The 111,235-nt window shown below is 63.5% G+C and carries 108 protein-coding genes, 3 tRNA genes and 1 pseudogene (2 of these 112 cut by a window edge); 31 read left to right on the forward strand and 81 right to left on the reverse strand.

What is annotated here, in order from left to right:
- Positions 1–1,112, reverse strand: the 5' portion of a protein-coding gene (mgtE, locus tag AC2T4A_RS26510; protein ID WP_416747836.1) for a magnesium transporter. Its footprint begins 331 nt before the window's first position; 1,112 of the gene's 1,443 nt are visible here — the first part of the coding sequence; it begins with the start codon at positions 1,110–1,112; its stop codon lies beyond the left edge, outside the window.
- A 322-nt stretch (positions 1,113–1,434) separates the two neighbouring features.
- Here mgtE and bamE point away from each other — a divergent pair, with 322 nt between their 5' ends.
- A complete protein-coding gene (gene bamE, locus AC2T4A_RS26515) occupies positions 1,435–1,959 on the forward strand; it encodes an outer membrane protein assembly factor BamE domain-containing protein (RefSeq protein ID WP_486742171.1) in 525 nt (174 codons plus the stop codon).
- Positions 1,960–2,073: 114 nt separating this feature from the next.
- Here the strand turns inward: bamE and AC2T4A_RS26520 are convergent.
- The 25 genes from AC2T4A_RS26520 to AC2T4A_RS26640 all read right to left on the reverse strand — a co-directional run bounded on the left by AC2T4A_RS26520 (position 2,074) and on the right by AC2T4A_RS26640 (position 28,307).
- Positions 2,074–2,150, reverse strand: a tRNA-Arg gene (locus AC2T4A_RS26520).
- Positions 2,151–2,248: 98 nt separating this feature from the next.
- Positions 2,249–2,325 (reverse strand) — tRNA-Arg (locus tag AC2T4A_RS26525).
- A 109-nt stretch (positions 2,326–2,434) separates the two neighbouring features.
- A tRNA-Ser gene (locus AC2T4A_RS26530) sits at positions 2,435–2,525 on the reverse strand.
- A 60-nt stretch (positions 2,526–2,585) separates the two neighbouring features.
- Positions 2,586–2,771, reverse strand: a complete 186-nt coding sequence (gene csrA / locus AC2T4A_RS26535; protein ID WP_003085981.1) for a carbon storage regulator CsrA — start codon at positions 2,769–2,771, stop codon at positions 2,586–2,588.
- Positions 2,772–2,957: 186 nt separating this feature from the next.
- Positions 2,958–4,193, reverse strand: coding sequence for an aspartate kinase (locus AC2T4A_RS26540; protein ID WP_416747831.1), 1,236 nt, complete (start codon positions 4,191–4,193; stop codon positions 2,958–2,960).
- A 101-nt stretch (positions 4,194–4,294) separates the two neighbouring features.
- A complete protein-coding gene (gene alaS / locus AC2T4A_RS26545; protein WP_486742172.1) occupies positions 4,295–6,919 on the reverse strand; it encodes an alanine--tRNA ligase in 2,625 nt (874 codons plus the stop codon).
- 121 nt (positions 6,920–7,040) lie between these two features.
- Positions 7,041–8,045 (reverse strand): low-specificity L-threonine aldolase, encoded by a 1,005-nt coding sequence (ltaE, locus tag AC2T4A_RS26550; RefSeq protein ID WP_486742173.1) that lies wholly within the window; start codon positions 8,043–8,045, stop codon positions 7,041–7,043.
- A 181-nt stretch (positions 8,046–8,226) separates the two neighbouring features.
- On the reverse strand, positions 8,227–9,219 hold the full coding sequence (astE, locus tag AC2T4A_RS26555; RefSeq protein ID WP_478377094.1) for a succinylglutamate desuccinylase: 993 nt from the start codon (positions 9,217–9,219) through the stop codon (positions 8,227–8,229).
- Positions 9,220–9,269: 50 nt separating this feature from the next.
- Positions 9,270–9,551, reverse strand: a complete 282-nt coding sequence (locus tag AC2T4A_RS26560) for a hypothetical protein (protein ID WP_054907334.1) — start codon at positions 9,549–9,551, stop codon at positions 9,270–9,272.
- A gap of 9 nt (positions 9,552–9,560) precedes the next feature.
- Positions 9,561–10,907 (reverse strand): N-succinylarginine dihydrolase, encoded by a 1,347-nt coding sequence (gene astB, locus AC2T4A_RS26565; protein ID WP_416747823.1) that lies wholly within the window; start codon positions 10,905–10,907, stop codon positions 9,561–9,563.
- Positions 10,907–12,373 carry a succinylglutamate-semialdehyde dehydrogenase gene (gene astD / locus AC2T4A_RS26570; RefSeq protein WP_486742174.1) on the reverse strand — a complete coding sequence of 489 codons (1,467 nt, stop codon included), beginning with the start codon at positions 12,371–12,373 and terminating at the stop codon, positions 10,907–10,909. The genes astB and astD overlap by 1 nt, the downstream gene beginning before the upstream one ends.
- A gap of 25 nt (positions 12,374–12,398) precedes the next feature.
- A complete protein-coding gene (gene astA, locus AC2T4A_RS26575) occupies positions 12,399–13,418 on the reverse strand; it encodes an arginine N-succinyltransferase (protein ID WP_478377096.1) in 1,020 nt (339 codons plus the stop codon).
- Positions 13,419–13,429: 11 nt separating this feature from the next.
- The gene (gene aruF, locus AC2T4A_RS26580) at positions 13,430–14,446 is read right to left on the reverse strand and encodes an arginine/ornithine succinyltransferase subunit alpha (RefSeq protein ID WP_486742175.1); all 1,017 of its coding nucleotides are present in this window, start codon (positions 14,444–14,446) and stop codon (positions 13,430–13,432) included.
- Positions 14,447–14,600: 154 nt separating this feature from the next.
- Positions 14,601–15,821, reverse strand: a complete 1,221-nt coding sequence (locus AC2T4A_RS26585; RefSeq protein WP_478377097.1) for an aspartate aminotransferase family protein — start codon at positions 15,819–15,821, stop codon at positions 14,601–14,603.
- A gap of 411 nt (positions 15,822–16,232) precedes the next feature.
- A complete protein-coding gene (gene argR / locus AC2T4A_RS26590; protein ID WP_486742176.1) occupies positions 16,233–17,216 on the reverse strand; it encodes a transcriptional regulator ArgR in 984 nt (327 codons plus the stop codon).
- A gap of 34 nt (positions 17,217–17,250) precedes the next feature.
- Positions 17,251–18,015, reverse strand: a complete 765-nt coding sequence (gene aotP / locus AC2T4A_RS26595; RefSeq protein ID WP_416747812.1) for an arginine/ornithine transport ATP-binding protein AotP — start codon at positions 18,013–18,015, stop codon at positions 17,251–17,253.
- A 17-nt stretch (positions 18,016–18,032) separates the two neighbouring features.
- Complete coding sequence (locus tag AC2T4A_RS26600) at positions 18,033–19,145, reverse strand: succinylglutamate desuccinylase/aspartoacylase family protein (protein WP_486742177.1); 1,113 nt, start codon at positions 19,143–19,145, stop codon at positions 18,033–18,035.
- A gap of 10 nt (positions 19,146–19,155) precedes the next feature.
- The gene (locus tag AC2T4A_RS26605) at positions 19,156–19,854 is read right to left on the reverse strand and encodes an ABC transporter permease (RefSeq protein WP_413348757.1); all 699 of its coding nucleotides are present in this window, start codon (positions 19,852–19,854) and stop codon (positions 19,156–19,158) included.
- 16 nt (positions 19,855–19,870) lie between these two features.
- On the reverse strand, positions 19,871–20,560 hold the full coding sequence (locus AC2T4A_RS26610; RefSeq protein WP_348587058.1) for an ABC transporter permease: 690 nt from the start codon (positions 20,558–20,560) through the stop codon (positions 19,871–19,873).
- 140 nt (positions 20,561–20,700) lie between these two features.
- Complete coding sequence (locus AC2T4A_RS26615; protein WP_416747807.1) at positions 20,701–21,480, reverse strand: ABC transporter substrate-binding protein; 780 nt, start codon at positions 21,478–21,480, stop codon at positions 20,701–20,703.
- Positions 21,481–22,053: 573 nt separating this feature from the next.
- Positions 22,054–24,009 (reverse strand): acetate--CoA ligase, encoded by a 1,956-nt coding sequence (gene acs, locus AC2T4A_RS26620; RefSeq protein WP_054907236.1) that lies wholly within the window; start codon positions 24,007–24,009, stop codon positions 22,054–22,056.
- A gap of 162 nt (positions 24,010–24,171) precedes the next feature.
- Positions 24,172–25,452: a C4-dicarboxylate TRAP transporter large permease protein DctM gene (gene dctM, locus AC2T4A_RS26625; RefSeq protein ID WP_416747805.1), complete on the reverse strand. Its 1,281-nt coding sequence runs from the start codon at positions 25,450–25,452 to the stop codon at positions 24,172–24,174.
- Entirely contained in the window at positions 25,449–26,087 is a 639-nt protein-coding gene (locus AC2T4A_RS26630) for a TRAP transporter small permease (protein ID WP_486742178.1), read from the reverse strand. Before AC2T4A_RS26630 ends, dctM begins: the two co-directional genes overlap by 4 nt.
- 45 nt (positions 26,088–26,132) lie before the next feature.
- Entirely contained in the window at positions 26,133–27,167 is a 1,035-nt protein-coding gene (locus AC2T4A_RS26635; protein WP_486742179.1) for a TRAP transporter substrate-binding protein, read from the reverse strand.
- Between the two features lie 192 nt (positions 27,168–27,359).
- Positions 27,360–28,307, reverse strand: a complete 948-nt coding sequence (locus AC2T4A_RS26640; RefSeq protein WP_416747799.1) for a LysR family transcriptional regulator — start codon at positions 28,305–28,307, stop codon at positions 27,360–27,362.
- 347 nt (positions 28,308–28,654) lie between these two features.
- Here AC2T4A_RS26640 and AC2T4A_RS26645 point away from each other — a divergent pair, with 347 nt between their 5' ends.
- Positions 28,655–30,802 (forward strand): FUSC family protein, encoded by a 2,148-nt coding sequence (locus AC2T4A_RS26645; RefSeq protein WP_478377101.1) that lies wholly within the window; start codon positions 28,655–28,657, stop codon positions 30,800–30,802.
- Positions 30,803–31,265: 463 nt separating this feature from the next.
- Positions 31,266–31,529 (forward strand): DUF2790 domain-containing protein, encoded by a 264-nt coding sequence (locus tag AC2T4A_RS26650; protein ID WP_138522579.1) that lies wholly within the window; start codon positions 31,266–31,268, stop codon positions 31,527–31,529.
- 57 nt (positions 31,530–31,586) lie between these two features.
- Here AC2T4A_RS26650 and AC2T4A_RS26655 read toward each other — a convergent pair whose 3' ends face one another.
- A complete protein-coding gene (locus AC2T4A_RS26655) occupies positions 31,587–32,882 on the reverse strand; it encodes a phospholipase C/P1 nuclease family protein (protein WP_416747794.1) in 1,296 nt (431 codons plus the stop codon).
- A 221-nt stretch (positions 32,883–33,103) separates the two neighbouring features.
- Here AC2T4A_RS26655 and AC2T4A_RS26660 point away from each other — a divergent pair, with 221 nt between their 5' ends.
- Entirely contained in the window at positions 33,104–34,768 is a 1,665-nt protein-coding gene (locus AC2T4A_RS26660; RefSeq protein ID WP_416747792.1) for an MFS transporter, read from the forward strand.
- Positions 34,769–34,825: 57 nt separating this feature from the next.
- On the opposite strand, the gene AC2T4A_RS26665 is transcribed toward AC2T4A_RS26660, so the two are convergent.
- Positions 34,826–36,163, reverse strand: a complete 1,338-nt coding sequence (locus AC2T4A_RS26665; protein WP_486743735.1) for a DEAD/DEAH box helicase — start codon at positions 36,161–36,163, stop codon at positions 34,826–34,828.
- Between the two features lie 171 nt (positions 36,164–36,334).
- Between AC2T4A_RS26665 and AC2T4A_RS26670 the strand changes: the two genes are divergently transcribed.
- The 3 genes from AC2T4A_RS26670 to AC2T4A_RS26680 all read left to right on the forward strand — a co-directional run bounded on the left by AC2T4A_RS26670 (position 36,335) and on the right by AC2T4A_RS26680 (position 38,233).
- Entirely contained in the window at positions 36,335–36,880 is a 546-nt protein-coding gene (locus AC2T4A_RS26670; protein ID WP_486742180.1) for a dihydrofolate reductase family protein, read from the forward strand.
- Entirely contained in the window at positions 36,877–37,284 is a 408-nt protein-coding gene (locus tag AC2T4A_RS26675) for an NUDIX hydrolase (protein ID WP_486742181.1), read from the forward strand. The genes AC2T4A_RS26670 and AC2T4A_RS26675 overlap by 4 nt, the downstream gene beginning before the upstream one ends.
- A 379-nt stretch (positions 37,285–37,663) precedes the next feature.
- Positions 37,664–38,233: a C40 family peptidase gene (locus tag AC2T4A_RS26680; RefSeq protein WP_416747786.1), complete on the forward strand. Its 570-nt coding sequence runs from the start codon at positions 37,664–37,666 to the stop codon at positions 38,231–38,233.
- A gap of 42 nt (positions 38,234–38,275) precedes the next feature.
- Here the strand turns inward: AC2T4A_RS26680 and rarD are convergent, their stop codons facing one another.
- From rarD to mtnA, 10 genes are all read right to left on the reverse strand, one after another.
- A complete protein-coding gene (gene rarD, locus AC2T4A_RS26685; RefSeq protein ID WP_416747784.1) occupies positions 38,276–39,172 on the reverse strand; it encodes an EamA family transporter RarD in 897 nt (298 codons plus the stop codon).
- Positions 39,169–40,038 (reverse strand): carboxylate/amino acid/amine transporter, encoded by an 870-nt coding sequence (locus tag AC2T4A_RS26690; RefSeq protein WP_416747782.1) that lies wholly within the window; start codon positions 40,036–40,038, stop codon positions 39,169–39,171. Before AC2T4A_RS26690 ends, rarD begins: the two co-directional genes overlap by 4 nt.
- A 139-nt stretch (positions 40,039–40,177) precedes the next feature.
- A complete protein-coding gene (rpsA, locus tag AC2T4A_RS26695; protein ID WP_038803317.1) occupies positions 40,178–41,860 on the reverse strand; it encodes a 30S ribosomal protein S1 in 1,683 nt (560 codons plus the stop codon).
- Between the two features lie 384 nt (positions 41,861–42,244).
- Complete coding sequence (gene cmk / locus AC2T4A_RS26700; RefSeq protein WP_416747780.1) at positions 42,245–42,934, reverse strand: (d)CMP kinase; 690 nt, start codon at positions 42,932–42,934, stop codon at positions 42,245–42,247.
- On the reverse strand, positions 42,934–45,153 hold the full coding sequence (locus AC2T4A_RS26705; protein ID WP_486742182.1) for a bifunctional prephenate dehydrogenase/3-phosphoshikimate 1-carboxyvinyltransferase: 2,220 nt from the start codon (positions 45,151–45,153) through the stop codon (positions 42,934–42,936). The genes cmk and AC2T4A_RS26705 overlap by 1 nt, the downstream gene beginning before the upstream one ends.
- Positions 45,146–46,258, reverse strand: a complete 1,113-nt coding sequence (hisC, locus tag AC2T4A_RS26710; protein ID WP_486742183.1) for a histidinol-phosphate transaminase — start codon at positions 46,256–46,258, stop codon at positions 45,146–45,148. Before hisC ends, AC2T4A_RS26705 begins: the two co-directional genes overlap by 8 nt.
- 88 nt (positions 46,259–46,346) lie before the next feature.
- Entirely contained in the window at positions 46,347–47,444 is a 1,098-nt protein-coding gene (pheA, locus tag AC2T4A_RS26715; protein WP_416747774.1) for a prephenate dehydratase, read from the reverse strand.
- On the reverse strand, positions 47,444–48,529 hold the full coding sequence (gene serC, locus AC2T4A_RS26720) for a 3-phosphoserine/phosphohydroxythreonine transaminase (protein WP_478377104.1): 1,086 nt from the start codon (positions 48,527–48,529) through the stop codon (positions 47,444–47,446). Before serC ends, pheA begins: the two co-directional genes overlap by 1 nt.
- Before the next feature lie 14 nt (positions 48,530–48,543).
- Positions 48,544–51,333, reverse strand: a complete 2,790-nt coding sequence (gene gyrA, locus AC2T4A_RS26725; RefSeq protein WP_416747770.1) for a DNA gyrase subunit A — start codon at positions 51,331–51,333, stop codon at positions 48,544–48,546.
- Between the two features lie 233 nt (positions 51,334–51,566).
- On the reverse strand, positions 51,567–52,643 hold the full coding sequence (mtnA, locus tag AC2T4A_RS26730) for an S-methyl-5-thioribose-1-phosphate isomerase (RefSeq protein WP_416747768.1): 1,077 nt from the start codon (positions 52,641–52,643) through the stop codon (positions 51,567–51,569).
- Positions 52,644–52,798: 155 nt separating this feature from the next.
- Between mtnA and AC2T4A_RS26735 the strand changes: the two genes are divergently transcribed.
- The 5 genes from AC2T4A_RS26735 (at position 52,799) to AC2T4A_RS26755 (ending at position 57,808) form a co-directional block, all read left to right on the forward strand.
- The gene (locus AC2T4A_RS26735) at positions 52,799–54,127 is read left to right on the forward strand and encodes a TRZ/ATZ family hydrolase (RefSeq protein ID WP_486742184.1); all 1,329 of its coding nucleotides are present in this window, start codon (positions 52,799–52,801) and stop codon (positions 54,125–54,127) included.
- Positions 54,128–54,446: 319 nt separating this feature from the next.
- A complete protein-coding gene (gene ubiG / locus AC2T4A_RS26740) occupies positions 54,447–55,145 on the forward strand; it encodes a bifunctional 2-polyprenyl-6-hydroxyphenol methylase/3-demethylubiquinol 3-O-methyltransferase UbiG (RefSeq protein ID WP_045210066.1) in 699 nt (232 codons plus the stop codon).
- The gene (gene mupP, locus AC2T4A_RS26745; protein ID WP_478377106.1) at positions 55,142–55,819 is read left to right on the forward strand and encodes an N-acetylmuramic acid 6-phosphate phosphatase MupP; all 678 of its coding nucleotides are present in this window, start codon (positions 55,142–55,144) and stop codon (positions 55,817–55,819) included. The genes ubiG and mupP overlap by 4 nt, the downstream gene beginning before the upstream one ends.
- A 53-nt stretch (positions 55,820–55,872) precedes the next feature.
- The gene (locus AC2T4A_RS26750; protein ID WP_416747761.1) at positions 55,873–56,616 is read left to right on the forward strand and encodes a YciK family oxidoreductase; all 744 of its coding nucleotides are present in this window, start codon (positions 55,873–55,875) and stop codon (positions 56,614–56,616) included.
- Positions 56,617–56,881: 265 nt separating this feature from the next.
- Positions 56,882–57,808 carry a GGDEF domain-containing protein gene (locus tag AC2T4A_RS26755; protein WP_416747759.1) on the forward strand — a complete coding sequence of 309 codons (927 nt, stop codon included), beginning with the start codon at positions 56,882–56,884 and terminating at the stop codon, positions 57,806–57,808.
- 169 nt (positions 57,809–57,977) lie between these two features.
- Here AC2T4A_RS26755 and rluB read toward each other — a convergent pair whose 3' ends face one another.
- Complete coding sequence (gene rluB / locus AC2T4A_RS26760) at positions 57,978–59,438, reverse strand: 23S rRNA pseudouridine(2605) synthase RluB (RefSeq protein ID WP_416747757.1); 1,461 nt, start codon at positions 59,436–59,438, stop codon at positions 57,978–57,980.
- Positions 59,439–59,558: 120 nt separating this feature from the next.
- Between rluB and AC2T4A_RS26765 the strand changes: the two genes are divergently transcribed.
- The 4 genes from AC2T4A_RS26765 (at position 59,559) to AC2T4A_RS26780 (ending at position 62,338) form a co-directional block, all read left to right on the forward strand.
- Positions 59,559–59,993: an NUDIX hydrolase gene (locus AC2T4A_RS26765; protein WP_416747755.1), complete on the forward strand. Its 435-nt coding sequence runs from the start codon at positions 59,559–59,561 to the stop codon at positions 59,991–59,993.
- Between the two features lie 151 nt (positions 59,994–60,144).
- Entirely contained in the window at positions 60,145–61,572 is a 1,428-nt protein-coding gene (ccoN, locus tag AC2T4A_RS26770) for a cytochrome-c oxidase, cbb3-type subunit I (protein WP_486742185.1), read from the forward strand.
- 1 nt (position 61,573) lies between these two features.
- The gene (locus tag AC2T4A_RS26775) at positions 61,574–61,804 is read left to right on the forward strand and encodes a cbb3-type cytochrome c oxidase subunit 3 (RefSeq protein ID WP_486742186.1); all 231 of its coding nucleotides are present in this window, start codon (positions 61,574–61,576) and stop codon (positions 61,802–61,804) included.
- A 267-nt stretch (positions 61,805–62,071) separates the two neighbouring features.
- Positions 62,072–62,338, forward strand: coding sequence for a DUF2790 domain-containing protein (locus tag AC2T4A_RS26780; protein WP_236173051.1), 267 nt, complete (start codon positions 62,072–62,074; stop codon positions 62,336–62,338).
- Positions 62,339–62,547: 209 nt separating this feature from the next.
- Here the strand turns inward: AC2T4A_RS26780 and AC2T4A_RS26785 are convergent, their stop codons facing one another.
- Positions 62,548–64,452 carry a potassium transporter Kup gene (locus AC2T4A_RS26785; RefSeq protein WP_416747750.1) on the reverse strand — a complete coding sequence of 635 codons (1,905 nt, stop codon included), beginning with the start codon at positions 64,450–64,452 and terminating at the stop codon, positions 62,548–62,550.
- A gap of 244 nt (positions 64,453–64,696) precedes the next feature.
- Between AC2T4A_RS26785 and rimO the strand changes: the two genes are divergently transcribed.
- From rimO to AC2T4A_RS26800, 3 genes are read left to right on the forward strand one after another with little or no spacing between them, the layout of a single operon-like run.
- Complete coding sequence (gene rimO, locus AC2T4A_RS26790) at positions 64,697–66,019, forward strand: 30S ribosomal protein S12 methylthiotransferase RimO (RefSeq protein WP_416747748.1); 1,323 nt, start codon at positions 64,697–64,699, stop codon at positions 66,017–66,019.
- 53 nt (positions 66,020–66,072) lie between these two features.
- A complete protein-coding gene (locus tag AC2T4A_RS26795) occupies positions 66,073–66,534 on the forward strand; it encodes a YehS family protein (RefSeq protein WP_045210051.1) in 462 nt (153 codons plus the stop codon).
- A 7-nt stretch (positions 66,535–66,541) separates the two neighbouring features.
- On the forward strand, positions 66,542–66,910 hold the full coding sequence (locus AC2T4A_RS26800; RefSeq protein WP_416747746.1) for a DUF2784 domain-containing protein: 369 nt from the start codon (positions 66,542–66,544) through the stop codon (positions 66,908–66,910).
- Here AC2T4A_RS26800 and AC2T4A_RS26805 read toward each other — a convergent pair.
- Positions 66,858–68,441 (reverse strand): ArnT family glycosyltransferase, encoded by a 1,584-nt coding sequence (locus tag AC2T4A_RS26805; RefSeq protein ID WP_486742187.1) that lies wholly within the window; start codon positions 68,439–68,441, stop codon positions 66,858–66,860. The genes AC2T4A_RS26800 and AC2T4A_RS26805 overlap by 53 nt on opposite strands.
- 173 nt (positions 68,442–68,614) lie before the next feature.
- Here AC2T4A_RS26805 and AC2T4A_RS26810 point away from each other — a divergent pair, with 173 nt between their 5' ends.
- Entirely contained in the window at positions 68,615–69,388 is a 774-nt protein-coding gene (locus AC2T4A_RS26810) for an SDR family oxidoreductase (RefSeq protein WP_138522638.1), read from the forward strand.
- Positions 69,389–69,436: 48 nt separating this feature from the next.
- On the forward strand, positions 69,437–70,135 hold the full coding sequence (gene tsaA, locus AC2T4A_RS26815; RefSeq protein WP_486742188.1) for a tRNA (N6-threonylcarbamoyladenosine(37)-N6)-methyltransferase TrmO: 699 nt from the start codon (positions 69,437–69,439) through the stop codon (positions 70,133–70,135).
- A gap of 8 nt (positions 70,136–70,143) precedes the next feature.
- Here tsaA and AC2T4A_RS26820 read toward each other — a convergent pair whose 3' ends face one another.
- Positions 70,144–70,446: a heme-binding protein gene (locus tag AC2T4A_RS26820; RefSeq protein WP_138212700.1), complete on the reverse strand. Its 303-nt coding sequence runs from the start codon at positions 70,444–70,446 to the stop codon at positions 70,144–70,146.
- Between the two features lie 60 nt (positions 70,447–70,506).
- On the opposite strand from AC2T4A_RS26820, the gene AC2T4A_RS26825 reads away from it, so the two are divergent.
- Complete coding sequence (locus AC2T4A_RS26825) at positions 70,507–70,920, forward strand: VOC family protein (RefSeq protein ID WP_169940869.1); 414 nt, start codon at positions 70,507–70,509, stop codon at positions 70,918–70,920.
- Positions 70,921–71,360: 440 nt separating this feature from the next.
- Here the strand turns inward: AC2T4A_RS26825 and fpr are convergent, their stop codons facing one another.
- The gene (gene fpr, locus AC2T4A_RS26830) at positions 71,361–72,137 is read right to left on the reverse strand and encodes a ferredoxin-NADP reductase (RefSeq protein ID WP_017517998.1); all 777 of its coding nucleotides are present in this window, start codon (positions 72,135–72,137) and stop codon (positions 71,361–71,363) included.
- Positions 72,138–72,360: 223 nt separating this feature from the next.
- Here fpr and AC2T4A_RS26835 point away from each other — a divergent pair, with 223 nt between their 5' ends.
- Positions 72,361–73,287, forward strand: coding sequence for a LysR family transcriptional regulator (locus AC2T4A_RS26835; RefSeq protein ID WP_081517925.1), 927 nt, complete (start codon positions 72,361–72,363; stop codon positions 73,285–73,287).
- Positions 73,288–73,383: 96 nt separating this feature from the next.
- Here the strand turns inward: AC2T4A_RS26835 and AC2T4A_RS26840 are convergent, their stop codons facing one another.
- Both AC2T4A_RS26840 and erdR read right to left on the reverse strand, forming a co-directional pair.
- Positions 73,384–73,755 (reverse strand): diacylglycerol kinase, encoded by a 372-nt coding sequence (locus AC2T4A_RS26840; RefSeq protein ID WP_024765290.1) that lies wholly within the window; start codon positions 73,753–73,755, stop codon positions 73,384–73,386.
- Positions 73,756–73,863: 108 nt separating this feature from the next.
- Complete coding sequence (gene erdR, locus AC2T4A_RS26845) at positions 73,864–74,514, reverse strand: response regulator transcription factor ErdR (RefSeq protein WP_416747736.1); 651 nt, start codon at positions 74,512–74,514, stop codon at positions 73,864–73,866.
- 266 nt (positions 74,515–74,780) lie between these two features.
- Between erdR and AC2T4A_RS26850 the strand changes: the two genes are divergently transcribed.
- The gene (locus AC2T4A_RS26850; RefSeq protein ID WP_478377112.1) at positions 74,781–75,665 is read left to right on the forward strand and encodes a DMT family transporter; all 885 of its coding nucleotides are present in this window, start codon (positions 74,781–74,783) and stop codon (positions 75,663–75,665) included.
- Positions 75,666–75,828: 163 nt separating this feature from the next.
- On the opposite strand, the gene AC2T4A_RS26855 is transcribed toward AC2T4A_RS26850, so the two are convergent.
- Positions 75,829–76,545: a tRNA-uridine aminocarboxypropyltransferase gene (locus AC2T4A_RS26855; RefSeq protein WP_486742189.1), complete on the reverse strand. Its 717-nt coding sequence runs from the start codon at positions 76,543–76,545 to the stop codon at positions 75,829–75,831.
- Between the two features lie 309 nt (positions 76,546–76,854).
- On the opposite strand from AC2T4A_RS26855, the gene AC2T4A_RS26860 reads away from it, so the two are divergent.
- Together AC2T4A_RS26860 and AC2T4A_RS26865 are read left to right on the forward strand one after the other, a co-directional pair.
- Entirely contained in the window at positions 76,855–77,262 is a 408-nt protein-coding gene (locus AC2T4A_RS26860) for a quorum-sensing-regulated virulence factor family protein (protein WP_416747730.1), read from the forward strand.
- A gap of 9 nt (positions 77,263–77,271) precedes the next feature.
- Entirely contained in the window at positions 77,272–77,487 is a 216-nt protein-coding gene (locus tag AC2T4A_RS26865) for a DUF3820 family protein (RefSeq protein WP_416747728.1), read from the forward strand.
- A 39-nt stretch (positions 77,488–77,526) separates the two neighbouring features.
- On the opposite strand, the gene AC2T4A_RS26870 is transcribed toward AC2T4A_RS26865, so the two are convergent.
- The gene (locus tag AC2T4A_RS26870; protein WP_486742190.1) at positions 77,527–79,932 is read right to left on the reverse strand and encodes a phosphoketolase family protein; all 2,406 of its coding nucleotides are present in this window, start codon (positions 79,930–79,932) and stop codon (positions 77,527–77,529) included.
- Positions 79,933–80,057: 125 nt separating this feature from the next.
- On the opposite strand from AC2T4A_RS26870, the gene AC2T4A_RS26875 reads away from it, so the two are divergent.
- Both AC2T4A_RS26875 and AC2T4A_RS26880 read left to right on the forward strand, forming a co-directional pair.
- The gene (locus AC2T4A_RS26875) at positions 80,058–81,479 is read left to right on the forward strand and encodes an MBL fold metallo-hydrolase RNA specificity domain-containing protein (RefSeq protein WP_416747724.1); all 1,422 of its coding nucleotides are present in this window, start codon (positions 80,058–80,060) and stop codon (positions 81,477–81,479) included.
- Positions 81,480–81,647: 168 nt separating this feature from the next.
- Positions 81,648–82,721, forward strand: a complete 1,074-nt coding sequence (locus tag AC2T4A_RS26880) for an LOG family protein (RefSeq protein ID WP_478377114.1) — start codon at positions 81,648–81,650, stop codon at positions 82,719–82,721.
- 51 nt (positions 82,722–82,772) lie between these two features.
- On the opposite strand, the gene recX is transcribed toward AC2T4A_RS26880, so the two are convergent.
- The 3 genes from recX to AC2T4A_RS26895 form a co-directional block, all read right to left on the reverse strand.
- Entirely contained in the window at positions 82,773–83,237 is a 465-nt protein-coding gene (gene recX / locus AC2T4A_RS26885; RefSeq protein WP_486742191.1) for a recombination regulator RecX, read from the reverse strand.
- A gap of 5 nt (positions 83,238–83,242) precedes the next feature.
- On the reverse strand, positions 83,243–84,298 hold the full coding sequence (gene recA / locus AC2T4A_RS26890) for a recombinase RecA (RefSeq protein WP_416747718.1): 1,056 nt from the start codon (positions 84,296–84,298) through the stop codon (positions 83,243–83,245).
- Positions 84,299–84,383: 85 nt separating this feature from the next.
- The gene (locus AC2T4A_RS26895; RefSeq protein ID WP_486742192.1) at positions 84,384–84,896 is read right to left on the reverse strand and encodes a CinA family protein; all 513 of its coding nucleotides are present in this window, start codon (positions 84,894–84,896) and stop codon (positions 84,384–84,386) included.
- 357 nt (positions 84,897–85,253) lie between these two features.
- Here AC2T4A_RS26895 and AC2T4A_RS26900 point away from each other — a divergent pair, with 357 nt between their 5' ends.
- Both AC2T4A_RS26900 and AC2T4A_RS26905 read left to right on the forward strand, forming a co-directional pair.
- Positions 85,254–85,769 (forward strand): hypothetical protein, encoded by a 516-nt coding sequence (locus AC2T4A_RS26900; RefSeq protein ID WP_486742193.1) that lies wholly within the window; start codon positions 85,254–85,256, stop codon positions 85,767–85,769.
- Positions 85,770–85,772: 3 nt separating this feature from the next.
- Positions 85,773–86,462 (forward strand): SOS response-associated peptidase, encoded by a 690-nt coding sequence (locus AC2T4A_RS26905; RefSeq protein ID WP_486742194.1) that lies wholly within the window; start codon positions 85,773–85,775, stop codon positions 86,460–86,462.
- Between the two features lies 1 nt (position 86,463).
- Here AC2T4A_RS26905 and AC2T4A_RS26910 read toward each other — a convergent pair whose 3' ends face one another.
- The gene (locus tag AC2T4A_RS26910; protein WP_486742195.1) at positions 86,464–86,730 is read right to left on the reverse strand and encodes a hypothetical protein; all 267 of its coding nucleotides are present in this window, start codon (positions 86,728–86,730) and stop codon (positions 86,464–86,466) included.
- A gap of 227 nt (positions 86,731–86,957) precedes the next feature.
- Here AC2T4A_RS26910 and AC2T4A_RS26915 point away from each other — a divergent pair, with 227 nt between their 5' ends.
- Positions 86,958–87,197: a hypothetical protein gene (locus tag AC2T4A_RS26915; RefSeq protein WP_486742196.1), complete on the forward strand. Its 240-nt coding sequence runs from the start codon at positions 86,958–86,960 to the stop codon at positions 87,195–87,197.
- A gap of 497 nt (positions 87,198–87,694) precedes the next feature.
- Here AC2T4A_RS26915 and AC2T4A_RS26920 read toward each other — a convergent pair whose 3' ends face one another.
- The 30 genes and pseudogenes from AC2T4A_RS26920 to AC2T4A_RS27065 form a co-directional block, all read right to left on the reverse strand.
- Positions 87,695–87,946 (reverse strand): hypothetical protein, encoded by a 252-nt coding sequence (locus AC2T4A_RS26920; protein WP_486742197.1) that lies wholly within the window; start codon positions 87,944–87,946, stop codon positions 87,695–87,697.
- 32 nt (positions 87,947–87,978) lie between these two features.
- A complete protein-coding gene (locus AC2T4A_RS26925; RefSeq protein ID WP_486742198.1) occupies positions 87,979–88,449 on the reverse strand; it encodes a hypothetical protein in 471 nt (156 codons plus the stop codon).
- A gap of 4 nt (positions 88,450–88,453) precedes the next feature.
- The gene (locus AC2T4A_RS26930) at positions 88,454–88,981 is read right to left on the reverse strand and encodes a lysis system i-spanin subunit Rz (protein WP_486742199.1); all 528 of its coding nucleotides are present in this window, start codon (positions 88,979–88,981) and stop codon (positions 88,454–88,456) included.
- Positions 88,978–89,463, reverse strand: coding sequence for a hypothetical protein (locus tag AC2T4A_RS26935; RefSeq protein ID WP_486742200.1), 486 nt, complete (start codon positions 89,461–89,463; stop codon positions 88,978–88,980). Before AC2T4A_RS26935 ends, AC2T4A_RS26930 begins: the two co-directional genes overlap by 4 nt.
- 82 nt (positions 89,464–89,545) lie before the next feature.
- Complete coding sequence (locus AC2T4A_RS26940; protein ID WP_486742201.1) at positions 89,546–90,241, reverse strand: hypothetical protein; 696 nt, start codon at positions 90,239–90,241, stop codon at positions 89,546–89,548.
- The gene (locus tag AC2T4A_RS26945) at positions 90,238–90,939 is read right to left on the reverse strand and encodes a DUF2793 domain-containing protein (RefSeq protein ID WP_486742202.1); all 702 of its coding nucleotides are present in this window, start codon (positions 90,937–90,939) and stop codon (positions 90,238–90,240) included. Before AC2T4A_RS26945 ends, AC2T4A_RS26940 begins: the two co-directional genes overlap by 4 nt.
- On the reverse strand, positions 90,936–94,094 hold the full coding sequence (locus tag AC2T4A_RS26950) for a phage tail protein (RefSeq protein ID WP_486742203.1): 3,159 nt from the start codon (positions 94,092–94,094) through the stop codon (positions 90,936–90,938). Before AC2T4A_RS26950 ends, AC2T4A_RS26945 begins: the two co-directional genes overlap by 4 nt.
- The gene (locus AC2T4A_RS26955; RefSeq protein ID WP_486742204.1) at positions 94,091–94,522 is read right to left on the reverse strand and encodes a C40 family peptidase; all 432 of its coding nucleotides are present in this window, start codon (positions 94,520–94,522) and stop codon (positions 94,091–94,093) included. Before AC2T4A_RS26955 ends, AC2T4A_RS26950 begins: the two co-directional genes overlap by 4 nt.
- Entirely contained in the window at positions 94,519–95,400 is an 882-nt protein-coding gene (locus AC2T4A_RS26960) for a DUF2163 domain-containing protein (RefSeq protein ID WP_486742205.1), read from the reverse strand. The genes AC2T4A_RS26955 and AC2T4A_RS26960 overlap by 4 nt, the downstream gene beginning before the upstream one ends.
- Before the next feature lie 301 nt (positions 95,401–95,701).
- A pseudogene (gene zipA, locus AC2T4A_RS26965) lies at positions 95,702–95,818 on the reverse strand (cell division protein ZipA); the annotation flags it as partial.
- Between the two features lie 40 nt (positions 95,819–95,858).
- Positions 95,859–96,725, reverse strand: a complete 867-nt coding sequence (locus AC2T4A_RS26970; protein WP_486742206.1) for a DUF2460 domain-containing protein — start codon at positions 96,723–96,725, stop codon at positions 95,859–95,861.
- Entirely contained in the window at positions 96,725–99,181 is a 2,457-nt protein-coding gene (locus tag AC2T4A_RS26975; RefSeq protein WP_486742207.1) for a tape measure protein, read from the reverse strand. The genes AC2T4A_RS26970 and AC2T4A_RS26975 overlap by 1 nt, the downstream gene beginning before the upstream one ends.
- Positions 99,174–99,413, reverse strand: a complete 240-nt coding sequence (locus AC2T4A_RS26980) for a phage tail assembly chaperone (RefSeq protein WP_486743736.1) — start codon at positions 99,411–99,413, stop codon at positions 99,174–99,176. The genes AC2T4A_RS26975 and AC2T4A_RS26980 overlap by 8 nt, the downstream gene beginning before the upstream one ends.
- Positions 99,414–99,460: 47 nt before the next feature.
- Positions 99,461–99,865, reverse strand: a complete 405-nt coding sequence (locus tag AC2T4A_RS26985; protein ID WP_486742208.1) for a phage tail assembly chaperone — start codon at positions 99,863–99,865, stop codon at positions 99,461–99,463.
- A 70-nt stretch (positions 99,866–99,935) separates the two neighbouring features.
- Entirely contained in the window at positions 99,936–100,409 is a 474-nt protein-coding gene (locus AC2T4A_RS26990; RefSeq protein ID WP_486742209.1) for a GNAT family N-acetyltransferase, read from the reverse strand.
- An 80-nt stretch (positions 100,410–100,489) separates the two neighbouring features.
- On the reverse strand, positions 100,490–101,635 hold the full coding sequence (locus AC2T4A_RS26995) for a phage tail tube protein (protein WP_486742210.1): 1,146 nt from the start codon (positions 101,633–101,635) through the stop codon (positions 100,490–100,492).
- A 3-nt stretch (positions 101,636–101,638) separates the two neighbouring features.
- On the reverse strand, positions 101,639–102,058 hold the full coding sequence (locus AC2T4A_RS27000) for a phage tail terminator-like protein (protein ID WP_486742211.1): 420 nt from the start codon (positions 102,056–102,058) through the stop codon (positions 101,639–101,641).
- 3 nt (positions 102,059–102,061) lie between these two features.
- Positions 102,062–102,457, reverse strand: coding sequence for an HK97 gp10 family phage protein (locus AC2T4A_RS27005; protein ID WP_486742212.1), 396 nt, complete (start codon positions 102,455–102,457; stop codon positions 102,062–102,064).
- Positions 102,457–102,837, reverse strand: a complete 381-nt coding sequence (locus AC2T4A_RS27010; RefSeq protein WP_486742213.1) for a hypothetical protein — start codon at positions 102,835–102,837, stop codon at positions 102,457–102,459. Before AC2T4A_RS27010 ends, AC2T4A_RS27005 begins: the two co-directional genes overlap by 1 nt.
- Positions 102,834–103,331, reverse strand: coding sequence for a DnaT-like ssDNA-binding protein (locus tag AC2T4A_RS27015; protein WP_486742214.1), 498 nt, complete (start codon positions 103,329–103,331; stop codon positions 102,834–102,836). The genes AC2T4A_RS27010 and AC2T4A_RS27015 overlap by 4 nt, the downstream gene beginning before the upstream one ends.
- Positions 103,332–103,333: 2 nt before the next feature.
- Positions 103,334–104,281 carry a hypothetical protein gene (locus AC2T4A_RS27020; protein WP_486742215.1) on the reverse strand — a complete coding sequence of 316 codons (948 nt, stop codon included), beginning with the start codon at positions 104,279–104,281 and terminating at the stop codon, positions 103,334–103,336.
- Between the two features lie 44 nt (positions 104,282–104,325).
- Positions 104,326–105,318 carry a major capsid protein gene (locus AC2T4A_RS27025; RefSeq protein ID WP_440466879.1) on the reverse strand — a complete coding sequence of 331 codons (993 nt, stop codon included), beginning with the start codon at positions 105,316–105,318 and terminating at the stop codon, positions 104,326–104,328.
- 19 nt (positions 105,319–105,337) lie between these two features.
- Positions 105,338–106,096, reverse strand: a complete 759-nt coding sequence (locus AC2T4A_RS27030) for a hypothetical protein (protein ID WP_486742216.1) — start codon at positions 106,094–106,096, stop codon at positions 105,338–105,340.
- 114 nt (positions 106,097–106,210) lie between these two features.
- On the reverse strand, positions 106,211–106,459 hold the full coding sequence (locus AC2T4A_RS27035) for a hypothetical protein (protein ID WP_486742217.1): 249 nt from the start codon (positions 106,457–106,459) through the stop codon (positions 106,211–106,213).
- A 9-nt stretch (positions 106,460–106,468) separates the two neighbouring features.
- Entirely contained in the window at positions 106,469–107,557 is a 1,089-nt protein-coding gene (locus tag AC2T4A_RS27040) for a phage head morphogenesis protein (RefSeq protein WP_486742218.1), read from the reverse strand.
- Positions 107,544–108,938 carry a DUF4055 domain-containing protein gene (locus AC2T4A_RS27045; RefSeq protein WP_486742219.1) on the reverse strand — a complete coding sequence of 465 codons (1,395 nt, stop codon included), beginning with the start codon at positions 108,936–108,938 and terminating at the stop codon, positions 107,544–107,546. The genes AC2T4A_RS27040 and AC2T4A_RS27045 overlap by 14 nt, the downstream gene beginning before the upstream one ends.
- A gap of 4 nt (positions 108,939–108,942) precedes the next feature.
- A complete protein-coding gene (locus tag AC2T4A_RS27050) occupies positions 108,943–110,238 on the reverse strand; it encodes a terminase large subunit domain-containing protein (RefSeq protein WP_486742220.1) in 1,296 nt (431 codons plus the stop codon).
- Positions 110,225–110,776 carry an HGGxSTG domain-containing protein gene (locus AC2T4A_RS27055; RefSeq protein ID WP_486742221.1) on the reverse strand — a complete coding sequence of 184 codons (552 nt, stop codon included), beginning with the start codon at positions 110,774–110,776 and terminating at the stop codon, positions 110,225–110,227. Before AC2T4A_RS27055 ends, AC2T4A_RS27050 begins: the two co-directional genes overlap by 14 nt.
- Positions 110,777–110,821: 45 nt before the next feature.
- On the reverse strand, positions 110,822–111,043 hold the full coding sequence (locus AC2T4A_RS27060; RefSeq protein ID WP_486742222.1) for a hypothetical protein: 222 nt from the start codon (positions 111,041–111,043) through the stop codon (positions 110,822–110,824).
- Between the two features lie 45 nt (positions 111,044–111,088).
- Positions 111,089–111,235: the 3' portion of a hypothetical protein gene (locus AC2T4A_RS27065; RefSeq protein WP_486742223.1), read on the reverse strand. It continues 33 nt past the right edge of the window; 147 of the gene's 180 nt are visible here — the last part of the coding sequence; its start codon lies beyond the right edge, outside the window; it ends in the stop codon at positions 111,089–111,091.

Raw genomic sequence — 111,235 nt, forward strand, 5'->3', positions numbered from 1 at the left:
CGGACGATCATGGTGATGGTCTGGTTGCCGGAGTTGCCACCGATGCCGGCTACGATGGGCATCAGTGCCGCCAGCGCCACCAGCTTCTCGATGGAACCCTCGAACAGGCCGATCACCCGCGAGGCGATGAAGGCGGTCACCAGGTTGGTGGCCAGCCAGGCCCAACGGTTGCCGACCGATTTCCAGACCGAGGCGAAGATGTCTTCCTCTTCGCGCAGACCGGCCATGTTCAGTACTTCGCTTTCGCTTTCCTCACGGATCAGGTCGACCATCTCGTCGATGGTCAGACGGCCGATCAGTTTGCCGTTCTTGTCCACCACAGGCGCGGAAATCAGGTCGTAGCGCTCGAACGCCTGGGCGGCGTCATAGCCGTCCTCGTCGGGGCTGAAGGTCACCGGATCAGTGGCCATGACTTCCGCCACGTCCTTGTCGGGATCGTTCACCAGCAGACGCTTGATCGGCAGCACGCCCTTGAGCACGCCGTCATAGTCGACCACGAAGAGCTTGTCGGTGTGGCCAGGCAGTTCCTTCAGGCGGCGCAAGTAGCGCAGCACCACTTCCAGGCTGACGTCGTCGCGGATAGTGACCATCTCGAAGTCCATCAGCGCGCCGACTTGGTCTTCCTCGTAGGACAGCGCCGAACGCACACGCTCGCGCTGCTGCTGATCGAGGGTTTCCATGAGCTCGTGAACGACATCGCGCGGCAGTTCCGGCGCGAGGTCCGCGAGTTCGTCGGCGTCCATGTCCCTGGCCGCGGCGAGGATCTCGTGATCGTCCATGTCGGCGATCAGAGTCTCCCGAACGGAGTCGGAAACTTCGAGGAGGATGTCGCCGTCGCGCTCGGCCTTGACCAACTGCCAGACCGTCAGGCGGTCATCCAGCGGCAGGGACTCGAGGATGTGGGCGATGTCGGCCGGGTGCAGTTCTTCCAGCTTGCGCTGGAGTTCCGCCAGGTTCTGGCGGTGCACGAGGTTTTCGACGCGGTCTTGATGCTGGCCTTCCTGACGGTGCGTCAGGTCTTCCACCAGCTTGTGCTTGTGCAGCAGATCGACCACCTGATTGAGGCGGTCCTGCAGGCTTTCCTGCGGCTTCTTGGCTTCTACTTCGGTCATAGCACGCTCCACCCCCAGTGGCAGAACGGGCCAGAGGGGATCAATACATCAGGTCGTGTGTACGCAATCGGGGTTCTGAGTAACTACTGGGTAAGTCCATGGTGGTGTCCCATGCGCCCATCGAGGGCAGATGCGGGAAATGATAACACTCCGGGGTGTATTAGGCGTTACAAAATGGCGGCCAGAACAATCGCTTGCGGGCGAAAGTTCACTGCCGAATCACTGCCCGGTTCGACGCCCGAAAGCTCCCACAGGACACCCGGCCCCGACTGACAAATTCCACTCCTAGGCTGCTGGCAGGCCCGCCCTCAAGGAACAAACCATGCGCCTGCCTGCCCTGCTCATTTCACTCCTGACCCTATGGCTACCGACCAGCGAGGCGGCCTCGGTGTTCCGCTGTACGGCTGCCGATGGCAGCGTGCTCTTCAGTCAGTATGGCTGCCCTGTGGAACGACAGCAGGAAATCCAGGAAGCCAGCAATCCCACGCCGGGCAGCGGCAAGCCGGTACCGATGGCGCGAACACAGGAAGCCACCCCACAGAAGCCTGCGGCGCGCAGCAGAGGCCAGAGCAAGGATGCCGAGCACGAAGCCGTGGTGATCGTTGGCGAGCAACAGAACGGCTGCGGCAACCGTGTCACAGGCAGCGCACGGCGCAAGGCAATCATCGAGGGGAGGATCAGGACAGGCATGACGCGCAGCGACGTGGAGAGCGCCCTGGGGCGACCCGACAGGGTCAGCCAGCACAACGAGACGCTGCGCTACCACTACGAGGCGGACAAGAAGCACGGCGTCCGCACCGTGACCTTCGATGAGGATGGCTGCGTGATGGGCAAGGCAAAACGCTGAGTGCGCCGCTCAAGTTCTTCGAAAGCAGTGCTTTTCGAAGAGAAAGTTTTCCGAAGACGAGATTTTTCGAGCACAAAGAAAAAGGGCCTGCATTTCTGCAGGCCCTTTTGTATATGGCGCACTCAGGAGGATTCGAACCTCCGACCGCTCGGTTCGTAGCCGAGTACTCTATCCAGCTGAGCTATGAGTGCGTCGTCGGTAAAGTTTAACCAGATTCACCAACTGGTTGCAGCTAATGGCTTTTCAGCCCTTTCGCCACTGAAGCCCCGCTTTCGCGTTGCCTCGTATATGGCGCACTCAGGAGGATTCGAACCTCCGACCGCTCGGTTCGTAGCCGAGTACTCTATCCAGCTGAGCTATGAGTGCGCTGATGAGGGCGCAAATTCTAGTGAGATTCTTCTGACCTGTCAACAAGATTTTTCAATCTTTTCAGTCACTTACGTAACCGGACAACTCATCGCACCAGAGGATGCAATGGCGGAGAGGGGGGGATTCGAACCCCCGACACCCTTTTGAGGTGTACTCCCTTAGCAGGGGAGCGCCTTCGGCCACTCGGCCACCTCTCCGCAACACGGGGCGCATGATATCCATGTTTTCCCCGTTTGCAAAGAAAAATTTTAGAAAAATTAATGGTTTGGTTCTTGGTCTTTCTCTTTCTGGATGCGCTGGTAGATTTCCTCACGGTGCACAGCAACTTCCTTCGGCGCATTCACACCGATACGCACCTGATTACCTTTGACGCCCAGTACAGTCACGGTGACGTCATCACCGACCATCAGGGTCTCTCCGACCCGGCGTGTCAGAATCAGCATTCCTTTCTCCTTACGTGTTACGGGATAAGCAGTCTGCAAAAAAAGAAATGGTGGCAGATTCGTATAGATCAAGTGCGCGAATCCTCCACCCAAGTATTGACCAGTCCTGCCGGAAAGAAAGTTCCTGTCAGACAGTCAAAAACGACAAAAGGCGCGGGGTAGCCGCGCCTTTCTGTATATCCCGCCTTACTCGCCCTGTCGGGCCGGGGCGTCGAGTTCAAAAGCGGTGTGCAGGGCACGGACCGCCAACTCGAGGTACTTCTCTTCGATGACCACGGACACCTTGATCTCGGAGGTGGAGATCATCTGGATGTTGATGGTTTCCTTGGCCAGGGCTTCGAACATGCGGCTGGCAACACCGGCGTGGGAGCGCATGCCGACGCCGACGATGGAAACCTTGGCGATGTTGGTGTCGCCGGTGGCTTCGCGCGCACCAATGGTGATGGCGGTCTGCTTGAGGATTTCCAGGGCGGCCTGGTAGTCGTTGCGGTGCACGGTGAAGGTGAAGTCGGTGGTGTTATCGTGCGCGACGTTCTGCACGATCATATCGACTTCGACATTGGCGGCACTGATCGGGCCGAGAATCTTGAAAGCAACGCCGGGGGTATCCGGTACGCCACGGATGGTCAGCTTGGCTTCGTCGCGGTTGAAGGCGATGCCGGAGATGATCGGCTGTTCCATGGATTCCTCTTCATCAAGGGTAATGAGGGTGCCCGGACCCTCCTGGAAGCTGTGCAGCACGCGCAGCGGGACGTTGTACTTGCCGGCGAATTCCACCGAGCGGATCTGCAGCACCTTGGAGCCGAGGCTGGCCATTTCCAGCATCTCTTCGAAGGTGATCTTGTCCAGGCGGCGCGCCTGCGGCACGACACGCGGATCGGTGGTGTAGACGCCGTCGACATCGGTGTAGATCTGGCACTCGTCGGCCTTCAGTGCCGCCGCCAGGGCCACGCCGGTGGTGTCGGAACCGCCACGACCGAGGGTAGTGATGTTGCCCTGCTCGTCCACACCCTGGAAGCCAGCGACAACGACTACGCGGCCAGCTTTCAGATCTGCGCGAATGTTCGCATCGTCGATGCTCAGGATACGCGCCTTGGTGTGGGAACTGTCGGTCAGGATACGGACCTGATTACCGGTGTAGGAAACCGCCGGCACGCCGCGCTTCATCAGCGCCATGCTCAACAGGGCAATGGTCACCTGTTCGCCGGTGGAGACCATCACGTCCAGCTCGCGCGGAATCGGCTGGTCCATGATCTGTTTCGCCAGACCAATCAGGCGGTTGGTTTCACCGCTCATGGCGGAAACCACCACGACGATGTCGTCACCCGCTTCACGGAATTTCTTCACCTTCTCGGCTACCTGCTCGATTCTCTCGACGGTGCCGACGGAGGTCCCTCCAAACTTCTGTACGATCAAAGCCATTTCAAAAGCCGCCTGATTCCTGAAGGGCGCCCATTAAACATGCATCACCGCATGCTGCCAAGGCCCGCCGGACGCGCTGCGGGCCCCGTATTTCAGGGCCTTTAGAGGCCCTGTTGAACAAACTTGACTGCCAGCGCCAGAGCTTCGTCCAGCTTGCCGGCATCGACACCACCGCCCTGGGCCATGTCCGGGCGACCACCGCCCTTCCCGCCCACCGCAGCCGCGGCCTGCTTCATCAGATCGCCAGCTTTCAGCTTGGCGGTCAGGTCCTGGGTCACGCCGGCCACCAGCACGACCTTCTCTTCGAACACACCGCCCAGCAGGATCACGCCGCTGCCCAGCTTGTTCTTCAACTGGTCGACCAGCGCCAGCAGCGCCTTGCCGTCCAGGCCGTCGAGACGCGAGGACAGCACCTTCACACCGCCGACTTCCACGGCGGATCCCGCCAGGTCGTCACCGGCCGCGCTGGCGGCCTTGGCCTTGAGCTGTTCCAGCTCTTTTTCCAGCTGACGGTTGCGCTCGATCAGACCGGAGAGCTTGTCCAGCAGGTTGTCACGGCTGCCCTTGACCAGGCCCGCTGCTTCCTTGAGCTGCTCTTCGGCGCCATTGAGGTAGGCCAGCGCAGCGCCGCCGGTAACCGCTTCGATACGGCGCACGCCGGAAGCCACGCCGCCTTCGCTGGTGATCTTGAACAGGCCGATGTCGCCGGTGCGGGACACGTGGGTACCGCCGCACAGCTCGACGGAGAAGCTGCCGCCCATGCTCAGCACGCGAACCTGATCACCGTACTTCTCGCCGAACAGCGCCATGGCGCCCTTGTTCTTGGCGGACTCGATGTCGGTCTCTTCGGTCTCGACCTCGGAGTTCTTGCGGATTTCGCGGTTGACGATGTCTTCCAGCTGCTTCAGCTGCTCGGGCTTGATCGCCTCGAAGTGGCTGAAGTCAAAGCGCAGGCGCTGGCTATCGACCAGCGAGCCCTTCTGCTGGACGTGATCGCCCAGCACCTGGCGCAGCGCGGCGTGCAGCAGGTGGGTCGCGGAGTGGTTCAGCGCGGTGGCCTGGCGCACGGAAGCGTCGACCTCGGCTTTGACAGCCGCACCGACACTCAGGCTGCCCTGGGCAACCACACCGTGGTGCAGGTGCGCGCCGCCAGCCTTGGTGGTGTCGCGCACATCGAAGCGCACGCCGGCACCTTGCAGGTAACCGCTGTCACCGACCTGGCCACCGGACTCGGCGTAGAACGGGGTCTGGTCGAGAACGACTACGCCCTCCTCGCCTTCGCTCAGTTGCTCGACGGCCTTGCCGTCCTTGAACAGGGCGATGATCTGGCCAGCGCCGGAAACGCCCTGGTAGCCGAGGAAGCGGGTATCGCCATCCACTTTTACCAGGCTGTTGTAGTCCATGCCGAAGGCACTGGCGGAGCGGGCACGCTCACGCTGGGCTTCCATCTCGCGCTCGAAGCCTTCCTCATCAAGAGTCAGGCTGCGCTCGCGGGCGATGTCGTTGGTCAGGTCCACCGGGAAGCCATACGTGTCGTAGAGCTTGAACACCACGTTGCCGGGGATGACGCTGCCCTTGAGTTCGGACAGGTCCTGCTCGAGGATCTTCAGGCCCTGCTCGAGGGTCTTGGCGAACTGCTCTTCCTCGGTCTTCAGCACGCGCTCGATGTGCGCCTGCTGCTGCTTGAGCTCGGGGAAGGCTTCGCCCATCTCGCCGACCAGCGCGGCAACGATCTTGTGGAAGAAGGTGCCCTTGGCGCCGAGCTTGTTACCGTGGCGGCAGGCGCGACGGATGATGCGGCGCAGCACATAGCCACGGCCTTCGTTGGACGGCAGTACGCCGTCGGCGATCAGGAAGCCGCAGGAACGGATATGGTCGGCGACCACTTTCAGCGACGGTGCGTCGTCGTTGGCGCAGCCGATGGCATCGGCCGAAGCCTTGAGCAGGCTCTGGAACAGGTCGATCTCGTAGTTCGAGTGAACGTGCTGCAGCACGGCGCTGATGCGCTCCAGGCCCATGCCGGTGTCCACGCTCGGCGCCGGCAGCGCGTGCATGACGCCGTCCGCGGTGCGGTTGAACTGCATGAAGACGTTGTTCCAGATCTCGATGTAGCGGTCGCCGTCCTCTTCCGGGGAACCGGGCGGGCCGCCCCAGATGTCGGCGCCGTGGTCGAAGAAGATCTCGGTGCACGGGCCGCACGGACCGGTGTCGCCCATCGCCCAGAAGTTGTCCGACGCGTAGGGAGCGCCCTTGTTGTCGCCGATGCGGACCATGCGCTCGGCCGGGATGCCGACTTCCTGGGTCCAGATGTCGTAGGCCTCGTCATCGGTGGCGTAGACGGTGACCCAGAGCTTGTCCTTGGGCAGGTTCAGCCATTTGTCCGAGGTCAGGAATTCCCAGGCGTAGGTGATGGCATCGCGCTTGAAATAGTCGCCGAAGCTGAAGTTGCCCAGCATCTCGAAGAAGGTGTGGTGGCGCGCGGTGTAACCGACGTTTTCCAGGTCGTTGTGCTTGCCGCCGGCACGCACGCACTTCTGGCTGGTGGTGGCGCGGGTGTAGGCGCGCTTTTCCAGGCCCAGGAAGCAGTCCTTGAACTGGTTCATGCCTGCGTTGGTGAACAGCAGGGTCGGGTCGTTCGCGGGAATCAGCGAACTGGACGCTACGCGGGTGTGCCCCTTCTCTTCGAAGAAGCGGAGGAAGGCTTCACGGATTTCAGCGCTTTTCATAGGTTCTTCCACGGAAAAATGCGGCCACGAATCGCCGGCAAAGGGCCGCATTATATCGGCCCCGCATCAAGGTTGTAGTGTCTTTGCGCGATAGTTAACCCCTATCGCGCAATAATTTCTGTCAGGAACGACGAAAGGCGGCAAAAGCTTCGACAATACGTGGGATATCGGCGCTTTTCACATCGAGGTGGGTGACCAGGCGCAGGCGCGCCGCCGGGCTGACGCGGATACCGCGTTCGGCCAGATGCTCCCCCAGCGCGCCGGCCTGCTCACCGATGCCGACGTAGACCATGTTGGTCTGTACCGGCTCGATGCTGTAGCCCAGCTCAGAGAGGCTGCGGCCCAGCGATTCGGCATTGGCGTGGTCTTCGGCCAGGCGCTCGACCTGGTGATCCAGCGCATACAGCGCCGCCGCAGCCAGCCCGCCGGCCTGGCGCATGCCGCCGCCAACCATCTTGCGCAGACGGCGAGCGCGGCCGATCAGTTCGGCATCGCCGCAGAGCACCGAACCTACCGGCGCACCGAGGCCCTTGGACAGGCACACCGAGACGGAGTCGAAGTGGCGGGTGATCTCGCGGGCGTCCACGCCCAGCTTGACCGCCGCGTTGTACAGGCGCGCGCCGTCCAGATGCAGCGCCAGGCCACGGCGCCGGGTCATCTCACGGGCAGCGGCGAGATAACTCAGGGGCAGGACCTTGCCCTGCATGGTGTTTTCCAGCGCCAGCAGACGGGTGCGGGCGAAGTGGAAGTCGTCCTGCTTGATCGCCGCCTCGACCTTGGCCAGGTCCAGCGAGCCATCGGGTTCACCATCGATGGGCTGCGGCTGGATCGAGCCGAGCACGGCGGCGCCACCGCCTTCATATTTATAAGTGTGCGCCTGCTGACCGACGATGTACTCGTCGCCCCGGCCGCAGTGGGCCATCAGGCCGAGCAGATTGCTCATGGTGCCGGTGGGCACGAACAATGCCGCGGCGAAGCCCAGGCGCTCGGCGAGGGTGGCTTCCAGGCGGTTCACCGTCGGGTCTTCGCCGTACACGTCATCGCCCAGCTCGGCCCGCGCCATCGCCTCGCGCATACCGGCGGTGGGCAGGGTCACGGTGTCGCTGCGAAGGTCGATGATGGACATGGCAAGGCTCCTCGGGCATCAGGCGGAAAGGGCCGATGCTAAGCGCTCGCCAGAGGAGGAACAAGGGCGGGAAGACTGTAGGATCGAGGGGGGCGCCCAGCCCTTGCTCGCGAATGCATCTTTCCGGCGACTTCAGCGTCGGGCGATTCGCGAGCAAGCTCGCTCCTACAGAGTTCAGAGTTCAGAGTTCGGTGGGCACCACGAGGATGCCAGCGCGCAAGCCATTCTTCACCCGCGGGTTGGGGAAGATGATCCGTGCGCCCTGCTCTTCCACGATCCAGCGGGTGCCGCCGATGTCTTCGGCAAGCAGGAAGCCGTGGTCCAGCTCGGTGAAGTTGTCCACCGCGTCGTCCAGGTGCAGGCGGAAGTGGTCGCTGTGCTTGATCACTTCGCGGGAGACTGCGAACAGCTGCAGGCCGTCGAGCTGCGCACCGTCTGCCTCCTGGCCGCTGATCACGCCTTCGAGCATGGTTTCCAGGCGATCCAGGTTCACCGCCTGGTTCTGCCCGAACGGCCGCGCCTTGCCCAGCTCCAGGGTAAAGGCCTCGGCGCCCAGGTGGCTGTAGGTGTAGGCGCTGAAGGTGATGCCCGGCTTGCTCTGCAGCAGCACGGCGTCGATGCCGGCACTACGCAGGCGCGCCAGCTCTTCGCGGGAATGTTCGCGGCCGCTGGCCCAGGGATAGAGCGCGAACTGCTCGATCTTCGAGCCGCGGATAGCGGTGTGCAGGTCGTAGTGCAGGCGCGGGCGGCCTTCGCGGGCGAAGAACGCGGCGGCCAGGCGCTCCAGCTCCGCCGCGCGCAGGGCCTCGTTGCCGCTGCCCTCCTCATGGCGACCGCAGAACAGGCGGTTGATATCCTGTTCCAGGTAGCGCTCGCCACGGCGCATGGCCTCGGGGTTGCCGAGCAGGAACAGCACTCGCGCCGCCGGCTTCAGTTCACCACGGGCAATGCGATGCACCAGGCGGTCGAGCAGTTCGATGGGAGCTGTCTCGTTGCCGTGAATGCCGGCCGAGAGCAGCAGGTCGTGGCCATTGTCCCGCGCCACCGGCGGGGTGATTTCGAGAGCGCCTTCGGCCAGCCAGTGCAGACGGGTGCCGTCCGAGGTGAGCTGAATCTTTTCCGTCGGCTCACGGCCGGCGAGGGTCAGTTCGAGCAGTTTGCCCAAAGCTAGCATGCGGACGCCTCCATCATTCCCCGCGGCCGGAGCGGCCACGGACTCCGCGATCAGTGGTGATGGTCACATCCACAGTCTGGACCATGTTCGTGGACTTCGGCGGCTTCCAGCTCCAGGCTCAGGCCCAACTGGTTCACAGCCTGCGGGCGCACCACCAGCAGAGGGATCTCCGCATCGTCCTCATGGGAGTCGGCGTAGATCACCAGGCCGCCCTTGCCGTCGGCCTCCAGCCACAGCTCGCGGCCTTCCAGGCGGATGGCCAGGCGCGCAGTGTGGGTCTCGCGGCGCTCGCCCTTGTTGTCTTCGAGAATCAGCGGGAGGCTTTCGGTCATGTCGGTCACTCAAATCTGCTGGAAGGGATAAACCGAGCCCAGTTTAAGGATCTGGCTCAATTCATCCAACGCCGTCCGGCACTCGACGAGCAGTTGCGGGTCGGCCAGGTCGGTTTCCGCCAGGCGATCGCGGTAATGTTTGTCGACCCAGGTAACCAGAGTGTCGTGCAAGGTCGGGGTCATGATCACCCCCGGGTTGACCGCCGCCAGTTCGGCGTCGTTCAGTGCCACGCGCAGGCGCAGGCAGGCTGGGCCGCCGCCGTTCTGCATGCTCTGCTTGAGGTCGAACACCTTCACCTCGCGGATTGGGCCGTCCTCGGCGGTCAGGCGCGACAGGTAGTTCCACACGCGCTCGTTCTTGCGGCATTCCTCCGGGACGATCAGCAGCATGTTGCCGTCGGCGCGGGTGAGCAACTGGCTGTTGAACAGGTAGGACTTCACCGCATCCTCGACGGTGACCTGGTCGCGCGGCACGCACACGGCGCGGAAGCGACCGCCACGGCGGCCCAGCTTGTCGTGCAGCTCGGCGAGCACGCGCTCGGTATCGAGGAAGGCGTCTTCGTGGTGGAACAGCACTTCGCCATTACCAACCGCGATGACGTCGTTGTGGAACACGCCCTGGTCGATCACTGCCGGGTTCTGCTGGGCGTAGACCACGCCGTCATCGCTCAGGCCGTGCAGGCGGGCCACCGCCTGGCAGGCTTCCAGAGTCTGCCGCGCCGGGTAGCGCTGCGGTGCCGGGAAGCGGCTATCGAAGGCGCTGCGACCGAACACGAAGAACTCCACGCCGGCTTCGCCGTAGGATTTGCAGAAGCGCGTATGGTTGGCCGCGCCCTCGTCGCCGAACTGGGCGACTGCCGGCAAAGCGGCGTGGTGGGCGAAGCGCTGCTCGTCATTGAACATCGCCGCGAGGATGCGACTGGTCTGCGGATGCTCGATGGAACGATGGAACTTGCAGTTCAGGTTGGCGGCGGTGAAGTGCACGCGGCCATCCGCGGTGTCGCCACTGGGGCTGACGGTGGCGGCGTTGGCCGTCCACATGCAGGACGCCGAGCTGACCGCGGCGAGCAGCGGCATGGCTTCCTTGGCCGCCTTGGCGATGACTTCCGCGTCGGTACCGGAGAAGCCCAAGGCGCGCAATGAGGCAACGGCCGGGCGTTCCTGCGGAGCGAACACGCCCTGCTTGAAGCCCATTTCCATCAGCGCCTTCATCTTCGACAGGCCCTGCTTCGCCGCTTCGCGCGGGTTGGACGCCGCCTGGCTGTTGCTCTGCGAGGCGACGTTGCCGTAGGACAGGCCGCCGTAGTTGTGCGTCGGCCCGACCAGACCGTCAAAGTTCATCTCATAGGCGGTCATCACAGGCTCACTCCCGGAGTCAGGGTTGCAGGCAGGCTCAGGCTGTCGCTTTCCAGCGAAGCGACCGGGTACGCGCAGTAGTCGGCCGCGTAGTAGGCGCTCGGGCGATGGTTGCCGGAGGCGCCGATGCCGCCGAACGGAGCGCTGCTGGCGGCACCGGTCAGTTGCTTGTTCCAATTGACGATGCCGGCGCGGCTTTCGATGAGGAAGTCTTCGTAGCGCTCGCGGGAGTCCGACAGCAGGCCGGCGGCGAGGCCGTACTGGGTGGCGTTGGCTTCGCGCACGGCGGCGTCGAAGTCGGCGTAGCGGATTACCTGCAGCAGCGGGCCGAAGAACTCTTCGTCCGGGCGCTCGGCCACGGCAGTCACGTCGAGGACGCCAGGAGTCAGCAGTGCGGCACCGGCCAGCGGCTGGGTCATCGCCAGCAGCGGCTTGGCGCCTTTGGCCAACAGTTGCTCCTGGGCCTTGATCAGGTGTTCGGCGGCCGCCAGGGAAATTACCGAGCCCATGAAGGGCGCCGGCTGCTCGTCGAAGCGGCCGACCTTGATGGTCGAGGCCACGGCCACCAGGCGCTCGATCAGCGCGTCACCCCAGGCGCCCTGCGGCACCAGCAGGCGGCGGGCGCAGGTGCAACGCTGGCCGGCGGAAATGAACGCGGACTGGATGATGGTGTAGACGGCGGCATCGACGTCTTTCACTTCATCCACGATCAGCGGGTTGTTGCCGCCCATCTCCAGCGCCAGGATTTTTTGCGGACGACCGCCGAACTGGCTGTGCAGCAGGTTGCCGGTGCGGCTGGAGCCGGTGAAGAACAGGCCGTCAATGTCATCGTTGCCCGCCAACGCCACGCCGGTGTCGCGGGCGCCCTGCACCAGGTTGATCACGCCGGCGGGAATGCCCGCCTCGATCCAGGCCTGCAGGGTCAGCTCGGCGACCTTCGGGGTCAGCTCGCTGGGCTTGAACACCACGGCATTGCCTGCCAGCAGGGCCGGCACGATGTGGCCGTTGGGCAGGTGGCCGGGGAAGTTGTACGGGCCGAACACGGCGACTACGCCGTGGGGCTTGTGGCGCAGCACGGCGGTGGCGTCGGCCAGCGGGCCACTCTTCTCGCCGGTGCGCTCACGGAAGGCCTGGACCGAGATGGCGACCTTGTTGACCATGCTGGTCACTTCGGTGGCGGCTTCCCACAACGGCTTGCCGGTTTCCTCGCCGATGGCGCGGGCCAGTTCCTCGGAGCGGCCTTTCAGCGCCGCAGCGAAGCGCTCCAGCACAGCGATGCGCTCTTCCACCGGCCTGCGGGCCCAGGCCGGGAAGGCGCTGCGCGCGGCGGCGACGGCAGCGGCGACCTGTTGCGGCGCGGCAGCCTGGCCGGACCAGACCACCGCCTGGCTCACCGGGCAGAGGGATTCCAGCGGCTCGCCTTCGCCCGCCAGCCACTGGCCGGCAATGTAGTGGGTATTCATCATCAGGCTCCCCTGACGCCAGGCGGCGTCAGTTGCGTTTTCCGGAGAGAGGTACCGCGCGGACCGAAGCCCCGGCGGACAGGCGCAGGCGCTTGGCGGTCTGCGCATCGACCACCAGCGAACCGGCGGCCAGGCGCGCGGGCGCGGCGGTGATGCGGCACTCCTCGCGCTTGCGGTTGTGGATCAGGAAGGGCTCGGCATCGTCGCCCGGCGTGCCGATGGCCAGCACCAGGTTCTGGCTGTCGGCGATGGCGCGGATCTTCTCGGTCGGCGCCTCGATGGCGGGGCCGGCATCGAAGATGTCGACGTAACCCTGGTAGCTGAAACCCTCCGCCTTGAGCATGGCCAGCGCCGGCTCGGTGTCGGGATGGACGCGACCGATCACCTCGCGCGCATCCTCGGAGAGGAAGCAGCTGTAGAGCGGGAACTTGGGCATCAGCTCGGCGATGAAAGCCTTGTTGCCCACACCGGTCAGGTAGTCGGCCTGGCTGAATTCCATCTTGAAGAAGTGCCGACCCAGGCTTTCCCAGAACGGCGAACGGCCAGCCAGATCGGACACGCCGCGCATCTCGGCGATTACCTTGTCGCCGAACAGCTCGCGGAACTCGGCGATGAACAGGAAGCGCGCCTTGGACAGCAGGCGACCGTTGAGGCCGGCACGGTGGTCGGCATGCAGGAACAGCGAGCACAGCTCGGACTGCCCGGTGAGGTCGTTGGCCAGGAACAGCGTGGGAATCTCGCGATGGATGCCCAGCTCCTGAGAGGCGCTGACGGTCAGGCCGACGCGGTAGTTGTACCAGGGCTCGCGCAGGCCGACGGCGCCGGCCACGGCGGAAATACCCACCACCTTGCCTTCGTCGTTCTCGAGGACGAACAGGTAGTCGGCGTCGGCGCGCTCGGCTTCGCCACGGAAGGCCTTCTCGGCCCAGTTCACGCGATGCTGCAGGCGTTGCTCGTTGGCTGGCAGCGTGGTCAAACCGGTGCCGGTGCTGCGCGCCAGGTCAAAGAGAGCCGGCAAGTCGGCGCTGGTTACGGGACGGACGATCATGCTCTCTCCCCTCAGATCGCAACCAGGCGCACGCTGGCGCCCTCGCCGATGCCCAGGGCATCGGCAGTTTCCTGGTTCAGGGTGACGGGCTTGCCCGGCACCCAGTCGAGTTCGGCGACGACGGCGCGGAAATCCTGCAACTGGCCATTGGTGACCAGGTAGCCGCGGTTGCCCTTGCCGCCTTCGCCGATGCGCACCGGCACCTGCCGGCTCTGGGCGATGGAGCGGATGCCCGAAGTGCGCGCGTGCAGCGCCGGGCCACCGTCGAAGATATCGACATAGTTGTCGGACTCGAAACCGTCGCGCATCAGGATGTCGAAGGTGATCTGTGCACGCGGATGAACCTGGCCCATGGCTTCCTGGGCGTCGTCCGGCAGCAGCGGCACGTAGATCGGGTAGTGCGGCATCAGCTCGGCGAGGAAGGTGCGACTCTTCAGCCCGGAGAGTTTCTCGGCCTCGGTGTAGTCGAGGTCGAAGAAGTTGCGCCCGATAGCGTTCCAGAACGGCGACTGGCCCTGCTCATCGCTGTAGCCGACGATCTCCACCACCACCGCATCGGCGAAGCGTTCCGGGTGACTGGCCATGAACAGCAGGCGGCCACGGGAATTGAGCTCGGCGATCGGTGTGTTCACCAGGTCGCGCTCCACGTAGAAGCTGGTCAGCAGGCTGTTGCCGGTAAGGTCGTGGCACAGCGAGAGGACGTGGATCTTGTTGTGGATCTTCAGCTCGCGGGAGGCGTGCACGAAGGTCTCGTTGCGGAAGCTGTAGAACGGCTCGGAGAAACCGGCCGAAGCGACGATGGCCGAGCAGCCGACCAGGCGACCGGTTTCGGTGTCTTCCAGCACGAAGAAATAGCTCTCTTCACCGTTGAAGCTCACTTCGGCGGCGAACGAGGCCTCCGAGGCGAGGATCTTCTCCCGCAGACGTTCCGCGTCGTCCGGCAGCGACGTGACGCCGACCGGGCTGTCCGCGGCGAGACGCTGCACTTGCTGCAGGTCGGCCACTTGGGCGGGGCGCATCACCAGCATGGCGTCACTCCTCTAACCAGACAAAAGTTTCATGATTCGTGGGCACGACACAGCCTGTGCCGCGCTCATCAGGGCATTCGAAAGCACCGGCCGGGACAATCCGGCCGGTCAGGCGGCGAGGCGCGGGCCCCGCCGATTCAGCGTAGCCGGGGGATCAGCCGCGGGTCAGCTTGGCGATGGCGCGCTCGAGGCGATCCAGGCCTTCATCGATGTCCGCGTCCGGGATCACCAGGCTGGGCGCGAAGCGCACCACGTCCGGGCCGGCCTGCAGGACCATCACGCCTTCCTTCTCGGCGGCATTGAGCACGTCCTTGGCCTTGCCCTTGAAGGCATCGTTGAGCACCGCGCCGATCAGCATGCCCATGCCGCGGACCTGGGTGAAGATGCCGTACTCGGCGGCGATCTTCTCCAGGCGGACCTTGAAGCGTTCGTGCTTGGCTTTCACGCCTTCGAGCACTTCCGGGGTGTTGATCACGTCGAAGGCGGCGCCGGCGACGGCGCACGCCAGCGGGTTGCCGCCGTAGGTGGTGCCGTGGGTGCCGACGACCAGGTGCTCGGCGATCTTCGCGGTGGTCAGCATGGCGCCGATCGGGAAGCCGCCGCCCAGGCCCTTGGCGCTGGAAAGGATGTCCGGGTTCACGCCGTAGTACTGGTGGGCGTAGAGGTAACCGATACGACCGAAGCCGCTCTGCACTTCATCGAAGATCAGCAGCGCGTTGTTCTCATCGCACAGCTTGCGCACGCCTTCCAGGTAGGCCTGGTCGGCCGGCAGCACGCCGCTCTCGCCCTGCACCGGCTCGATGATCACAGCGCAGGTCTTGTCGGAGATGGCTGACTTGAGGGCTTCCAGGTCGTTGAACGGAATGTGGGTGATGCCTTCGACCTTCGGGCCGAAACCATCGGAGTACTTGGCCTGGCCGCCGACGTTGACGGTGAACAGGGTACGGCCGTGGAAGCTGTTGACCATCGAGATGATCTCGTACTTCTCGGGGCCGTAGACGTCATGGGCGTAGCGGCGCGCCAGCTTCAGCGCGGCCTCGTTGGCCTCGGCGCCGGAGTTGGCGAAGAACACGCGCTCGGCGAAGGTGGCGTCGATCAGCTTCTTGGCCAGGCGCAGTGCCGGCTCGTTGGTGAACACGTTGGACACGTGCCAGATCTTGCCCGCCTGCTCGGTCAGCGCCTGCATCAGCGCCGGGTGGGTATGGCCCAGGGAACTGACCGCGATGCCGCCAGCGAAGTCCACCAGCTCTCGGCCGCTCTGATCCCAGACTCGGGAACCCTCGCCACGCACCGGAATGAAGGCAGCCGGCGAATAGTTGGGAACCATGACCTGGTCGAAATCGGAGCGTTGGACCTGAGCTTGCGGAGCGGACATCGGTGTTCTCCTGCCTGGTTGAGGCGGCTATCGATGAATGGATTGTAGGGACGAACTGCGGGCCGTCATTGCCGCCATGCGACAACTTGTTATAGCGCCAACCCGCGAATTGCCGAGGCTTACGGAAATGCGACAGAAAGCGTCGGGAAGGCGCAGTGTAAGGCCTGCGAACTGCTGCGGGTACCAACGAGGGTGGAATTTGTTCGCTCGGCGAACAAGCGAAACGGGAATAAGACGGGAGCAGCTTTCATGTAGGAGCGAGCTTGCTCGCGAACGCTCTTCCCGGCCACATCGGCGTCAGGCGGTTCGCGAGCAAGCTCGCTCCTACATAAAGGCGCATCACAGCTAGAGACCGTACGGTGAACGGCGGCTAACCTACCCCAGGCTATTCGCCCTACAGGGATAAAAAAGTCAGCCGCGCTCGGCGACCACCGCAGCGGCTTCGGCGGCGCCCTGGCCGCGGCGCTGATTACGGTCTTCGCGAGGAGTCACGCCGAAGAAGTTGCGGTAGGCGCTGGAGAAGTGCGGGCCGCTGGAGAAGCCACAGGACAGGCCGATCTGGATGATCGACTTGCTGGTCTGCATGAGCATCAGCCGCGCGCGATTCAGGCGCAGTTCCAGGTAGTACTGGCTGGGCACGCGGGTCAGGTACTGCTTGAAGATGCGCTCCAACTGGCGGCGCGAAACGCACACGTGCTGGGCGATCTCGTCGGTGGTCAGCGGCTCCTCGATGTTCGCCTCCATCAGCAGCACCGCCTGGGTGAGCTTCGGATGGCTGGAACCGAGGCGGTTCTTCAGCGGGATGCGTTGGCGTTCGGAGCCTTCGCGAATGCGCTCCACCACCAGTTCTTCGGACACCGCGCCCGCCAGTTCCGCGCCATGGTCGCGGGACAGCACGGCCAGCAGCAAGTCGAGCACCGCCATGCCGCCACAGGCGCTCAGACGATCACGGTCCCACTCGAACAGGTGATTGGTGGCGATGACCTTGGGATAACGCTCGGTGAAGTCGTCGTGCCAGCGCCAGTGCACGGCGGCGCGGTAGCCGTCGAGCAGGCCCAGTTGCGCCAGCGGATAGATGCCGGCGGACAGCGCGCCAATGCTCACGCCGCTGCGCGATAGCTGCTTGAGTACGGCAGCCAGCGGCGCGGAAACCGTCTGCGGGATCTCGTCAGCGACCAGAAAGATGCGCTGGCACTGCTCCAGCACACCGTTCCAGGCCTGCCCCGGCAGGCGCCAGCCATCGGCCTCGGCCACCGTTTCGGCGCTCATGAACACGGGCTCATAAAGCGCTTCGGGGTGCAGCCGGCGGGCGACCCGCAGGGCCTCCTCGGCCAGACCGAGGGTCAGCGCCCGCGTGTGCGGCCAGAGGAGAAATCCGATGCGTTGTGCGGTCATGCGGCTAGATCACCAGGCGACGGTAACAGACAGCTTACTTCAAGCTGCCGGAAAGGAACTGCTTGAGGCGTTCGGATTGCGGATTGGCCAGGACTTCCTTCGGGCAGCCCGCCTCTTCCACCAGCCCCTTGTGCAGGAACACCAACTGGTTGGAGACCTCGCGGGCGAAGCCCATCTCGTGGGTCACCACCACCATGGTGCGGCCTTCCTGGGCCAGGTCCTGCATTACCCGCAGGACTTCACCGACCAGCTCGGGGTCGAGCGCCGAGGTCGGTTCGTCAAACAGCATCACTTCCGGCTCGACCGCCAGGGCACGGGCAATCGCCACGCGTTGCTGCTCGCCGCCACTCATATGCGCGGGGTAGGCATCCTTGCGGTGCGCAACACCGACTTTCGCCAGGTAGTGCTCGGCCTTTTCCAGCGCCTCTTTCTTCGACACGCCCAGTACGTGGACCGGCGCTTCGATGACGTTTTCCAGGGCGCTCATGTGCGACCACAGGTTGAAGTGCTGGAACACCATCGACAGACGCGAGCGCATGCGCTGCAACTGCTTGGCATCGGCGGCCTTGAGCGCACCATCCTTGTTCGGGGTGAGCTTGAGCTCTTCGCCGTTGAGCAGGATCTTGCCGGCGTGGGGCTGCTCCAGCAGGTTGATGCAGCGCAGGAAGGTACTCTTGCCCGAGCCGGACGAGCCGATGATGCTGATCACGTCGCCCGCTTTCGCCGCCATGGAGACGCCCTTGAGCACCTCGTGGGTGCCATAGCGCTTGTGCAGGTCCTGGATTTCCAGTTTGTACATGGTGTCGGTTCTCGAATTCAGTCGTTGATCAGCCGGCCCTTGCGGAACGGCTCACGCCCGGCCACCTTGGCCAGCCAAAGCCCCGGCTGGGCATAGCGCCCACGCTCGATGGCGAACAGCACGCCGGAAGTCCCGGCGCGAACGGTGCTGACCTGGTCGTTCAGCGGGTCGACCACCTCGAACAGCGCGTCGCCCTTCTCCACCCACTCCCCCGCCTTGCGCAGGAAACTCACTACGCCAGCGTGGGGTGCATAGAGGTATTCGGTGCCTTCGAAGGGCATGCCTTCGCAGCACTCGGCCGGCGCCGCCGGCCAGTCGCCGGCGATCAGGCCCTGCTCGGCCAGGAAGCCGAGGATGGCTTCGCAATTGTCCTGTGCCTGGTCGACGCGGGTATCGCCCACGCCGCCCAGCTCGACGGTGGTCGCCAGGCACGCCAGCGGAATCGCCGCCTGCGGGAAGGCCTGCGCCAAACGCAGCCAGGGCAGCGAGCAGGATTCATCGAAGGAGCTGCCGCCGGAGTCTTCGGCAAGCAGCGCCACGCCAGCCTTGAGGCGCGCGGCCAGGGACTTCCAGCGCGGCCAGTGCTGCGGGATCGCGTAGACGTGGATGGCGGCGTCGAAGTCGCAGTGCAGATCGAGCACCACTTCGGCATCGCAAGCGTGGCGCAGCAGTATGCGCTGCATGCCCTGCAGCTCCGACGAGGCCGGCGGCAGGGCGTCGAGACCTTCACGCATGGCCTGGCGGATCAGCTCGACGTTGGCGGCCTCATCGACGCCCAGCTTGTCGCCGACGAGCTCGGCAACCAGCGCGGAGAGCTCGACGAAATCGCGGTTGAAGTTCTTCCCGCTACCGAACTCGAAACGACCCAGGTGGCTGGCCTGCAAGGTCTGGCCCAGGCCGATGGGGTTGGCCACCGGCACCAGTTCGACGACGCAGTTCAGCTGCCCGCGCGACTCAAGGTCGGCCAGGCGTTGCTTGAGTTCCCAGGCGGTGCGCATGCCCGGCAGCTCGTCGGCGTGCAGGCTGGACTGGATGTAGACCTTGCGCGGGCCTTTGCCGTAGCGGAACACGCTCAGGCGGCGCTCGCTACCCAGGCTGCTCCACGGCAACAGATGATCGATACGTTCCACGGTCTTTTCCTCAGTGCTTGCGCGGCGCGAGATAGGCCAGCCAGCGGCGCTCGGCCAACTTGAACAGGCGCACCAGGGTGAAGGTCATGATCAGGTAGAAGATGCCGGCGGTGATGAACGCCTCGAACGGCAGGTAGTACTGCGAGTACACGGTGCGCGCGGCGCCGGTGATGTCCACCAGGGTCACGATGGACGCAAGGCTGGTGGTCTGCAGCATCATGATCACTTCGTTGCTGTACTGCGGCAGCGCGCGGCGCAGGGCCGAGGGCAGCAGGATGCGGCGGTACATCTTGATCCGCGACATGCCCATGGCCTTGGCGGCTTCGATCTCGCCATGCGGGGTCGCACGGATGCTGCCGGCAAGAATTTCGGCGGTATAGGCACTGGTGTTGATGGCAAACGCCGCGCAGGCACAGAAGGTGGCGTTGGACAGCAGCGGCCACATGGCGCTTTCACGCACGAACTCGAACTGCGCCAGACCGTAGTAGATCAGGAACAGCTGCACCAGCATCGGGGTGCCGCGGATCACGTAGGTGTAGAGCCACGCGGGCAGGTTCACCGCCGGGTTCTTCGAGCAGCGCATCAGCGCCAGCGGCACCGCCGCCAGCAGGCCGAAGAACAGCGAGATCGCCAGCAGCTTGAGGGTCACCAGCAGGCCGCTGAAGTAGAGCGGCAGGCTGTCCCAGATGACGGAAAAATCAAAGATCATTCGAGGGCTCCCGGTCTCAAAGCTCGGCGACTTTCACGCCGACCGAATAGCGGCGTTCGAGCATGCGCAGCAGCACCAGGGAAACACTGGTGACCACCAGGTACAGCGCCGCCACGGCAAGGAAATAGGTGAAGGGTTCGCGGGTGGCGTCCGAGGCCTGCTTGGCCTTGAACATCATGTCCTGCAGACCGACCACGGAGATCAGCGCGGTAGCCTTGACCAGCACCAGCCAGTTGTTGGTAAAGCCGGGGATGGCCAGGCGGATCATCTGCGGCACCTGGATACGGAAGAACACCTGAAGCGGGCTCATACCGTAGGCGAAGCCGGCCTCGCCCTGCCCTTTCGGGATGGCCATGAAGGCGCCACGGAAGGTCTCGGACAGGTAGGCGCCGAAGATGAAGCCCAGGGTGCCGACGCCGGAGGCGAAGGGGTTGAGGTCGATGTAGTCGTCATAGCCGACCATGGGCGCAACCCAGTTCACGGCGGCCTGGCCGCCGTAGAAGATCAGCAGGATCAGCACGAGGTCCGGTACGCCGCGGATCACGGTGGAATAGAGGTCGCCGCACCAGGCCAGCCATTTCACCGGCGACAGGCGGATGGCCGCACCGAGCAGACCCAGCGCGATCGCCAGGGCCATCGACAGCAGGGAGAGCTGAAGCGTCAGCCAGGCACCATCGACGATGGTAGCTCCGTAGCCATTGAGCATAATTTCGTACCTCGTGAAACCGGACGCCGCCCGCAACGACACGGACGCTCAGGGCAAGCGCGACTGCAGGCTCACCCCCAATAAAAAAGTGGCACAAACTTCAGGATCAGGCCTGGGTCTGTGCCACTTCTGGACGTGGATCAGTTCTCGCCGTAGACGTCGAACTTGAAGTACTTGTCCTGTACTTGCTTGTACTTGCCGTTGGCACGGATGCCGGCGATGGCCGTGTTGAATTTCTCGACCAGGGCGGTATCACCCTTGCGCACGGCGATGCCGGCGCCACCACCGAAGTACTTCGGATCATTGTATTCCGGACCTACGAAGGCGTAGCCCTTGCCGGCGTCGGTTTTCAGGAAGCCATCGTCGAGGTTGACCGAGTCGGCCATGGTCGCGTCGATGCGGCCGGAGACCAGGTCCATGTTGGCTTCGTTCTGGGAGTTGTAGCGCACCACTTCGATGCCGGCCGGAGCCAGGACGTCGGTAGCGTAGCGATCATGGGTCGAAGCGCGCAGCACACCGACCTTCTTGCCCTTCAGGTCCGCCAGCGGATCGTTCAGGGTCACGCCTTCCTTCATCACGAAGCGCGCGGGGGTGTGGTAGTACTTGTTGGTGAAGTCGACGGACTTCTTGCGCTCGTCGGTGATGGTCATGGACGAGAGAATGGCGTCGATCTTGCGAACCTTCAGCGCCGGGATCAGGCCGTCGAATTCCTGCTCGACCCAGGTACATTTGACCTTCATCTCTTCGCACAGGGCGTTGCCGATATCCACATCGAAACCGGCGAGCTTGCCGTCGGGAGTCTTGAAGGAGAAAGGCGGATAGCCGGCTTCGATGCCGATGCGGACCGGCTTGTCGTCAGCGTGGGCAACCAGGGAAAGCGCGGACAGGGCCAGCGCACCGAGAAGTGCAAACTTCTTCATCAGTAACTCCTTCGAGGGTAGGACTTCGATTGGCAGGAGAAAGGGGTTGGCCCAGGCTGCCCGTGCAGAAGTGAAGGTTATTGTTCGTCTGCGCATTGCCGGCGCGATTCTTGTGAAAAGCGCGCCTACCGGGGTGAGCGGCATTCTAGCGACAGCCCCGGAGCGGTTATTTCTTCAATGCGACAAGTAATTATAGAAGCGCCGGAGACAGAGCCCCGGCGGCTTGACGGCGCGGATTTTACGTGACCTGAAAGCGGGTAGTAAAACCCAATTTACCTGCAGTAATTGGGCCACATATATCAGACATGAGGCATTGCGCGGGGTGCGCGATATTGACTCATTCCGCGCGCACAGAAAAGACGCATCGAAACTGTGCGAATTGTTTCCTGGCGCCTCATTTTGTCGCAGGGAAATGTTACCGGTGGGCAGGAAACACACCGTAGGAGCGAGCTTGCTCGCGAACCGGACTGGCTCGGCGCCATGCGTTCGCGAGCAAGCTCGCTCCTACGAAAAGCCAAAACGCAGAAAAGAAAAACGCCCCGGCAAGCGGGGCGTTTTTCTTCAGATCGCAGATCAGGCCGCGCGCATGGCCTGGTGCGTGTCGATCAGGTGCTGTACCACACCCGGATCGGCCAGGGTGGAGATGTCACCCAGGGTGTCGTACTCGGCCGTGGCGATCTTGCGCAGGATGCGGCGCATGATCTTGCCCGAGCGTGTCTTCGGCAGGCCGGGCGCCCACTGGATTACGTCCGGGGTGGCGATCGGGCCGATTTCCTTGCGCACCCAGGCACGCAGTTCCTGGCGCAGTTGCTCGTTGGTCTCCTCACCGGCATTCAGGGTGACGTAGACATAGATGCCCTGCCCCTTGATGTCGTGCGGCACGCCAACCACCGCGGCCTCGGCCACTTTCGGGTGAGCCACCAGGGCGCTCTCGATCTCGGCGGTGCCCATACGGTGGCCGGAGACGTTGAGCACGTCATCGACGCGGCCGGTGATCCAGTAGTAGCCGTCCTCATCGCGACGGGCGCCGTCGCCGGTGAAGTACATGCCCTTGAAGGTCTTGAAGTAGGTGTCCACGTAGCGGTCGTGGTCGCCGTACAGGGTACGCGCCTGGCCCGGCCAGGAATCCAGGATCACCAGGTTGCCCTCGGTGGCCCCTTCCAGGATGTTGCCCAGGTTGTCCACCAGCGCCGGCACCACACCGAAGAACGGCTTGGCGGCGGAGCCCGGCTTCAGGCCGTGGGCGCCCGGCAGCGGAGTCATCAGGCAGGCGCCGGTTTCGGTCTGCCACCAGGTGTCGACGATCGGGCAGCGCGACTGGCCGACGGTCTCGTAGTACCACTGCCAGGCTTCCGGGTTGATCGGCTCGCCCACCGAACCCAGCAGGCGCAGGCTGGAGCCGTCGGCGCCTTCGACCGCCGCCTTGCCCTCGGCCATCATGGCGCGGATGGCGGTCGGTGCGGTGTAGAGGATGTTGACCTTGTGCTTGTCGACGATCTTGGCGACGCGGGAGATATCCGGATAGTTCGGCACGCCTTCGAACAGCACGGTGGTCGCGCCGTTGGCCAGCGGACCGTAGACGACGTAGGTGTGACCGGTGACCCAGCCGATGTCGGCGGTGCACCAGAAGACTTCGCCCGGACGGTAGTCGAACACCCGCTCATGGGTCAGCGAGGCGTAGACCAGGTAGCCGCCGGTGGTGTGCAGCACGCCCTTGGGTTTGCCGGTGGAGCCGGAGGTGTAGAGGATGAACAGCGGGTCCTCGGCGCCCATTTCCTTCGGTGCGCAGGTGGAGCCCGCGACCTTCATCAGGTCCTCGAACCACACGTCGCGGTGCTGGTTCCACTTGATGTCCGAACCGGTGCGCTTGCAGACGATGATCTTCTGCACGCTGTTGGTTTCCGGGTTGGTCAGGGCGTCATCGACGTTGGCCTTGAGCGGGGTCTTCTTGCCGCCGCGCAGACCTTCGTCTGCAGTGATCACGACTTTGGAGCGGCAGTCGATGATACGACCGGCCAGCGCTTCGGGGGAGAAGCCGCCGAACACCACGGAGTGGATCGCACCGATGCGGGCACAGGCCAGCATGGCGACCACGGCTTCCGGGATCATCGGCATGTAGATGGTCACCACGTCGCCACGGTGCACGTCCTGGCCGCGCAGGGCGTTGGCGAACTTGCAGACCTGCTCGTGCAGTTCGCGGTAGGTGATTTCCTTGTGCTCGGAAGGATCGTCGCCTTCCCAGATGATGGCGAGCTGGTCGCCGCGCTCGGCCAGGTGGCGGTCGAGGCAGTTGTAGGAGAGGTTCAGGGTGCCGTCGGCGAACCATTTGATGTCCACGTGGTGGTCATCGAAGGAGGTCTGCTTGACCTTGGTGAACGGCTTGATCCAGTCGATGCGCTGGGCCTGTTCGCGCCAGAAGCCGTCGGGGTTGACCACCGACTGCTGGTACAGCTTCTTGTAGGTGGCCTCGTCGGTCAGAGTGGTCGCGGCCACTTCGGGACGCACGGGGTACACGGATGCCGCTGTCATGGCGTTTTACCTCGGTGAAGAGTGTTGTTTTTGTTGCCCTAAGTTGTAACGGCGACACCCTTCCCCGAACCATACGACCATGGTCTTACCAATCCTTAGTCGTAGTGATGGGCCCCATAAGCCGTTGTTTTGGCAACAGGCTCACGGGGCCGCGACAACCTGTCACATGCCAAGGGCGTGGGGCAGCGCCAGCGAGATGTAGGGCACGTAGGTCACCAGGATCAGGAACAGCAGCAGGATCATCAGCCACGGCAGCGCCGCGCGGATGGTCGCCCCCAGCGGCAGGCCGGTGACCGCCGAGGTGACGAACAGGTTGAGCCCCACCGGCGGGTGCACCAGGCCGATCTCCATGTTCACCACCATGACTATCCCCAGGTGGATCGGGTCGATACCCAGGCGCATGGCGATGGGGAAGAAGATCGGCGCCAGGATCAGCACGATGGCCGACGGCTCCATGAAGCTGCCGGCCACCAGCAGCACGATGTTCACCATCAGCAGGAAGCCGATAGGCGTCAGCCCCTCCTGCATCACCCACTCGGTGATCTGCTGGGGAATCTGCTCGGTGGTCAGCACATGGGCGAAGAGCATGGCGTTGGCGATGATGAACATCAGCATGATGCTCAGTCGCCCCGACTCCACCAGCACCTTGGGACAATCGCGCAGGCGCATGTCCTTGTAGACGAACAGCGCGACGAAGGCCGAATAGACCGCGGCCACCGCCGCCGCTTCGGTGGGCGTGAACAGGCCGGAGTAAATACCGCCGAGGATGATTACCAGCAGCAACAGCCCCCAACCCGCGCGCCGCGCCGCGGACAGCCATTCGCGCAGGCTGGCGCGCGGTTGCGCCGGCAGCTTCTTCACCCGCGCGACGATGTAGATCACCACCATCAGGATCACGCCCAGCAGCAGGCCCGGCACCACACCGGCGACGAACAGCTTGCCCACTGAGGTCTCGGTGGCGGCGGAGTACACCACCATGACGATCGATGGCGGAATCAGGATGCCCAGGGTCCCGGCGTTGCAGATGATCCCGGCGCCGAACTCACGCGGATAGCCCGAACGCACCATGCCGGCCACGGCAATCGAGCCCACGGCCGCCACAGTCGCCGGCGAGGAACCGGACAGCGCAGCGAACAGCATGCACGCCAGCACCGCCGCGATCGCCAGGCCGCCACGGATGTGGCCGACGCAGGCGTTGGCGAAGTCGATCAGCCGGCGGGCGACGCCGCCGGTGGTCATGAACGCGCCGGACAGCAGGAAGAACGGGATCGCCAGCAGCGTGTAGGCCTCGGAAGTCTCGAACAGCTTGATCGCCAGCGAGCGCACCGAATCCGGGCTGAACAAGAGAATCGTCAGCGCGCCGGACAGGCCCAGGGAAATCGCGATGGGCACGCCGATGAACATGAAGACGAACAGCAGGAGGAACAGGATCATCACGGTCATGGACGATTCTCCGCGGCTTCTTCGCCGGCCAGCTTCGAGGCTTCCGCAGCCTCGTCGGCGAGGCCCAGGCCGAGCTGGCGGCCGCGCAACAGGTTGACGAGGATTTCCAGGTAGCGCAGGAGCACCAGGCCAAAGCCGATGGGCACGATCACCGCGATGTAGGCCTGGAGGATGCCGAAGTGGTCGAGGTCTTCGGCGCCAATGCCGGCGATGAACAGGGTCTTCACCCAGTCGAAGCTGGCGACCATGAACAGCCCGGCGTAGCCCAGGCAGCAGAGGCAGGCGAGCACGCCGATGCCGCGCTGTATCGGGCGCGGCGCCAGCTTCACCAGCGCGTCTACCCCCAGGTGGCCGGCGGTGCGCACGCCATAGGCGATGCCGAAGAAGATCAGCCAGCCGAACAGCGCCTTGGTCAGCGCGTTGCTCCAGGACATGTCCTGCGCCACGCTGAGTATCGCGTCGCCGATGGCGTAGAACGGCCCCTGCAGCGACGGCAGGCGGTCGCCCAGGTCATAGAACAGGGTGAAGACGTTGGTCAGCACCACGTAGACGAAAGTCACCAGCGTCATCGCCGCCAGCAGAAAGGCGATGGCGCCTTCCTCGAAGTGGTTCCAGACGCGCACGAGTCGGTTCATGGAAAAGGCTCCAGAAAGCCCCGCCATCCGGCGGGGCCGGACGGATCAATGGGGACGGTTGGAGGCTTCGGCGGCCTGGAGGAAATCGGCGCCGACGTTGTCGCGGAATTTCTGCCACACCGGCTGCATCGCCTGGCGCCAGTCGGCGCGCTGCTGCGCGGTGAGCGGGTGGATCTCGCTGGTGCCGCTGGCGAGGATGCGCTGGCGGGCGTCGCGGTTCAGCCGCTCGGCTTCCTGGTTCACCTTCACGGTGACCTCGGCCATGATCTTCTGCAGCTCGGCGCGCAGGTCCGGCGGCAGGCCGTTCCAGAACGTCGCGTTGGTGATCACCATGTAGTCCACCAGCCCGTGGTTGGACTCGGTGAAGTACTTCTGCACCTCGTTGACCTTCTGGCTCTCGTAGTTCGACCAGGTGTTCTCGGTGCCATTCACCACGCCGGTCTGCAGGCCCTGGTAGACCTCGGCGAAGGACATCTTGCGGGAGATCGCGCGCAAGGTGCGGAACTGCTCGTTGAGCACATCCGAGGCCTGCACGCGGAACTTCAGCCCGCGCGCATCGCTGGGTTCCAGCAGCAGGCGGTTGGCCGACAGCTGCTTCATCCCGTTGTGCCAGTAGGCCAGGCCGAGGATGCCCTTGCCCTGCATGCTGGTCAGCAGGCTCTGGCCCTGCGGGCTGCGCTGGAAGTTGTCGACGGCATCGATATCGTCGAAGAGAAACGGCAGGTCGAAGATCTGCACCTTCCTGGTGTACTGCTCGAACTTGGCCAGCGACGGCGCGAGCATCTGCACGTCACCCAGCAGCAGCGCTTCCATCTCCTTGCCGTCGCCGAACAGCGAGGAGTTCGGGTAGACCTCCACACGCACGCGGCCGGGCAGCCGTTCCTCGGCCAGGCGCTTGAACATCAGCGCGCCCTGCCCCTTGGGCGTGTTCTCCGCGACCACGTGGGCGAACTTGATCACTATTGGTTCATTCGAAGTCCGCGGTTCACTGGCAGTCTGCGGGCCATCGGCAGCCTGAATGGCAGTAGCGCAGGCCAACGCCAGGACGGCGAGCAACGCCCGCCCCATGGTTCCAAACATCGCGTCACCCTCAATTTGTTCTTGTGCTTGCGAGGTGAGCCTGGCGACAGGCTCGCTGGGAGACTGACGCAAATGTTTGCGTTCGGAGAATTCATCTTTTCCCAAAGCGGCGTTCGTATGGACCGAACGCCACACAGGAAAAAAAGCGCCCGGCGAAGGCCGGGCGCGGGAGGATTCAGTGTGGCAGTTGCCTCACACGGGCAGCCGCGTTCGGTGCTCGAGCATCATCCGCTCGTGTTCTTCGAGCATGCCGGGTACGCAATCACGGAGGAATTCCACCCAGGTGCGGATCTTCGCGTCGAGGTACTGGCGCGACGGGTATAGCGCATAGACGTTGAGATGGAACAGGCTGTAATCGGGCAGCACGCGCACCAGGCTGCCATCCTTCAGCCCCTGCACGGCGGAGTACACCGGCAGCGCGCCAATGCCCATGCCGGCGCGCACAGCCTCGGTCATAGCGTCGGCGGTGTTGACCTGGAAATGGGTCTGGTTGATGCCGACCATTTCCTGGCCGTCGGGGCCGTCGAACAGCCACTTGTCCAGGGACATCACCGAGTTCACCAGGCGCAGGCAGCGATGATCGGTCAGCTCCGCGAGCTTCTTCGGCATGCCGTGGCGCGCCACGTACTCGGGCGAAGCACAGAGCACGCTGTAGGTCTTGCCGATGCGCTTGGAAACGAAGCCCGAGTCCGGCAACTCCTGGGCGATCACCACGGAGATGTCGTAGCCCTCGTCAAGGATGTCGGTGATACGGTTGGCCAGGGTCAGGTCGAAGGTGACCTCCGGGTAGATCTCGCAGTACTGCGAGATCGCGCGGATCAGGTAGTGCTGGCCGATGCCGGTCATGGCATGCACCTTCACCTTGCCGTGAGGCCGGGCGTGGGCGTCGCCGGCCTCGGCCTCGGCTTCCTCGATGTAGCCGAGGATCTGCTGGCAGCGCTGCAGGTAGCGCTGGCCGGCTTCGGTGAGGGCGATGCGGCGGGTAGTACGGTGCAACAGGCGGGTACGCAGGTGCGCTTCGAGTTTGGCCACCGTGCGCGAAACGTAGGCGGTGGTGAGGTCCATGCGCTGGGCGGCGGCGGTGAAGCTGCCGGTCTCGGCGACACAGACAAAAGCACGCATGTTGTGCAGCAGGTCCATCATTTCTCCTGAGAGCCTGTCCACGCCACGGCGGGCGGCCTCTGCAACGGCGCTCGAACGGGCAACGCCTTGTTACAGATTCATGACAGGCGGCGAATTGTCGCATACCTGTCGCGACGGGATTATTGTCCTTTCAGGCAACAATAATTCATCCAACCGTCAGCTTATCCTGCCCCCCGGCGCACTTCTAGAATCGCCCTCCCCAACGCGGCCCGCCGCGACACCCCAGGATTCGCACCCGTGCTCCGCCTTTCGTGCAACGTGCTGCCACCCCTTCGCTCCGCCTTAGAACTACAGGGTTATCAAAGCCCGACCCAGCCCGACCACCGCCTGCCGAGATAAGCCCGATGAGCAGTTTGTCCGTGCGCCTGCCCAAGGCCGCCGCGGTGCGCTTCGCCCTGTCCGACTGGGCGCACACCGACGGCGTCACCTGGATGTTCATCCTCAAGACGCTGATCACCGCCTTCACCGCCCTGTGGCTGGCGTACCGCCTGGAACTGCCGCAGCCCAACACCGTGCTGGTGAGCGCCTTCATCGTGCTGCAGCCGCAGAGCGGCCAGGTACTGGCAAAGAGTTTCTACCGTATCCTCGGCACCCTCGCCGGGCTCACGGTGATGGTCACCTTCATCGCCCTGTTCGCCCAGGAGCGGGTGCTGTTCCTGCTCTGCGTGGCGATCTGGGTCGGGCTGTGCACGGCCGGCGCGGCGCGCTACCGGGACTTTCGTGCCTACGCCTGCCTGCTCGCCGGCTACACCGCGGTCATGATCGGCATCCCCGCCACCCTGCATCCTGAAGGCGCCTTCATGCAGGCGCTATGGCGGGTGATCGAGATCACCCTGGGCATCCTGTGCACCGGCGTGGTCAGCGCCATCGTCCTGCCGCAGACCAGCACCGCCGCCCTGCGCAACGCGCTGAACACCCGCTTCGGCGACTTCGCCGGTCTCGCCAGCGCCGGCCTCGACGGCACCCTGGAGCGTGAGCGCTTCGAGCAGGCCAGTGCGCGAATCGCCGCCGAGGTGGTGGGCCTGGAAAGCCTGCGCAACGTCACCGCCTTCGAAGACCCGCACATGCGCCTGCGCAGCGGCCGCCTGGCGCGACTGAACAGCGAGTTCATGCAGCTGACCACACGCTTCCATGCCCTGCAGCGTCTGCTCGATCGCCTACGCGAGCGCCAGGCCAGCAACGTGCTGGAAGTGCTGATGCCGTGCCTGATCGACGTCAGCGAACTGCTCGCCAGTTGGCACGGCCGGCCACTGGCTGAAGCGGACGCCGAGCGCCTGAGCGTGCAGCTCGAACTGTGCAAGCATCACCTGATGCCGCGCATCCGCGAAGCCCGCGCCAGCCTCGGCCACACCTGCCCGCGGGAAGCCGACCAGCTGGATTTCGAGACCGCCGCCGAACTGCTCTTCCGCTTCGTCGACGACATGCACAACTATGCGCAGACCCATGCCTCGCTCGCCGCGCACAAGCACGAACGCGAGCAGTGGAAGGAGCGTTTCACGCCCAAGGCCAATGCGCTTGCCGCAGCCGTCGCGGGCTTCCGCTGCGCGCTGCTGGTGATAGTCGGTGGTGTGTTCTGGATCGAAACGTCCTGGCTCAGCGGCGCCACCTTCGCGCTGACCTCGGTGCTGATCGCCGCGCTGTCCTCCGCGTCGCCCAACCCCAAGCGCCTGTCGCTGCAACTGACTCTCGGCACGCTGCTCGGCGCCACCCTCGGTTTCATCCTCACCTTCCGCGTGCTGCCGCACATCGATGGCTTCCCGCTGCTGTGCTTCCTGCTCGCGCCGGTGTTCGCCCTCGGCGCCTTCCTGATTACCCGGCCCAAATGGAGCGGTTACGGTGTCGGCCTGCTGGTGTGGTTCTGCATCGCCTCGCTGCCGGCCAACCTGGCGCGCTACGACGCCTACACCTTCATCAATGAATACCTGGCAATGCTGCTGTCGATGGGCATGGCGGTGGTCGCGGCGATCGTCATCCTGCCGCCGAACCGGCCGTGGCTGTGGGAGCGTCTGGAAGCTGAACTGCGCCTGCGCGTGGTGCGGGTGATCAGCGATCCGCTGAAGGGCCTGTCGTCGAATTTCGAAAGCGGAACCCGCGATCTGTTGAACCAGGCGTATGGGTTATCCACAGGCCGCCCGGATGTACAGCGTCGGTTGCTGCGCTGGACCTTCCAGGTACAGGAGATCGGGCTGTCGATCATCGAACTGCGTCGCGAGCAAGAGGCCCTGCCGAAGGAGCCCTGGTACGCCGAGCGCATGCCCTGGCGGCGGGCAATTCGCGCCCTGGGTCGAGCGCTGATCCGGCTGTTCATCCAGCCCAGCGAGAGCAACCGCCAGCGCGCGCTGGCGGCGGTGGAGCACGCGATCCACGCAACCCGCAACACCGATGACCGGCGCCCGCCGCACTTCGATTCCTCGCCCCTGCGGCGGGTGTGCAGCTACCTGCACTTCATCCGCACTTCGCTGCTCGATCCGCAGTCGCCGCTGCGCGACTGAGCTGGGCGGGTTTGCGAGCAAGCTCGCTCCTACAAAAAGCACCTGACGCCCACTGTAGGAGCGAGCTCGCTCGCGAACCGCACGGCACAGAATCAGATCGTTTCGTAGGAGCGGACTCTGTCCGCGATTGGCCTCCGGCGCGCCGTGAATCGATCGCGGACGAAGTCCGCTCGTGCGCCCCCTGCAACTGCGTTCCGAAATTGCCAGAACCTGCGACAGCCCGCCGCAAGACCACCCCTGCAACCCGCGCCACATCTGGATTGTTGCCTCTGAGTACGAAGTCTTGTTGGCGCCTGGATATATGACTCAGGTCAGGCAAATCCTATTATTTCCGTGCTGTTACAGCGCGCGCCGCAACACCACCCAAGACCCGTAATCATTCCCCAACGCTTCCCGATGCAGCCATGAGCTGAACGTCACGGACCCGTCACGTCCGGACACCGGGAACAAGGCAGGTAAATTCATGAAAGCTGTAGTCATCCTGGCCATGCTGGGCTTCTCTTCGCTCGCCCTCGCCGAGCAGGTGAACGCCGCCGACCAGGCGCCAAGCGCGGCCGTGGAGCAGTACACCTACGACATGAAAATGGACGTCGCCCACGTGATCTCGACCACCGACGTATCCAACGAATGCGGCATCGTGCCGGCACGCATGACCTACGAAGACTCCCAGGGTCAGCGTCACACCGTCGAATACCAGGTGTGGGGCAACGGCTGCTCCGGCGGCTAAGCGACTTGCGCAGTTACGCCGGGGCCCACGCAGCCCCGGCGTAACTGCCAGCCCTCTTTACGGCTGCAGGGCCGCCTTCGCGATGTTGCGACTGTGCGCGCCGAAGTGCCGGATCAATTGCAGAATCTGCTCATCCAACGCCTCATCGTGGCGGAACGGCTCCGGTGAGTTCCCCGCGCTGAAATCCCCCGCCGGCGCCTTCTCGTTCTCCAGCCAATGGCCGATCGCCGCGTCGAACGCCGCCGCATGGGCATGGGACTCGCTCGCCACCACTTCGCGCAGATACTCCGTCGAATACGGTGGATAAGTGCCGTCCGTGCCGACGTCCGCATAGGCCGCCAGCAATGGCGACTGCCCGCCCAGGCGCAGCGTCTCGCGCAGCCAGTCCACCTGGTAACGCTCCACACCGGTGTGCCGGTCCGCCACGCGCTGGATTGCCGCCTGCTTGTCGGCATCGAAGCCGGCCATGGACTTGCCCGCCGTCCACAGCATGCTGGCGGTGGTCTCGCCCGGCAGCGGCGTCGAGTGATAGGGCTGGGTCATGTCCTGGATGTAGTGCATGGCCCAGCCGAGGAAGCGGTAGCCCCAGTAGGGATGCCCGCTCTGGAAGGCGAAGCGCGCCAGGCCGAAAAACTGGTAGGCGCGCCACTCCGGCCAGTTGCGCTCCAGGTAGGGCGCGCCGGTGAAGATGATCGCGTCCTCGTGGTAGAAGCCCATGTGGAACGGCGCCTGGGAGCTGAACTCGTAGCGCGGGTCGCCGAATGGCTGGGTGCCGAAGCCATAGCGCTGGCCGGCTTCGCCAGGGTTATCGCTGAACAGGTTGATGTCGTGGCCGAAGTCCGGCTCGTCGGCGGCGCTGGCCAGCACATCGATTGCGGGAATCTTCTCGCCAGCCTGCAACTGCACGAAACGCCACTGGTTCCAGCCGGACAGGTTGCGGAATACCAGCACCTGCGCCGGCTGCAGCGCGACATGATTAGGCAGCTCACCACCGGGCGGCGGCTGCACGGCGGTGGCCAGTTTGATCTCTGGGTTCAGCCGCAGCGCCATGAGGAAGGCCTGGCGCAGGTCATCGCGGCCGTCCTCGGTCAGACGCAGATCGTCCGGGCGCGGCGGATACTGGCGGAAGTGTTCGCGGGCGTAGGCTTCCTGTTCGTCCAGCAGCTTGACCAGGCCGGCGCGCTGCTGGCTGATGAAGCTCTCCAGCGGCTCCACCTCGACCTCCGGCGCCTGAGCGACAGCGGGCAATTGCTGCAGGGCGATGTAGCTGCCCAGGGTGTGATTGGACCAGGCCCAGAGGCTTTGCGGCAGGACCAGCAGGCCGGCCAGCAGGCAGGTGGAAAGTCGCTTCATCGGCTCTTCGCTCTTATTTGACAGTGCAATACAGAAAATTCCGAAGCAGCCTAACAACACAAAGCTGGCTGGGCACTGTCGAAGCTTGCCAGCGGATGTCTCCGATAACGCCACGCCTGACTATCATCAATGGCGCGAACCGCCTCAGCCACTACACTTGCCCGGCATGGAAAGGCACCGCTGCGAAGCGCGTACCGACCACTCGAAATAAGGGCGTCCCCATGCTGCAGTCCGTTTCACCCAAGCAAGACCTGCCCCTCCAGCCCGATCCAGCCGAATCCCGCAGCGGCGTCCTCGCCCCCTTCAGCATCGCCGCGTTCCGCATCATCTGGATCTGCAACCTGTTCGCCAACCTGGGCACCTGGGCGCAATCGGTCGCCGCCGCCTGGGTGGTCACCGAAGCCCACGCCAGCCCGCTGATGGTGGCGATGATCCAGGTCGCCTCGGCGCTGCCGCTGGTGCTGCTGTCGATCATGTCCGGCGTGCTGGCCGACAACCACGACCGCCGCAAGATCATGCTGGTGGGCCTGACCGTGGAACTCTCCGGCGCCGCGCTGGTGACGGTACTGGCGTTCATGGGTTATCTCGACCCGCTGATGCTGATCGTGTCGATCCTCTGGCTGTCGCTGGGCAGCTCGATCACCATCCCCGCCTGGCAGGCGGCGGTGAACGAGCAGGTGCCACCGCGCATGCTCGGCGATGCGGTGCTGCTCAACAGTGTCAACTACAACGTCGCCCGCGCCGTTGGCCCGGCCATCGGCGGTCTGCTGCTATCGGCCACCGGCGCGTCCTGGGTCTTCCTGTTCAACTGCATCTGCTACGCCGCGCTGATCTGGGCGATCTGGCAATGGCGCCGCGACGTGCCCAAGCGCACTCTGCCGCCTGAGCACATCTTCGAAGGCGTGATCGCTGCGCTGCGTTTCACCCAGTACTCCAGCGTCACCCGCCTGGTGATGCTGCGCTCGGCAGTCTTCGGCCTGTCGGCAAGCGCCATCTGGGCCCTGCTGCCGCTGCTGGCACACCGCAACCCGGACGGCAGCGCCTCGGTGTATGGCTACATGCTCGGCGCCCTGGGCCTGGGCGCCATCGTCGCCAGCACCGTGGTGAGCAAGGCGCGGCAGTGGCTGGGCAGCAGCCGGCTGATCAGCTTCGCCGCTGCCACGCTCGCCGTGGTCATGCTCATCCTGGGCTGGGTCGACAACCTCTGGGTGATCTTCCCTGCACTGGTATTGGGTGGCGCCTGCTGGATCGCGGCGGTGGCGACCTACAACTCGGCGGTGCAGATTCTGGTACCCGACTGGGTCAAGGCGCGTGCCCTCGCGCTGTACCAGACAGCCATCTACGGCGGGCTGGCGGCGGGTTCTTTCCTCTGGGGCCACTTTGCCGAGACCATGGGCGTGCAGGGCGCGTTGATCGCCGCCGGTTTCCTGCTGCTGATCTCCGTGGCGCTGCTCTACAACTCGCGCCTGCCGGAGCTGAACTCCGCCAGCATCGCCCGCGCACCGGGCGGTGTGCCGGGGCAACCGACCTTCGTGTTCAACCCCGAGCGCGGCTCGGTAATGGTCTCCATCGAGTACCGGATTCCCGCCGAGCGTACGCGCGACTTCGTCCGCGCCGCCAAGCCGTTGCGCCGCCTGCGCCTGCGCAACGGCGCCGAACGCTGGGCGCTGTATCGCGACGTGAGCAACCCGGAAATCTGGCAGGAGCTGTTCCTGGTGGACAACTGGATCGGCCACCTGCGCATGCTCGACCGCCTCACCCTGGAGGACAAGACCATCATCGACAACGTCACCAGCCTGCACGACGGCGACGCGCCGCCGGTGATCCGCCACGGCGTGAGCTACGAATCAGGTAGCTACGAAGCGCCACCGGAGACGCTGGGCTAGCCGCTCACAAACAAAAACGCCTCCCGGTCAGGGAGGCGTTGGGGTGACGCGAAAGACTTATTCCGCTGCAGGCTTCTTGCGCTTGAGCGGCGCCAGGCCATCCTGGCTCACGACCTTGGACGGGCCGGACTTCGGCTTCGAAGCGGGTTTCTTCTTCGCCGGCGCCTTGCCGCCGGACTTCTTCGCATCGTCCTTTTTCTTCTTGGTGCCGGCGGCCTTGCCCGACGCCTTGACCTTCTTCGGCCCCTTGTACGTGCCCTTCAGCTCCTTGATGGTACGCAGCTCGAAGCGCAGCTTGAGGTAGCGCTCGATGCTCGACATCAGGTTCCAGTCACCATGGCCCACCAGCGAGATCGCCGCGCCCGCGGCGCCTGCACGACCGGTGCGGCCAATGCGATGCACGTACTCGTCGCCGCGACGCGGGATGTCAAAGTTGATCACCAGGTCCAGACCATCCACGTCCAAACCACGGGCAGCCACGTCAGTGGCGACGAGAATCTTCACCGCGCCCTGCTTGAGGCGCTCGATGGCCAGCTTGCGGTCCTTCTGGTCCTTCTCGCCGTGCAGCACGAAGACCTTGTGGCCGGCGCCGATCAGGCGACCGGTCAGGCGGTCCGCGGCAATGCGGGTATTGGTGAAGACGATGGCCTTCTCATAGGTCTCGTTGGCCAGCAGCCACTGCAGCACGGCTTCCTTGTGGCCGACGTCGTCGGTCAGGATCACCTGTTGGCTGACATCCTCGTTCAGCTCGCTGACGCGGTTGAGCTGCAGGACCTCAGGCTCGCGCAGGACCTTCTCGACCATCTCGTGCAGGCCGCTGCCGCTGGTGGCGGAGAACAGCAGGGTCTGGCGCTCGGCGGGGCACTGCGCGGCCAGCTTGAGCACGTCCTCGGAGAAGCCCATGTCGAGCATGCGGTCGGCTTCGTCGAGGATCAGCACTTCGACATCGCCCAGCGGCAGGTTGCCGGCGTTGAACTGCTCGTTCAGCCGCCCCGGGGTGCCGATGATGATTTCCGGGTTCTTGCGCAGGCGCGCGCCCTGCACCTTGAAGTCTTCGCCGCCGGTGATCAGGCAGGCCTTGATGTAGGTGAACTGGGCGAAGCGCTCCACTTCCTTCAGCGTCTGCTGGGCCAGCTCGCGGGTCGGCAGCAGGATCAGCGCGCGGGCGCCACTCTTGGGCTTCTCTTCGCTGAGCAGGCGATGCAGCAACGGCAGCACAAAGGCCGCGGTCTTGCCGCTGCCGGTCTGCGCCGTCACCCGCAGGTCGCGTCCCTCCAGGGCCTTCGGAATGGCCGCGGCCTGGACCGGGGTCGGCTCGGTGAAGGACAACGAATCGAGCGCCTTGAGCAGGCGTTCGTGGAGGGCGAATTGGGAGAACAAGGCAGACCTCGATATCACGTAAAGACCAAATAGCTGCATAGCTTAATGTTTGCCGAGCCGGCGCGCTGGAAATATTGCCGGCGGTCCCAGTGTGAGTCCCATCGCGTCAATAACCCGACAAACGTACCGGCGCCCGGCCAAAGGCGATGCCATGCTTTGATGGGCCTGACAAAAAGGAGAATGTAGGTGCCATCGACTCTCATTTATTACGTGGCCGCCAGCCTTGACGGCTATATCGCCCGTCCTGACGGCAGCGTGGACTGGCTCGAAGGCTACGGCAGCGGCGCCGACGACCACGGCTACAACGCCTTCTACTCCAGCATCGACGGCCTGCTCATGGGCCGCGCCACCTATCTCTTCTGTCTGAAACAGGGCGAATGGCCCTATCCGGACAAGCCCGCGCTGGTCATGACCCGCTCCAACCATCTGCCCAAGGCCGCACCCCAGGTGGAGTTGGAACACTACACACCGGTGGACGCCCTCGCCTCACTGGAGGCGCGCGGCTGCGAGCGCATCTGGCTGGTGGGCGGCGGGAGTCTGGCCGGCAACTTCCTCGCCGGAGGCTTGCTCGACGAGGTGATCGTGAGCATCATTCCGCACCTGCTCGGCGCTGGCATTCCCCTGTTCAGCATCGGGCTCGAGCAACGCCTGCAACTGCTGGAGCAGCGCAGCTTCCCCAGCGGCATCGTGCAGATGCGCTACCAGGTTCTGAAGGAAACGCCCACGCCATGACCCTCGCCACCATTCGTATTGCCGCCGCCTGCCTGCTGGATGACGCCGGGCGCCTGCTGCTGGTGCGAAAGCGTGGCACCCAGGCCTTCATGCTGCCCGGCGGCAAGCACGAGCCTGGCGAGACGTCCGTCCAGGCCCTGTTGCGCGAACTCGGCGAAGAGCTCGACCTGCATCTGGAGGCTTCTGCGCTGACCCCGCTCGGCCACTTCCACGCTGACGCCGCCAATGAGCCGGACATGCGCGTGGACGCGCAGGTTTTCATCGCCGCCCTGCCCCGCGCCGTCCAGCCCGCCGCCGAGCTGGAAGAACTGGCCTGGATGGACCCGGCCGGCGCCTACCCGCACAACCTCGCGCCACTGCTGCGCGAGCAGGTTCTTCCCGCTCTGCTTGCCCATCTGCACTGATTCGTTCAGCTCAAATACCTGCATTCCGTCGGGTTTTTCCTTAAGAACTCCTTTCGTTCTGGCTTTTCGCCAGCAATTTGCGCGCAGCTCCCTTCTGCGCCGAAACGCCCGGTTTATAGGGCTTCAGGCTATAAGGTCAGGCCGTGACTGATGCGTCAGAGCACATGTCACGCAGCGCCCTGCAAGTCACAAGGGAAAACTCAGAATCGACAGACGGTACGAACTGTCATGAAAAGTCGTTCAGAATGCGTGGAATTTTTGAGCGGACCAAAGGAAACCACGCCGACAACAATGGCGATCCAGCGGAGTCTGGGCGATATCAACCAGCAAGAAGACATGCCGAATGCGAAGTACCCTTTTGACATGCCTTTCCATAGGCTTGGCGACTTTTTTAGCCGCCACTGAGGCAACCGCCTCCTCCAAGATCACGCGCACTTTTCAACCGGCACCGGTTGATCTCCGTGTCCCGGTCCAGGGCAGCGCCCTGCTGACCTTCAACGCCAAGCCGGTCAAGCAGACCAAGACCGAGGCGCACCAGGTTACCCAGCGTGCCTACAGCATGATCGGTACGCCTTACCGCTGGGGCGGCACTTCGCCCAAGCGTGGCTTCGATTGCAGCGGCCTGGTGAACTACGTGTTCCAGAACGTCGACGAGGTCGACCTGCCGCGCACCGCGCAGCAGATGTACAGCATGCGCGGCAACTCGAAAGTGGCGCGTGGTGACCTGCAGCCCGGCGACCTGGTGTTCTTCCGCATCCACAATCGCCGCAATGTCGACCACGTTGGCATCTACGTCGGCGACAACCAGTTCGTCCACGCGCCGCGCCGCGGCCAGAAGGTCCGCGTCTCCGACCTCGGCGGCGACTACTGGAAGAAGCACTACACCGCTGCCCGCCGCATCCTGCCGGAAACCCTGGCCAAGGCTGACGTCGGCGGTCGCTACGACTGATACTGAGCGCTCTCCCCTTGCGGGAGAGCGCCTGCCCCTCATCTACAAGCCGCGACGCGCCTGCCGGCGCAACAGTCGCGCGCTATCCCAACCGGTCAGCAGTACAGCGATCCAGATCGGCCCGTAGGTCCAGATCTGCGCCGGGTTGAACGCCTCGCCCAGGAACAGCACGGCTATGGCGAATAGCAGCACCGGTTCCACGTAACTCAGAATCCCGAACAGCCCCATGGGCAACAGCCGGCTCGCCGCCATCATCGCGCCAAAAGCCAGCGCACTGATCAGGCCCAGCAGCGGCAGCAACGCCCACAGGCGCGGCACTTCCTCGAGCACCCTGCCGCTATCGGTTATCCACAGGGCCGCCAGGGCAAACGGCAGCAGCACGATCATTTCGAAGACGAAGCCCGACAGCGAATCCACCGCCATCTTGCGTCGCAGCATGAAGTACGGCGGATAGCCCAGCGCGGTGATCAGGGTGAACCAGGAGAACGCGCGGGTCAGCCACAGTTCGTGCAGCACGCCAGCCAGCGCGAAAGCGACGGCGATACCCTGCAGAGTGGTCAGTCGCTCGCCATAGAACACTCGGCCACACAGCACCATAGTCAGCGGCAGCAGGAAGTAGCCCAGCGACAGCTCCAGTGTGCGTCCGACCATGGGCGCCCAGATGAACACGCCCCACTGGATCAGCATCATCGCCGCCGTCAGCGGGAAGCACGCCAGCAGCCATGGCTCGCGCAGCAGCCTCCGCCCCGCATCGCGCAGCACGCCGCCCTGACGGGTGAAGAGCACCAGCAGCAGGACCATGGGAATCGACCAGACCACCCGGTGGGCAATCACCTGGATGCTGGTCAGCGGCTCCAGCGAATGGATGTAACCCGGCAGGGTCACGAACAGCACGGAAGACGCCAGGGACAGCGCTACGCCCCGTCCGGAGATGTTCATGCGCAGCGCTCCTTCTGACGGCGCAGGCCGAAACGGTTGACGCTCAGAGACGCCACGATCACCGCACCACCCAGCGCCAGTCGCGGCAGATCGGCGGCCTCGTTCCAGATCAGCAGGTTGATCAGCAGGCCCACCGGCACGTGCAGGTTGTTCATCACCGCCAGGGTGCCCGCATCCACCATTGTGCCGCCCTTGTTCCACCAGAACTGCCCCAGCGCGGTGGCCAGCAGGCCCATCCACACCAGCACGCCCCATTGCAGGTCGGTGGTCGGCAGCTTCTGGGGATTGCCGAACAGCAGCCAGCCCGGCAGCGCAATCAGCAGCGCACCGACGAAAAAGTAGCCGAAGCGGCGAAATTGCGGGATATCCGAGGGATAACGCTGCACCAGGTGCTTGTAGAACACCTGCCCGGCCGCGAAGGTCGCATTGGCCAACTGCAGCAGCAGGAAGCCCTGGATGTAATCGCCACTGACGCCGTCATAACGAATGATCCCGGCACCCAGCACCGCCACGGCGGCAGCCAACAGCGCCCAGGCGTTAAAGCGGCGGTTCAGCGCGTCATCGATGAGCGCCACGTGCAGCGGCGTCAGCACAGTGAACAGCAGCACTTCCGGCACCGTCAGCACGCGGAAGCTCTGGTAGAGACAGACGTAGGTAATGCCGAACTGCAGCGCGCCTGCCAGCATCACGCCAGCGATAAAGCGCGGCTCGACGCCGCGCCAGCGGGTCAGCGGCAGGAACACCAGGCCGGCCAGCACCACGCGGGTCAACACGGCGAAATAGCTGTCGACCTGCCCGGCGAGATATTCGCCGATCAGGCTGAAGGAGAACGCCCAGAGGACGGTGACGAAAAGCAGATATGGCATGGAGATAGCGACCGGAACGGGGCGGGCACCATAGCGCCAGTCTCGGCTTGGAGAAAGCGCTGCGCGCCCGCGCCAGCGATAGGCAGAAACGAAAAAGGGCGACCGAAGTCGCCCTTTTCCTTGGATGGTGAATCAGGGATTAGCCCTGGTTCTCCATCTGAGCACGGATCAGATCACCGATGGTGGTCGGACCAGTAGCTTCTACGTCTTGCTTGTGACGCAGTTCTTTCATCGCATCTTTCTCGTCATCAACGTCTTTCGACTTGATGGAGAGGGAGATAACGCGGCTCTTACGGTCGATGCTGATGATCTTGGCTTCGACTTCTTCGCCTTCTTTCAGAACGTTGCGAGCGTCTTCAACGCGGTCACGGCTGATTTCGGAGGCTTTCAGGATGCCTTCGATTTCGCCGCCCAGGCTGATGACAGCGCCTTTGGCGTCAACTTCTTTCACGGTACCGCGAACGATGGTGCCTTTCTCGTTGAGCGATGCGTAGTTGGAGAACGGATCGTCTTCCAGCTGCTTGATGCCCAGGGAAATGCGCTCACGCTCCGGATCAACGGAGAGGATGACGGTTTCCAGCTCGTCGCCCTTCTTGAAGCGGCGAACGGCTTCTTCGCCAACTTCGTTCCAGGAGATGTCGGACAGGTGAACCAGACCGTCGATGCCGCCTTCCAGGCCGATGAAGATACCGAAATCGGTGATCGACTTGATGGTGCCGGAGATCTTGTCGCCCTTGTTGAAGCGGCTGGAGAAGTCTTCCCACGGGTTGGACTTGCACTGCTTGATGCCCAGGGAGATACGACGACGCTCTTCGTCGATGTCCAGAACCTGAACTTCCACTTCGTCGCCAACCTGAACGACTTTCGACGGGTGGATGTTCTTGTTGGTCCAGTCCATTTCGGAGACGTGTACCAGGCCTTCCACGCCCTCTTCCAGCTCGGCGAAGCAGCCGTAGTCGGTGAGGTTGGTGACGCGCGCGGTAACGCGGGTGCCTTCCGGGTAACGGGCTTTGATGGCAACCCATGGGTCTTCGCCCAGTTGCTTCAGGCCCAGAGATACGCGGTTGCGCTCGCGGTCGAACTTCAGAACCTTGACATCGATCTCGTCGCCAACGTTGACGATTTCCGACGGATGCTTGATACGCTTCCAGGCCATGTCGGTGATGTGCAGCAGACCATCGACGCCGCCCAGGTCAACGAACGCACCGTAGTCGGTGAGGTTCTTGACGATACCTTTGACCTGCTGGCCTTCCTGCAGGGATTCCAGCAGAGCTTCGCGCTCGGCGCTGTTCTCGGCTTCCAGCACGCTGCGGCGGGAAACGACAACGTTGTTGCGCTTCTGGTCCAGCTTGATGACCTTGAACTCGAGCTCTTTGCCTTCCAGGTGAGTGGTGTCACGCACCGGACGCACGTCGACCAGCGAACCCGGCAGGAACGCACGGATGCCGTTGACGTCGACGGTGAAGCCACCCTTGACCTTGCCGTTGATAACGCCTTTGACCACTTCGTCGGCAGAGAAAGCAGCTTCCAGAACGATCCAGCTCTCGGCACGCTTGGCTTTTTCGCGGGACAGCTTGGTTTCACCAAAGCCGTCTTCTACCGCGTCCAGCGCAACGTGGACTTCGTCACCCACATTGATGGTCAGCTCGCCCTGTTCGTTGTAGAACTGCTCGACCGGGATGACGCCCTCGGATTTCAGACCGGCATGGACGGTGACCCAGTCACCATCGATGTCGACCACGATGCCGGTGATGATTGCACCCGGCTGCATGTCGAGGGATTTAAGACTTTCTTCAAAGAGTTCTGCGAAGCTTTCGCTCATGTCTATACCTGTAGTCAAAGGCTTGTAAGCCCGATTCCGCGCCACCAGCGAACACGGTCAAGTGATGAAAAAGAAGCCAGCAGGATCAAGACTGGTATCCTGCCGGCCCCCTGTTGCACCCGCCGAAACGGATGCTCCACATTCAGATTTTGAGGGAACGCTTCGCTCCGTAGACGCGAAACCCTCCCGATATAAGGTCTGGAATGGTAGCAATGGATGCGCATTGCGTCAATCAGCACCCCGGCCTCCGACGCCCTTCGCGATTCCAACCTCACCCCTGTATTTTCGCCCAGCCTCGGAAGATGAGGGAGCCGCCTGTCAGATGCCGCCCCACCCCAAAAGAAAAATCCCCGACATAGCCGGGGATCGTCGTTTACCGATCGATTAGTCAGCCAGCCCCAGTCGGGCCACTTCGGCGAGGATGCTCTCTACCACTTCGTCGATGCTCATCGAAGTGGAATCCACCAGGATTGCACCCTCGGCGGGCTTGAGCGGAGCGACGGCACGCTGGCTGTCGCGCTCGTCGCGGGCGCTGATTTCCTCGGCCAGTTGCGCCTGGTCGCTATCGATGCCCTTGCCCTTGAGCTGCAGATAGCGGCGACGGGCGCGCTCATCGGCCGACGCGGTGAGGAATATCTTCAGCGGGGCGCTGGGGAAGACGACGGTACCCATGTCACGGCCATCGGCCACCAGGCCGGGGGCTTCGAGAAAGGCGCGCTGGCGCTGCAACAGGGCATCGCGTACCGCCGGCAGTGCAGCAACTTGCGAGGCGCCTGCGCCGACCTGCTCGGTGCGGATAGTGTCGGTGACATCTTCGCCTTCGAGGATGATGTGCTGACCCTGGCCGCCCTTGGCATGGGTGAACTGCACGTCCAGGTGAGCGGCCAGGACCTTGAGGGCTTCCTCGTTGGTCAGGTCGATACCGTGGTTACCGGCGGCGAACGCCAGCAGGCGATACAGCGCACCGGAGTCCAGCAGGTTCCAGCCCAGGCGCTTGGCCAGCAGACCGGCGACGGTACCCTTGCCCGAGCCGCTGGGACCATCGATGGCGACAACCGGCCATTCGCCGTTCATCAGTTCTTCTCCTCAGCGACGCGGATGCCCGCGCCGGACGCCAGCCCGAGGAAGTTCGGGAAGGAAGTCGCGACGTTGGCGCAGTCGTGGATGCGGATAGGCGCACCGGCACGCAGGGAAGCCACGCTGAAGGACATGGCGATACGGTGGTCGCCGTGGCTCCAGACCTCACCGCCGCCGTAGCTGCCGCCGTCGATGATGATGCCGTCCGGGGTCGGCTCGCACTTCACGCCCAGGGCCAGCAGGCCGTCAGCCATGACCTGGATACGGTCGGATTCCTTCACCCGCAGCTCCTCTGCACCGCGCAGGACGGTGCGGCCTTCAGCATTGGCGGCAGCGACGAAGAGTACCGGGAACTCGTCGATAGCCAGCGGCACGAGGTCCTCGGGGATGTCGATGCCTTTCAGCTGGGCCGAGCGCACGCGGATGTCAGCGACCGGCTCGCCGCCCACTTCACGCTGGTTTTCCAGGGTGATGTCGGCGCCCATGAGCTTGAGGATGTCGATGACGCCGGTGCGGGTCGGGTTGATGCCGACGTGCTCCAGGGTCAGGTCGGAACCTTCGGCGATGCTCGCGGCCACCAGGAAGAAGGCAGCGGAGGAAATATCAGCCGGGACTTCGATGGACGTGGCAGTGAGCTTGTGGCCGGACTCGACACGGGCAGTGGCGCCTTCGACGTCGACCGGGTAACCGAAGCCGCGCAGCATGCGTTCGGTGTGATCGCGAGTCGGGGCCGGCTCGGTGGTGGAGGTTTCACCGGCGGCGTACAGGCCTGCAAGCAGCAGGCAGGACTTCACCTGGGCGCTGGCCATGGGCATGTCGTAGTGCATACCGGTGAGTTTCTGGCCACCACGGATGGTCAGCGGCGGACGGCCTTCGGGGCCGGTCTCGATCACCGCGCCCATCTCGCGCAGCGGCTTGGCGACGCGGTTCATCGGGCGCTTGGACAGCGAGGCGTCGCCGGTGAGGGTAGTGTCGAACGGTTGGGCGGCGAGCAGGCCGCTGAGCAGGCGCATGGAGGTGCCGGAGTTGCCCAGGTAGATCGGCCCAGGCGGGGTCTTCAGGCCGTGCAGGCCGACGCCGTGAACGGTCACGCGACCGTGGTGCGGGCCTTCGATGACCACGCCCATGTCGCGGAACGCCTGGATGGTGGCGAGGGCATCCTCACCCTCGAGGAAACCTTGCACCTCGGTCGTGCCTTCGGCCAAGGAGCCGAGCATGATCGAGCGGTGGGAAATGGACTTGTCGCCCGGTACGCGAACACGTCCGGAGAGGCGGCCACCCGGCTGGGCCAGGAAAATCAGGTCATTGTTGTGCATGGCGTCCACATAGGCCCGGCGGGCCAGGATTTTGCTGAAATGCTCGCGGGCAACCCGGGCGCGGGTGAAGACGCCCATCAGTTGTTGCCCGTCCCCTTGATCAACGGCCTCGCGCAAGTCGTCGAGGTCGTCACGGAATACATCGAGGATGCGCAGCACCGCCTCGCGGTTGGCGAGGAAGATGTCGTGCCACATCACCGGGTCGCTGCCGGCGATCCGCGTAAAGTCGCGGAAGCCACCGGCGGCATAGCGGAAGATTTCCAGATTCTCGCTGCGTTTGGCCAGCGAGTCGACCAGCGTGAAGGCCAGCAGGTGCGGCAGGTGGCTGGTCGCCGCGAGGACTTCGTCGTGGTGTTCGACGGCCATCTGCTCGACATCTGCACCCAGCTCGCGCCAGAGGCTCTCGACGCACTGGATCGCGTCCGCGTCGGCATTATCCAGCGGCGTGAGGATGACTTTATGACGGCGGAACAATTTCGCGTTGGCAGCCTCCACCCCGCTCTGCTCGGAGCCGGCAATGGGATGACCGGGAATGAAGCGCGCCGGCATGCCGCCGAACACGGCTTTCGCCGCACGCACCACATTGCCCTTGGCGCTGCCGACGTCGGTGAGGATGGCGTTGCCGATGTCCAGCGTGGCGAGTTCGCCGAGGACTTTCTCCATGGCCAGGATCGGCACGGCGAGCTGGATCACGTCGGCCTCGCGACAGCCGGCGGCGAGGGTCTCCTCGCAGCGGTCGACCACGCCCAGCTTCACCGCCAGATCACGGGTCTGCGGATCGCGGTCGACGCCGACCACTTCCTCGAACAGGCCCTTCTCGCGGATACCCTTGGCGAAGGAGCCGCCGATCAGGCCGAGCCCCACCACCACCAGGCGTTTGCGCTGAACAACATCAGGCACGGGCGAGCACCTTGGCCAGCGCCTCGAGGAAGCGCGCGTTCTCGCTCGGCAGGCCGATGGAGATGCGCAGGTGCTGCGGCATACCGTAACCGCCGACCGGGCGGACGATCACGCCCTCGGCGAGCAGGGCCTGGTAGACCGGTCCGGCGTCGCGCTGGAGATCCACTGCGATGAAGTTGCCCTTGGAGGGAATCCACTGCAGGTCCAATGCGCGCAGACCGCTTTCCAACTGGGCCATGCCTTCATCGTTGATGCGCTTGCCTTCGGCCAGGTAATCGGCGTCATCCAGCGCGGCACAGGCAGCGGCCAGGGCCAGGCTGTTGACGTTGAACGGCTGGCGTACGCGGTTGAGCACGTCGGCAACCTGCGCCGAGGAGATCGCGTAGCCGACCCGCAGCGACGCCAGGCCATAGGCCTTGGAGAAGGTGCGCGAGACCAGCAGGTTCGGGTAGCGGGCCAGGTATTTCAGGCCGTCCGGCAGCTCTTCGCCTTCGGCGTACTCGATGTACGCCTCGTCGAGCACCACCAGAACGCTTTCCGGGACTTGCGACAGGAAGTGCTCCAACGCGTCCGGGCCGAACCAGGTGCCGGTGGGGTTGTTCGGGTTGGCAATGAAGACCACGCGAGTGTTGGCGTCGATGGCCGCCAGCATGGCTTCCAGGTCATGTCCCCAGTCCTTGGCCGGCACGACCTTGCCCTGGGCGCCGACGGCCTGGGTAGAGATCGGGTAGACGGCAAAGGCGTACTGGCTGAACACGGCGTTCAGGCCGGGCGCCAGGTAGGCGCGAGCAACCAGGTCGAGAATGTCGTTGGAGCCGTTGCCCAGGGTGACCTGCGCGGTCTCGACGCTACAGCGGGCGGCCAGGCGGCTCTTCAGCTCGAAGCCGTTGCCGTCGGGGTAACGGGTCAGTTCGGCCAGTTCGGCGCGGATGGCATCAAGGACCTTAGGGCTCGGGCCCAGCGGGTTCTCGTTGCTGGCCAGCTTGACGATGCCGGCGGGATCGAGCTTCAGCTCGCGGGCCAGTTCATCGACCGGCTTGCCGGGCACGTAGGGGGACAGCTTCTGCACGCCCGGCTGGGCCAGGGCAAGGAAATCACACGACATCGCTAAAAGCCTCAAGCTATGGGCCGCAAGCCATCAACCATCCACCGGCGTACCGGCGTCTTGCGGCCCTGGCTTGCGGCTCGCGGATTCAGAGAACCGCTTTGGGGTACGAGCCCAGCACCTTCAGGGCAACGGCTTCGCTGTTGATCTTTTCCAGCACATCCTTGATCAGCGGGTCCTTGTAGTGGCCGACGAAGTCGATGAAGAACACGTAGGTCCACTTGCCGCTGCGCGACGGACGGGTCTCGATGCGGGTCAGGTCGATGCCGTTGGTGTGGAACGGCACGAGCAGCTCGTGCAGCGCGCCGGGCTTGTTGCGCATGGAGACGATAATGGAAGTCTTGTCGTCGCCGGTGGGCGGCACTTCCTGGTTGCCGATCATGAGGAAGCGCGTGGAGTTGTCCGGGCGGTCCTCGATCTTCTCATGCAGCTTGTCCAGGCCGTACAGGCTGGCCGCCATGTCGCCGGCAATCGCCGCACTGTTCCACTCGCTCTTCACCCGCTTGGCGGCGTCGGCGTTGCTGGAAACCGCCACGCGCTCGACGTTCGGGTAGTGCGCGTCCAGCCATTTGCGGCACTGGGCCAGGGACTGGGCGTGGGAGTAAATGCGGGTGATGTTGTTGGTCTTGGTGTTCTCGCCCACCAGCAGGTGGTGGTGGATACGCAGCTCCACCTCGCCGCAGATCACCAGGTCGTGCTCGAGGAAGCTGTCGAGGGTGTGGTTGACCGCCCCCTCGGTGGAGTTCTCCACCGGCACCACGCCGAAGTTCACCGCACCGGCGGCGACTTCGCGAAACACTTCGTCGATGGCCGCCATCGGCGTGCTGATCACCGCGTGGCCGAAGTGCTTGAGCGCCGCGGCCTGGGTAAAGGTGCCTTCCGGGCCGAGGTAGGCCACTTTCAGCGGCTGCTCCAGGGCCAGGCAGGAGGACATGATCTCGCGGAACAGACGAGCGACTTCCTCGTTGTCCAGCGGGCCCTTGTTCAGCTCCATGATGTGCTTGAGCACCCAGGCCTCTCGCTCGGGCCGGTAGAACACCGGCTTCTCGCCTTCGGGCAGGGAGGCCAACTTCACGCGCGCCACGTCGGTGGCGCAGCGGGCGCGTTCGCTGATCAGCTCGAGGATCTTTTCGTCGAGGCTGTCGATGCGTACGCGCAAAGCCTTGAGCTGGTCAGCGTCGCTCATCAGCCGTGCTCCTTCTCGAACTCGGCCATGTAGCCGACCAGGGCTTCGATGGCGTCCAGGCCCAGAGCGTTATAGATGGAGGCACGCATGCCGCCCACCGAACGGTGGCCCTTCAGGTTGAGCAGGCCACGTGCGTCGGCGCCTTCGAGGAAGGCCTTGTCGAGCTTCTCGTCAGCCAAGCGGAACGGTACGTTCATCCAGGAGCGAGCGCTGGGTTGGATCGGGTTGGTGTAGAAGTCGCTGCTATCGATGAAGCCGTACAGCATGTCCTTCTTCGCGCGGTTGCGCTGCTCCATGGCGTCGACGCCGCCCTGCTCCTTCAGCCACTGGAACACCAGGCCGGAGAGGTACCAGGAGTAGGTGGCGGGCGTGTTGTACATGGAGCCGTTATCGGCGGCGACCTTGTAGTTGAGCATGGTCGGGCAGATGCTGCGGGCGCGGCCCAGCAGGTCTTCGCGAACGATGACCACCACCAGGCCGGACGGGCCGATGTTCTTCTGCGCGCCGGCGTAGATCAGGCCGAACTTCGACACATCGGTCGGACGGGAGAGGATGTCCGAGGACATGTCCACCACCAGCGGGACGTCACCGACTTCCGGAATCCAGTCGAACTCCAGGCCACCAATGGTCTCGTTGGACGCGTAATGCAGGTAGGCCGCGTCCTTGGTCAGGTTCCACTCGTTCTGACCAGGGATGGCGAAGTAGTCGTACTTGGATGCGCTGGCAGCGACATTGACGTTGCCGTAGCGACGAGCCTCTTCGATGGCCTTCTTCGACCAGATACCGGTTTCCACGTAGTCCGCCACGCCGTCTTCGGGCAGCAGGTTCAGCGGAATCTCGGCAAACTGCTGGCTGGCGCCGCCCTGCAGGAACAGCACCTTGTAGTTCGACGGCACGCCCATCAGGTCGCGCAGGTCCTGTTCGGCCTTCTCGGCGATGGCCACGTAGTCGTCGCTACGATGGCTCATCTCCATGACCGACAGGCCCTTGCCCTGCCAATCCAGCAGTTCGGCACGGGCGCGCTCCAGCACCTCGGTGGGAAGCGCCGCGGGACCGGCGCAGAAGTTAAAGGCTCGCTTGCTCACATCCACTCTCGCTATCAGTCTTCGCTGGCTTGCGGGGCTTCTTCAGCCGCGGCTTCGCCTGCTTCTTGGTTCTCGTCCAGTACTTCACCGTCGACGATCTCGCCTTCGATCGCTTCGCCGTCGATCTCGTCGTCTTCAACAACGGTAGGCTCCTGCACCCGCTCCAGGCCCACGACGGTCTCGTCGGCAGCCAGCTTGATGAGGATCACGCCCTGGGTGTTACGGCCAGCGCCGCGGACTTCGTCGACACGGGTACGCACCAGGGTGCCCTGGTCGGAAATCAGCATGATCTCCTCGCCGTCCAGCACCTGCACGGCGCCTACCAGGTTGCCGTTACGTTCGTTGATCACCATGGCGATAACGCCCTGGCCACCACGGCCGCGGCGCGGATAGTCGGCCAGCGGGGTGCGCTTGCCATAACCACGTTCGGAGGCGCTGAGAATCTGCGCTTCGCGGGATTCGGGGATCAGCATGGAAATGATGCGCTGACCTTCGACCAGGCGCATGCCGCGCACACCACGGGCGTTACGACCCATGATGCGCACCTTGCTTTCCTTGAAGCGGATCACCTTGCCGGCGTTGGAGAACATCATCACGTCCTTCGAACCGTCGGTGATGGCGGCGGCGATCAGCGAGTCGCCCTCTTCCAGCTTCAGCGCGATCAGGCCGTTGGAGCGCGGCTTGGTGAACTGGATCAACGGGGTCTTCTTCACCGTGCCTTTCATGGTGGCCATGAAGATGTACGCGCCGGTCGGCTCGTCCTGGCTGAAGTCGGCATCGTCGCCCTCTTCACCCTCTTCGGCTTCCACCACTTCGGCGACCTGCTCGGCAACCACGTCGTCGTCATCACCTTCTTCACCGGCAAACTGGGCACGCACGGCTTCGAGGTCGATCTGCAGCATCGCGGTGATGCGCTCGCCTTCGTCCAGCGGCAGCAGGTTCACCAGCGGACGGCCACGGGCAGTACGCGAGGCTTCCGGAATCTCGAAGGTGCGCAGCCAGTAAACCTTGCCCTTGCTGGAGAACAGCAGGAGGGTGGCATGGCTGTTGGCGACCAGAAGGTGCTCGATGTAGTCCTCGTCCTTCACACCACTGGCAGACTTGCCTTTGCCACCGCGACGCTGGGCCTCGTAGGCGGCCAGCGGCTGGGACTTGGCGTAGCCGCCGTGGGAGATGGTGACCACGCGCTCTTCTTCGGTGATCAGGTCGGCGATGGTCAGGTCCATCTGCGACGCGACGATCTCGGTACGGCGGGCATCGCCGAACTCGGCCTTGACCTTCTCCAGTTCCTCGCGGATGACTTCCATCAGGCGCTCGGGGTTGGTCAGGATGCGGATCAGCTCGCCGATCAGGGTGAGGATTTCCTGGTACTCGGACAGGAGCTTCTCGTGCTCCAGGCCGGTCAGGCGGTGCAGGCGCAGTTCCAGGATGGCCTGGGCCTGTTCCGGCGACAGGTAGTACTTGCCTTCGCGCAGACCATACTGCTCGTCCAGGTCTTCCGGACGGCAGGAGTCGGCACCGGCGCGCTCGACCATGGCTTCCACGGCGCTGGATTCCCAGGCGGTGGCGATCAGGCGCTCCTTGGCCTCGGCCGGAGTCGGCGAGGTCTTGATCAGCTCGATCACCGGGTCGATGTTCGACAGGGCGACGGCCTGGCCTTCGAGGATGTGGCCGCGCTCGCGCGCCTTGCGCAGCTCGTAGACGGTGCGGCGGGTCACCACTTCACGGCGGTGACGGATGAAGACCTCAAGCATGTCCTTGAGGTTCATCGTGCGCGGCTGGCCGTCAACCAGGGCCACCACGTTGATGCCGAAGACGCTCTGCAACTGGGTCTGGGCGTAGAGGTTGTTCAGCACGACCTCGCCCACTTCGCCGCGGCGCAGCTCGATGACCACGCGCATGCCGTCCTTGTCGGACTCGTCGCGCAGCTCGGTGATGCCTTCGATCTTCTTCTCTTTCACCAGCTCGGCGATCTTCTCGATCAGGCGGGCCTTGTTCAGCTGGTAGGGCAGCTCGGTGATGATGATCTGCTGGCGATTGCCGCCCTTCTCCATGTCCTCGATGGTGGCGCGGGCACGGATATAAATGCGGCCACGACCGGTGCGATAGGCTTCGATGATGCCCGCACGGCCGTTGATGATGCCCGCAGTCGGGAAGTCCGGACCGGGGATGTACTGCATCAGGTCATCGATGGACAGCTCGGGGTTGTCCATCAGCGCCAGGCAGCCGTCGATCACCTCGGTGAGGTTGTGCGGCGGGATGTTGGTCGCCATGCCCACGGCGATACCGCTGGAACCGTTGACCAGCAGGTTCGGGATCTTGGTCGGCATGACCGCCGGGATCTGCTCGGTGCCGTCGTAGTTGGGCACCCAGTCGACGGTTTCCTTGTCCAGGTCCGCCAGCAGCTCATGGGCCAGCTTGGACATGCGCACTTCGGTGTATCGCATGGCCGCGGCGTTGTCGCCGTCCACCGAACCGAAGTTGCCCTGGCCGTCGACCAGCATGTAGCGCAGCGAGAAGGGCTGGGCCATGCGGACGATGGTGTCGTACACCGCGGTGTCGCCGTGCGGGTGGTACTTACCGATCACGTCACCGACGACACGGGCGGACTTCTTGTAGGGCTTGTTCCAGTCGTTGCCCAGTTCGCTCATGGCGTACAGGACGCGGCGGTGCACGGGCTTCAAGCCATCGCGTGCATCGGGCAGGGCACGACCGACGATCACGCTCATGGCGTAATCGAGGTAGGACTGTCGGAGTTCGTCTTCGATGTTGACCGGGAGGATTTCTTTGGCCAGTTCGCCCATGAGAAGCCTGGTTCCTTTTTCAAATGGGTCTCCGTCATGCCCGTCCTGGGCCTGGCGGAGCGCGGTGCGCCATCAAAGCGCCACCGACTCTCTACAAATCAACGACTTGGCCGTTGATCCGCGATGCTGTGGGGGCCGTAAAAATGCCCCATCAAGAACCGTCGGAGCTTACCACAAACCAGGGTCAAACCCTACCCTCGCCCAAGCCCCTCGATGAATTGCCGCAGGCCCCGTCAATGCAGGCGCTTGCGGCTCATCAGCTGGGCCATCCGCTCGGCGTCCGGACGCTCGACAACACCGCGCTCGGTCACGATGGCATCGATCAGGTCGGCAGGAGTCACATCGAACACCGGATTGAAGGTCTCGACATCAGCGGCAATGCGTTTGCCGCCAATTTCCAGGAGTTCGCGACCGTCGCGCTCCTCGATCGGGATGTCCTCGCCGCTTTCCAGACCCATGTCGATGGTCGAACTGGGCGCCACCACCATGAAGCGCACACCGTGGTGCATGGCGGTGACAGCGAGCTGATAAGTGCCGATCTTGTTAGCAACGTCGCCGTTCGCAGTGATGCGATCTGCACCCACGATGACCCAGGTAATGCTTTCGGTCTTCATCAAGTGCGCGGCAGCCGCATCCACATTGAGAGTGACCGGAACGCCCTCGTTGGCCAGCTCCCACGCGGTCAGACGGGCGCCCTGCAACCAGGGACGGGTCTCGTCGGCATACACGCGCTCGATCAGCCCTTCCAGGTGCGCTGCACGCAACACGCCCAGCGCAGTGCCGAAGCCGCCGGTGGCCAGGGCGCCGGTGTTGCAGTGGGTGAGGATCTTCTGCGGGCCGCCGTGGTGCTTGCGAATCAGGTCCACCCCCAACTGGGCCATGGTCAGGTTCGCCTCGCGGTCGCTTTCATGGATCGCCACGGCCTCGGCCTCCATCAGCGGCAGCGGGTCTTCACCCGGTTTCAGACGCTCCAGGCGATCGCGCATGCGGTTCAGCGCCCAGAACAGGTTGACCGCGGTCGGCCGCGACTCGGCCAGCACGCTGAAGTCCTGTTCCAGCGCCGCGCGCCAATCGCCACCGGCGGCCACGCGGGCGCGCAGGCCCAGCACCAGCCCGTAGGCGGCGGCGATACCGATGGCCGGCGCACCGCGCACCACCATCTGGCGGATGGCATCGGCTACGCCTTCGGCAGTCTCGTAGGACAGCCAGGTTTCTTCCAGCGGCAGCAGGCGCTGGTCCAGCAGTCGGAGTGTGCCCTTGCGCCAATCAATGGCCGTGACCCGTTCGGCCGCCAACAGTCGCTCACGCATGGAACACCTCTTCAATTCGAATGGAATCGCGGGCCCAACCCGGCCCCCTGGACATTGCCCCGCCCAGGCGGGGAAAACGGCCGAGTATACCGAGCCTGCGGCGGTGGCGCTCGGCTATACTCCGGCCCTTTATCAACGCGCCCAGGATGCGCTTCATGCCCACCGCCAAAGTCCCGCTCGACCTGCTGCTCTTCCCCACCTGGATCGTCCCCGTGGAACCCGCCGGCATCGTCCTGCGTGACCACGGCCTGGGCATCCGCGACGGACGCATTGCCCTGCTCGCACCGCGCGCCGAAGCACTACGCCATCCGGCGACGGAAACCCGCGAGCTGCCGGGCATGCTGCTCTCCCCCGGCCTGATCAACGCCCACGGCCACGCGGCGATGAGCCTGTTCCGCGGCCTGGCGGACGATCTCGCGCTGATGACCTGGCTGCAGGAGCACATCTGGCCAGCAGAGGCCAAGTGGGTCGGTGAGGACTTCGTCCGCGACGGCACGGAGCTGGCCATCGCCGAGCAGCTCAAGGGCGGCATCACCTGCTTCTCGGACATGTACTTCTTCCCGCAGGTCGCCTGCGAGGTAGTACACAAGGCCGGCGTTCGCGCACAGATCAGCGTGCCGGTGCTGGACTTCCCGGTGCCCGGCGCGCGCGATGCCGACGAGGCGATTCGCCAGGGCCTGGCGCTGCGCGACGACCTCAAGCACCACCCGCGCATCAAGGTGGCCTTTGGCCCGCACGCGCCGTACACGGTCAGCGACGACAAGCTGGAAAACATCCTGATGCTTGCCGAGGAACTGGACGCCGGCATTCATATGCACGTCCACGAGACCGCCTTCGAGGTCCAGCAGGCCGTGGAAAAGCATGGCGAGCGCCCGCTGGCTCGCCTGCACCGCCTGGGCCTGCTCGGCCCGCGCTTCCAGGCCGTGCACATGACCCAGGTGAATGAGGAAGACCTGGCCATGCTGGTGGAGACCAATAGCTCGGTGGTGCACTGCCCCGAGTCCAACCTCAAGCTGGCCAGCGGTTTCTGCCCGGTGGAGCGACTGTGGCAGGCCGGCGTCAACGTCGCCATCGGCACCGACGGCGCCGCCAGCAACAATGACCTGGACCTGCTCGGGGAAACTCGCACCGCCGCCCTGCTGGCCAAGGCCGTGGCCGGCCAGGCCACCGCACTGGACGCCCATCGCGCCCTGCGCATGGCCACCCTCAACGGCGCCCGCGCCCTGGGCATGGAGCAGGAAACCGGCAGCCTGGAACTGGGCAAGTCTGCCGATATCACCGCATTCGACCTCTCGGGCCTCGCCCAGCAGCCGGTGTACGAGCCGGTCTCCCAGCTCATCTATGCCAGCGGCCGCGACTGCGTGCGTCACGTCTGGGTCGGCGGCAAGCAACTGCTCGAAGACGGCAAGCTCACCCGCCTGGACGAAGAGCGCCTGATCGCCGTGGCCAGCGAGTGGGGCCAAAAGATCGCTGGCGTCCGATAGCCTACAGAGCCTGAAAGCACCCTCTCCCTGAAGGGAGAGGGGACTGTTCGGCGCTAATCGAGAATATCGAGTGCCCCTGATACACCAGGAAGAACACCCAACCTGAACATCACAGAGGACAACTCCCTCTCCCTTCGGAGCGGGGCGCGCAGCCAGGGCTGGGGAGAGGGTAACGCCTGGTGCCGATACCCCCACCGCCACGGCAAACCCCATTAAGTTCGCGCCGCTGCGACAATCTGTCATGCCGCGCCCCATCCATTCCACGAAGCTGGCATCATAGTCAGTCTTCGTTTCCAGCTTTTTGATCAATAGGGACCCCATGAGCAACGTCGACCACGCCGAGATCGCCAAATTCGAGGCCCTCGCCCACCGCTGGTGGGACCGCGAAAGCGAGTTCAAGCCCCTGCACGACATCAACCCGCTGCGGGTCAACTGGATCGACGAGCGCGTCAGTCTCGCCGGCAAGAAGGTGCTCGACGTCGGCTGCGGCGGCGGAATCCTCAGCGAAGCCATGGCCCAGCGCGGCGCCACCGTCACCGGCATCGACATGGGCGAAGCACCCCTGGCCGTCGCCCAGCTGCACCAGCTGGAATCCGGCGTACCGGTGGAGTATCGCCGCATCACCGCCGAGGAACTGGCCGAGGAAATGCCCGAGCAGTTCGACGTGGTGACCTGCCTGGAAATGCTCGAGCACGTGCCGGACCCGGCCTCGGTCATCCGCGCCTGCTACAAGATGGTCAAACCCGGCGGCCAGGTGTTCTTCTCCACCATCAACCGCAACCCGAAGGCCTACCTCTTCGCCATCGTCGGCGCGGAATACGTGATGCGCCTGCTGCCGCGCGGCACCCACGACTTCAAGAAGTTCATCCGCCCCTCCGAACTGGGCGCCTGGTCGCGTGATGCGGGCCTGGCGGTCAAGGACATCATCGGTCTGACCTACAACCCGCTGACCAAGCACTACAAGCTGGCCAACGACGTCGACGTCAACTACATGATCCAGACCCTGCGCGAGGAGTGAGTCGCATGCTCAGAGCGGTTCTCTTCGACATGGACGGCACCCTGCTGGATACCGCGCCGGACTTCATCGCCGTCTGCCAGGCAATGCTCAAAGCTCATGGCCGCGAGCCGATCGACGACCAGCGCATCCAGGACGTGGTGTCCGGCGGCGCCCGCGCCATGGTCGCCGCGACCTTCGACATGGATCCGGAAGCCCCTGGCTTCGAGACCCTGCGCCAGGAGTTCCTCGACCGCTACCAGGAGCACTGCGCCGTCCTCACCCGCCCGTACGAGGGCATGCCGGAGCTGCTGGAGAGCATCGAACGCTCGCGCCTGATCTGGGGCGTGGTGACCAACAAGCCGGTACGCTTCGCCGCGCCGATCATGGAGCAACTCGGCCTGGCCGAACGCTCGCAGGTGCTGGTCTGCCCGGACCACGTCACCAAAAGCAAGCCGGACCCGGAAATGCTCCTGCTGGCCTGCAGCCAACTGAAAGTCGACCCGTCCGAAGTGCTGTTCATCGGTGACGACCTGCGCGACATCGAATCCGGCCGCGCCGCCGGGACCAAGACCGCGGCTGTGCGCTACGGCTACATCCACCCGGACGACAACCCCGCGCACTGGGGCGCCGACGTCATCGTCGACCATCCCCGCGACCTGCTCGCCGTCCTCGACCGCGCCCTCTGCTCCTGCTGAGCCGAACCTCGCGAGCCCGTCCATGCGCTGACGGGCTCCGCCTAGGAGAAACCATGTTCGACTATTCCGCCCGCCCCGACCTGCTCAAGGGCCGCGTGATCCTGGTGACCGGCGCTGGCCGCGGTATCGGCCGGGCCGCCTCGCTCGCCTTCGCCGCCCACGGCGCCACCGTGCTGCTGCTGGGCAAGACCGAGGACTTCCTCAACGAGGTCTATGACCTGATCGTCGCCGCCGGCCATCCGGAACCCGTGGTGATCCCGCTGAACCTCGAAACCACGTTGCCCCACCAGTACGACGAACTGGCGGCCATGATCGAGAAAGAGTTCGGCAAGATCGACGGCCTGCTGCACAACGCCTCGATCCTCGGCGTGCGCTCACCCATCGAGCAGATTTCCACCGATAACTTCACCCGCGTCATGCAGGTGAACGTCAACGCCATGTTCAGCCTCACTCACACCCTGCTGCCGCTGCTCAAGCTCTCCGAGGATGCCTCGGTGGTCTTCACCTCCAGCAGCGTCGGCCGCAAGGGCCGCGCCTATTGGGGTGCCTACGCGGTGTCGAAGTTCGCCACCGAGGGTCTGATGCAGGTGCTGGCGGACGAGTGCGAGGACATCACCAGCGTGCGCGCCAACAGCGTCAACCCTGGCGCCACCCGGACCGCCATGCGCGCCCACGCCTATCCGGGCGAGAACGCCTACAACAACCCGGCGCCGGAAGAGATCATGCCGATCTACCTGTACCTCATGGGCCCGGACAGCAAGGGTGTGAACGGCCAGGCCTTCAACGCCCAGGACTGATTCCGACCTGAAGATTCGGTACTGACGTACCAGCGGCGTCGACCTGCAGCCCAGCAACGACGCCGCTTCCCGCCAATTTTCCGGCTCCGCCGCTCGCCGCCCTCCGGCAAAGTGCCACTATTTCGCCAGACTTCTGGCGAAACCTTTATCCCCTCGGGAACCCTGACCGCCATCGGTCGGTCAATACGGCGTCTTTTCAGGCCTTTCCGCGCCCTGGCACGGAAATCGCTCTACCCCTGCAAACGCCGTAAAAATGGTCACCGCCATGGTTCCTCCCAAGCAGTCCAACACCATCGATTTCGATGCTGCCAAGCTCCAGCGCGCAGCCAGCCAGGACATCCGCACACCTTCGCGGCGTCCGCTGGACCTGCTGGAACTGCGCCAGCAACTGAACCTGCAATTGCAGGTGAGCCTGGAGGCCGAGCGCATCCTGGCGGTGTTCTTCCGCGAGATCCAGCAGATGCTGCCGGTGGAATACATGGCCTACTGCCATGCCGGCGCCGACCTGCGCCTGGAGTTCGGCGAAGCGGCCCGGCACAGCGCCGACTACCGCCTGACCCACGCCAGCGAATACCTCGGTGAGATCAGCTTCCGCCGCGCCCGCCGCTTCTCCGAGGCAGAGCTGTCGCAGCTGGAATCGCTGATGGCCTGCCTGCTCTACCCATTGCGCAACGCCCTGCTCTACCGCGCCGCCGTGCAATCGGCGCTGCGCGACGCGCTGACCGGCACCGGCAACCGCATCGCCATGGACCAGACTTTGGCTCGCGAGGTCGAGGTGGCGCGCCGTCATCTGCTGCCGCTGTCGATCCTCATGCTCGACCTCGACCACTTCAAGCAGATCAACGACGAACATGGCCACAGCGTCGGCGACGACGCCCTGCGCGCCGTCGCCACGGCGCTGAAGAACAGCCTGCGTAACGTCGATATGGTGTTCCGTTTCGGGGGCGAAGAATTTCTCGTGCTGCTCTCCAATACCCCCGGCGCTGCCGCCGTACAGGTAGGTGAACGGCTGCGCGCTGCCGTGGAAGAGCTGAACCTGGCCGCCGACGGCAAGCGCTTGCCGCTGTCCATCAGCCTGGGCTGCGCGACGCTCAACGGCGGCGAGTCGGTGGACGACCTGCTGCGCCGCGCCGACAGTGCCCTCTATGAGGCCAAGCGGGACGGCCGCAACCGCCTGGCCTGCGCCAGCTGAACCAGCGAAAGAACCAACCCTGCAGGAGCGAGCTTGCTCGCGAAAGGATTTCCCGGCAGCTCTGGCGTCAAGCGGGTTCGCGAGCAAGCTCGCTCCTACAGAAGACTTCCGGTAAATCGCAGGCAAGAAAAAGGGCTCCGAGGAGCCCTTTTCCATTTACCGCTGACACTTAGCGCTTGAAGCCCGGACGCATGCCGTCGCCAGCAGCCTGCGGGCGGCGCTTGGCGATCGGCTTGCGCGCGACCGGCTTGCCGGGACGCTCGGCCAGAGGGGCGCCTTTTTCACGCGCCGGACGGTCGCTCGGAGCCTTGCGCGGCGCACGGTTCTCACCGGCATCGCTGCGCGGGCCACGGGCCGGACGATCAGCGCCGTCGCGCGGAGCACGAGCAGGACGATCACCACCAGCATCACGCGGTTTGCGCGGGGCGCGGCTATCGGCCGAATCGCTACGCGGGCCACGGGCCGGACGGTCACCGGCATCGCGCGGTGCGCGAGCGGGACGATCACCACCGGCGTCACGCGGCTTGCGCGGGGCGCGGCTGTCAGCGGAATCACTGCGCGGGCCACGAGCCGGACGATCACCGGCATCACGCGGAGCGCGGGCCGGACGGTCAGCGCTGTCGCGCGGTGCGCGCGCCGGACGCTCGTCGCTATCACGCGCAGCACGAGCCGGACGTTCACCGGCCGCCGGGCGCGGAGCACGCTGCGGACGCTCGCCTTCAACACGCTCGGTACGGGTACGCGAACCACGGCCCGGGCGCTCGCTGGGCGCCAGCTTCTTGCCGAGCTTGCGCTCCTGGCGCTCGACCTTTTCCTTGGTCTTGGTGGAGACCGCCGGCAGGGCGACCGGCGTCAGGCCGACTTCCTCGCTGAGGATGTCCAGCTCGCGCTGGCCCATCTCACGGTAGCGGCCCATGGTCAGCTCGGAGGTCAGGAAGACCGGTCCGAAGCGCACGCGCTTCAGGCGGCTGACCACCACGCCCTGGGATTCCCACAGGCGGCGGACTTCGCGGTTACGGCCCTCCATCACCACCACGTGGTACCAGTGGTTGAAGCCTTCGCCACCCGGCGCTTCCTGGATGTCGCTGAACTTGGCGGGGCCGTCTTCGAGCATCACGCCGGCTTTCAGGCGCTCGATCATCTCTTCGTCGACTTCACCGCGTACGCGCACGGCGTACTCGCGGTCCATCTCGTAGGACGGGTGCATCAGGCGGTTGGCCAGTTCGCCGTCGGTGGTGAACATCAGCAGACCGGTGGTGTTGATGTCCAGGCGGCCGACGTTGATCCAGCGGCCGCTGCGCAGGCGCGGCAGGCGGTCGAACACGGTCGGACGGCCTTCCGGATCGTCACGGGTGCAGACTTCGCCTTCGGGCTTGTTGTAGATCAGCACGCGGCGGACGTGCTCTTCGATCTTCTCGCGCTTGAGCAGGCGGTCATCGACGGCGATGGCATCGCGGTCGCCCACGCGCTGGCCAAGGGTGGCGACGGCGCCATTGACCTTGACCCGGCCTTCCTCGATCCAGGCTTCGACGTCGCGGCGCGAGCCCACGCCCATGCGGGCCAGGACCTTCTGCAGCTTCTCGCCTTCCGGAGCGGGGGTCAGTTCGGTGTTTTCGTGCTGGTCGTTCATCTCGGCACCTCCCGGTGTGTCGTGCAACGAAGAAAAAGGTCGCGCATCATACGCGCTTGTGCGCGGCAAAGCACCGCCCGCAGTCGGGAAAGACTAGTCGACTTACAGGGGAATGAAGCCATGCAGCACGAAGACGACTTCACCGGCGCCAAGCTCGCGCTGTTCCATGGGGGCCAACTGGTGGTCTACAAGCGCGACGACAAGCCCGGCATTCCCTATCCCGGCTGCTGGGACTTTCCCGGTGGCGGCCGCGAGGGAGAGGAAAGCCCGGCGCAATGCGCGCTACGCGAGCTGGAAGAGGAGTTCGGCCTGCGCCTGGGCGAGCAGCGCATCGAATGGCAACGCCGCTACCCTGCCACGCACGGCCCCGCGCCCTGGGCCTGGTTCCTGGTGGCGCGCCTGCAACAGGCGGAGTTCGAGGCCATCCGTTTTGGCGACGAAGGTCAGTACTGGCGGCTGATGCTCGTCAGCGAATACCTCGCCGAAGAACAAGCGGTGGGTTACCTGCAGGAACGCCTGCGGCATTTCCTCGCAGGGCGCATGGACATCGCCTGAATCCACGCGCCGAGCCGCTGATACGCATTTGAGCGGCCCATCTGAATCTGTTTCCTCTGCCCGCATTTTCCTAGATTGCCCGCTCACCGGAGCGCGCTGGATTCACAGCCCATTTGCGCGCCGGACGTTCTGTCACAAGCGGGAATCGAGCATGAACACGAGAAGCACGGAGCAGGCGTACAACTACAAGGTAGTCCGCCAATTCGCCATCATGACGGTGGTCTGGGGCGTCGTCGGCATGGCCATGGGGGTACTGATCGCCTCTCAACTGGTCTGGCCGCAACTGAACCTGGACCTGCCATGGACCAGTTTCGGGCGTCTGCGCCCGTTGCACACCAGCCTGGTGATCTTCGCCTTTGGTGGTTGCGCGCTGTTCGCCACCAGCTACTACACGGTGCAGCGCACCTGTCAGGCGCGTCTGTTTTCCGACAGCCTCGCCGCCTTTACCTTCTGGGGCTGGCAGGCGCTGATCGTGGTGATGATGATCAGCTTGCCGCTGGGCTACACCACCACCAAGGAATACGCCGAGATCGAATTCACTGGCGCGGTGTGGATGGCCATCGTCTGGGTCGCCTACGCGGTGGTGTTCTTCGGCACGCTGATGAAGCGCAAGACACCGCACATTTATGTGGGCAACTGGTTCTTCGCCGCCTTCATCCTGGTGACGGCGATGCTGCACATCGTCAACCACCTGGCCATTCCGGTGGACTGGTTCAAGTCCTACCCGGTGTACTCCGGCGCCACCGACGCGATGGTGCAATGGTGGTACGGGCACAACGCGGTGGGCTTCTTCCTCACCACCGGCTTCCTCGGGATGATGTACTACTTCGTGCCCAAGCAGGCCGGGCGCCCGGTGTATTCCTACCGGCTGTCCATCGTGCACTTCTGGGCGCTGATCACCCTGTACATCTGGGCCGGCCCACACCACCTGCATTACACCGCCCTGCCCGACTGGGCACAGTCGCTGGGCATGGTGATGTCGCTGATTCTCCTGGCACCGAGCTGGGGCGGCATGATCAACGGCATGATGACCCTCTCCGGCGCCTGGCATAAGTTGCGTACCGATCCAATCCTGCGCTTCCTCGTGGTCTCGCTGGCGTTCTACGGCATGTCGACCTTCGAGGGCCCCATGATGGCGATCAAGACCGTCAATGCCCTGTCTCACTACACTGACTGGACCATCGGCCACGTCCATGCCGGCGCGCTGGGCTGGGTGGCGATGATCTCCATCGGCTCGCTCTATCACCTGATTCCCAAGGTTTTCGGTCGCGAACAGATGCACAGCATCGGTCTGATCAACGCACACTTCTGGCTGGCCACTATCGGCACGGTCCTGTACATCGCCTCGATGTGGGTCAACGGCATCACCCAGGGCCTGATGTGGCGGGCGGTGAACGCCGATGGCACGCTCACCTACTCCTTCGTCGAAGCGCTGCAGGCCAGCCATCCGGGCTTCGTGGTACGGATGACCGGCGGGCTGATGTTCCTCAGCGGCATGCTGCTGATGGCCTGGAACACCTGGGTTACCGTGCGCCAGGCGCGCCCGGAAGCCATGCGCGTCGCCGAGAGGATGGCCTGAGATGACGCTGTGGCTGGGGCTGGCCGGCCTGCTGGCGATGTACTTCGGTATCGGCTGGAGCCTGCGGGCGCACCGTCAGCGCGGTATCGAGGAGGCCAGCATGCTGCCTTTCGCCGATGACGAGGACGTGGCCAGACGCATGGAGAAAGCCACCGGGCGCAGCCGAACTGGCTGCGCCTGCCCCGGCCGCTGCCAAGGCGACTGCGAGCACTGGCGCGACTGGCAGCCCTAGTACGGCATTTTGCGGGCATGCCTGCGACAGAGCGCCACATCACCTCCATCAATTTTCATTAGCAAGCACATCAATTTCCCGGCGGCGGGCCCGAGGAGGAATATCACTCCCGTGCCCCGCCACCTGATGGACGCCTGAAGCATCGTCCCCTGTCCTGTCTGGACCCCAGGACAGACATCATCGATGCCAGTGCTCCCCGGTGGGGCTTTCAAACCCATTCAAGGGCCCCGCGGGCCCTCACCGAGCGTTTCACCGAGGGAATAAAGAATGAAGCTTGCCTCTGTCGTGTCGGCTGTCATCTCCAGCCTCGCCCCGATGGCTTTTGCCCAGGACGCAATCAAGAACCCCGGCGCCGATCTGCCGGCTACCGAATACCACTACGGCATGTCCCTGGACGTCGACAAGGTCCTGCACCGCACCGACAACTCCGGCAAGGTCGGCATCGTGCCGGCATACATGGTCTATCAGGATCACGAGGGCCAGACCCACAAGGTGCGCTTCCTCGAATGGGGCGGCAGCACCAGCCAGGGCTGAGTCTCACGAATATCGCCCTCCGGCCGTCTTGGCCAAACCCCGCGAGCCAGTGGTGGCGGTCGGGGGGCGATCCTGGCTCCATGTTTTGGCGAGCAAGCTCGCTCCTACAGGTAGACGCTGGTGTGCTCTTTGTAGGAGCGAGTTTGCTCGCGAACCAACCTCAACGAAAAAAGCGCGCCGATTGGCGCGCTTTTTCGTGTGGGGGCGGATCAGATTTCCACCTGCGTCCCCAGCTCGATCACCCGGTTCAGCGGCAGGTTGAAGTAGCGCAGGTTGCCGTTGGCGTTCTTCAGCAGGAAAGCGAACAGCGCCTCGCGCCAGCGCGCCATGCCGATCAGCTTGGATGGGATCACCGTCTCGCGACTGAGGAAATAGGTAGTACGCATCGGGCTGAAGTCCAACTCATTGAGGTGGCACAGCTTGAGCGCCTGCGGGATGTCCGGGTCTTCGATAAAGCCGAAGTGCAGCACCACGCGGAAGAAGCCTTCGCCGTAGGCATCCACCTCGAAGCGGCGGTCCGGGGCAACCCGCGGGCTGTCTTCGTTGACCACGGTGAGCAGCACGACCTGCTCATGCAGCACCTGGTTGTGCAAAAGGTTGTGCAACAACGCATGGGGCACGGCGTCGGTGCGCGCGGTGAGGAACACGGCGGTGCCCTGCACGCGGTGCGGCGGCTGCGAGCGGATGCTGGAAATAAACAGCGGCAGCGGCAACGAGCCTTCGTCCAGACGGTCCACCAGCAATTGGCGACCGCGCTTCCAGGTGGTCATCAGGATGAACAGGCCGATACCGGCGATCACCGGGAAGGCACCACCCTGGACGACCTTGGGCAGGTTGGCGGCGAAGAACAGAGTGTCGACGAACAGCATCATCAGGAAGAACGGAATCGCCAGCCACAGCGGCCACTTCCACATCAGCCAGACCACCACGCCCATCAGCAGCGTGGTCATCAGCATGGTGCCGGTCACCGCCACGCCGTAAGCCGAGGCCAGTGCGGCGGAGGACTCGAAGCCCAGCACCAGCAACACCACGCCGACCATCAGCGCCCAGTTGACCATGCCGATATAGATCTGCCCCTGCTCGTGACTGGAGGTGTGCTGGATCACCATGCGAGGCACGTAGCCGAGTTGGATCGCCTGGCGGGTCAGGGAGAAGGCACCGGAAATCACGGCCTGCGATGCAATCACCGTGGCCGCCGTGGACAGCGCCACCATCGGCACCAGCGCCCAGCCCGGCGCGGTCAGGTAGAAGGGGTTACGTGCGGCTTCCGGGTTGACCAGGATAGTCGCACCCTGGCCGAAGTAGTTCAGCACCAGCGCCGGCAGCACCAGGGCAAACCAGGCACGGGCGATGGGTTTGCGGCCGAAGTGGCCCATGTCGGCGTACAGCGCTTCGGCGCCGGTCAGCGCCAGCACGGTGGCGCCGAGGATGGCCACGCCGATGCCCGGATGGGAAATGAAGAAGTTGACGGCCCAGGCCGGGTTCATCGCCTTCAGCACTTCCGGCTGCTGCGACACGCCATAGGCCCCCAGCGCCGCCAGCGCCACGAACCACGCCACCATCACCGGCCCGAAGAGAATGCCGATACGCGCGGTGCCGTGCTTTTGTATGAGGAACAGTCCGACCAGCACGATCAGCGACAGCGGCACCACCCAGTGTTCCAGGCCGTCGAAGGCGATCTCCAGGCCCTCGATGGCCGAGAGCACCGAGATCGCCGGCGTGATCATGCTGTCGCCATAGAAAAGTGCCGCGCCGATCAGGCCGGCTATCACCACCATCGCCTGCAATCTGCGACGTCCGGTGGCGGCGCGCCGGGCCAGCGCGGAGAGGGCCATCACCCCGCCCTCACCCTGGTTGTCAGCGCGCAGGACGAAGATCACGTACTTTATCGACACCACCCAGATCAGCGACCAGAAGATCAGCGAGAGCACGCCGAGTACACCGTCGTGGTTGGCCTGCACGCCATAGCCGCCGACGAAGACTTCCTTGAGGGTGTACAGCGGGCTGGTGCCGATATCGCCGTAGCAGACGCCCACGGCACCGACCATCAGGCCGACGGCGGAGCTGGAATGGGGCTGCTCATGCTCAACGGTGCCGGCGCTTGCATCGGACATGTAACAAAATTCCTCAAAAAAATTCGGCGCATCCTGCTCCGACCCTTTCGTCGATGCAAGAGCCGGGTTCGAAGGTTCTGATTGACTATAGAGCCTGTTGCCCGGAATTACCGGGCAGACGGGGCTGTCCGGCGGCGTGCGACAGCTTGTCCCAGAGAGGCTGGTCAAGTGCGCGGGACGCCGCTAGAATTGCGCACTTTTTGATCAGAGGCGCCGCCAGCGCGCCCTTCGAGGTTAGCCGCACATGTCCACCGCCACACCCAAAGTAGGATTCGTCTCGCTCGGATGCCCGAAAGCGACTGTCGATTCCGAACGCATCCTCACCCAACTGCGCATGGAAGGGTACGAAATCGTCCCCACCTACCAGGACGCGGACGTGGTGGTGGTGAACACCTGCGGCTTCATCGACAGCGCCAAGGCCGAATCCCTGGACGCCATCGGCGAGGCCATCGCCGAGAACGGCAAGGTGATCGTCACCGGCTGCATGGGCGTCGCCGAAGACAGCATCCGTGACGTGCACCCCAGCGTGCTGGCCGTGACCGGCCCGCAGCAATACGAGCAAGTGGTCAATGCTGTCCACGAGGTGATCCCGCCCAAGGCCGAGCACAACCCGCTGATCGACCTCGTGCCGCCGCAGGGCATCAAGCTGACTCCGCGCCACTACGCCTACCTGAAGATTTCCGAAGGCTGCAACCACAGCTGCAGCTTCTGCATCATCCCGTCGATGCGCGGCAAGCTGGTCAGCCGCCCGGTCGGCGACGTGCTCAGCGAAGCCCAGCGCCTGGTGAAAGCCGGCGTGAAGGAACTGCTGGTCATCTCCCAGGACACCAGCGCCTACGGCGTCGACCTGAAGTACAAGATGGACTTCTGGGACGGCCAGCCGGTGAAGACCCGCATGCTGGAGCTGTGCCAGGCGCTCTCCTCCATGGGCGTGTGGGTGCGCCTGCACTACGTCTACCCGTACCCCAACGTCGACGACGTGATCCCGCTGATGGCCGAGGGCAAGCTGCTGCCCTACCTGGACATCCCCTTCCAGCACGCCAGCCCGAAAGTGCTGAAGTCCATGAAGCGCCCCGCCTTCGAGGACAAGACCCTGGCGCGCATCAAGAAGTGGCGCGAGATCTGCCCCGAGCTGACCATCCGCTCCACCTTCATCGTCGGCTTCCCCGGCGAGACCGAGGAAGACTTCCAGTACCTGCTCGACTGGCTGACCGAAGCCCAGCTCGACCGCGTCGGCTGCTTCCAGTACTCCCCGGTGGAGGGCGCCCCGGCCAACGACCTGGGCCTGGACGTAGTGCCGGACGACGTCAAACAGGACCGCTGGGAGCGCTTCATGGCGCACCAGCAGGCGATCTCCGCCGCCCGTCTGCAACTGAAGATCGGCAAGGAAATCGAAGTCCTGATCGACGAAGTGGACGATGAAGGCGCGGTCGGCCGCTCCTACGCCGACGCCCCGGAAATCGACGGTGCCGTCTACATCGACAGCTTCGACGTGAAGCCGGGCGACAAGGTGCGCGTACGCATCACCGACGCCGACGAGTACGACCTCTGGGCCGAACTGGTCTGATCCGCAAAAGCCCCGCTGATGCGGGGCTTTTCATTTCTGCTATTGGAAAGACCATGACCAACAACGACGTACTGCGCAGCCTGCGCTACCTGCTGGACATCCGCGATGCCCAGGTTGCCGAGATCACCGCGCTGGCCGGCTTCAACGTCAGTGCCGAGGAAATCGGCGCCTTTCTCGCCCGCGACGACGAACCGGATTTCAAACCCTGCAGCGACCGCGTGCTGGCGCACTTCCTCGACGGCCTGATCGTGCATCGCCGTGGCCGCGACGAATCGCGCCCGCTGCCGCCGGTGGAACTGCCGCTGACCAACAACATCACCTTGAAGAAGCTGCGCGTGGCCTTCGAGTTGCGCGACGACGATATCCTCGCGATCCTCGACAGCGTCAGCTTCATCGTCACCAAGACTGAGCTGGGCGCGCTGTTCCGCAAACCCGGCCACAACAACTACCGCCCGTGCGGCGACCAGTTGCTGCGCAACTTCCTCAAGGGTCTGACCCAGCGCCAGCAGCGCTGAGGCTGCCGTGCTCTATCGCCTCGCCGCCGACGCCGTCGTCCTGCTGCACCTGGGGTTCATCCTCTTCGTGCTGCTTGGCGGCGTTCTGCTGCTGCGCTGGCCGCGCCTGGCCTGGCTGCACGTGCCAGCAGCGGCCTGGGGCATGGCGGTGGAGTTCCTCCACCTCTACTGCCCGCTCACCCCGCTGGAAAACCACTTCCGCGGCTTGGCCGGCGACAGCGGCTACAGTGGTGGCTTCGTCGAGCACTACCTGATCCCGCTGATCTACCCCGCCGGCCTGACCGAGGCGACCCAGGTCGTCCTCGGCCTTGTAGTGGTAGCGGTCAATCTGCCGCCGTACCTGCTTCTGCTGCACCGGGCGCTGCGTTCGCGCTGAGCGGCTTTCCGATAGGCAGATAGGCGAGGCTCGCCTCCTTGTTCTTTGCATGGCCCAGGCGCTGGCCATTGTTGAGGGTCGATTCGATCAGCCGGTGATCCGCCGTCAGCCAGTTCAGCGGCTGCGTTCCCTCGTGTGTCACCTGGGAGATGATCAGGGTGCGCGCCGGATCCCACTCCTCGCCGGTGTTCTGGTGAAGCCAAGCGAACAGCGCCGCGCTGTCGCCCTGTGGATAACCGGAGTGGATATAGAGGAATGGGTGCGCCTGCTGCTCACCCTGCTTCTGCAGATAGATCGGCAGTCGCGCATCATCATCACCAAGGACCAGTACCCGCCACTGCGACCACGGCGCGGTCTGCTCCGCCGCTGCACGCACCTCCCTGGCGAAGAGCGGAACCCCGCCGCCAGCATTGCTCCATGGGTACGCCACGCCCACCACCAGCAGCATTACCACCGCTGCGGCGCCGACCGCCCACGGCCAGGCACGCCCCAGCCCGGCCAGCTTGCGTTCATGCCGCCACTGGATCACCCACCACGCACCCAACAGTTGCGCAAACGGCACCAGCGGAAGCACGTAGTAACTGCGCCGGCCACCACTGGCAGTGAAGAACGCGAACAGCAGCACCAGCGCCCAGACCAGCCAGCGCGCATTGGGTTCCAGTTGCTTCCAGCGGCGCGCGGCGAACCACAGGCCGAGTATCCACACCGGCGCCCAGGGCAGCGTGTAGGCCGGCAGGTACAACAGGTAGGTGTAAATCGGCCCCTCGTGGTCGAAAGGCTGGAAGAAGCGCACCACGTTCTCGCGGAACACCAGCGCCAGCCCGCTCTCGCCGTAGCTGGGCTGGCCATAGAAATGCGACAGCACGAAGGGAATCGCGTAGACCGCGCCAGCCACCACCAGCGCCGCCAGCAATCGCGGGTTCAGGTGCCGGCGCCAGCGCCCGTCACTGAGCAGGTGCGGCAGCAGCACCAGACCCGGCAGGACAAAACCGATCAGCCCCTTGCACAGCGACGTCAGCGAGAGGATCAGGAAGAAGCCCAGGTAGCTCCTGAATCGCGTGTCCTCCGGGTCACGCCAGTACCAGGCCAGCGCCGCCAGCACGCCAAACACCGTGAGCATGTCCGCCGTCGCCACCCGCGCCCAGAACAGGAAGTAGAAAGTGGTCGCCAGCAGCCAGCCGGCCAGCAGTCCAGTGCCCTTGCGCAGCAGGCGTTCGCCCAGCCACCAGGTGAGCCAGATGCTGCCCAGCCCGGCCAGCACGGTGCTGAGGCGCAGCGTCCAGTGGTTGAGGCCGAACAGACTGGCCGGCGCCGTGATCAGCCAGTAGGACAGCAGCGGCTTGTCGTAATACGGCGCGCCGCGCAGATAGGGGTCGAAGTAATCGCCCGACTGCAGCATCTGCAGGGAGATATCCGCCCAGCGCACTTCCGGCCCCCAGACTTCGCGTGCCCATAACCCGGTCACCATCAGCACCAGCGTGGCAACCATCAGCAGCAACAGCGCTTTGCGATCTTTGCTCCAACCCTGCATTACCCGGCCCCCGGCCTCTCGAATGTGCGCGGGACACTAGGGCAGCGATGGTTATGCGCAGGTTAAGAAAATGCAGCCGTCGCGTAATGCGCCGCCATTTACCGACTGGATAGTGCTCGGAGCCCCCCGACGATCCCGCTAGGGTGACGCGAAAACCCAGCCAGGAGAGGCTCATGCACCCGTACTTTTCCCTTGCAGGCAAGACCGCACTGGTCACCGGCGGCACCCGTGGCATCGGCCGAATGATCGCCCAGGGCCTGCTTGAAGCCGGCGCCAAAGTGATCATCTGCGCCCGCGACGGCGCCGCCTGCGCCGACACCGCCGCCGAGCTGTCGCAGTACGGCGAATGCATCGGCCTGCCGGCCAACCTAGCCACCGAGGAAGGCGCCCGCGTGCTGGCCGCCGACCTCGCCGAACGCCTGGACCACCTCGACATCCTGGTGAACAACGCCGGCACCACCTGGGGCGCACCGCTGGAAAGCTACCCGGCCTCGGGCTGGGAGAAGGTCATGCAGCTCAACGTCACCGCCGTGTTCAGCTGCATCCAGCAACTGCTGCCGCTGTTGAAGAAGGCCGGCAACGCGCAGAGCCCGGCGCGGGTGATCAACATCGGCTCGGTGGCCGGCGTCACCTCCCACGGCGAGAGCGCCTACGCCTACGGCCCGAGCAAGGCCGCGCTGCACCAGCTGTCGCGCATGCTCGCCCGCGAACTGGTGAAGGACCACATCAACGTCAACGTCATCGCTCCCGGCCGCTTCCCCAGCAAGATGACCCGCCACATCGCCAATGATGAGCAGGCCATGGCCGAGGATACTGCTGTTATCCCCATGCGCCGCTGGGGCCGCGAGGAAGAGATGTCCGCCCTGGCCATCAGCCTGGCGAGCGCCGCCGGTGCCTACATGACCGGCAACATCATCCCCATCGACGGCGGCTTCCACCTCGGCTGAAGCGCGTAATCGGGTACCATGGCGGCCCCTGCCACCGCTTGTGCCGCCATGTCCCACACCGTCTCGCCCATCGGCTACGTCCGCTCCTGCTTCAAGGAGAAGTTCGCCATTCCGCGCCAGCCGCAACTGGCTCCGGCCGCGACCGGTGTACTGGAACTGCTGCCGCCATTCGACACAGGCGACGCGGTGGCGGGCCTGGAGCAGGTCAGCCACGTCTGGCTGATCTTCCTCTTCCACCAGGCGCTGGAAGACAAGCCACGGCTGAAGGTGCGCCCACCGCGCCTGGGCGGCAACCAGTCGATGGGCGTGTTCGCCACCCGCGCCACCCACCGGCCCAACGGACTCGGCCAATCCGTAGTGAAACTGGAGAAAGTCGAGCCCGGCCGCCTCTGGCTCTCCGGCATCGATCTGCTGGACGGCACTCCGGTCATCGACATCAAGCCCTACGTGCCCTACGCCGACATAGTCGCGGACGCACGCAACGCCATCGCCGACGCGCCGCCCGCCCCCATTGCCGTGCACTGGAGTGACGAAGCCCTGCGCCAGGCCCATGAACACGGCCTGCGCCTCAGCCAGCCGGTGCGTGAACTGGTCGAGCAATGCCTCGCCCAGGACCCGCGCCCGGCCTACCAGAAGCCGCCGCCGGAACGCCGCTATGGCGTGCGCCTGTGGGATCTCGATGTGCACTGGCACTACCCCGCCGACGGCGAGATCCGCGTGCTGGATCTGCAGCGCGCCGCCGACTGAAACCTGCCTCAGTCCACTGGATTGAGGGCGATCACGTCGCTCTCGAAACACTCCTGCTCGACAATCAGCGGCTCTACCAGCGGACGACTGTCGCGGAAATGTGCGGTCTGCGTGTGGGCTTCGTAAGCCGCATCATCGCGGTAGATCTCGTAGAGATAGATCACGTCCGGATCGAGGCGATCCTGTGACACATCGAAGACCAGGCAACCAGGCTCGCTGGACACGGAAGCGGCGGCATTGGCCTTGATGGCGTGGAGGAAATCCTCGGCGCTGCCGGGTTTTACGCGGGTCTTGATGAACAGACTGTACACAGGGCGTTCCTTTTGTTTTAAATTTGAAATCAAATTGTATACAAAAAAGGAACCGCGTCCATGTCCGATCTCCCTGCCCGCCCCGGCCGCCTCAACGGCCTGCGCCACCTCGCCCTGCTGGTGCCAAACCTGGAAGAGTGCGAGCGCTTCTATGTCGACGTGCTCGGCATGGAAGTGCTGAACCGCGCCAACGAGGACCTGGTGTACCTCACCTGCGGCAACGACAACCTCTCGCTGGGACGCGGCTTCGGCGCCGCCAATGGGCTGCAGACCATGGATCACTACGGCTTCGTGGTGGACAGCGTGGAAGAGCTGGAAGCCTGGTACCAGTACTTCAAGGCTCGCGGCGTGACACTGCTGGACCGCCCCTTCGACCATGGCGACGGCGCGCGCAGTTTCCATCTGCTGGACCCGGCGGGGAACAAAGTGCAGCCTCTGTATCACCCGGCGGTGTCGGGACAGCGGCTGGCCTGACGTCCTTGTAGGAAAAACTGTGTCCCCCGGACTCCGCGCCTTGGCTTTCCCTCTCCCTCACCCTCTCCCTGAAGGGATAGGGTGAGCGGCCCTTGATCTCGTAGGAGCGAGCTTGCTCGCGAACGAAGGACGCACCATGCCTTGCAGGTTCGCGAGCAAGCTCGCTCCTACAAAAAGCGGACTGGCGATCAGAGTCACTGGCCTTGGTCGACCCTCTCAGAACGGGTCGCTCACCCGGGTCAGCCCCAGGGGCTTTTGATCCTGTAGGAGCGAGCTTGCTCGCGAACGTAGGACGCACCATGCCTTGCAGGTTCGCGAGCAAGCTCGCTCCTACAGAGGGCCGCGGCTCGGGGCAGAAAGCCAGGCATAAAAAACGCCGCGATCCCAAAGGAATCGCGGCGTTTTTCGACTCAATCGTCAGACGCTGCTGACTGCTCGGCTTACTTCTCGACGAAAGCACGCTCGATCAGGTAATCGCCCGGCTCGCCCATGCGCGGGGAGATCTGCAGGCCGAAGCTGTTCAGCACTTCGCTGGTCTCGTCGAGCATGCTCGGGCTGCCGCAGATCATGGCGCGGTCGTCCTGCGGGTTCATCGGCGGCAGGCCGATGTCAGCGAACAGCTTGCCGCTGCGCATCAGGTCGGTCTGACGGCCCATGCTGTGGAACTCCTCGCGGGTCACCAGCGGGCAATAGATCAGCTTCTCTTTCACCATGTCGCCGAAGTACTCGTGCTCCGGCAGGACCTTGGTGATGAAGTCCGCGTAGGCCAGCTCGCTGACCCAGCGTACGCCGTGGACCAGGATGACCTTCTCGAAGCGCTCGTAGACTTCCGGGTCCTGGATGACCGACAGGAACGGCGCCATGCCGGTGCCGGTGCTCAGCAGGTACAGGTGCTTGCCGGGCTTGAGGTCGTCCAGCACCAGGGTGCCGGTGGGCTTGCGGCTGACCATCAGCTCGTCGCCTTCCTTCAGGTGCTGCAGACGCGAAGTCAGCGGACCGTCCGGGACCTTGATGCTGAAGAATTCCAGGTGCTCTTCGTAGTTCGGGCTGGCGATGCTGTACGCGCGCATCAGCGGACGACCGTTGACTTCCAGGCCGATCATCACGAACTGACCGGTCTTGAAGCGCAGACCCGGGTTACGGGTGGTCTTGAAGCTGAAGAGGGTGTCGTTCCAGTGGTGCACGCTGAGAACGCGCTCGGTGTACAGGTTGCTCATCAAGGACTCCTAGGAGAAACGTGGCGCACCCCAGCAAATCCCGGACGTAGCGCAATTGCGCGACATTTTATAGGCGGCGACAATATCCGCAAAATAAATTATCTGGATATTGCTAATCCAAAACGCAGATAAGCCCGCATCACGTCGCCGCAAAAGGATACCTTCCGGGCATTCCTGCACCGGGGCGACGAAATGTCGCGCAGCCTTTTCGGAGTCCTCTCCCATGAAATTCACCCTGCGCCAGCTCGAAGTCTTCGTCGCCGTCGCTCAGCAGGAAAGCGTCTCGCGCGCGGCTGAAGCCCTGTCGATGTCGCAGTCGGCGACCAGCACCTCTCTGGGTGAACTGGAGCGGCAGTTCGACTGCAAGTTGTTCGATCGCTCCGGCAAGCGCCTGACCCTCAACGCGCTCGGCCGCCAATTGCTGCCCCAGGCAGTAGCCCTGCTCGACCGCGGCAGCGAGATCGAGAACATGCTCAACGGCAAGAGCGCCTTCGGCTCGCTGGACCTGGGCGCCACCCTGACCATCGGCAACTACCTGGCGACCTTGCTGATCGGCACCTTCATGCAGCGCCAGCCGGACTGCCGGGTGCGCCTGCATGTGCACAACACCGCCCACGTGGTGCAGCGCGTGGCGCATTACGAACTGGACCTGGGGCTGATCGAAGGCGACTGCCAGCACCCGGACATCGAGGTGCAGCCGTGGATGGAAGACGAACTGGTGGTGTTCTGCGCGCCGCAGCACCCGCTCGCCCGTGAAGGCCGCGCGAGCCTGGAGCGGCTGACGGAGGAAGCGTGGATCCTGCGGGAACAGGGATCGGGCACGCGGCTGACCTTCGACCAGGCCATGCGACACCACGTGGAGCCGCTGAACGTGCGGCTGGAGCTGGAACACACCGAGGCGATCAAGCGCGCCGTGGAATCGGGGTTGGGGATCGGCTGCATTTCGCGCCTGGCCCTGCGCGATGCCTTCCGCCGCGGCAGTCTGGTACCGGTGGAAACCCCGGACCTAGACCTGCGCCGGCAGTTCTACTTCATCTGGCATCGGCAGAAGTACCAGACGGCGACCATGCGCGAGTTCCTGGAGCTGTGCCGCAGCGAAACCGCCGGGGTGACGCGCAGCGACGATATCGTCCTGCCGATGATTCCCTGAGTTGAGCTTTTAGTAGGAGCGAGCTTGCTCGCGAACGCTTCATGCCTGCGACATCAGTATCAGGCGGCTCGCGAGCAAGCTCGCTCCTACAAGCCGTCAGCCGAGCAGAATGCCTGCCCAGGTCACGGTGATGATGGTCAGCGCCACGAACTGCGCGGCGCTGCCCATGTCCTTGGCGTTCTTCGACAGCGGGTGGCGCTCCAGGGATACCCGGTCCACCACCGCCTCGATGGCGGAGTTGAGCAGTTCGACGATCAGCGCCAACAGGCACACCGCAATCATCAGTGCACGCTCGCCACGGGTCACGTCGCAGAAGAACGACAGCGGGATCAGAATGACGTTGATCAGCACCAGCTGGCGGAAGGCCGCTTCACCCTTGAAGGCGGCGGCGAAGCCGGCCAGGGAGTAGCCGGCGGCGTTGAAGATTCGTTTCAGGCCGGTCTGGCCCTTGAAGGGGGAGGCGGACACGTGTGGTTCTCACAGGCAAAGGTCGCGGCACTCTATACCAGCGATCGTCAAAAAGGGGTCAAGGCCATTACAGAATGTGACGGTTCCCGAGCCGGGATGTGACGGCCCTCAGGCCCCCGGTACCGATTCCATCTGCGCCAGCAGCAGCGCCGCCTGAGTGCGGGTGCGCACATTCAGCTTGCGGAAGATCGCGGTGACATGCGCCTTCACCGTAGCTTCGGAAACGCTCAGCTCGAAAGCGATCTGCTTGTTCAGCAAGCCTTCGCAGACCATGGTCAGCACGCGGAACTGCTGTGGAGTAAGGCTGGCCAGACCGGCGCTGGCGGCGCGGACGTCCTCGCTCATCTCGGTCACGGCGTCCACCTGCGGCGGCCACCAGACGTCGCCGTCGAGCACCGCGCGCACTGCCTGCTGCAGGGTGCCCAGGTCGCTGGACTTGGGAATGAAGCCGCTGGCGCCGAACTCGCGGGAGCGCTGTACTACCGCGGCCTCTTCCTGGGCCGAGACCATCACCACCGGAATCTGCGGGTACTGGCCGCGCAGCAGCACCAGGCCGGAGAAGCCATAGGCGCCGGGCATGTTCAGGTCCAGCAGCACCAGGTCCCAATCGGCCTTCTCGTTCAGGCGCGCCTCCAGCTCCGCGATACTCGCGGCCTCCGACAGTCGCGCCTCGGGGCCGAGACCGATGGTCAGGGCCTGGTGCAGGGCACTGCGGAACAGCGGGTGATCGTCAGCGATCAGGATCTCGTAGGAAGCCATGAATTTTCCTTGAAGGCCGCGCCGAAGCCCCGCCGTGGATAACAGCCAGACTTGCGCAGGAAAGGTCGGAGCACGGATAGAGCACTGCTTGTCACATTGTACGCAAAGACCACCCCCGGTGTCCGCCGCGAATACATGGCCTGCCGGTACTTACACAGTGGCCTGAGAGCCTCTGCCACTGTGCCCGCCGAGAGTCCGTTCCCCTTTCCAAAGCACCGGCGTTGCGGCAGAGTTCCGCTTTTTTTCCTGCCCGTTACGAGAACAAGATGAAAAGCCATGCGCTGCGCGCCGATTTCCTGATGCTGTTCACCGCGATGATCTGGGGGGTCTCCTTCGTCGCGCAACGCCTCGGGATGGATGCCATCGGTCCCTTCCTCTATACCGGCCTGCGCTTCACCCTCGGCGCCGTGGCACTACTGCCGCTGCTGGCCTGGTCGAGCAAGCGCGGCGCCCAGCCGTTCAATCGCGGCCTGGTACTCGCCGGCCTGGCCATCGGTACCGCGCTGACCGTGGGCATCAACCTGCAACAGGTCGGCCTGATGTTCACCAGCGTGACCAACTCCGGCTTCATCACCGGCCTTTACGTCATCATCGTGCCGCTGCTCGGCCTTCTCATCGGCCATCGCGCCGGAATGGGAACCTGGCTCGGCGCGGCGCTGGCGGTGATCGGCATGGCCATGCTGAGCATCGGCCCGGACTTCCACGTCGCCTCTGGCGACTGGCTGCAATTGACCGGAGCCTTCGTCTGGGGTGGCCACGTTCTGCTGGTGGGCCTGTTCGCCAGCCGCTATGACCCGATCCGCCTCGCGTTCCTGCAGTTCGTCACCTGCGCGGTGGTGAGCATGCTCCTGGCGCTGGTGTTCGAAGAGATTCGCCTCGACGCCATCATCCAGGCCGGCCCGGCGCTGGTCTACGGCGGCCTGTTCGGCGTTGCCACCGGCTTCACCCTGCAGGTCATCGCGCAGAAGCACGCCATCGCCTCCCACGCGGCGATCATCCTCTCCCTGGAAGCCGTATTCGCTGCCATCGCCGGCGCACTGTTCCTCAACGAGACCCTGCATGTGCGTGGTTATTTCGGCTGCGCGCTGATGCTCGCCGGCATGCTGGTGGCGCAGCTTTGGCCGAAGAAGGCCGAGGTGAAGGCAGTCTGATCCCTACTGCACAACGGAGCGAGACTGTTCGCGAGCAAGCTCGCTCCTACAGGCTGGTGATTCGGCGGCACGAGCGCTCTTCGTAGGAGCGAGCGTGCTCGGGAACCGCACACCTCGGCGCCCGCCCTGAAAATCAGAAACATGCATGCGATGAAGGGCCGATCTAGCGCTCGGTAAACGGCCTCAACGCCTGGTGCGCCGGGCTCTGCTCATCCAGCGGCTGCTGGCGCTTCGAGCCCAGATAGCGCTCGCTGAAAACGTCCAGGTAGGCATCCAGGGCGTCGCCGGCGCGACGGTCACCAGCCAACCCAAGGCAGAGCGCAGCCACTTCGGCGGTGCACAGGTGCTCCTCGAACTTGGAGCGGCGCAGCCGGTAACGCGAGAGCGCGTCGGGCGTGATGCTCAACACCGGGAAGCGGTCCAGGTAAGGGCTCTTGCGGAACATCTTGCGTGCTTCGTTCCAGGTCGCGTCGAGCAGGATGAACAGCGGGCGTTTGCCATCCTGCGGCTCGACCGCTGTGACCACGCGTTCGGGCTGGACGAACTCGCCAGGGAATACCACGTAGGGCTGCCATTGCGGATCATCGAGCAACGCCAGCAGCGCTGGGTCGACCTCGATGCGCGACCAGCCGAAGGCCCAGGTCTCGGGCACCGTCTCGGCGATCAGCCAGCCAGTGTTGCTGGGCTTGAGCGGTTCGGTGTCGAACATCACCAGGCACATCGCCGAATGGGACTCGACCTGCGGTCGCAGGCCGCACATGCAGTAGTTCGGGCGCAGGCGGCAGCCGGGGCAGCGCGGCGAGCGCGAGCCGCGGGCCACGAAGGGCTTGAGGCAGCGGGCCAGGCGTTCATCGCGCAGGCGAGCGACGGCGTGGCTCATGCTGCGGCCACCGGGAGGAAGGAAAGCGAACGGGACATCGAGGGCTCGAATGGAACGACAGTTGCGAGCCGCCGATTGTACCAGAGCCGCCGCCCACCACCTCCGTGCGCGTGGCCAAGTGGCAATACGAGGCGCAGCGATATTCGCACCATCCTTTGACGAGGTTGGCCGCCTGGCGGGCCGGACAGCGGCCTGTGGCAATCGAACCTCGGCAGGAGGGCCGTTTTCGGGGACAATAGGCGGCTGTAATGACCAGCGAACCCGGAAGGTTCGCCATGGTCGAATCGGCACCATTGTCAGGAGATGCCCATGCTGCGCCTCACCGCCCTCGCCCTCTGCCTCGTCCTTCCCGTCGCGCACGCCGCCTCGAAGAAGGACTTCGAACTGACCCAGACCCTGGAAAAGGTCGCCAAGGAAAGCAGCGAAGGCACCCCGCGCGCCATCAACGAGGACATCCTCGACCAGGGCTACACCGTCGAAGGCCCGCAGCTGATCAACCACCTGAGCGTGCGCGCCAGCCATGCCGAGCGCATGCGCGAGAACCCCGACAGCGTGCGCAGCCAGCTGGGTGACAGCGTCTGCAGCAATACCGCCTACCGCCAGCTGCTGGCCAAGGGCGCGATCCTCACTTACAGCTTCACCGAGTACAAGACCAACGCCCCGGTCGCCACCGAGCGCTTCGACGCCGGCAGCTGCAAGATCAAGCTGCAGAAGTAAGCGCCGCCCATGCTCGACAAGGAACAGCTGCTGAAGATCGCGCGCACGCCGATGCCCTTCGGCAAGTACCAGGGCCGCATGCTGGTGGACCTGCCGGACGAGTACCTGCTGTGGTTCCACAAGAAGGGCCAGTTCCCGGCTGGCGAACTGGGCCGGCTGATGCAGCTGACCCTGGAACTGAAGATCGACGGCCTCGACGGCCTGATCAAACCACTCAAGCGCTGATCCCTGCGCCACCGCCCTCGGCGGTGGCGCCAGCGCCCATCAACGCAGCACGGCCGGGCTCTCCTTGGCGGCCACTGCTGCCGCTTCATCCGGCGCCAGCAAGGCACTGCGCGGCACATCCAGCAGCCGTGCGCAGGCCGCCAGCACATGGGCCCAACTGCAACGGTTGGCGAACAACATGCCCGCCTCGTCCAGCGTCCCACCCTGGTTGCGATAGCCCAGCACCGCTGTTTTCAGCGCATCCGGCAGGATCGGCCAGAGATGCCCGCGCGCCACTTCCGGACGCATGTGGGTGAGCAGCACGCGGCGTTCGTAGTGATCGGGGAAAAGGCGCATGGCGATGGATTCGTCCGTCAGCGCCTGCAGCTCCCAGTTGTCGCGCGGCGCGCGGAAACGTCCCGGCTCCTGCAGATAGACCAGTCGGTAGGGATAACCGGCCTCCTCCAGCCGCTGGGCTGCGCGGCGCATTTCCGCCAGTTGATAGGCACCGTTGGCGATCAACAGCAGCGGCTCGGCACCGGGGTGCTCATCCATCAGGATCGCGCCATCACGCGCCAACTGCTCGGCCTGGGCCTGGGTGAATACCGACGGCCGCTCACGCTTGGGTGCCACGATGCAGGCCAATTGCCCGCGACTGCGGTAGATGTCCGGCAACAGCGCCAGCAGGCTGTTGTGATCGGCCGGAAAGACCACCCGCACCATATCGTTCATCTCACCCAACAGCGCTTCGCAGAAGGTGGTGTCCTGGTGCGATTGCTGGTTCTTGCCGTTCTCCCAGGTGTGTGAGGTCGCCACCAGCGGCCACCCAAGCCATCCCGCCGGGCGCCCGGCTTCCTTCTGTTGGCGGGCGAAGATCAGCGTCTGACGCACCGCGCCGAGCATCTTCACGCAGAAGGCTTCGTAGCTGGCCACCAGGTTCAGTCCGCCCTGGTTGGCCAGGCAAGCAGAAACCACCGCCTCCTCGTTGAGCGCGGTGATGATGCGGCCGTCCACGGCCTCCAGTTCGCTTTCCGGCTCGCTCACCCGGTGCCGCAATGCCTTGAGCACGCCAGCCAGGCGGTTGCTCGCCAGCTCGTCCGGGTTGCCGACGCGGGCACGCAGATCAGGGTTGGCAGCGCACAGGTCAACAAAGAAACGATCCAGCGCCGCCATGGGCGAACACTCATCGCTGCGGTAATGCAACGCTGGAATCGAGGGCTCGATGGGGCGCCGCACAGCCAGCGGATTGTCACGCTCCAGTACCCGACCGCTGCGCGACGCGGAGAACAGCGCGCAAGCTTCAGCCAGTTCCTCCGGTTCGACCCAGAGCGGCGCCGCATGCTGGTTGAACAGCTCGCGCGCCTCCGCGTCCTCGCTGGGATTACCCGGCAGCGGCAGGTTGTGCGCGGCATTGCTGCCGGCGCCGTAGAAGCCGTAGCCCTTGGTCGTCTCGGCGATGCCGTAGGGAATCGGTAGCGGATAGCGCAGGATGCCGCGTTCCTTCTCGTCGACGCGGTGTTGCAGGCGCTCCTCCATTTCCCACAGGGCGCAGACGAAGGCCGCCGGATCGCGGCCGTCGAAGCTGATCGGGTCGAAGCCACAGCGCCGCAGGTGCAGCTTGAAACCTTCCAGTCCTTCGTGAGTGCCCAGGTCGGTGCGCTGCTCGATGCGCCGGCCGTTGGCGATCATCACCGGCAACGCCGCGCCACAGTCCTCGGCACGCCACCAGCGAGGAATCCAGTCGCTGCCACGCTGCTCCTCGGCGGCGCCGTCGGAGAGGAAGGCCACCAGGGTTTCGCCCGGCAGCGGCATGTGGGCGTACATCAGCTCGGCAAAACCAAGATATCCGCCCTCGGCGACGCCGCCGGCCGTGTGTGGGTTGACGTGACTGCCCAGCGGCGCGGCAACCTTGCCGTCCGGCGTCTGGGCATAGCTGTAGAAGTCCTGCACCAGCCTGTCCAGCCCGGCCTCGCCGCTTCCGTAGGCGGCAGCCTGCTCCGGATGCAGGTTGCCGGTGAGCACGTTGAGCGCGTCGATTGCCGCCACGCAGTGCCCCTGCCCCATCAGCCAGCCGCGGGTCTTGCCGCTCAGGGCATTCAGGGCGAGGTAGCCGGCATAGGCCGGTACCATGTTCAGCGCGCCACCGGTATGCCCCTCGGGCTGCGCCTTGAAATCCTCGGCCTGCAAGGGTGCGCCGTCGAGGCGCACGCGCCTGGCATAGGTCATGTGCGCCACCAGCCAGAGGCCGGCGCAGGCCAGTCGGTCCAATGCGCCAAACAGTCGGTAGACGCTGGCCAGATCCGGCTGCAGGCCGTACTGGACCAATTGATGAGCGACACGAAAGACCGCCGCCTGGGTCTGCACGCTATGCTGAATCGGACCGCGGCCGTGCAGCCAGCTGGCGTATTCCGGCTCGGCTGCCGCGTGTGCGGCGAGTTCCTCGGGGCTTGGCAGTATCTGTGACATGTCGGCTCTCCCTTGGCTATGGCGGAAAGTCTAGGTCGCCACAGATCGGACAGGCGCTGACATGTATCAACGACCGTCCCGGCCAATCGGGCAAGGCTGAAAGAAATTTCCCATAAGGAGGCGACATGGCGCTTCTCACCTTCATCGGCGCGATCCAGGAAGTCACCGGCTCCTGCTACCTCCTGGAAACCCGCGACGGCGTCCGCGTGCTGCTTGAATGCGGGATGCGCCAGGGGCGTAGCGGCAACAAGGGCACCCGCGACAACGAGGCGACCAACCGCACACCTTTCCCCTTCGACCCGAAGGAACTGGACGCAGTCGTCCTCTCTCACGCTCACCTCGACCACAGCGGCCTGCTGCCGCGCCTGGCGAAGGAAGGCTACAAGGGCCCGATCTACGCCACCGAATCCTGCTGCGACCTGCTGGAGCTGATGCTGATGGACTCGGCGAACCTCCAGGAGAAGGACGCCGAGTGGGAGAACAAGTGGCGCGCCCGCCTGGGCAAACCACCGGTCAAACCGCTGTACACCGTCGAAGACGCTTCCCGCGCACTGAACCAGCGCCGTCGCGTCAGCTACGGCAGCACCGTGGATGTGGCGCGCGGCATCCGCCTGACCTTCCACAATGCCGGACACATCCTCGGCTCGGCCATCGTCGAACTGGAAATCCATGAGTTCGGTTCGACTCGCCGCCTGGTGTTCTCCGGCGACCTGGGCAGCACCTGCTCACCGCTGATGCGCACGCCGACACCGCTGACCCGCGCCGACGTGGTGTTGCTGGAGTCCACCTACGGCGACCGCGACCACCGTGACGCCAATGAAACCCTGCTGGAACTGTCCGGCATCCTGCAACGCGCGCAGAACGAGGGCGGCAATGTGCTGATTCCGTCCTTCGCCGTGGGCCGTACCCAGGACCTCATCTACTACCTCGGGCGCTTCTACCAGGAAGGTCGCTTGCCCCAGCAGGTTGTCTACCTCGACAGCCCCATGGCGGCGCGAGCCAACAACATCTACCTGCAGCACATCGGCGAGATCGCCGACGTCGACCGTGAATACATGCGCGGCACCGGTACGGCCAAGGTGGGCGAGTGGCTGCCGATCCTGCGCACCACCCAGAGCGCCGATGAGTCGATGGCGCTCAATCGCATCAAGAGCGGCGCCATCATCATCGCCGGCAGCGGCATGTGCACCGGCGGACGCATCGTCCACCACCTCAAGCACAACCTCTGGCGCGAGGAGTGCCATATCGTCTTCCCCGGTTTCCAGGCCAAGGGCACCCTGGGCCGCGCCATCGTCGACGGCGCGGAGACCGTGCGCATCCTGCGCCAGCGCATCAGCGTGAAAGCGCAGATCCATACCCTCGGCGGGTTCTCCGCCCACGCGGGACAATCACAATTAATTCAGTGGGTTGGCCACTTCGAACACAAACCCGAGCTATACCTGATACATGGCGAGCGAGAAAAGATGGATGTACTCAAGGGTGCACTCCAGGATCGCCTGAACTGGACGGCCAATATTCCGGAGCCCGGAGACCGGATCGCCATCTGAAATTGGGGCCTCACCGACTGTCACAGCCCGCGTGCCAGACTCGGCAGGCCTCCTGCTGAACCCCTGTGCGTGCGGCGAAGCGCCAATGCCTTACCGCCAGAGCCACCTTGCGTGGCCGGCGCCGCCCATGGACAGGCGATCAGGGGTTGATGAACAAGGAGTATCAACATGCCCTATGAGCCCGACGACTACCTCTCCAGACACTTCCAGACCAGCGGCACCGACCTCGCCCAGAAGATCGAGGAACTGGCCGCGCTGGCTGCCCCTGGTGACAGCCAGAACCTGCCGCTGTACCGCGAGATGCTCACCACCGTCGCCCGCATGGCCCAGGCCGATCGCAACCGCTGGGACGCCAAGATCATGCTGCAGACCTTGCGCGAGATGGAGCACGCCTTCAGCACCCTGGAGCAGTTCAAGCGTCGCCGCAAAGTCACCGTATTCGGCTCGGCGCGCACTCCGGCCGACCATCCGGTCTATGCTCTGGCCCGCGAGCTGGGGGAAACCCTGGCGCGTTACGACCTGATGGTCATCACTGGTGCCGGCGGCGGCATCATGGCCGCCGCCCACGAAGGCGCCGGGCTGGAAAACAGCCTCGGCTTCAACATCACCCTGCCCTTCGAGCAGCACGCCAATCGCACCGTGGACGGCACCAGCAACCTGCTGTCGTTCCACTTCTTCTTCCTGCGCAAGCTGTTCTTCGTCAAGGAAGCCGACGCGCTGGTGCTCTGCCCTGGGGGCTTCGGCACGCTGGATGAGGCGCTGGAAGTGCTCACCCTGATCCAGACCGGCAAGAGCCCGCTGGTCCCAGTGGTGCTGCTCGACCAGCCTGGTGGGCACTACTGGGATCACGCTCTGGAGTTCATCAAGGAGCAACTGGAGGACAACGGCTACATCCTGCCCAGCGACATGAACCTGATGACGCTGGTGCACACCGCCGAGGAAGCTGCCGAGGAAATCGCCCAGTTCTACAGCAACTTTCACTCCAGCCGCTGGCTCAAGGATCGCTTCGTGATCCGCCTCAACCATCCGCTGAGCGTGCGCGCACTGCAGTTGCTGGAGCGCGAGTTCGGGGGCCTGTGCGTGACCGACGGTTTCCACCAGCAGCCCTACAGCGAATCGGAACTGGATGAACCGGAGTTCTCCCACCTCACCCGCCTGGCCTTTGCCTTCAACGGCCGCGACCAGGGGCGCCTGCGGGAACTGCTGAACTTCATCAACCAGCCGGAGAACTGGGAGCGCTGACTTTCCCGGCCCCGAAAACAAAAAAGGCACCCGGTTGGGTGCCTTTTTTGTTCAATCATCCGAGCGTCGACCGCTGAGAAGCCTGCCGATGGCTTCCATCGAGTAGCCGCGATAGCTCAGGAACCTGCCCTGCTGGGCTCGCTCGCGGGCATCCTGCGGCAGCCGGGCGAACTTGCGGCGCCAGACCTCACGCAGGTTTTCGTTCCAGTCGACATCCGACTCGCTCAGCGCACCGTCGATCTCGCCACGGGGCAAACCCCGCTGCGACAGCTCCTCGCGAATCCGCACCGGACCGTAACCAGCCCGTGCTCGGCTGGCGATGTAGCTTTCCAGATAGCGACTTTCGTTGAGCAGCCCTTCCTCGGCCAAACGGTCGAGGGCGGGGTCGATCAGGTCCTGCGCAGCGCCGCGTTGACGCAATTTGCGCGAGAGCTCCGCCCGACCATGCTCACGTCTTGCCAGCAGGTCCATGGCGACCCGCCGCACCGCGACGGGGTTATCGAGCTCGACGGCCATGACTATTAATAGTCGGCTTCAGCTTCCGCTTCGGCTTCCGCCGCCGCGAGCTCGGCCTTGGTCGGCGGCGTCTGGTTGGTCAGCAGTTGCTCGCGGATGGCTTTGTCGAGGGTGTTGCAGATCTCGGTGTTGTCTTCCAGGAACTTGGCCGCGTTGGCCTTGCCCTGGCCGATCTTGCTGCCCTGGTAGCTATACCAGGCGCCGGACTTCTCGATCAGGCCCAGCTGTACGCCCAGGTCGATAATCTCGCCGGTGCGGTAGATACCGCGGCCGTACATGATCTGGAACTCAGCCTGACGGAACGGCGGAGCAACCTTGTTCTTCACGACCTTGACGCGGGTTTCGCTGCCGACCACTTCGTCGCCTTCCTTCACCGCGCCGGTGCGGCGGATGTCGAGACGAACGGAGGAGTAGAACTTCAGCGCGTTACCGCCGGTGGTGGTTTCCGGGTTGCCGAACATCACGCCGATCTTCATGCGGATCTGGTTGATGAAGATGACCAGGCAGTTGGCGTTCTTGATGTTGCCGGTGATCTTGCGCAGCGCCTGGGACATCAGGCGGGCCTGCAGGCCAACGTGCTGATCGCCCATCTCGCCTTCGATTTCGGCCTTGGGCACCAGGGCTGCCACGGAGTCGACAATGATCACGTCAACGGCGTTGGAGCGCACCAGCATGTCGGTGATTTCCAGGGCCTGTTCGCCGGTGTCCGGCTGGGATACCAGCAGGTCGTCGACATTGACGCCCAGCTTGCCGGCGTAGTCCGGGTCCAGGGCGTGTTCGGCGTCGACGAAGGCACAGGTGGCGCCGACTTTCTGCGCCTGGGCGATGACCGACAGGGTCAGCGTGGTCTTACCCGAGGATTCCGGGCCGTAGATCTCGACGATACGGCCACGCGGCAGACCGCCGATGCCCAGCGCGATGTCCAGACCCAGCGAGCCAGTGGAAATGGCAGGAATAGCCTGGCGCTCATGGTCGCCCATGCGCATGACCGCGCCTTTGCCGAATTGGCGTTCGATCTGTCCCAGGGCCGCGGCCAGGGCGCGCTTCTTGTTGTCGTCCATTGAAGTCCTCGCGAAGTCAGGCGGCCGGGCGGCCACGAACAACTGTATAAGTAGCCAGTATTATTCCACAGGGCAAGCCGCTCGCCTACCCCTGAAGCGGATTTTCCCCGTCCGCCAGTCGCAACAGCCCTTGCAGAGCGGTCGCCACGGTCTGCCGGCGCACCGCCTCCCGATCACCGGTATACAGCCGGCGTTCGCTGAATACCTGTTCGCCTTTCCTCCAGGCCAGCCAGACGGTGCCCACCGGCTTCTCGGCGGAACCGCCATCCGGCCCGGCAATCCCGCTCACCGCCACGGCAATATCCGCCCCGCTGCGCGGCAAGGCGCCAGCGACCATGGCCTCGACAACCTCCCGGCTCACCGCACCCACCTTAGGGAACAGCTCCGCCGGTACATCCAGCTGGCGAGTCTTCTGGCTGTTGGAATAGGTGACGTAGCCCGCTTCGAACCAGGCAGAGCTGCCAGAAATACGCGTGATCGCCTCGGCTATTCCACCACCGGTGCAGGATTCAGCGGTGGTGACGCGCAACTGGTTGGCAGCCAATCGCCTACCCAACCGGGCAGAGAGTTCGGTAATAAAGGAATCGGTAACGGGCACAGTGCGCTCCGGGGTTAAAGAAGGTCAGGCGGATACCGTACACTAGGCGCTTTTGCATGTTGAAGCCGGACAGCCAGAAGCCATGAGTCAGAGCGACCTCTCCGCCCACACACCGATGATGCAACAGTAGTGTAATTTCCCCTCCGCAGGCCGCTCTGCGCCAGCGTCTCCCCCTTCGACTGTCTAAAACGAAATCGCCAGACAAGGCTCCCAGAGGCCGCGAATGCCGGCGGGAGCCCAGTTAGTTTTAGACAGCTTTTCGCCCCCTTCTCGCGCTACCTACCCCCTTCGTCGCCCAACCTTGAAACTGTACATACATACAGTATTCTTCCCCTCCCCTGACTCGGGAGGCGGGCCATGTTGTACACCAACCACGAAAACGACCGCCGGCTACTGATATATCGCTGGGAGGCCGCGCTGCGCGACGATACCGCGTTCCTCTATCGAACCGACGACCACTACCACTATCTGTTGGCTCAGGCGGACGAGGCCTACCAGCTCGGACTGATCTGCCTGTCCGAGCGCCAGGAGATGGTCACCCGCGCGCTCGGCGCCTACTCCTGGAACGTCGAGCACAACATCACCAGGGAAACCCACTGGTGCCTGGGCTGCTACTACCATGTCTTGGTCGATGGCGAGGTGGTCGGCAAGATCGGAACGGAAGGTCACTACCACGACCTAGAGGGAAAGCTGCTCGGCAACATCATCGGCCAACCGCCGAAGCTTAGCCTGTGGGTTGGTCGCTTCGACCGTGAGTACGCGGGCGACGTCGATGGTCTGCGGATAATGTGCGATGGCCAGGAGCTGTTCGAACTGAGGGAAGTGATTCCGGCCGGCGCGGGCGACAAGCGCTGGCCATATTCGGGAGGCTGAGGGATGTGCGGACGGTACGTGACGCCAGAGGAAGCCGCTATGGAGCGGTACTGGCATATCGGGCGGGGGAACTCCGGGCGCTGGATTGATCGGGCGTACAACGTCGCGCCGACCAGTCAGGTGCCCATGGTGCTCCTGAACGAGGCGGGAGAACAGGAAGTCGTGGCTGCACGCTGGGGGCTGATCCCGTTCTGGTGGAAAAAGGACAAGCTGCCCGGCATGACCTTCAACGCCCGAAGCGAGGAAGCGCCGACGAAACCCATGTGGCGGGACGCAATCCGGCACAGGCGTTGCCTGATGCCGGCAGCGGGCTGGTATGAGTGGAGCGAGAAGGAATCGACCATAAACAAGGCCGGACGGGAAGTCGGTCAGCCCTACTACCACCACGCCAAGGATGACGGGGTGCTGGCGATCGCCGGGATCTGGTCGACCTGGGCGCCGCCGGAGGGCGAGCCAATCACCTCATGCGCCCTGTTGACCAAGGAGGCAGAGGGAGCGGTCTCGGCGATCCACCATCGGATGCCAGTGATCCTGGCGCCGGAGCAGTGGGAGGCCTGGCTATCGCAGGAGACCTCAGTCGAACAGGCCTACGTGGCGATAGCGATGGCTCGCCAGGACTTCGAGGCCTACCGCGTTGGGGCGGAAGTTGGGAGCGTCAAGAACCAGGGCGCACAGCTGATCGAGCCGCTTTAGGTCAATTTCGATTGTATTGGTCGATCACGCCTTGGCGGAGATCGTCTCCGCCCTGCTGATAGGCACCATCAACAAGCCGGCGAACTTCATCGGAAGAATAACTCTGCTCTGAAGCTCCAGAGCCGCTGTACTTGGCGCGCCGGGCCTTCTCGGCTCGTTCACGACGCCGTCTTGGCTCGTCCATCACATCCATTGCCCAAAGCACACCAGAACCGATCTTTGCCAGCCAGCCCTTCGACGCGGCAGCCTTGCCCTTTTCATTGTCCACGGAAGAACTCCCTTCGAACCATTGATCAAGACGGTAAGCATACCCCACTGGCCGCATCCGATTAGGAGGAAAAGAAAGCCGCCACGGCCGTGGAGAGTTGGGGGAACTGACGCACTTCACCGCACTGCCTAGTCCAATAGGGTCTAATCCCCATACCCACGTCGACTATCCTTCAGGTGCCCGCCCATTGCTCAGCTTCCGCCGGCAGTTCAGGGCAAGAGTCTCCGATGGACACTTACGATAAGGAGCTTATGGAAGAGGCTGCTGTTGTCTTCCTCTCACTCGTCCCATCTCTCGCTGAAGAAATAGAGCGATCCCTCCCTGCCACCTCGACTCATGTCGAGAAAGACCATCTTCGAAAGCTCAAGGCATGTGCTGAGATGCATCTGGCAGCCTCCCGCAGCGGCGTCAGTCTCACCGTATACGCCCGCCAACTCATCACGCTCAACGAAAAGGGAGTGTGCTGAAAGTTAGTTGCCTCCGTGGCGCGCCGCTATTCGCGCGCCACACAACCTAACTCGCTTCGCAAGACGGATCGCCATGGACATTCGAGTCGAATGCGTGGCTGGAGATCCGCCCGTATGGAAGGTCTTCCTGGGGACGTTTTTCTGGTCGTGTGCTTCACAAGATGAAGCGGAAGCCTGGGCAGCAAACGCAGCCGCATTTGTCGCAGCAAATAAATGGCCTGGCTATCGACTTCCGGCTCCATTTCCTGCAATTGCGCAATCGCTCACAACAGATCACGTAATAGCAAACTGCCGCAATCGTGCTACGGTAAAGACGTAGCCGAAGGAACGGCTATCCGTTGAATCCCCTGTCCTGAAGTCCTGAAGCCCTGCGCTGCAACGCGGGGCTTCTCGTTTGTGCCATTCGGCATAATGGCCTTACAATTTGCGTGCAATTGCTTGCACGCAATTGCACTCCTTGTGGGCCGCCAGAGCAAACTGCTCCATGGCGGCCTTTTTTATTGGCAAGCCTGCAGTGCCGCGAGCAGTTGCACTTCATATCCCTTCCGCTGCTCCAGCTCTGCCAGCAGCGCGCGCACCTTCGTCTGTAGGCTGTCGCCTTTCTGCAGCGAAGACGTCGCCCAGGTCGGCACCTCCACTGCCGGCGCGCGGCACGGTACGGCTACCGGCACCTCTACGCGCACCGTGCGCGGCTCGGGCTCAACCTGGTTGACCAACTTTTCTAGGTGGCTGCGCGAGGCCTTGTACATGACCAGCAGGCCGCCGGCCTGATCGAACGGTGTTAACTACGACAAGCGTCAAGCGCCGCCAGTAGCTGTGCCTCGTAACCTTGGCGCTGAAGCTTCTCCGCAAGAAGAGCTCTCACCTTCGCTTCCAAACCATCCTCAATCTTGAGAGTGGAAGTCGCCCATATAGGCTCTTTCACCACCGGCGGATTGCAGGGCACGGGAACTGGGATTTCTATCCGAATTGGCTTTTCCTGTAAGGCATGCATCTCGTCCCGCTTAAATGGCACTGGAGACAATTCGGCCAGCAATCGCGATGCCCACTCTCTCAGCAGCCGCTGCTGATCCGTTTCTGCCGGCTGAGCCATTATGCCGATGGCCATCTGAACAAAGTCCTTCCTGACCTCGCTACCCTTCATCTCGGCCTGAATGCTCCACCCCATGTAAGCCACCAGGACTGGGATGGCCAGGACCGAGAAGCTCTGCGAAAGGGATTTGAAAATCTCCAGCTTTTCTTTGAATGACATATTGTTACCTTCCTATTCGATCGCCGGATATTACACGGACGTATGCCTGGCATGCCCTCAGTTGCCGGATGGCGTCGTCCCCTCGGTTGACGATCCCGAGAAGAGTTGCAGAGTCTCTTGGGTCAAGGTCGGCTCGACCGGCCGCATAATCCACGCCTCCGGCGCCGGAGGTAATGGGCACTTGGGCTGCGGTACTGCAACCACTGACCTTGACTGACAGCCGGCGCTGAGCAGTGAGCAGATCAGCATGAAGCTGAGCGTTCTTATGCTGGGCATCGGTGTACTCCTCATATCGGGTAGCGGAATCCTGCTGGATTGCCTTCGCGAGCGCCTGGCGTTGTTCGTTGGCTTCCTGCTGAGCCTTGGCGACCGCTAGATTGATCGTGCTCAGGTCAGCCTGAAAAGCGGCCTGCTGCTGCTCGATCTTTTGACCAAGCCTCCAGCCATTGGATATCCATCCGCCGGCGACACCCAAGCCGACCAGCAGGGCAGCAGCGAGCACCAGCGCGGCAGCTTTCCACCCGCCAGTCACTGGATAGCCTCCAGCGCCGCCGCGTAGTTCTCTGGCCACTCCTTCGGCCGGGGCTTGCCGGGGCGCCAGGTTCGCAGGTACAGATCCCAGGCGCCGGCCTCGTCACCCAGTGCAGGCAGCCGGGCCGGATCGGTGAACAGCAGCAGGCGCGCCAGGCCGGCGGCCAGCACGTCGTCGTGCTCGATGGCGTTCCACACATCCGGCGCAGCTGGGGCAACGCCACGCACGGCACACAGGTCGGTTGCCAGGTCGCGGACGTCCTGGATGCGGTAGCGCAGCAGGCCGGTGACCATGCCGCCGCCCTGCTCTGCCTGCCAGAACGACTTCGCGGGGCCGTCGCCCATCTGGCGGCGGTAGGTGAATCGCGACTCCTGCAGCCCGATGGCCAGCAGCATGACGACCGCCTGCGGGCTTTCCATCTTCGCAGGCAGCAGCAAAAAGGCCGGCTCGATGATCGAGCGGCGAACGGTGCGTAGGTCCATCGTCAGACTCCAGAAATGACAACGCCAGCTCTCTGGCTGGCGTTGGGGTAGATGCGCAGAAGCTGCGCTTCGGTGAGTGGCGTCATGGGCTGATTACCAGGGAGATGGATGAAACCTCTTGGGTGACGGTGCCGCCATAGCCGTTGTTGCTGAAGTTCCCACTGAACGACTCCCCGGTGGCGCTGACCTTTGACCCCACGCTGAGCCTGTTCTCGTTGATCGAGGTTGGCGTGTGCTGCGTCAGGCCAGACGGAACCGTGTAGATGGTGGCGCCGCCCGTTAGCGCATAGATGGCGCACTGTGAAGCAATGATCATCTGCCCGGCCGTCGCCGTTATTGCTGCTGCGGCAAACGTCACGCCCGAAAGATCCTGGGTACTCTTTGTGGTGCTACCAACTGTGGCCGTTGTCGAGTTGGCCTTGTGGATGGCTAGCACACACGCGCCGGAAACCTGTGCGGTGCCGTAGGTGAAGGTGATTGATGCGTTGATATCGCCAGACACTGCCGTCTTCGAGTAAATGCTCAGCGTTGTATTCAGGCCGCCCCCGGAGAACGGGTTGATCTGCGAATCGACCAGAGTCCAACCCGCCGGAGCTGACGTTATCGGGTAGAACGTCACCACGAATGCGAGCAGCAGGTCACCGACAGATGCACCGGCCGGCACCGTCGGGCTTACAGAGGTGGCTGATGAAGCTGGGTACACCGTCGACCCAGCAACAACCGACATCGCATTGCCAGCCCCTTGGTAGCTCATCAATAGAGCCTGATGCGGGTTCATGTCAGGTTGACCCCGCTGATCATCCACTCGGTGCTGGTGAGCTTGATCGCTGTCGCTACGCCGTTCGCCGCGAGGGTTCTGCTGCCGGTAGTCCCGGCGCCTGCCAGGCGCATAGTGTCCGTGGTGATCGCGATAGTCACAACGCCGGCGGCGTTCTGATTGAAGAACGAGATCATGGTGCCGACCGGGAACGCCACCGATGCGTTAGCTGGAATCGTGAACGTGCGTGCAGTGGTGTCGGCACTCGGGTGGAGAATGCCAGTGTTGGCGTCCGCCAGAACCAGCGTGTACGCGGCGCTCTTCGAGCTGATGGTCATGCCCGTTGCGCCGCCGGTCAGGTCAGGCAGAGTCCAGGCTGAGCCGGTGTAGATGTACTCCTTGGGGGCCCCGTTGGCATCGTCGTCATCTTGAACGCGAACAGCCCAACCCTCGAGCGGAACGATGAACTGCCATACACCAGCCGAGGTACGCCAATACGCTATCTGTGCCGCCTTCCCACTCCACAAGCCTGTTGGGCTACTACCGACAATGTAGGCGTCTCCATCCGCCGGGCTGCCAGGAGGAGTGTTGACGCCCCTACTCTTCACTGTCTTGTCGACCAGTACGTCGAGAATGGAGAAGGCGCTGCTGTTGACCACCAGATTCTGATTGGCGCTGTTGGCCAGTTCCTGGATCTTCAGCTTTGGGGTATTGCTCACAGGATGACCTCCAGGGGGTATCCGCGACCTACGGTCGCCGACACCTGGTAGATTCGAAGGGTGATTGAGGCTTGTGGCGAGCCGAAGTCGGTCGTCTGATCAGCGGCGGTGTAAGTGAATGAAGGGCTGGTGATGCTGATTGTCCGCTTCACTGTTGATCCGGACATGACATCGACCTGGTAGGCCTCGCTCGCCTCACCAACTAGTGCAGGTACACCGGTAATCCACCAACTCGACGAGAACCGGCTGCGGCGAGTGAAGCTCACGGCGAGATCGCTGGACGAGTTCCTGCTGCCAAAGGGATAGGCCGGAGAGAGCGGCTTCAGATTTACGCCGCGGTAGGTGAATGACAGGTCAGCTGCGGAGTCAATCGAGGCGCCGGACGTCACTGCTCGATAGGTTCGTTGCAGGCCAATCGACTCTACTGGAGATCCGACAAAGGCATTGTCAGGATCAGCCGCCATCACAAGAACATCGCCGGCCAGGTGCAAACCCGTCGCCCACTCCGTTCCTTTGTCGCCTCGCACGAACTTGGTCAGGATGTAGGATCCGTCAGTCTGCAGAGTCGCGTTCTGGAAGCGGATCACCTCCCATCGACCATCAGCGCCGTAAAGCGCCATGTTCCCGCCTTCGAGCATCTGGCTTTCCGTGATGCTTTCAAGCTCGCCGGCGATCATGTCGACGCGCAGACTTCCCCCGAGGTCAAACAAAGCGCCCGAGTTGACCGCTAGCAGGTCACGGCAAGTGCCGACAGTTCCAGGCGCGTCGTAACCCTGCAGATCGACCCAGGTCTGGCCTTGGTCGTTCGAGCGGACCAGAACAGCCCCAGGCCATCCACCGGTGTAGCCAGCCGTTGCAGTAGAGAAGCCAGGAGCGTTCTGCACGTCCTCATAGATCATCGGGCCATCTACCAGCGCCATGAAGGTGGGGCCTTCTACTCCGATGGTTCCATCAGGACCAGGAGCCGGCGCACCGACTGCAACGCTGGTATAGAGCCCAATGTTGTTTGGGAAGGCCTTGCAGGAAACTATCCCATTTGCCTGACTGCTAACCTCGGTCAGGCGCAGATCGAAGGTTCCAAACTTCGCGCTGACCGTTACAACGTCAGCGGGTTCGAGCGCCTGGTAGGTTGGTGGCAGATCAAACGAGAACTCATCGCGCTCCAGCCAGCGCAACTCGCAGAGAACCTCCGCGATCTGCGCCTCTTCGTCATCAGTCAGGACCAGACCCAGGTCGACAGATTCAGAGTTGACGGCATTTGTGCCAATGCGCTCGTAGTACTGCGACGACGAAGCATACTCACGATCAGCACTGACGCCAGAGACAGTTATCTTCTGCGGGAGCTGGGAGTCCATTTCCCGAGTATAGGGAAGCGAATCACCGATCTCGTCGCCATCGGTGGCGGCGAGATCGCCCCACGGGATAGAAACCGCAGACGCCTGCCCTCGAGGCACGAACTGAATCGAATACCCATGCATGCGAACGTCGAATCGATAGGCGGACTGCAGTTCCTCAATGACTGAGCGCGGTGAACCGCCAACTACCTTGTATCCCCGGACACTCTGGGTGAGCATTGAAACATCGATATCAGCCGGCCCAAGGAAATTGGTTAGGCTGACCTCCGCTGAGATCACATCGGCCAAAGTCTCGGAGTCAGGAGAGACGCGACGAACTGCACAGACACTCCTCAAACCAGGAGCGACGGCAACCATGCTGTTGCCAATATTCGCGACTCCCTGCCAAGTCTCATGCTGGACAACGTCAAGATCCCAATTCACCCCGTCGCCAGAGAAGCCAACATAGTTCGTCGGCTGGCTTGAAGTGCCATCGGCTAGGGCGAACACTCCACTATCCGCAGAGATATCCAGCCAGTCTCTCAGAGTGGCGCCACCAGGAGCAGGTACTGCAGTCCACGTCTCTCCATCCTCTGACACCAGAAAATTACTGTTGCCACTCGTGATGATGCAGAAGACTTCGTCGTTATAGGCGACTCCGCTGAAACTTCCGGTAATTGGCAGTGTTTTCTCAACCCAAGTTTCACCCTCGTCATACGAGACCGCATACTTATTGGTGAGCAACGCTACAGCTATGTACTTCCCTGCTCCGTAGGCGATGCCGGACCAGTTTCTCGAAGCAGGCAAAGATTTAGAAACCCAGGTTCTGCCGTCAGGGGATACCATCGCAATAGCTGTATTCGCAGCTACAGTTGCATACGAAACACCACTCCAGGCTACGCGCACAAACTCTGCACTCGCGGGTAGCGCGAACGAAACCCATGCCTCTCCCGTGCTGGAAAACGCCCCTCTCCCACTTTGCGAGAGAATCACAAAGCCCGGAGCTCCATATCCAATGGAGCGCCAGGTTGAAGTTTCCGGCAGTGCTACTTGGCGCCAGGTTTTCCCGTCATAGCTGATGCCAACGTAAGCAACTGACGTTGCGATGGCGCAAAACGCAGATGCACTGACCGCAACATCACGCCATGTTGCAAAGTTCAGGGAAGGCCCCTCACTTGCTATCACCTCAAAGCTGTTCGCCCGAACTACCTCAACCTTGAACTGGCTGCCGGCGAGCGAATCGCCATAGTTCTTTAGCGCGAATCGCTTGAACTTGATGTAGGCGAGACCACGGTAAGCCGGAGTATTCTCAACTCCTTTGTCGGCCTGCATATCTGGGTCTGGGAGCTGGTCGTCAGTACCGCGATAGAGAACCCACCCCTTGGCGGACTGGTTACTCGCGACGATGGTTTCAAGGTCATCACTACCGGCGTTGTAGATCAGCTTGTCAGAGCACCAGATACGGCGAATGCCGGAAATTTCACCTTCCCCAAGCGCCAAGGCGAAGGTTGCGAAGTAGCTGTACACGGGTTGAGCAGAACTAGAGCCACCACCCTTGCCGCCGGACTTCTTCTTCTTGACGGTGTAGTCGAGCTTCCCGCCCTTCAGCCAGATGACGTTCCCAGAAGTCCCATACATTGCATAGAAGTGCGGGATTGGATTTCCGTAGGCGCTGTCCTGAACAGTGGGTATGGTTGGAGACGTCGAGACATCCTTAGGGCCGAACTTCTTATCCAGCCAGGTCGGGATACCCAGACCAAGGACATTCGTGGCGCGGTGAATAAACGAATCGCGTCCGAACAGCTGCGCGCTGAGGCTCATTCTTCAACGTCTCGGAATCGATAGGCCGTAAGGATGCGATGCCGCCATGTCGAATCGACACGGTGATGGCAGACATAGCCTGCCTCTTCGCTTGAATGGATGATGTAGGGATGTCCGCCGATAAAGCCGGCATGCAGGGCAATGTGTTGAGGGGCCTTGCTGATGCGCATGGCTAGTAAATCGCCAGCCCTGGCTTCATCTGGATTGATCCGCTCAAGACACGGCTGTCGATCTAGTTCGCGCTCCAGCGTCCCGTCATACGGGTCGCGCGCGTAGCCTGTGGTATCGATGCACTCGACGCCTAAAATGCTGCAGACGTGGATATACAGACCGACGCAATCTAGGCCGACGCCAGGTACCCTGCCCTGGTGACGGAAAGGCGTGCGCAAGACGCTCATCGCCGCGGCAACTACATCCGCTCGTTTCATGAGCCTCTCCCCACCTGGGTGTATTCGGATGCGGTCGGCACATAAGGCTGGCCGCCGAAGTTCACGATGTTCCCAAACGCCTTGCAGTCCTCGATGCGCTTCCTGCAACCAGGGATCATCTCGTAGGTATCGCCCACCTGCGGCATGTAGTAGGTACCACCGTGCAGATAGAACTGACCTCCCGCGGTGCTCCGTTTGATCTTGATCGGTGCCAATCCAGCATTAGGCCCAGTCAGGAAGAGGATCTCTCCCGCCGTGAAGTAATCATCTGCCTCGGTACGACCGGTATCCTGGAACTGGGTTTGGCTAGAAACAGACGTGATGGCGCCGAGCACTTTGTACGCATCGATGTCAGGGCCATCCGGATTTGATCTAGGACCGATACAACGACTGCGTGAAGACGCAATCAAACCCTCGCCCAGATGCCGATCGAACAGTGTCCAGGGGCATGAAGGTGCATAGACGCGCCCCATTTCTTGACTGAGAACATCCTTGGCTGACATGACCTCTGTCGAATAGGTGCTGTCGCTCAGAGTTGTCCGCCCAAGGAAAGCCAAGGGGCTTGGCTCCTCATCCTCTACGGGGATCGTCCAGCTTGTGGCGAAGGAGTAGATGCGAGCGTTATCGAACACCCCGCTGCCGAGCTGATCGCGAGTGATGCCATGATCGAGGATGCCGGTCAGATCGAAGCTACCTGGCGCCGCATCGGCCTGATCATCCTGCCCGGTGAATTCGTAACCTGTGTCGCATCGGTATACCTGGCCATTGCTCATCACGAGATCGACAGGATGCTCAGTGATGCGCACGGTGGTCCCGTCCTGAGCCACGATCCGGGCGCAGCGTACCTTCGTCGACCAGTCGGCAACGTGTGGCTTCATAGGGCTCCAGAAACGACAAAGCCCGCACTGGGCGGGCTATTTGTCGGAAGGGGTTGCGAGTGGGTTAGAGGATCTTGTCCCAGGGGATATTGCCTGCTGCATAGCCTGCAGCGGCGATGAGGAGAATCAGCCAAATTCCCCAGAACCTCAGGGCCGGCAGCTTGTCCGCCATCATTCGCACCTCTCGTATGATCTTGCTAGAATCCAATCAAGTTCTCCTCATGGGATAGTCATGGGGTTGAAACAGAAAGCCCTGGGCGTTGCGAGCGCCCGGGGCTTTTGCTTTTCAGGTGGGGAAAGGTTAGCGCTTCTGGGTCAGGGCGCGGCGCTCGAAGTCGATGATGCGCTGACGGAAGTGCTTGATGGTCTGCGCGGTCATCACGCTGTGCTGGTCGTCCTTCAGCTCGCCATTGAGATCCTGTTAGTGCGCCAATAGCGTCTCGCCGGTGTATGTGACGTTATGGGTTGAAGATCTCGATGACGTCGATATTCCCGGCGTCGATCGTGTCCCAGTTGGAGAAGCGGCTGCTGAGGTCGTCGGTGAAGCGCATGGGGATGTCAAATTCACATCCGGCGGTGACCGACTCGCCTGCCTGCGGAGCGCTGTTCAGCGTGCCGCCGCTGGCGTAGTTGCTGAAACCGGTGGAGTTGATGGCGACCGTAACCGAGGTGCCGCTGGCGGCCGTAATAGCCGCACGCATCCCGTTAATCTGGGTCATCCCGACAACATTGGCGATCAGAACCGACTCGCCAACGGCCATGCTGTTCGCGACCGTGATGATCGTCGTTGAGCCCTTGGTGATGTTCGTGATGGTGCCGGTCTTGTTCGCCGCCATGGTCACGATGCCGGTTGTGTTGTCGACGCTCCACTGGGCTGCCGGGAAGGCAGCGCCATGCACGCCAACCTTTACAGTGCCGGCAACCGGCTTCCGGATGCGACGGCGAATGCAGGAAGCGTCCGAACTGTCGCCGTACCAGCGCATTAGCTGATAGACGCCAGGTACGGTCGGATTGACCAGGATCATTGGCTGGTCGAATGCAGTCGGCACGCCGCGGTAGTTGTTGGTGGAGTAGTCGGCCGGGTGCATGACCCTGAACCCGCGATAGGTGCCGCCGGCGCGGTTGTTGAGGTCAACGATCTCACTAATGATGAAGTTCGTCTGGCGCTCGAACTCGATCGTCATGGATGCCTTGATATAGGGGTGCTTGAGCGGTCGGAACTCGCTGCCATCGGCAGTTGTGATAGGCGTTACGGCGAAACCAGCCCCAAACCCGCTGCCATAGTCGATGTTCTCGGCCAGGCGCTCTTCCAGGAACTGGCTCATCATGCGTACCTGTTGGCTTTGGTGACCGCGCTAACGACGCGGCGGCCCATGCGCGCGGTCGACTCGCGCATCCCCTTGGAGTCGTTGGCGCCGTTGAGGTTGATGTTCACGGTCGTCGAGCGCTGCTGATTGAAGGTCTGTCCAGGGCTGACAGGGTCAGGGCTCTGACCGCGGCGCATTGCTTCGAGGTTGTCCACGCCGATCCGCGAGACCGCTGCTGCGTCGAAGACGAACTCCTTCCCGTGTACCACGCCAGCGACATCGTTCACGCCACCATCGCCGGTGTAACCGCCAGTCTTGAAGCCAACGCCCGCGATGCTGGCGATGTTCGCTGCGGTCATCACGCCGGCTGACACGGCCAGTGCCAGACCTACCGGGTAAGGAGGAACAGCCAGGGCGTTCTGGATGGCAAGGAAGCCAGAGACGGTAGCCTGCGCGATCGCCGCAGCCTTGCCGATTGTTCCGAGCTTCTTGTTTCCAGATTGACTGAGGGTCGCCATCTCGCCGAAGAACTGCTGGCTGCTGTCGAGCAGCGCCTGATTCTTCGACTTCTCAATCTTCGACTGGCCGTCCCTGCCCTGCTGATTAATCGAGTCGACCCGCTCGTTGTAGGTCTGCTCGTTGATGGCCTTGGCATCGAGGAAGGCCTTCTGCTTCTCCAGTTCGGTTTTCCGCCAGACTTCAAGTTCCTGGGCTTCCTCCTCGAGGCGAGCCATTTCGCTGTTGGCGCCACCAACACTGGCGTCTAGGTTTCCGACCTTGGGTGCCTTGGTGACGCCCTCAACAGTTCCTTTCTCTACCTCCGACTTGCTGGCGACTTCGCGGATCTGCTTCAGCGTTTCCAGGCGCTGCAGGGCCGCAACGTTGCCCTGTGTCTCGTACTGCGCGATCTTCTTCGCGTAGTCGAGCTCAAACTGCATGTCGTTCGCGTCCTGGAGCTGTCCGGTCTCCTGCAGTATCGCGAGGCGGATGTTGTCCTGGTCCACCAAGTCCTGCTTGGCGTCCAGTTCGGTGGCGAGGTCGAGCAGATGCTGCTTCTGCTGGGCGTTGAGCTTGGAGAGCTCTCCGTTCTCAAGGTCGTACTTGACCCTGGCAACCTCGGTGGATTGGCCAAACAGCGCCACCTGCTGAGCGAGGCTCTTCTCGACGTTCTTGTAGGCAGTTGCGAGTTGGTTCGCTGCGCGCTGCTCATCCGTCATCGCCGCGCGCTTCGCCTTGGACGGCGCAGCTGCGGCTTCGGCCTCTACCTTGGCCTTTTCTTTTCTGTCGACCTTCTGCTCGGGGACTGGCTCTGGAAGGTTAGGCTTGCGCTCCTCCTGCGCCTTCCAGAAAGCATCGATCTGCTTTTGAGTCAGCTCGATGTTCTGCTTGATCTCGTCCTCGTTGAAGTAGGCGAACGCCTGACCCTTGCCCCCAATACGGAGCCGCTTCAGCGGGTTGTCCAGCATCGACTGGTAGGTTTCCAGCTGATCCTGCAGGCGCACAACGTCATCGGAAGCTGCCCCACCAAGCGCCGCGGCGATGCTCTCGGCACCCCACTTCACAATACCAACGGTTTCGCGGACGCCCTTGATGATCTCGTTCAGAGCCGAAACGACGCCGGCAGCCAAGTCCTGCGCCGCCTTAATGGTCTCAGGGTCTTGGAGCGCCTCAGACATCTCGCCGATGTTCTCGGTCAGGATTCCCGAAGCCTTGGAGGTCTCGTTGACTTTGCCGACGAATACCTGGAAGGAATTGCCGAGCGCAGTGGTGGCGTCCTGGACAGAGGTTTCCATCGCGGCAGCAAGTTCTTCGTTGCTGTCCCTCGACTGCCGCAGCGCCTCGTTCAGCGCAGCCAGGCTCAGCTTCCCTTCAATACCGAGCTTGCGAATGTCCGCAGTGGAGCGTCCGGTTGCCGCGGCCAGGTCGTTCACGATGGTCGGCATCGCCGCCAGGATCGACTGCCAGCCGTCAGACTCGACCTTGCCGGTCTGTATGGCCTTCGAATAGGCGTCGATGGCAGACGAGGCCTTGTCCGCCGAGGCGGCGTTGGTCACCAACAGGAAGCTGAAGCTGTCCGTGATATCCAGAGCGTCGTCGGTGTTGTAGCCCAACGTGCGGATGGCATCCGCCGTCCGGATGTAGACCTCCTGGGCCTCATTCAGCGGGCGGTACGTGGCGTTTGCGGTCTGCAGCAGGCGATCCTGAACCTTGGTGTATTCCTCGGTCGATGAGGTCGCCATCCGAATCCGCGCAGCCATCTGGCCGTATTGGTCCGACGCCCGAATGATGGCCCGGATAGCCACGCCGGCGCCCACCGCAGCAAGGACCTTCCCCAGCCCTGAGAAGGAGTTGGTCAGCGCGTCCGTGGCCTTCTCGGTTTTCCCTGATTGCACGCCAAGCACGGAAAGATCGTCAGTCGCCTTTCTGGCGGACGTAGAGTCCACCGCCAGCACTAGACGGGCGTATTCAGTCATTGTGTCGAACCTTGGTGGCGATGGCGTCGAGACGCATGATCGCTTCGACCTCCAGGGGATCGAGCTCCTGATGGGTCATCAGCGACCAGTTGCGCAGTTCGGTGTAGGTGAGCGGATCGGGAGATCGGCGAATCTGGAAGAAAACGCCCAGCAGGTAGGCGAGTTCGTCGGGGATTGGAGGCGTCTGGAGTTCTGGCGGCTGCTCGCCGATGACTCTGGCGATCTGCTCCAGGTGCTCACGAGTCGTGCGCTTCGAGCCCGGAGCGCGCTTGAGGAGCTTTAGCTCTGCTTCGGCGTGCCGCTCGAGGGCTCCGAGGCGATCCCGAAAAAACGGGAGCGGTCCGCGGCTGCGCTATCTACGGCATCCGCGATATGGGGTGCGTTAGTGAGGAACTCCCGCACAGCCTCCGGAGTGCAATCCTCTTCGAAAGACCAGTCGGCAATGAGCGCTACAAGGCTGTCCATGACAGTCTCATCGCGTGCCGTAGCGCGGTCCCAGTCGCTTGCGCTGGCCGGCAGGTCGCGCATAGTTCGAGCCCCTTCGAACTTGACCTTCCGGAAGGCATCGGAATCGATACCGCGCACCACCAGCCAGTGCTCGGACGGGCTGCCGTCGGCCTGCATCAGCTGCATCTTCACGCCCTTGTCGGCGTTCGGCTTCGTGTAGAAGTCTTCCTTTCTCATGCGCCCTCCGGGCAATAAAAAACCCGCCGAAGCGGGTTTGGAGCCTTATCTATGTGCTGGGTGCCACCTACTAGCGGGCGTCCTTTTCGAATGCCCAAGGGAAGCGGTCCCTTGCTGAGAATCCTTGCTTAAGAAAATAGCTATGCGTGTAGTTCCACAACGCCCTGTCACCGTACAACTGAGTGATCTTGAACCAAAACTCAGGCGAGTCACCGCTCATCTCTACGCCGACTTCATCCAGGCCATACTCGCCAAAGAGGTAGTCAATTGCCATCACTGCGGCAGCCTTTCCAACGCCCAATTCCCTGCAGGATGGATGGACGTAGAACTTGTAGAGCTCGCCGCAACTTGGCCCATGGATCATCAGCGTCGCGACAGCGACTAGATTTCCATCCAACAGAAAGTGCAGCGGCTCGTTCTTGAGGTCAGAGTAGTACCCAGCCTCAGGAAATGGCGCTCTCTTCCCATCTCTCAGCAACGCCTCCGACATGGCATATGCCTTGGCATGTTCGCTCTTTCGAAAGCTTTGAAGCGCTAACTCCATATCCAAGATCCTCCCTGAAAACTGGAGGATACCAAGGTCCCCAATAGGACACCCAGCGCTCCCGGAATCTAATCTACAGATTAGCTGCGGGTGATTCGCAGGGTGGTGGTGCCGTCGTAGCCGGCCGAGTAGGTGTACTGCGGGATCACCGCGCCAGGGCCGCTGGTTTGCTTCTGGCCCTGGGTGTAGCGAACCTTCGGCAGCTCGATGGTGTAGCTATCGGCGCCCTCCTCCAGCACAACGATGTGGCTGGTCTCGGTCTCGTCCAGCACCTTGGCCCACAGGGAGCCGTCCTTGAGGTAGGCGTTCATGGTGCCGGTGACGGCAGCAATGCCGTTGGTGACGCAGTAAGCCTCGCGCTGGAACAGCGAGAACGCAGCTTCCATGCCGTTATCGAGGCTGAGGTTCCACTCGGTGGCGTAAGCGATCACCTGGCCGCCTTCGGTGAAGGAGCCGTTGGTGGTGACCATCATGTCGCTGGTGGTAGCCGGCACGAAGGTGGTTCCACCGGGAATGGTATAGGGCTCAGCCTTGGTGCCGATCATCCCGAAGGTGATGCCGGCTTTGTCGCCCAGCGGGGCCGCAATGTTCATGGTGTTCACGCGGCAGCCGCGGTAGATGTAGTCGGCACCGATGTCGGAATGGCGTTCGAGGATGGCGAAGGAGCGCTCGGTCGAACCAACGATAAGGACGTCGCCGGTCCAGGTGCCCTGCAATGCCGCCTCGATCAGGTCGTCGAAACTGCCAAAGCTCACCTCGGCGGCGATTTCGCCCTGGACGCTGTAGTTGCCGCCGCGGCTCGGCGCACGCTGGCGGGCCTGGTTGATCTCGGCCGACTCGATCTGGTTGATGTTCGGGCTGAGGCCTTCGGTGACGAAGCGGATAGGCTTGAACTGCGGATTACCCGGAATCGATCCTTCCATAACGATGGTGATCGCCGGGCTGGCCGCAGCGTCCACCAGGGTGACAGCCGAACCGTCGACGTTGGTGACAGTGATCTTGCCGGCTGCGGCGGTAGCGATTTTGCGCTTGCCGTTGTTCGCAGCGTTGGCGAAGCCGGATACGGTGATGATCTGGCCAACGCCAAGGCCTGCAGTCAGGAACCCGTTGCCGGAGTCGTTGTAGCTAGAGTCCGACGCAGTCGCGCTGATTGTAGCGGCGGTCTTGGTCGCGCCCTCGAGGACGTAGTAGAGCTTGACGGCAGAGCCGTTGGCGAAGCAGGCCATGGTTTATACCTCCGGGCGGATGGTGTTGGCGCTGTAGTAGATGGAGACGTTGATCTGCTGCCAGCCGTCGACAGGCCGGAGGTTGTTGCGGGTGACGCGCTCGATGTGGACGCACTGGGTCTGGTAGACCAGGCGTCGACCGGCGACGAAGTAGTCGCGAAGCTTCTGCACGGCGGCCAGGATGTTCCCGGTACCGTCGTTCATCGGGTAGTTCAGGTCGACTTGGAAGACGCCGACGGTTTCATCCATGCCTCCGACACCGAGGCTCGAAGGGTCAGTGCTGGCCGGCAGGTTGAACCAGGCAGCCCATGGCAGGGTTACCGCTGGCGGCGTGAAGTTCTTGCCTTCATTGGCCATCGGGATGCCGAGCGCCGTCGCCGTCAGCCCTGCGACCAGGGCGGCGTTTATCTTGATTTCGGACATTGGTCAGACTCGGAACTTGGCGATTGCCTGGTCGACGATGCGCTGCACGCGCGCCAGATTGCGGCGCACCATGCCGTTCGGGGCTTGCTTGCTGCTGCCGTACTCGAGCTTGTCGATGTAGGGGAGCGAGTTCGACATGAATGTCTCCTGCCCTGCCCCTTCCGGAGTCTTGGCGACGATCTCCGAAATGACGGCCGATCCCGACTTGTCCTCTCGGTTGATCTCGCCCTGAGCAGGTTTGTCGGCGGTCGTTACCCAATTGCCGCGGGCCCGGCCGGTATCGACCGGCGTGTCCTTCACGGTGCCGCTGAAGAAGTCGATGGTCGCAGCCCGAGCAATCTTGTCCTGGGCGTCGATGATCTTCCTGACCGCTCTGTCCGTGTCACTCGTGAAGCTCATCACTTGCGCCCCTGGCAGAAGTACACGAGCGGAGTGCCGGCGGGGTTCGCTTCCTTGACGTTCACGATCTGCCAGAGCACGCCGTTGACGTCGATGCGGGTGGTGAGTGCAGGCGGCCAGGCCAGTCCCTTGGCGGCGATGATGATCTTCTTGTCGCCCTGGCGAATCTCGGAACCTTCGGTGTACTGCTGGCCAGACTCCTGAAGGGTGTAATCGAGCAGCAGGAGCTGCGCCGGCTGGCTGATTGCAGTGTCGCCGGTTGTTTCACCACTCACCGGGTCATAGGCGCCTGGAGTGATGTCGCGCAGCGTCTGTTCGGAGCCGAACCGGCTGATCAGGCGCAGGGCCGTGGCAGCCATTCGGTCGTAGAAGGCACTCATGCGCGCACCAGGCGGCCGTTGTAGGGACCGAAGGTGTACTTGGCGAAGAAACCATCGGACTGGCGCCCAGCGGCAGCCTTCGCCTTGTACCCGCTGATGGCGCCGTACTTGACGTCGACGGCGCCCTCCACGCGCTCCTCGGTGACTGCACCGGTGCGGGCCTCTGGCGGATCGATGTCGTCCTGGTGAATCTCGCAGGCCAGCGCCATCTGCCCCATCTTGATGTTGCGAGGCAGTGAAGCGCCATCCGCCATGAACCCTCGGCGGACGGTGTAGTAGCGCGGCCAAGGCAGGCCCTGCTCGTCATGAAGCTGGGTGCCGACCCATTCCATAGCCCACATGGCAACGCCGGCGCGACGAAGAATCGCCTCACGCGCGGTGGTGTCATCCGGGATTGTCCAGCCGTAGTCACTGGCGAACTGCACCAGCTCATCCACGGTGGCGAAGGAATCGGCATCCGGCAGGCCGGCGCCAGTCTCGATGACGAGCGCCATGATCAGGCCTTACCTTTTGCCAGAGCGTCAGCGGCAGCCTTCTTCAAGCCTTCCGCTACGACTGAGCCATCAGCGCGGACGACGGAGTAGTTACCGCGGCCCTTCTGGACGACAGTCAGAGCCTGCTCGGTCTCGGTCTCGGTCTCGGTCTCGGTCTCGGTCAGAGTGTTCGTGACCAATTCAGCCTGAGCAACCACAGCAGGCTGGCCGAGCAGCTTTTCGAGCACGAAGGCGGCAGCATGGCCCTCCTCCATTTCCGCTACCGTCCATTGGCCGTAAGCTACGCGGGCGAAATAGGCCTCACGGTCCTTGAGCTCAACGCCGGCATAGGGCGCCGGGCCGTGGGCCTCGACCGGAACGCCTGCGAGCAGTGCGTCGTGGCCGATGTTGCTGTTCCAGGTGACGATCTTGCCGGCACGGGCCAAAACGTCGCCCAGCGGTTCGGCATCGCCGCCAGCGGCTGGATGGGCGCGGAACTCGTCGTGCTCGACGGTTTCTGCCCAGGCCTCCAGCTTCGCTTCGGTGTCGAACTGGTGGGCCGCATCGCCGATGACCTGGCCGCAGAGAATTACCGGACCATCGCCTTTCACAGGCTTCTGGATATCCAGCCCCAGCGCCTCGAAACGGTCGCTCGGGCATTCGAATTCGGGAATCTTGTTCAGGCCGCCCAGGCCGACCTGCCAGTAGCCTTCGGCATCGTCAGCAGTGGCGCGGCTCAGGTAGCCGTAGTCGATGACAAGGACCGGCACGTCGCGCTCCTGGTAGTCACGCAGCGCGTCGGCGCCCTTGCCGCGCAGGCCGACGATCACAACGAGGTCGAAGTCCTCGATGCAGCCATGACCGTAGTCCGGCAGGGAGCGGAACAGTGCGCGCTGGCCCTGCAGTTCGAAGCCATGCTTCATGGCCACAGCGGCAACCTGGTGGTCCCGCGCGTAGATACCGATCTTCATTGCAACCTCCAAAAGAAAGCCCCTCCGGAGAGGGGCTTATGGCCTTAGCGGCTCTGGATGACCACGCCCGCGAAGTCCTTGAAGGAATCGCGGTTCGGGTCCCAGTTGGTGCCGGTACCCAGAGCGGTGTCGGTGGGGTTGGCAGCGCCGTTGGCGATGTCCCACTTGAAGCCGCGCACGCCCAGGTTGTAGGCGAACTCACCCTGCAGGCGAGTGATCAGGTTCTCGTTGCCAGTCACGTTCTCGATGACCAGTTCCTCTTCCTCGGTGTTCTCGACGATCAGACCGCCGGCGGTGAGGCCGAGGGTGTAGTAGTCGGTCACAGCGGTGGAACCGGAGCCGGAGTTCACGAGCAGCGCGTCGGAGTCGGTCACCAGAACCGGGCGGTTCAGGGTTACCGGGGTACCGGTGGCCACGTTGAAGTTCGACACGCCGTCGATGTTGGAGGTGATCTGGTTCTGCACCAGGTCGTAGTAGGCCTTGGAGTGCATGACCCAGCACACGATCTGGCTGCCGGCGTCGCCGAACTTCGACAGGCCGGAGACCAGACCGGCGGTACCGAGGGTGCCGTTGGTGGGGATGGTGTACTTCACCGATGCCTGGGCGTTCAGAGCGGCGCGACCGGCACGCAGGGCGGAGTTGAGCATTTCCACCTGCATAGCCTTGGCTGCCTGCTCACCGAGGATGAAGGACATCTCGTCTTCAGCCAGGCCGGCCATGATCTTGCGGAAGGCGTCCTTGGTTTGGTCGACCGGGCCGATCTTGCGGTTCAGCTTGACGCTGACCCATTCGTCCTGGGTCATGCCGAGGATGGTGGCGGCCGAGGTGCTGGTGGTGTCGCGACGGGTGATCAGGTTCGCGACGTTCTTGAAGAACGCCTGTTGCGAGTAGTCACCGCGGCGGCTGATGGTGGACAGGGCGATCGCGCCGGCCGAGGCCGCGTTGAACGCGTTGCTGTTCTGGGTCAGGGTCTCGATGACGCCCGCCTGGAACTGGTCCTGATAGACCTTGAAGTCAGAAGCTTTGCCTGCGGCCATGATTCATTCTCCCAATGGCTTAGGCGGGAAGCGCCAGGTAGGCGTCTTTCCCGTTTTTGCTGATGTATTCGGCCTTCTGCTTGGCGGTCATCTTGGACCGCGGGGTGCCCGGCCGAACGTCGCTACCAGTGCCGCCGGCGCCGCTGCCACTGCCGTTGGCAGGGAACCAGTGCGGGCGAGTCTCTTTCATCTCCGCGAACCACTCCTTGAGGGTCAGCGGCTTGCCGTCTTTGCCGAAGCGACCTTCTTTGGCGATGGGGTTGCCCTCATCGTCCAGCTCGAAGTCGCGCGAAGCAGCCAGCATGGCGTCCTCCATGGCGAACTTGTGGACGCCTGCGTCGGTGGCGGCGCCGATCACCTCGCCCTTGAGCACGCGGGAAGCGAACTTCTCGGTGCGGGACTGGTGACGGGTTGCCTCGTCGCGAGCGGCCTGCAGATCGCGGTCATAGCCGGATTTCATGCGCTCAGTGCGCTTGCTCAGGACTTCGTCGATCTTGCCCGCTGCGATGAGCTGGGCTTCTTCGTCGTCCGAGAAACGCTGCAGGATGGATTTCACGGCCTCGGGGTCGATGCCGTCGAAGGTCTTCAGCTTGTCGCCCTGCTCTTTCAGCTTGCCCAGGAGTTCGGAGTTCTTGGTCTTGAGACCGCCCACTGCCGCATTTACCTGCGCATCGATCAGAGCCTGGATTTCCGGGGTGATCTCTGGCCCTTGGCCGCCACCACCGTTACCGCCGTCGCCGCCTTCTTCCTGCATGAACAGCTGCTTGAGTTGGAACATGTGTTATCCCCTTGGGACTGTTGGCGCCCTTGGCGCATAAAAAAGCCCCGGCATTGCCGAGGCTGGAAATGAAAAAGCCCGCTCAGTGGCGGGCTTCTGGTGTTCAGTGTTTTGTCACGCGAGCACGACACGCTCGCCTTTCATGAAGCAATGCGCGCAGAGCAGCTGCTTCGTTCCGCCAGTAGGCTTGCCGTTCTTGATCATGACGCCAATCTTGGTCTCGATGACCTCAATGCAGCCGCACCGGTGGCAGCTGACGGTATAGCTCGGCCTGGATGCCTTCACACGATCGATCACGCGCTGCTTTGCCGTGTCGGGTGGCGGCGTTCCGTCGATTACCTTGAAGGGGTGTTTATCTGTCATGCAGCGATCTTACGCCGCAACCCCCGCACGCTCAAAGAGGTCTTCGTCGCGCTTCTTGAGCTCATCCAGGCTGTAAACCTTGCCCTTGTCGTTGGTGAACTTGTCGATGTCCACCTTGCCGTCGCGGAACAGCTTCCCGCGGGTCGGGCCAAGGACCTCATCCTGGAATGCTGCTGGCTTGTCTCGCAGCCAATCGCTGTAGCTCACATCGTCGGCGACGTACCCGTCCATGCTGGCCTGGGTGCCCTTCCCAATCTGCTCCTTAGTCAGGCCCAGCTCTTCCCATGACTTGATGACCGGAGTGGAAGTGCTACGGCAGTTGATGTGCCGCGGCGGCATCGGTCCTTTGCCGATCGGGAAGGTCTTCCCCGACAGGCTTGCACAGGTGATCGTGGTCCGGCCGTCCAACGTGGCCAGAAACTGCCACTCATCCACCAGGTCGTCGTTCTCCGCGTAGAAAGCCTGGCGGGTGAAGTTCGACAGGTGGTTGACCGAGGTTCTAACGATTGCCTCGGCGTTCCGACGGTCGATCTCCAGCAGGCCGTCTGCGTACCCGCCGGTACGGGTGCCGCGAATACGGCGGACCATTTGGTCAACAGTCTCGCCTTCCACGAACCCGATGCGGACCGCGTCGCGCACTCGGGTCATGCGATCAGCCTCGAGGTCCTTGGTGAACTCCGAGAGCAGCTTGCCCTGGAATGGCCTGGACATCGCCGCAGCGTAGACCTGCTGGGCGTTAACTGAGTTTATCGGCACCACTACCTGGACAGGCTCCGGGATCGTGTTCAGGAAGAGCTTGTGCTGGTACTCAGCCTCGTAGGCGACGAAGGCCTGCATCTCAGCATCCAGCTCCCTCCGGAGCGCCTGATAGGCCTGCGCGTTGATCTTCTGCACCGACTGCAGCAGTTGATCCAATCGTTGCACAGTGAAGCTGCCAGGAGGCATCTGCTCGATCGCGTCCATCAACTGGCCGAAGAGGTCTTTGTCGACCCGGTTCAGCAGCGAGATCATCCGCTGCACAACGCCATTGCTGAACCGCTGAAGGCTGACCGCGTGCGCTACCTCCGCGTCGGCCAGCTTCTCGTTAACCGTTGCCACTGCCGGCGCCCATCATCCCGAGTGGCGGTCCTTGCGACTCGATGCGCTCCTTCTCCGACTTCCAGTCCAACTCGCTGGAGAGAACGCCGCGGCGCTGGTACTCGCCAAACAAGGTCTCGTCGGAGAGCTTACCCTGGGCTGCCATGCTGAGCAGCGTCGGCATGGTCGCTTCCGGCGCGTAATCGATCTCGAAGTTGCCGCGCGCCTGGACGTGACCGCCTTCTGGCTCGCCGATGTAGTCAGCCATGATCTGAAGCATCTGGGCCACGGCGTCCTCGAACTGCCCGGACATCATCTGGAGCGGCGACATCTCGATCGCTGCGTCTTCCTGGGCCTGCTCGGCGGTCTTCGGCGCGGCATTCTCAAGGCGGAGGAGCTTGGCGCCGGCAATACGCATCTCCTCGATCATGTCCTTCAGGGCGTCGCGGCCGGCCTCGATGGCCTTGCCGCCGTGCTCCACGTAGGTGAGCTTGGCGTCCGGGTTGTCGTTCTTGGCCAGCGTTCCACCGCCAATCACGATGGCGTGGTCCTGCTCGAAGCCGGCCCCGAACAGAATCGGCACCCGGGCGTAGTGCAGGATCGTGTCCTGGTCGCTCTGGCTCTGCCAGTGCTTCACGTTCAGGTAGGCCAACTCCATCAGCGGCGGCTTGCCGGTGAGGAACCCGGTGCGCTTGGTGTAGAACGGCACGATGGGGACGTATCCGAGGCTGGAAGTACCTTCGTCGTGGACATACCAGCCGTCTTTGCCGGCATTACGGTAGATGGCCCACTTCCCTGGCTCGAGCACGCGGATCTGGGGTACAGCCTTCTGGGCGAAGGCCCCTTCATCCTCGTAGACGCATTCCTCATAGCGGAACTGCAGCAGCTGACCGCCGGACTCCTTCCAGCCCAGGACCTGCTCAGGGCGGATGTGGATCGCATATGGCCGGGCACCGGTGGTGATGACGTCTGCCTCAGTGACGATCGTCTCGCCATCGGCCTCGCTCGCTGGGCTCTGCGGATAGTCGACGTAGACGAAGCTGATTGCCTTGGCCAGGGCATCTTCGAACCAGGCGCGGCCGAATACGGTGCCGCTGTTGCCCTGCTGGTCGATGTCCTGCCAGTACCCCTTCAGCCGTTCCGGCACGTCATCCATCAAGTGAATAGGCTCGGCGAACACCCGGCTGCCCATGTTCATCACGGTTTCCGAGTACGCCGGCAGCAAGGTCGACGTCAGCAGACGGCACTTGTAGGCCTCGGAGTCCTCCGCCGGCCAGCGCGGCAGCAGCGCTTCACCGGCAGCACGCATAGCTCCGGTCCCGCCCATCAGCGGGCTGACGATGGCCCAATGGGCACGCATCTTCTGCACGTCGTCGCTGACGATGCTCGGATCATCGCTCATTGAGTTACATCCTTAGAGGCTCGGAGGTGGCAAGGCGCCGGACTATCGGGTACTGGTAGTGAATGAAGTAGCCGCCCGCATCGTTCGCGTGGTCGGCGCCCTGGGACTTGTCAGGCTCGCCGTTATCTCCCCACACCTGCTGCTCTAGGCAGTCGGCATAGGTCGGGCAACGGTCCTCGTTCACCAGGTAGCGGCGCTCGCCGGCCGCGTTGAGGAACATCGCGTTCATCGCGTTGATCCGGTCTTTGACTGGCGGGTTGGCCTCTGGGGCTTTCACCCTAAAGCCAGCCTGCTTGAGCAATGCGATGTCGGTAGTACTGGCGTTCACTGACTTGCGGGAATCTCCCGAGGCGTCCGGGAATATCGTGATCTCGCAGGTCTTCTGATAGGTGTTGCCGTCGAAGCGCCAGTAGCGCTCCTTGATCTTCTGGATCATGTCGGGCGTGTCGTAGCCCTTAGTGATCTCATCAACCGCCCTGGGTAGGCCTTCGCGCTTCACGTGGGTGATCGCAGACATTTTCCCGACGTTGAAGTCCATGCCGATGTGCAGCGCCTCGCCGGGCTGGTGCACGTCTAGGCAGCCGTTCAGCTTGCGGTTATAGGCGTGGTAGACCGTGCCTGACGTCAGGTTGACGAACAAGCCCTCCAGGTACGCCTGGATCAGCTGAGGCGGGTACGACTCCATCAGCGATGGGATGTAGTCCAGAGGCAGGTTCAGTTCATTGTCGTAGGTACTGGCCTGGACCAGACCGTACAGCGCCTGCAGGTGCGGCTTCTCGCGCAGCTGCTTCACGAACTGCTGATGGACGAACTTGAAACCCTCGGGTGTCGTGGTGACGTCTACCCCGTTCTTCAGCCCCGGCAGGTTGTAGCGCATCCGGGCGATGATCTTGCGCCAGGCGTGCTGGGCCTTGAGAACAGGCAGCACGTCGAGCTCGTCGACCAGGGCGTGGCCAATCTTGAAGCCAACGATGGTCTGCGGCTTCTCCATGGATCGGCAGATGGTCGTTCCGCGGTACCGGCGACCGCTGTAGAACTCCACCTCCTTGTCGTTCTCCTTGGTCCTGACCCGCAGGCCCCAATCGAACGCCACTTCCTCGATCGTCGGATAGAAGATGTCCCGGATCTGCGGATAGGTCGGAGCGAAGTACCCAGCGTTGACCTTGGGCCACTCGCAGAAGTGCCGGCACAGCGCGGAGCTGCCAACCCAGGTCTTGCCTGACCCGAAGCCGGCCACGAAGGCGCGGAACTTGTGCGGCAGCGCCAGGAACTCTGCCTGCGGAACGTTAAGGCTTGGCACCGCGCTTCCTCGCGTCGGTCACCATAACCTCGATTCGTTGCGGCACAGTATCGTCGCCCTCGCCATCCAGCTTCTTCAGGATGTCGGCGCGCTTGGCCTCAAGGTCACCGATGCGACCAAGTAGGCGGTTGATGATGTCCTCGTAGCCACGCCGCCGGCGCTGCACAGTGCGCGAAGGCTTGCCAGGCTCAACCGGCTCATCACCCTCTTCTACCGGATCGCTTCCCGGCGTGTGGATGCTTTCCAGATCAAGGTCAAGGCCATCACCAGCCTCAGACTTGGCCTGAGCGATCAGCGCGCGCCGGAGCTGCAGCTTGGCGATCTTGATGTCGTCGTCCAGCGTTCCAACCGAGATCGAATCCCAGAGGCTGCTCTCGTCCTCAGTCAGCGTGTCCGAGTAGATGCCGTGCTTTCGGGCGTTCTGATTGCCCTTGTGCGTCTCGGCAGCCTTTCCGCCGTGCATACGACAGCGGCCATTGGGCATTGCCTGTGCTTGGCATGAACGGCCACTGCGGGTTTTGGCTCCGCAGGTGGCCATTCAACTACCTCGCAGGGGATTGCATGGGGTGTTTCACGAAACCGGCTACACGCGCTTCGCTATTACCCCAGCTTGAAGAATCTCAAATGTCTGGTCGTCGACTTTATTGACCGCGCCTCCACGTGCATCCGTGTAACTCTTCAGGCTTGGAATGCGATCTCGCCCATCAATGACATATTCCTGGTGGAGCCTGACCTCATGCTCGCGACCATTGGTGTCGATGACCTTGAAGGTTTCGACCAGTTTCCTTTCCGTTCTACTAGCCATCCTGCCGCTCCTTATTGGGGTGGAGCAGACAGGATGGCATGCAAATCACAGCTCAGGATAGCGAGTACCCTCGAACGCGATCTTCATGCCGCGCGAGACGGTGGAAGCGATCTTCTCGCCGTCAGGCTCCATGCCAGTCAGCCAGGCGAACAGCATGCAGGCGCGCAGGTAGGGGATTACCCACCAGGAGCG

The organism is Pseudomonas sp. PVC-3-1, from assembly GCF_057444315.1.

Excerpts from the sequence above, each read along its gene's own strand:
- AC2T4A_RS26585 (WP_478377097.1), bottom strand. The coding sequence starts at position 15,821 with ATGTCCGCTCCGCAAGCTCAGGTCCAACGCTCCGATTTCGACCAGGTC.
- bamE (WP_486742171.1), top strand. The coding sequence starts at position 1,435 with ATGCGCCTGCCTGCCCTGCTCATTTCACTCCTGACCCTATGGCTACCG.
- AC2T4A_RS26955 (WP_486742204.1), bottom strand. The coding sequence starts at position 94,522 with ATGAAACGAGCGGATGTAGTTGCCGCGGCGATGAGCGTCTTGCGCACG.
- AC2T4A_RS26675 (WP_486742181.1), top strand. The coding sequence starts at position 36,877 with ATGACCCTCGCCACCATTCGTATTGCCGCCGCCTGCCTGCTGGATGAC.
- AC2T4A_RS26650 (WP_138522579.1), top strand. The coding sequence starts at position 31,266 with ATGAAAGCTGTAGTCATCCTGGCCATGCTGGGCTTCTCTTCGCTCGCC.
- rpsA (WP_038803317.1), bottom strand. The coding sequence starts at position 41,860 with ATGAGCGAAAGCTTCGCAGAACTCTTTGAAGAAAGTCTTAAATCCCTC.
- AC2T4A_RS26990 (WP_486742209.1), bottom strand. The coding sequence starts at position 100,409 with ATGGAGTTAGCGCTTCAAAGCTTTCGAAAGAGCGAACATGCCAAGGCA.
- astD (WP_486742174.1), bottom strand. The coding sequence starts at position 12,373 with ATGATGAATACCCACTACATTGCCGGCCAGTGGCTGGCGGGCGAAGGC.
- AC2T4A_RS26825 (WP_169940869.1), top strand. The coding sequence starts at position 70,507 with ATGTCCGATCTCCCTGCCCGCCCCGGCCGCCTCAACGGCCTGCGCCAC.
- AC2T4A_RS26920 (WP_486742197.1), bottom strand. The coding sequence starts at position 87,946 with ATGTACAAGGCCTCGCGCAGCCACCTAGAAAAGTTGGTCAACCAGGTT.
- AC2T4A_RS26610 (WP_348587058.1), bottom strand. The coding sequence starts at position 20,560 with ATGCTCAATGGCTACGGAGCTACCATCGTCGATGGTGCCTGGCTGACG.
- astE (WP_478377094.1), bottom strand. The coding sequence starts at position 9,219 with ATGCTAGCTTTGGGCAAACTGCTCGAACTGACCCTCGCCGGCCGTGAG.
- rarD (WP_416747784.1), bottom strand. The coding sequence starts at position 39,172 with ATGAACATCTCCGGACGGGGCGTAGCGCTGTCCCTGGCGTCTTCCGTG.
- dctM (WP_416747805.1), bottom strand. The coding sequence starts at position 25,452 with ATGACCGTGATGATCCTGTTCCTCCTGCTGTTCGTCTTCATGTTCATC.
- AC2T4A_RS27045 (WP_486742219.1), bottom strand. The coding sequence starts at position 108,938 with ATGAGCGATGATCCGAGCATCGTCAGCGACGACGTGCAGAAGATGCGT.
- AC2T4A_RS26870 (WP_486742190.1), bottom strand. The coding sequence starts at position 79,932 with ATGTCACAGATACTGCCAAGCCCCGAGGAACTCGCCGCACACGCGGCA.
- AC2T4A_RS26935 (WP_486742200.1), bottom strand. The coding sequence starts at position 89,463 with ATGGACCTACGCACCGTTCGCCGCTCGATCATCGAGCCGGCCTTTTTG.
- AC2T4A_RS26995 (WP_486742210.1), bottom strand. The coding sequence starts at position 101,635 with ATGGCCTGCTTCGCCAACGGCTCTGCCGTCAAGCTCTACTACGTCCTC.
- gyrA (WP_416747770.1), bottom strand. The coding sequence starts at position 51,333 with ATGGGCGAACTGGCCAAAGAAATCCTCCCGGTCAACATCGAAGACGAA.
- csrA (WP_003085981.1), bottom strand. The coding sequence starts at position 2,771 with ATGCTGATTCTGACACGCCGGGTCGGAGAGACCCTGATGGTCGGTGAT.
- AC2T4A_RS26755 (WP_416747759.1), top strand. The coding sequence starts at position 56,882 with ATGGTTCCTCCCAAGCAGTCCAACACCATCGATTTCGATGCTGCCAAG.
- AC2T4A_RS26835 (WP_081517925.1), top strand. The coding sequence starts at position 72,361 with ATGAAATTCACCCTGCGCCAGCTCGAAGTCTTCGTCGCCGTCGCTCAG.
- AC2T4A_RS27025 (WP_440466879.1), bottom strand. The coding sequence starts at position 105,318 with ATGGCCGCAGGCAAAGCTTCTGACTTCAAGGTCTATCAGGACCAGTTC.
- rluB (WP_416747757.1), bottom strand. The coding sequence starts at position 59,438 with ATGAACGACCAGCACGAAAACACCGAACTGACCCCCGCTCCGGAAGGC.
- AC2T4A_RS27000 (WP_486742211.1), bottom strand. The coding sequence starts at position 102,058 with ATGTCCGAAATCAAGATAAACGCCGCCCTGGTCGCAGGGCTGACGGCG.
- astA (WP_478377096.1), bottom strand. The coding sequence starts at position 13,418 with ATGATCGTCCGTCCCGTAACCAGCGCCGACTTGCCGGCTCTCTTTGAC.
- AC2T4A_RS26785 (WP_416747750.1), bottom strand. The coding sequence starts at position 64,452 with ATGTCCGATGCAAGCGCCGGCACCGTTGAGCATGAGCAGCCCCATTCC.
- alaS (WP_486742172.1), bottom strand. The coding sequence starts at position 6,919 with ATGAAAAGCGCTGAAATCCGTGAAGCCTTCCTCCGCTTCTTCGAAGAG.
- AC2T4A_RS27015 (WP_486742214.1), bottom strand. The coding sequence starts at position 103,331 with ATGGCGCTCGTCATCGAGACTGGCGCCGGCCTGCCGGATGCCGATTCC.
- AC2T4A_RS26615 (WP_416747807.1), bottom strand. The coding sequence starts at position 21,480 with ATGAAGAAGTTTGCACTTCTCGGTGCGCTGGCCCTGTCCGCGCTTTCC.
- AC2T4A_RS26735 (WP_486742184.1), top strand. The coding sequence starts at position 52,799 with ATGCCCACCGCCAAAGTCCCGCTCGACCTGCTGCTCTTCCCCACCTGG.
- cmk (WP_416747780.1), bottom strand. The coding sequence starts at position 42,934 with ATGAACGGCGAATGGCCGGTTGTCGCCATCGATGGTCCCAGCGGCTCG.
- AC2T4A_RS26560 (WP_054907334.1), bottom strand. The coding sequence starts at position 9,551 with ATGACCGAAAGCCTCCCGCTGATTCTCGAAGACAACAAGGGCGAGCGC.
- AC2T4A_RS26750 (WP_416747761.1), top strand. The coding sequence starts at position 55,873 with ATGTTCGACTATTCCGCCCGCCCCGACCTGCTCAAGGGCCGCGTGATC.
- AC2T4A_RS26860 (WP_416747730.1), top strand. The coding sequence starts at position 76,855 with ATGCTGCGCCTCACCGCCCTCGCCCTCTGCCTCGTCCTTCCCGTCGCG.
- AC2T4A_RS26875 (WP_416747724.1), top strand. The coding sequence starts at position 80,058 with ATGGCGCTTCTCACCTTCATCGGCGCGATCCAGGAAGTCACCGGCTCC.
- AC2T4A_RS26765 (WP_416747755.1), top strand. The coding sequence starts at position 59,559 with ATGCAGCACGAAGACGACTTCACCGGCGCCAAGCTCGCGCTGTTCCAT.
- AC2T4A_RS26880 (WP_478377114.1), top strand. The coding sequence starts at position 81,648 with ATGCCCTATGAGCCCGACGACTACCTCTCCAGACACTTCCAGACCAGC.
- mtnA (WP_416747768.1), bottom strand. The coding sequence starts at position 52,643 with ATGCGTGAGCGACTGTTGGCGGCCGAACGGGTCACGGCCATTGATTGG.
- recX (WP_486742191.1), bottom strand. The coding sequence starts at position 83,237 with ATGGCCGTCGAGCTCGATAACCCCGTCGCGGTGCGGCGGGTCGCCATG.
- AC2T4A_RS26940 (WP_486742201.1), bottom strand. The coding sequence starts at position 90,241 with ATGAACCCGCATCAGGCTCTATTGATGAGCTACCAAGGGGCTGGCAAT.
- ltaE (WP_486742173.1), bottom strand. The coding sequence starts at position 8,045 with ATGTCCATCATCGACCTTCGCAGCGACACCGTGACCCTGCCCACCGCC.
- aotP (WP_416747812.1), bottom strand. The coding sequence starts at position 18,015 with ATGTACAAACTGGAAATCCAGGACCTGCACAAGCGCTATGGCACCCAC.
- AC2T4A_RS26645 (WP_478377101.1), top strand. The coding sequence starts at position 28,655 with ATGAGCAGTTTGTCCGTGCGCCTGCCCAAGGCCGCCGCGGTGCGCTTC.
- AC2T4A_RS26805 (WP_486742187.1), bottom strand. The coding sequence starts at position 68,441 with ATGCAGGGTTGGAGCAAAGATCGCAAAGCGCTGTTGCTGCTGATGGTT.
- AC2T4A_RS27060 (WP_486742222.1), bottom strand. The coding sequence starts at position 111,043 with ATGGCTAGTAGAACGGAAAGGAAACTGGTCGAAACCTTCAAGGTCATC.
- AC2T4A_RS26850 (WP_478377112.1), top strand. The coding sequence starts at position 74,781 with ATGAAAAGCCATGCGCTGCGCGCCGATTTCCTGATGCTGTTCACCGCG.
- AC2T4A_RS26795 (WP_045210051.1), top strand. The coding sequence starts at position 66,073 with ATGACCAACAACGACGTACTGCGCAGCCTGCGCTACCTGCTGGACATC.
- rimO (WP_416747748.1), top strand. The coding sequence starts at position 64,697 with ATGTCCACCGCCACACCCAAAGTAGGATTCGTCTCGCTCGGATGCCCG.
- AC2T4A_RS26865 (WP_416747728.1), top strand. The coding sequence starts at position 77,272 with ATGCTCGACAAGGAACAGCTGCTGAAGATCGCGCGCACGCCGATGCCC.
- AC2T4A_RS26635 (WP_486742179.1), bottom strand. The coding sequence starts at position 27,167 with ATGTTTGGAACCATGGGGCGGGCGTTGCTCGCCGTCCTGGCGTTGGCC.
- argR (WP_486742176.1), bottom strand. The coding sequence starts at position 17,216 with ATGACCGCACAACGCATCGGATTTCTCCTCTGGCCGCACACGCGGGCG.
- AC2T4A_RS26540 (WP_416747831.1), bottom strand. The coding sequence starts at position 4,193 with ATGGCTTTGATCGTACAGAAGTTTGGAGGGACCTCCGTCGGCACCGTC.
- AC2T4A_RS27055 (WP_486742221.1), bottom strand. The coding sequence starts at position 110,776 with ATGGCCACCTGCGGAGCCAAAACCCGCAGTGGCCGTTCATGCCAAGCA.
- AC2T4A_RS26630 (WP_486742178.1), bottom strand. The coding sequence starts at position 26,087 with ATGAACCGACTCGTGCGCGTCTGGAACCACTTCGAGGAAGGCGCCATC.
- AC2T4A_RS26855 (WP_486742189.1), bottom strand. The coding sequence starts at position 76,545 with ATGAGCCACGCCGTCGCTCGCCTGCGCGATGAACGCCTGGCCCGCTGC.
- AC2T4A_RS27005 (WP_486742212.1), bottom strand. The coding sequence starts at position 102,457 with ATGAGCTTCACGAGTGACACGGACAGAGCGGTCAGGAAGATCATCGAC.
- recA (WP_416747718.1), bottom strand. The coding sequence starts at position 84,298 with ATGGACGACAACAAGAAGCGCGCCCTGGCCGCGGCCCTGGGACAGATC.
- AC2T4A_RS26655 (WP_416747794.1), bottom strand. The coding sequence starts at position 32,882 with ATGAAGCGACTTTCCACCTGCCTGCTGGCCGGCCTGCTGGTCCTGCCG.
- hisC (WP_486742183.1), bottom strand. The coding sequence starts at position 46,258 with ATGTCGTGTGATTTCCTTGCCCTGGCCCAGCCGGGCGTGCAGAAGCTG.
- pheA (WP_416747774.1), bottom strand. The coding sequence starts at position 47,444 with ATGAGCGACGCTGACCAGCTCAAGGCTTTGCGCGTACGCATCGACAGC.
- AC2T4A_RS26900 (WP_486742193.1), top strand. The coding sequence starts at position 85,254 with ATGTTGTACACCAACCACGAAAACGACCGCCGGCTACTGATATATCGC.
- erdR (WP_416747736.1), bottom strand. The coding sequence starts at position 74,514 with ATGGCTTCCTACGAGATCCTGATCGCTGACGATCACCCGCTGTTCCGC.
- AC2T4A_RS26640 (WP_416747799.1), bottom strand. The coding sequence starts at position 28,307 with ATGGACCTGCTGCACAACATGCGTGCTTTTGTCTGTGTCGCCGAGACC.
- acs (WP_054907236.1), bottom strand. The coding sequence starts at position 24,009 with ATGACAGCGGCATCCGTGTACCCCGTGCGTCCCGAAGTGGCCGCGACC.
- AC2T4A_RS26970 (WP_486742206.1), bottom strand. The coding sequence starts at position 96,725 with ATGAGCCAGTTCCTGGAAGAGCGCCTGGCCGAGAACATCGACTATGGC.
- AC2T4A_RS26905 (WP_486742194.1), top strand. The coding sequence starts at position 85,773 with ATGTGCGGACGGTACGTGACGCCAGAGGAAGCCGCTATGGAGCGGTAC.
- ccoN (WP_486742185.1), top strand. The coding sequence starts at position 60,145 with ATGAACACGAGAAGCACGGAGCAGGCGTACAACTACAAGGTAGTCCGC.
- AC2T4A_RS26810 (WP_138522638.1), top strand. The coding sequence starts at position 68,615 with ATGCACCCGTACTTTTCCCTTGCAGGCAAGACCGCACTGGTCACCGGC.
- AC2T4A_RS27035 (WP_486742217.1), bottom strand. The coding sequence starts at position 106,459 with ATGACAGATAAACACCCCTTCAAGGTAATCGACGGAACGCCGCCACCC.
- AC2T4A_RS26775 (WP_486742186.1), top strand. The coding sequence starts at position 61,574 with ATGACGCTGTGGCTGGGGCTGGCCGGCCTGCTGGCGATGTACTTCGGT.
- AC2T4A_RS26960 (WP_486742205.1), bottom strand. The coding sequence starts at position 95,400 with ATGAAGCCACACGTTGCCGACTGGTCGACGAAGGTACGCTGCGCCCGG.
- aruF (WP_486742175.1), bottom strand. The coding sequence starts at position 14,446 with ATGCTGGTGATGCGCCCCGCCCAAGTGGCCGACCTGCAGCAAGTGCAG.
- AC2T4A_RS26915 (WP_486742196.1), top strand. The coding sequence starts at position 86,958 with ATGGACACTTACGATAAGGAGCTTATGGAAGAGGCTGCTGTTGTCTTC.
- AC2T4A_RS26660 (WP_416747792.1), top strand. The coding sequence starts at position 33,104 with ATGCTGCAGTCCGTTTCACCCAAGCAAGACCTGCCCCTCCAGCCCGAT.
- ubiG (WP_045210066.1), top strand. The coding sequence starts at position 54,447 with ATGAGCAACGTCGACCACGCCGAGATCGCCAAATTCGAGGCCCTCGCC.
- AC2T4A_RS27020 (WP_486742215.1), bottom strand. The coding sequence starts at position 104,281 with ATGAAGATCGGTATCTACGCGCGGGACCACCAGGTTGCCGCTGTGGCC.
- AC2T4A_RS26950 (WP_486742203.1), bottom strand. The coding sequence starts at position 94,094 with ATGAGCCTCAGCGCGCAGCTGTTCGGACGCGATTCGTTTATTCACCGC.
- astB (WP_416747823.1), bottom strand. The coding sequence starts at position 10,907 with ATGACCGCCTATGAGATGAACTTTGACGGTCTGGTCGGGCCGACGCAC.
- tsaA (WP_486742188.1), top strand. The coding sequence starts at position 69,437 with ATGTCCCACACCGTCTCGCCCATCGGCTACGTCCGCTCCTGCTTCAAG.
- AC2T4A_RS26605 (WP_413348757.1), bottom strand. The coding sequence starts at position 19,854 with ATGATCTTTGATTTTTCCGTCATCTGGGACAGCCTGCCGCTCTACTTC.
- fpr (WP_017517998.1), bottom strand. The coding sequence starts at position 72,137 with ATGAGCAACCTGTACACCGAGCGCGTTCTCAGCGTGCACCACTGGAAC.
- AC2T4A_RS26925 (WP_486742198.1), bottom strand. The coding sequence starts at position 88,449 with ATGTCATTCAAAGAAAAGCTGGAGATTTTCAAATCCCTTTCGCAGAGC.
- AC2T4A_RS26985 (WP_486742208.1), bottom strand. The coding sequence starts at position 99,865 with ATGAGAAAGGAAGACTTCTACACGAAGCCGAACGCCGACAAGGGCGTG.
- AC2T4A_RS27010 (WP_486742213.1), bottom strand. The coding sequence starts at position 102,837 with ATGAGTGCCTTCTACGACCGAATGGCTGCCACGGCCCTGCGCCTGATC.
- AC2T4A_RS26780 (WP_236173051.1), top strand. The coding sequence starts at position 62,072 with ATGAAGCTTGCCTCTGTCGTGTCGGCTGTCATCTCCAGCCTCGCCCCG.
- AC2T4A_RS27030 (WP_486742216.1), bottom strand. The coding sequence starts at position 106,096 with ATGTTCCAACTCAAGCAGCTGTTCATGCAGGAAGAAGGCGGCGACGGC.
- AC2T4A_RS26975 (WP_486742207.1), bottom strand. The coding sequence starts at position 99,181 with ATGACTGAATACGCCCGTCTAGTGCTGGCGGTGGACTCTACGTCCGCC.
- AC2T4A_RS26690 (WP_416747782.1), bottom strand. The coding sequence starts at position 40,038 with ATGCCATATCTGCTTTTCGTCACCGTCCTCTGGGCGTTCTCCTTCAGC.